Source organism: Streptomyces sp. NPDC033221 (assembly GCF_055577005.1).
This window is the reverse complement of the sequence record NZ_JBVIQN010000028.1, coordinates 1-114,565: the sequence shown is the minus strand read 5'-3', so window position 1 is coordinate 114,565 and position 114,565 is coordinate 1. Positions and strand designations below refer to the sequence as shown.

Annotated in this window: 96 protein-coding genes and 7 pseudogenes (1 of these 103 cut by a window edge); 40 read left to right on the top strand and 63 right to left on the bottom strand. The window is 71.9% G+C overall.

Going from position 1 to position 114,565, the window contains the following annotated elements; all coding sequences use genetic code 11:
- The 3 genes from mmsB to ACZ53K_RS30360 all read left to right on the top strand — a co-directional run.
- Positions 1-377: the 3' portion of a 3-hydroxyisobutyrate dehydrogenase gene (mmsB, locus tag ACZ53K_RS30370; protein ID WP_468842713.1), read on the top strand. It extends 787 nt beyond the left edge of the window; only the last 377 of its 1,164 coding nucleotides appear in the window; its start codon lies beyond the left edge, outside the window; its stop codon occupies positions 375-377.
- Positions 374-1,183, top strand: a complete 810-nt coding sequence (locus tag ACZ53K_RS30365) for an enoyl-CoA hydratase (RefSeq protein ID WP_468842710.1) — start codon at positions 374-376, stop codon at positions 1,181-1,183. The genes mmsB and ACZ53K_RS30365 overlap by 4 nt, the downstream gene beginning before the upstream one ends.
- 118 nt (positions 1,184-1,301) lie before the next feature.
- The gene (locus tag ACZ53K_RS30360) at positions 1,302-3,845 is read left to right on the top strand and encodes a GmrSD restriction endonuclease domain-containing protein (protein WP_468842708.1); all 2,544 of its coding nucleotides are present in this window, start codon (positions 1,302-1,304) and stop codon (positions 3,843-3,845) included.
- Positions 3,846-3,896: 51 nt separating this feature from the next.
- On the opposite strand, the gene ACZ53K_RS30355 is transcribed toward ACZ53K_RS30360, so the two are convergent.
- On the bottom strand, positions 3,897-5,342 hold the full coding sequence (locus tag ACZ53K_RS30355) for a short-chain fatty acyl-CoA regulator family protein (RefSeq protein WP_468842705.1): 1,446 nt from the start codon (positions 5,340-5,342) through the stop codon (positions 3,897-3,899).
- Between the two features lie 197 nt (positions 5,343-5,539).
- Between ACZ53K_RS30355 and ACZ53K_RS30350 the strand changes: the two genes are divergently transcribed.
- The 3 genes from ACZ53K_RS30350 to ACZ53K_RS30340 are packed head-to-tail and all read left to right on the top strand — an operon-like array spanning position 5,540 to position 9,113.
- Entirely contained in the window at positions 5,540-7,057 is a 1,518-nt protein-coding gene (locus ACZ53K_RS30350; protein ID WP_468842702.1) for an MmgE/PrpD family protein, read from the top strand.
- Positions 7,057-7,962, top strand: a complete 906-nt coding sequence (prpB, locus tag ACZ53K_RS30345; protein ID WP_468842700.1) for a methylisocitrate lyase — start codon at positions 7,057-7,059, stop codon at positions 7,960-7,962. Before ACZ53K_RS30350 ends, prpB begins: the two co-directional genes overlap by 1 nt.
- Before the next feature lie 14 nt (positions 7,963-7,976).
- Positions 7,977-9,113 carry a bifunctional 2-methylcitrate synthase/citrate synthase gene (locus ACZ53K_RS30340; RefSeq protein ID WP_468842697.1) on the top strand — a complete coding sequence of 379 codons (1,137 nt, stop codon included), beginning with the start codon at positions 7,977-7,979 and terminating at the stop codon, positions 9,111-9,113.
- 14 nt (positions 9,114-9,127) lie between these two features.
- Here the strand turns inward: ACZ53K_RS30340 and ACZ53K_RS30335 are convergent, their stop codons facing one another.
- Positions 9,128-10,267, bottom strand: coding sequence for an acyl-CoA dehydrogenase family protein (locus tag ACZ53K_RS30335; RefSeq protein WP_468842694.1), 1,140 nt, complete (start codon positions 10,265-10,267; stop codon positions 9,128-9,130).
- A gap of 263 nt (positions 10,268-10,530) precedes the next feature.
- Here ACZ53K_RS30335 and ACZ53K_RS30330 point away from each other — a divergent pair, with 263 nt between their 5' ends.
- Positions 10,531-12,195, top strand: a complete 1,665-nt coding sequence (locus tag ACZ53K_RS30330; protein WP_468842691.1) for an AMP-binding protein — start codon at positions 10,531-10,533, stop codon at positions 12,193-12,195.
- Positions 12,196-12,372: 177 nt separating this feature from the next.
- Positions 12,373-13,245: a PaaX family transcriptional regulator gene (locus tag ACZ53K_RS30325; RefSeq protein WP_468842689.1), complete on the top strand. Its 873-nt coding sequence runs from the start codon at positions 12,373-12,375 to the stop codon at positions 13,243-13,245.
- Between the two features lie 15 nt (positions 13,246-13,260).
- Here the strand turns inward: ACZ53K_RS30325 and ACZ53K_RS30320 are convergent, their stop codons facing one another.
- Complete coding sequence (locus tag ACZ53K_RS30320) at positions 13,261-14,025, bottom strand: HAD family hydrolase (RefSeq protein WP_468842686.1); 765 nt, start codon at positions 14,023-14,025, stop codon at positions 13,261-13,263.
- Between the two features lie 467 nt (positions 14,026-14,492).
- Here ACZ53K_RS30320 and ACZ53K_RS30315 point away from each other — a divergent pair, with 467 nt between their 5' ends.
- Positions 14,493-15,197 (top strand): TetR family transcriptional regulator, encoded by a 705-nt coding sequence (locus tag ACZ53K_RS30315; protein WP_468842684.1) that lies wholly within the window; start codon positions 14,493-14,495, stop codon positions 15,195-15,197.
- 122 nt (positions 15,198-15,319) lie between these two features.
- Here the strand turns inward: ACZ53K_RS30315 and ACZ53K_RS30310 are convergent, their stop codons facing one another.
- The gene (locus ACZ53K_RS30310) at positions 15,320-16,384 is read right to left on the bottom strand and encodes an MDR family NADP-dependent oxidoreductase (protein ID WP_468842681.1); all 1,065 of its coding nucleotides are present in this window, start codon (positions 16,382-16,384) and stop codon (positions 15,320-15,322) included.
- A 179-nt stretch (positions 16,385-16,563) separates the two neighbouring features.
- On the opposite strand from ACZ53K_RS30310, the gene ACZ53K_RS30305 reads away from it, so the two are divergent.
- Both ACZ53K_RS30305 and ACZ53K_RS30300 read left to right on the top strand, forming a co-directional pair.
- A complete protein-coding gene (locus ACZ53K_RS30305; RefSeq protein WP_468842680.1) occupies positions 16,564-17,181 on the top strand; it encodes a ScbR family autoregulator-binding transcription factor in 618 nt (205 codons plus the stop codon).
- 197 nt (positions 17,182-17,378) lie between these two features.
- A complete protein-coding gene (locus tag ACZ53K_RS30300; RefSeq protein ID WP_468842679.1) occupies positions 17,379-18,365 on the top strand; it encodes a ScbA/BarX family gamma-butyrolactone biosynthesis protein in 987 nt (328 codons plus the stop codon).
- A gap of 37 nt (positions 18,366-18,402) precedes the next feature.
- Here ACZ53K_RS30300 and ACZ53K_RS30295 read toward each other — a convergent pair whose 3' ends face one another.
- On the bottom strand, positions 18,403-20,709 hold the full coding sequence (locus ACZ53K_RS30295; protein WP_468842676.1) for a bifunctional salicylyl-CoA 5-hydroxylase/oxidoreductase: 2,307 nt from the start codon (positions 20,707-20,709) through the stop codon (positions 18,403-18,405).
- Positions 20,710-20,711: 2 nt separating this feature from the next.
- A complete protein-coding gene (locus tag ACZ53K_RS30290; protein WP_468842674.1) occupies positions 20,712-21,539 on the bottom strand; it encodes an enoyl-CoA hydratase family protein in 828 nt (275 codons plus the stop codon).
- Positions 21,540-21,928: 389 nt separating this feature from the next.
- Here ACZ53K_RS30290 and rox point away from each other — a divergent pair, with 389 nt between their 5' ends.
- Positions 21,929-23,356 (top strand): rifampin monooxygenase, encoded by a 1,428-nt coding sequence (rox, locus tag ACZ53K_RS30285; protein WP_468842751.1) that lies wholly within the window; start codon positions 21,929-21,931, stop codon positions 23,354-23,356.
- On the opposite strand, the gene ACZ53K_RS30280 is transcribed toward rox, so the two are convergent.
- From ACZ53K_RS30280 to ACZ53K_RS30205, 16 genes are all read right to left on the bottom strand, one after another.
- Entirely contained in the window at positions 23,349-24,824 is a 1,476-nt protein-coding gene (locus tag ACZ53K_RS30280; protein ID WP_468842671.1) for an amino acid permease, read from the bottom strand. The genes rox and ACZ53K_RS30280 overlap by 8 nt on opposite strands.
- 239 nt (positions 24,825-25,063) lie before the next feature.
- Complete coding sequence (gene argF, locus ACZ53K_RS30275; protein WP_468842669.1) at positions 25,064-26,065, bottom strand: ornithine carbamoyltransferase; 1,002 nt, start codon at positions 26,063-26,065, stop codon at positions 25,064-25,066.
- Between the two features lie 142 nt (positions 26,066-26,207).
- A complete protein-coding gene (locus ACZ53K_RS30270; protein WP_468842667.1) occupies positions 26,208-27,431 on the bottom strand; it encodes an arginine deiminase in 1,224 nt (407 codons plus the stop codon).
- Between the two features lie 99 nt (positions 27,432-27,530).
- On the bottom strand, positions 27,531-29,513 hold the full coding sequence (locus ACZ53K_RS30265; RefSeq protein WP_468842664.1) for a DUF2254 domain-containing protein: 1,983 nt from the start codon (positions 29,511-29,513) through the stop codon (positions 27,531-27,533).
- Complete coding sequence (locus tag ACZ53K_RS30260; protein ID WP_468842661.1) at positions 29,510-30,595, bottom strand: TRAFAC clade GTPase domain-containing protein; 1,086 nt, start codon at positions 30,593-30,595, stop codon at positions 29,510-29,512. The genes ACZ53K_RS30265 and ACZ53K_RS30260 overlap by 4 nt, the downstream gene beginning before the upstream one ends.
- Entirely contained in the window at positions 30,592-31,701 is a 1,110-nt protein-coding gene (locus ACZ53K_RS30255; protein WP_468842658.1) for a protein kinase family protein, read from the bottom strand. Before ACZ53K_RS30255 ends, ACZ53K_RS30260 begins: the two co-directional genes overlap by 4 nt.
- A 9-nt stretch (positions 31,702-31,710) precedes the next feature.
- A complete protein-coding gene (locus tag ACZ53K_RS30250; RefSeq protein WP_468842656.1) occupies positions 31,711-34,383 on the bottom strand; it encodes a hypothetical protein in 2,673 nt (890 codons plus the stop codon).
- Complete coding sequence (locus tag ACZ53K_RS30245; protein WP_468842653.1) at positions 34,380-37,802, bottom strand: tubulin-like doman-containing protein; 3,423 nt, start codon at positions 37,800-37,802, stop codon at positions 34,380-34,382. The genes ACZ53K_RS30250 and ACZ53K_RS30245 overlap by 4 nt, the downstream gene beginning before the upstream one ends.
- Positions 37,803-37,913: 111 nt before the next feature.
- Complete coding sequence (locus ACZ53K_RS30240) at positions 37,914-40,343, bottom strand: VWA domain-containing protein (RefSeq protein ID WP_468842651.1); 2,430 nt, start codon at positions 40,341-40,343, stop codon at positions 37,914-37,916.
- The gene (locus ACZ53K_RS30235) at positions 40,340-40,897 is read right to left on the bottom strand and encodes a Pycsar system effector family protein (protein ID WP_468842648.1); all 558 of its coding nucleotides are present in this window, start codon (positions 40,895-40,897) and stop codon (positions 40,340-40,342) included. Before ACZ53K_RS30235 ends, ACZ53K_RS30240 begins: the two co-directional genes overlap by 4 nt.
- Positions 40,897-42,411 carry a hypothetical protein gene (locus ACZ53K_RS30230; protein WP_468842646.1) on the bottom strand — a complete coding sequence of 505 codons (1,515 nt, stop codon included), beginning with the start codon at positions 42,409-42,411 and terminating at the stop codon, positions 40,897-40,899. The genes ACZ53K_RS30235 and ACZ53K_RS30230 overlap by 1 nt, the downstream gene beginning before the upstream one ends.
- On the bottom strand, positions 42,408-44,708 hold the full coding sequence (locus ACZ53K_RS30225) for a hypothetical protein (protein WP_468842644.1): 2,301 nt from the start codon (positions 44,706-44,708) through the stop codon (positions 42,408-42,410). The genes ACZ53K_RS30230 and ACZ53K_RS30225 overlap by 4 nt, the downstream gene beginning before the upstream one ends.
- Positions 44,705-45,667 (bottom strand): hypothetical protein, encoded by a 963-nt coding sequence (locus ACZ53K_RS30220; RefSeq protein ID WP_468842642.1) that lies wholly within the window; start codon positions 45,665-45,667, stop codon positions 44,705-44,707. The genes ACZ53K_RS30225 and ACZ53K_RS30220 overlap by 4 nt, the downstream gene beginning before the upstream one ends.
- A 66-nt stretch (positions 45,668-45,733) precedes the next feature.
- Complete coding sequence (locus tag ACZ53K_RS30215; protein ID WP_468842640.1) at positions 45,734-46,480, bottom strand: Crp/Fnr family transcriptional regulator; 747 nt, start codon at positions 46,478-46,480, stop codon at positions 45,734-45,736.
- 504 nt (positions 46,481-46,984) lie between these two features.
- Positions 46,985-49,582: a polynucleotide kinase-phosphatase gene (locus ACZ53K_RS30210; RefSeq protein WP_468842637.1), complete on the bottom strand. Its 2,598-nt coding sequence runs from the start codon at positions 49,580-49,582 to the stop codon at positions 46,985-46,987.
- Positions 49,579-51,126, bottom strand: coding sequence for a 3' terminal RNA ribose 2'-O-methyltransferase Hen1 (locus ACZ53K_RS30205; protein WP_468842634.1), 1,548 nt, complete (start codon positions 51,124-51,126; stop codon positions 49,579-49,581). Before ACZ53K_RS30205 ends, ACZ53K_RS30210 begins: the two co-directional genes overlap by 4 nt.
- Before the next feature lie 316 nt (positions 51,127-51,442).
- Between ACZ53K_RS30205 and ACZ53K_RS30200 the strand changes: the two genes are divergently transcribed.
- Positions 51,443-52,366: an LLM class F420-dependent oxidoreductase gene (locus tag ACZ53K_RS30200; protein ID WP_468842631.1), complete on the top strand. Its 924-nt coding sequence runs from the start codon at positions 51,443-51,445 to the stop codon at positions 52,364-52,366.
- 72 nt (positions 52,367-52,438) lie between these two features.
- Here ACZ53K_RS30200 and ACZ53K_RS30195 read toward each other — a convergent pair whose 3' ends face one another.
- Both ACZ53K_RS30195 and ACZ53K_RS30190 read right to left on the bottom strand, forming a co-directional pair.
- Entirely contained in the window at positions 52,439-53,680 is a 1,242-nt protein-coding gene (locus ACZ53K_RS30195) for a PP2C family protein-serine/threonine phosphatase (protein WP_468842628.1), read from the bottom strand.
- Positions 53,681-53,799: 119 nt separating this feature from the next.
- The gene (locus ACZ53K_RS30190) at positions 53,800-54,357 is read right to left on the bottom strand and encodes a quercetin 2,3-dioxygenase (RefSeq protein WP_468842625.1); all 558 of its coding nucleotides are present in this window, start codon (positions 54,355-54,357) and stop codon (positions 53,800-53,802) included.
- Positions 54,358-54,494: 137 nt separating this feature from the next.
- On the opposite strand from ACZ53K_RS30190, the gene ACZ53K_RS30185 reads away from it, so the two are divergent.
- Together ACZ53K_RS30185 and ACZ53K_RS30180 are read left to right on the top strand one after the other, a co-directional pair.
- Positions 54,495-54,944 carry a MarR family winged helix-turn-helix transcriptional regulator gene (locus ACZ53K_RS30185; protein ID WP_468842622.1) on the top strand — a complete coding sequence of 150 codons (450 nt, stop codon included), beginning with the start codon at positions 54,495-54,497 and terminating at the stop codon, positions 54,942-54,944.
- A gap of 544 nt (positions 54,945-55,488) precedes the next feature.
- Positions 55,489-55,929 carry an Ig-like domain-containing protein gene (locus ACZ53K_RS30180; protein WP_468842619.1) on the top strand — a complete coding sequence of 147 codons (441 nt, stop codon included), beginning with the start codon at positions 55,489-55,491 and terminating at the stop codon, positions 55,927-55,929.
- 203 nt (positions 55,930-56,132) lie between these two features.
- Here the strand turns inward: ACZ53K_RS30180 and ACZ53K_RS30175 are convergent, their stop codons facing one another.
- The 6 genes and pseudogenes from ACZ53K_RS30175 to ACZ53K_RS30150 all read right to left on the bottom strand — a co-directional run bounded on the left by ACZ53K_RS30175 (position 56,133) and on the right by ACZ53K_RS30150 (position 60,413).
- Positions 56,133-56,540 carry a DUF6193 family natural product biosynthesis protein gene (locus ACZ53K_RS30175; RefSeq protein ID WP_468842617.1) on the bottom strand — a complete coding sequence of 136 codons (408 nt, stop codon included), beginning with the start codon at positions 56,538-56,540 and terminating at the stop codon, positions 56,133-56,135.
- A gap of 775 nt (positions 56,541-57,315) precedes the next feature.
- The gene (locus ACZ53K_RS30170) at positions 57,316-57,771 is read right to left on the bottom strand and encodes a DUF6099 family protein (protein WP_468842614.1); all 456 of its coding nucleotides are present in this window, start codon (positions 57,769-57,771) and stop codon (positions 57,316-57,318) included.
- 132 nt (positions 57,772-57,903) lie between these two features.
- Entirely contained in the window at positions 57,904-58,257 is a 354-nt protein-coding gene (locus ACZ53K_RS30165) for a nucleotide pyrophosphohydrolase (protein WP_468842611.1), read from the bottom strand.
- Complete coding sequence (locus ACZ53K_RS30160; RefSeq protein ID WP_468842753.1) at positions 58,254-58,808, bottom strand: hypothetical protein; 555 nt, start codon at positions 58,806-58,808, stop codon at positions 58,254-58,256. Before ACZ53K_RS30160 ends, ACZ53K_RS30165 begins: the two co-directional genes overlap by 4 nt.
- 519 nt (positions 58,809-59,327) lie before the next feature.
- Positions 59,328-59,969: pseudogene (locus ACZ53K_RS30155) on the bottom strand (AAA family ATPase); the annotation flags it as partial.
- 54 nt (positions 59,970-60,023) lie between these two features.
- On the bottom strand, positions 60,024-60,413 hold the full coding sequence (locus tag ACZ53K_RS30150; RefSeq protein ID WP_468842608.1) for a cell division protein SepF: 390 nt from the start codon (positions 60,411-60,413) through the stop codon (positions 60,024-60,026).
- A gap of 220 nt (positions 60,414-60,633) precedes the next feature.
- Here ACZ53K_RS30150 and ACZ53K_RS30145 point away from each other — a divergent pair, with 220 nt between their 5' ends.
- From ACZ53K_RS30145 to ACZ53K_RS30125, 5 genes and pseudogenes are all read left to right on the top strand, one after another.
- Complete coding sequence (locus ACZ53K_RS30145; RefSeq protein WP_468842605.1) at positions 60,634-61,794, top strand: magnesium and cobalt transport protein CorA; 1,161 nt, start codon at positions 60,634-60,636, stop codon at positions 61,792-61,794.
- A 926-nt stretch (positions 61,795-62,720) separates the two neighbouring features.
- A complete protein-coding gene (locus ACZ53K_RS30140) occupies positions 62,721-63,035 on the top strand; it encodes a hypothetical protein (RefSeq protein WP_468842602.1) in 315 nt (104 codons plus the stop codon).
- On the top strand, positions 63,028-64,104 hold the full coding sequence (locus tag ACZ53K_RS30135) for a polyprenyl synthetase family protein (protein ID WP_468842600.1): 1,077 nt from the start codon (positions 63,028-63,030) through the stop codon (positions 64,102-64,104). Before ACZ53K_RS30140 ends, ACZ53K_RS30135 begins: the two co-directional genes overlap by 8 nt.
- Before the next feature lie 22 nt (positions 64,105-64,126).
- Positions 64,127-65,314: an oxygenase MpaB family protein gene (locus ACZ53K_RS30130; protein ID WP_468842597.1), complete on the top strand. Its 1,188-nt coding sequence runs from the start codon at positions 64,127-64,129 to the stop codon at positions 65,312-65,314.
- 31 nt (positions 65,315-65,345) lie between these two features.
- Positions 65,346-65,653, top strand: a pseudogene (locus ACZ53K_RS30125) (Tn3 family transposase); the annotation flags it as partial.
- 53 nt (positions 65,654-65,706) lie between these two features.
- On the opposite strand, the pseudogene ACZ53K_RS30120 reads toward ACZ53K_RS30125, so the two are convergent.
- Positions 65,707-66,614: pseudogene (locus ACZ53K_RS30120) on the bottom strand (helix-turn-helix transcriptional regulator).
- A gap of 189 nt (positions 66,615-66,803) precedes the next feature.
- Here ACZ53K_RS30120 and ACZ53K_RS30115 point away from each other — a divergent pair.
- Positions 66,804-67,211 (top strand): annotated as a pseudogene (locus ACZ53K_RS30115) (SDR family NAD(P)-dependent oxidoreductase); the annotation flags it as partial.
- Positions 67,212-67,721: 510 nt separating this feature from the next.
- Here ACZ53K_RS30115 and ACZ53K_RS30110 read toward each other — a convergent pair.
- From ACZ53K_RS30110 to ACZ53K_RS30100, 3 genes are all read right to left on the bottom strand, one after another.
- Positions 67,722-68,072: an antibiotic biosynthesis monooxygenase family protein gene (locus ACZ53K_RS30110; RefSeq protein ID WP_468842594.1), complete on the bottom strand. Its 351-nt coding sequence runs from the start codon at positions 68,070-68,072 to the stop codon at positions 67,722-67,724.
- A 62-nt stretch (positions 68,073-68,134) separates the two neighbouring features.
- Positions 68,135-68,557, bottom strand: a complete 423-nt coding sequence (locus ACZ53K_RS30105; RefSeq protein WP_468842592.1) for a hypothetical protein — start codon at positions 68,555-68,557, stop codon at positions 68,135-68,137.
- Between the two features lie 22 nt (positions 68,558-68,579).
- Positions 68,580-69,959, bottom strand: a complete 1,380-nt coding sequence (locus ACZ53K_RS30100) for an FAD-binding oxidoreductase (RefSeq protein ID WP_468842589.1) — start codon at positions 69,957-69,959, stop codon at positions 68,580-68,582.
- A gap of 77 nt (positions 69,960-70,036) precedes the next feature.
- On the opposite strand from ACZ53K_RS30100, the gene ACZ53K_RS30095 reads away from it, so the two are divergent.
- Positions 70,037-71,002, top strand: a complete 966-nt coding sequence (locus ACZ53K_RS30095) for a helix-turn-helix transcriptional regulator (protein ID WP_468842586.1) — start codon at positions 70,037-70,039, stop codon at positions 71,000-71,002.
- Between the two features lie 355 nt (positions 71,003-71,357).
- On the top strand, positions 71,358-71,555 hold the full coding sequence (locus ACZ53K_RS30090) for a hypothetical protein (protein WP_468842583.1): 198 nt from the start codon (positions 71,358-71,360) through the stop codon (positions 71,553-71,555).
- A 283-nt stretch (positions 71,556-71,838) separates the two neighbouring features.
- Here ACZ53K_RS30090 and ACZ53K_RS30085 read toward each other — a convergent pair whose 3' ends face one another.
- Positions 71,839-72,252: a DUF4345 domain-containing protein gene (locus ACZ53K_RS30085; protein ID WP_468842580.1), complete on the bottom strand. Its 414-nt coding sequence runs from the start codon at positions 72,250-72,252 to the stop codon at positions 71,839-71,841.
- 90 nt (positions 72,253-72,342) lie between these two features.
- On the opposite strand from ACZ53K_RS30085, the gene ACZ53K_RS30080 reads away from it, so the two are divergent.
- Positions 72,343-72,972, top strand: a complete 630-nt coding sequence (locus ACZ53K_RS30080; protein ID WP_468842578.1) for a TetR/AcrR family transcriptional regulator — start codon at positions 72,343-72,345, stop codon at positions 72,970-72,972.
- Positions 72,973-72,983: 11 nt separating this feature from the next.
- On the opposite strand, the gene ACZ53K_RS30075 is transcribed toward ACZ53K_RS30080, so the two are convergent.
- Entirely contained in the window at positions 72,984-73,469 is a 486-nt protein-coding gene (locus ACZ53K_RS30075) for a transposase (RefSeq protein WP_468842575.1), read from the bottom strand.
- A gap of 680 nt (positions 73,470-74,149) precedes the next feature.
- Here ACZ53K_RS30075 and ACZ53K_RS30070 point away from each other — a divergent pair.
- Positions 74,150-74,752 carry a transposase gene (locus ACZ53K_RS30070; protein WP_468842572.1) on the top strand — a complete coding sequence of 201 codons (603 nt, stop codon included), beginning with the start codon at positions 74,150-74,152 and terminating at the stop codon, positions 74,750-74,752.
- A gap of 11 nt (positions 74,753-74,763) precedes the next feature.
- A complete protein-coding gene (locus ACZ53K_RS30065; RefSeq protein ID WP_468842569.1) occupies positions 74,764-75,123 on the top strand; it encodes a hypothetical protein in 360 nt (119 codons plus the stop codon).
- 103 nt (positions 75,124-75,226) lie between these two features.
- On the opposite strand, the gene ACZ53K_RS30060 is transcribed toward ACZ53K_RS30065, so the two are convergent.
- The 6 genes and pseudogenes from ACZ53K_RS30060 to ACZ53K_RS30035 all read right to left on the bottom strand — a co-directional run.
- Positions 75,227-75,538, bottom strand: coding sequence for an SCO5918 family protein (locus ACZ53K_RS30060; RefSeq protein ID WP_468842567.1), 312 nt, complete (start codon positions 75,536-75,538; stop codon positions 75,227-75,229).
- A gap of 55 nt (positions 75,539-75,593) precedes the next feature.
- Positions 75,594-75,998 carry a CBS domain-containing protein gene (locus tag ACZ53K_RS30055; protein WP_468842564.1) on the bottom strand — a complete coding sequence of 135 codons (405 nt, stop codon included), beginning with the start codon at positions 75,996-75,998 and terminating at the stop codon, positions 75,594-75,596.
- Between the two features lie 46 nt (positions 75,999-76,044).
- Complete coding sequence (locus ACZ53K_RS30050; protein ID WP_468842562.1) at positions 76,045-77,556, bottom strand: DEAD/DEAH box helicase; 1,512 nt, start codon at positions 77,554-77,556, stop codon at positions 76,045-76,047.
- 322 nt (positions 77,557-77,878) lie between these two features.
- Positions 77,879-78,082, bottom strand: a complete 204-nt coding sequence (locus ACZ53K_RS30045; protein WP_468842559.1) for a cold-shock protein — start codon at positions 78,080-78,082, stop codon at positions 77,879-77,881.
- A gap of 456 nt (positions 78,083-78,538) precedes the next feature.
- Positions 78,539-78,715: pseudogene (locus ACZ53K_RS30040) on the bottom strand (hemolysin III family protein); the annotation flags it as partial.
- 92 nt (positions 78,716-78,807) lie between these two features.
- A pseudogene (locus ACZ53K_RS30035) lies at positions 78,808-79,120 on the bottom strand (MerR family transcriptional regulator); the annotation flags it as partial.
- 696 nt (positions 79,121-79,816) lie between these two features.
- On the opposite strand from ACZ53K_RS30035, the gene ACZ53K_RS30030 reads away from it, so the two are divergent.
- Both ACZ53K_RS30030 and ACZ53K_RS30025 read left to right on the top strand, forming a co-directional pair.
- Entirely contained in the window at positions 79,817-80,008 is a 192-nt protein-coding gene (locus tag ACZ53K_RS30030; RefSeq protein ID WP_468842556.1) for a hypothetical protein, read from the top strand.
- Positions 80,009-80,165: 157 nt separating this feature from the next.
- Positions 80,166-80,315, top strand: a complete 150-nt coding sequence (locus tag ACZ53K_RS30025; protein ID WP_468842554.1) for a hypothetical protein — start codon at positions 80,166-80,168, stop codon at positions 80,313-80,315.
- 47 nt (positions 80,316-80,362) lie between these two features.
- On the opposite strand, the gene ACZ53K_RS30020 is transcribed toward ACZ53K_RS30025, so the two are convergent.
- Complete coding sequence (locus ACZ53K_RS30020) at positions 80,363-81,742, bottom strand: FAD-dependent oxidoreductase (RefSeq protein WP_468842551.1); 1,380 nt, start codon at positions 81,740-81,742, stop codon at positions 80,363-80,365.
- A gap of 210 nt (positions 81,743-81,952) precedes the next feature.
- Between ACZ53K_RS30020 and ACZ53K_RS30015 the strand changes: the two genes are divergently transcribed.
- Complete coding sequence (locus tag ACZ53K_RS30015; protein WP_468842548.1) at positions 81,953-82,486, top strand: MarR family winged helix-turn-helix transcriptional regulator; 534 nt, start codon at positions 81,953-81,955, stop codon at positions 82,484-82,486.
- Between the two features lie 92 nt (positions 82,487-82,578).
- On the opposite strand, the gene ACZ53K_RS30010 is transcribed toward ACZ53K_RS30015, so the two are convergent.
- Positions 82,579-83,565 (bottom strand): LysR family transcriptional regulator, encoded by a 987-nt coding sequence (locus ACZ53K_RS30010; RefSeq protein WP_468842546.1) that lies wholly within the window; start codon positions 83,563-83,565, stop codon positions 82,579-82,581.
- A gap of 95 nt (positions 83,566-83,660) precedes the next feature.
- On the opposite strand from ACZ53K_RS30010, the gene ACZ53K_RS30005 reads away from it, so the two are divergent.
- The 3 genes from ACZ53K_RS30005 to ACZ53K_RS29995 all read left to right on the top strand — a co-directional run bounded on the left by ACZ53K_RS30005 (position 83,661) and on the right by ACZ53K_RS29995 (position 86,760).
- Positions 83,661-84,509 carry an alpha/beta fold hydrolase gene (locus ACZ53K_RS30005; protein ID WP_468842543.1) on the top strand — a complete coding sequence of 283 codons (849 nt, stop codon included), beginning with the start codon at positions 83,661-83,663 and terminating at the stop codon, positions 84,507-84,509.
- Between the two features lie 133 nt (positions 84,510-84,642).
- Positions 84,643-85,458 carry a DUF4253 domain-containing protein gene (locus ACZ53K_RS30000; protein WP_468842540.1) on the top strand — a complete coding sequence of 272 codons (816 nt, stop codon included), beginning with the start codon at positions 84,643-84,645 and terminating at the stop codon, positions 85,456-85,458.
- 153 nt (positions 85,459-85,611) lie between these two features.
- Positions 85,612-86,760 carry a winged helix DNA-binding domain-containing protein gene (locus ACZ53K_RS29995; RefSeq protein ID WP_468842537.1) on the top strand — a complete coding sequence of 383 codons (1,149 nt, stop codon included), beginning with the start codon at positions 85,612-85,614 and terminating at the stop codon, positions 86,758-86,760.
- 85 nt (positions 86,761-86,845) lie between these two features.
- Here the strand turns inward: ACZ53K_RS29995 and ACZ53K_RS29990 are convergent, their stop codons facing one another.
- Positions 86,846-87,256, bottom strand: coding sequence for a Crp/Fnr family transcriptional regulator (locus tag ACZ53K_RS29990; protein ID WP_468842534.1), 411 nt, complete (start codon positions 87,254-87,256; stop codon positions 86,846-86,848).
- A 357-nt stretch (positions 87,257-87,613) separates the two neighbouring features.
- Positions 87,614-88,219, bottom strand: a complete 606-nt coding sequence (locus tag ACZ53K_RS29985; protein WP_468842749.1) for a chemotaxis protein CheB — start codon at positions 88,217-88,219, stop codon at positions 87,614-87,616.
- A 169-nt stretch (positions 88,220-88,388) separates the two neighbouring features.
- Between ACZ53K_RS29985 and ACZ53K_RS29980 the strand changes: the two genes are divergently transcribed.
- Both ACZ53K_RS29980 and ACZ53K_RS29975 read left to right on the top strand, forming a co-directional pair.
- The gene (locus ACZ53K_RS29980; RefSeq protein ID WP_468842532.1) at positions 88,389-88,976 is read left to right on the top strand and encodes a hypothetical protein; all 588 of its coding nucleotides are present in this window, start codon (positions 88,389-88,391) and stop codon (positions 88,974-88,976) included.
- 99 nt (positions 88,977-89,075) lie between these two features.
- The gene (locus tag ACZ53K_RS29975) at positions 89,076-89,747 is read left to right on the top strand and encodes a class I SAM-dependent DNA methyltransferase (RefSeq protein WP_468842746.1); all 672 of its coding nucleotides are present in this window, start codon (positions 89,076-89,078) and stop codon (positions 89,745-89,747) included.
- A gap of 51 nt (positions 89,748-89,798) precedes the next feature.
- Here ACZ53K_RS29975 and ACZ53K_RS29970 read toward each other — a convergent pair whose 3' ends face one another.
- The 10 genes from ACZ53K_RS29970 to ACZ53K_RS29925 form a co-directional block, all read right to left on the bottom strand.
- A complete protein-coding gene (locus ACZ53K_RS29970) occupies positions 89,799-91,463 on the bottom strand; it encodes an ABC transporter ATP-binding protein (protein ID WP_468842529.1) in 1,665 nt (554 codons plus the stop codon).
- Positions 91,460-92,464, bottom strand: a complete 1,005-nt coding sequence (locus tag ACZ53K_RS29965; RefSeq protein WP_468842744.1) for an ABC transporter permease subunit — start codon at positions 92,462-92,464, stop codon at positions 91,460-91,462. The genes ACZ53K_RS29970 and ACZ53K_RS29965 overlap by 4 nt, the downstream gene beginning before the upstream one ends.
- 35 nt (positions 92,465-92,499) lie before the next feature.
- Positions 92,500-93,498, bottom strand: a complete 999-nt coding sequence (locus ACZ53K_RS29960) for an ABC transporter permease (protein ID WP_468842526.1) — start codon at positions 93,496-93,498, stop codon at positions 92,500-92,502.
- A complete protein-coding gene (locus ACZ53K_RS29955) occupies positions 93,495-95,093 on the bottom strand; it encodes an ABC transporter substrate-binding protein (protein ID WP_468842523.1) in 1,599 nt (532 codons plus the stop codon). Before ACZ53K_RS29955 ends, ACZ53K_RS29960 begins: the two co-directional genes overlap by 4 nt.
- 80 nt (positions 95,094-95,173) lie before the next feature.
- Positions 95,174-96,046 carry a class I SAM-dependent DNA methyltransferase gene (locus ACZ53K_RS29950; RefSeq protein WP_468842520.1) on the bottom strand — a complete coding sequence of 291 codons (873 nt, stop codon included), beginning with the start codon at positions 96,044-96,046 and terminating at the stop codon, positions 95,174-95,176.
- On the bottom strand, positions 96,043-97,296 hold the full coding sequence (locus tag ACZ53K_RS29945; RefSeq protein WP_468842517.1) for an MFS transporter: 1,254 nt from the start codon (positions 97,294-97,296) through the stop codon (positions 96,043-96,045). Before ACZ53K_RS29945 ends, ACZ53K_RS29950 begins: the two co-directional genes overlap by 4 nt.
- On the bottom strand, positions 97,280-98,464 hold the full coding sequence (locus tag ACZ53K_RS29940; protein ID WP_468842515.1) for a dipeptide epimerase: 1,185 nt from the start codon (positions 98,462-98,464) through the stop codon (positions 97,280-97,282). Before ACZ53K_RS29940 ends, ACZ53K_RS29945 begins: the two co-directional genes overlap by 17 nt.
- Positions 98,461-99,570: a PLP-dependent cysteine synthase family protein gene (locus ACZ53K_RS29935; protein WP_468842512.1), complete on the bottom strand. Its 1,110-nt coding sequence runs from the start codon at positions 99,568-99,570 to the stop codon at positions 98,461-98,463. Before ACZ53K_RS29935 ends, ACZ53K_RS29940 begins: the two co-directional genes overlap by 4 nt.
- The gene (locus ACZ53K_RS29930; RefSeq protein WP_468842510.1) at positions 99,567-100,454 is read right to left on the bottom strand and encodes a Rossmann-like domain-containing protein; all 888 of its coding nucleotides are present in this window, start codon (positions 100,452-100,454) and stop codon (positions 99,567-99,569) included. Before ACZ53K_RS29930 ends, ACZ53K_RS29935 begins: the two co-directional genes overlap by 4 nt.
- Positions 100,451-101,710: an ATP-grasp domain-containing protein gene (locus ACZ53K_RS29925; protein WP_468842507.1), complete on the bottom strand. Its 1,260-nt coding sequence runs from the start codon at positions 101,708-101,710 to the stop codon at positions 100,451-100,453. Before ACZ53K_RS29925 ends, ACZ53K_RS29930 begins: the two co-directional genes overlap by 4 nt.
- A gap of 187 nt (positions 101,711-101,897) precedes the next feature.
- Here ACZ53K_RS29925 and ACZ53K_RS29920 point away from each other — a divergent pair, with 187 nt between their 5' ends.
- On the top strand, positions 101,898-103,421 hold the full coding sequence (locus ACZ53K_RS29920) for an alpha/beta hydrolase (protein ID WP_468842504.1): 1,524 nt from the start codon (positions 101,898-101,900) through the stop codon (positions 103,419-103,421).
- Between the two features lie 324 nt (positions 103,422-103,745).
- Here the strand turns inward: ACZ53K_RS29920 and ACZ53K_RS29915 are convergent.
- Both ACZ53K_RS29915 and ACZ53K_RS29910 read right to left on the bottom strand, forming a co-directional pair.
- Positions 103,746-104,117 (bottom strand): annotated as a pseudogene (locus ACZ53K_RS29915) (amidohydrolase family protein); the annotation flags it as partial.
- A gap of 221 nt (positions 104,118-104,338) precedes the next feature.
- Entirely contained in the window at positions 104,339-105,055 is a 717-nt protein-coding gene (locus tag ACZ53K_RS29910) for an SDR family NAD(P)-dependent oxidoreductase (protein ID WP_468842501.1), read from the bottom strand.
- Positions 105,056-105,221: 166 nt separating this feature from the next.
- On the opposite strand from ACZ53K_RS29910, the gene ACZ53K_RS29905 reads away from it, so the two are divergent.
- Positions 105,222-106,262, top strand: coding sequence for an Lrp/AsnC family transcriptional regulator (locus tag ACZ53K_RS29905; RefSeq protein ID WP_468842498.1), 1,041 nt, complete (start codon positions 105,222-105,224; stop codon positions 106,260-106,262).
- 69 nt (positions 106,263-106,331) lie between these two features.
- Here ACZ53K_RS29905 and ACZ53K_RS29900 read toward each other — a convergent pair whose 3' ends face one another.
- Positions 106,332-107,477, bottom strand: coding sequence for an alpha/beta hydrolase family protein (locus ACZ53K_RS29900; RefSeq protein ID WP_468842496.1), 1,146 nt, complete (start codon positions 107,475-107,477; stop codon positions 106,332-106,334).
- Positions 107,478-107,737: 260 nt separating this feature from the next.
- On the opposite strand from ACZ53K_RS29900, the gene ACZ53K_RS29895 reads away from it, so the two are divergent.
- Complete coding sequence (locus ACZ53K_RS29895; RefSeq protein ID WP_468842493.1) at positions 107,738-108,067, top strand: putative quinol monooxygenase; 330 nt, start codon at positions 107,738-107,740, stop codon at positions 108,065-108,067.
- A 212-nt stretch (positions 108,068-108,279) separates the two neighbouring features.
- Here the strand turns inward: ACZ53K_RS29895 and cynS are convergent, their stop codons facing one another.
- Together cynS and ACZ53K_RS29885 are read right to left on the bottom strand one after the other, a co-directional pair.
- Positions 108,280-108,750: a cyanase gene (cynS, locus tag ACZ53K_RS29890; RefSeq protein ID WP_468842490.1), complete on the bottom strand. Its 471-nt coding sequence runs from the start codon at positions 108,748-108,750 to the stop codon at positions 108,280-108,282.
- 76 nt (positions 108,751-108,826) lie between these two features.
- On the bottom strand, positions 108,827-109,450 hold the full coding sequence (locus ACZ53K_RS29885) for a carbonic anhydrase (protein WP_468842488.1): 624 nt from the start codon (positions 109,448-109,450) through the stop codon (positions 108,827-108,829).
- A 165-nt stretch (positions 109,451-109,615) separates the two neighbouring features.
- Between ACZ53K_RS29885 and cynR the strand changes: the two genes are divergently transcribed.
- Positions 109,616-110,515, top strand: a complete 900-nt coding sequence (gene cynR, locus ACZ53K_RS29880; RefSeq protein WP_468842485.1) for a transcriptional regulator CynR — start codon at positions 109,616-109,618, stop codon at positions 110,513-110,515.
- 153 nt (positions 110,516-110,668) lie between these two features.
- On the opposite strand, the gene ACZ53K_RS29875 is transcribed toward cynR, so the two are convergent.
- Both ACZ53K_RS29875 and ACZ53K_RS29870 read right to left on the bottom strand, forming a co-directional pair.
- Entirely contained in the window at positions 110,669-111,733 is a 1,065-nt protein-coding gene (locus ACZ53K_RS29875) for a PhlD (protein WP_468842483.1), read from the bottom strand.
- 233 nt (positions 111,734-111,966) lie between these two features.
- Positions 111,967-112,830, bottom strand: a complete 864-nt coding sequence (locus tag ACZ53K_RS29870) for a helix-turn-helix domain-containing protein (RefSeq protein WP_468842480.1) — start codon at positions 112,828-112,830, stop codon at positions 111,967-111,969.
- Between the two features lie 467 nt (positions 112,831-113,297).
- Between ACZ53K_RS29870 and ACZ53K_RS29865 the strand changes: the two genes are divergently transcribed.
- On the top strand, positions 113,298-113,624 hold the full coding sequence (locus ACZ53K_RS29865; RefSeq protein ID WP_468842477.1) for a hypothetical protein: 327 nt from the start codon (positions 113,298-113,300) through the stop codon (positions 113,622-113,624).
- Between the two features lie 79 nt (positions 113,625-113,703).
- On the top strand, positions 113,704-114,360 hold the full coding sequence (locus ACZ53K_RS29860) for a TetR family transcriptional regulator (RefSeq protein WP_468842475.1): 657 nt from the start codon (positions 113,704-113,706) through the stop codon (positions 114,358-114,360).
- Positions 114,361-114,565: the final 205 nt, after the last annotated feature.

Here is a 114,565-nt window from a genome sequence, read left to right as displayed (position 1 = left end):
TCGTCCTCGGGGAGAGCCTGGGCCTGACCCACCAGGCCCTGTACGACGTGGCGTCCACCGCCAGCGGGCAGTGCTGGGCGCTGAGCGTGAACTGCCCGGTGCCCGGCCCGGTACCCGGCAGCCCGGCCAACCACGACTACCGGCCGGGTTTCGCGGCGCCGCTGATGGCCAAGGACCTGGGACTGGCCGCCAACGCGGTCCGCTCGGGCGGCGTACACGCCGAACTCGGCCTGCGAGCCGCCGAGTTGTACGCGGCGTTCGCCGAGGGCGACGGCGCCGCGGAGGACTTCTCCGGGATCGTACACACCATCCGGCAACGGTCCGGCGGCAGCGCGGACACACAGGAATCCGAGCAGAACGGAACGACGACCGCATGACCGACACCACCACGCCCGAGGACGGCCGTACCCACCCGTACGAAACCATCCTCGTCGACCGCACCGGCCGTACCGCCACCCTCACCCTCAATCGCCCCAAAGCACTCAACGCCCTCAATCTCCAGGTCATGACCGAGGTCGTGGCGGCGACCGAGGAGCTGGACCGCGACCCGGACATCGGCTGCATCGTCATCACCGGCTCGGCGAAGGCGTTCGCCGCCGGGGCCGACATCAAGGAGATGCGGCCGCGGTCGTACATGGACATGTACCTCAGCGACTGGTTCACCGCCTGGGACAAGCTGGGCGACCTGCGCACCCCCACCGTCGCGGCGGTGGCCGGACACGCGCTGGGCGGCGGCTGCGAACTGGCCATGCTCTGCGACATCCTGCTCGCCGCCGACACCGCCGTCTTCGGCCAGCCGGAGATCAAACTGGGCGTCATCCCCGGCATCGGCGGCTCCCAGCGGCTGACCCGCGCCGTCGGCAAGGCCAAGGCGATGGAACTGTGCCTGACCGGCCGCACCATGGACGCGGCGGAGGCCGAGCGGGCCGGACTGGTCTCCCGCGTGGTACCGGCGGCCGACCTGCTGACCGAGGCCGCTGCCGTGGCGGAGAAGGTAGCGGCCATGTCCGCGCCGGTCGCCATGATGGCCAAGGAGGCCGTCAACCGTGCCTTCGAAACCACCCTCGCCGAGGGCGTCCGCTTCGAACGCCGCCTGTTTCACGCGGTGTTCGCCACCGCCGACCAGAAGGAGGGCATGACGGCGTTCGTGGAGAAGCGGGCGGCGGAGTTCAGGCATCGCTGAAGCACGTCCGCAGTCGCGGCCCGGCTGAAAAGACCTCGCCCCAGGCGTTCCCTGGTTACGGTGATCCCCTTGAACGCGCAAGGGAATCGACGTAGTTGACGACTGGGGCGAGGGATCGATGGAAGCACGGGAAACGACGTTCGAGCGGCTGATCCAGGGGGACAACCAGTTCCAGATCCCGCTGTATCAGCGCACGTACAGCTGGGACGCCAAGGACCACCAGCGACTGTGGGACGACTTGTTACAGCAGGTCGTCGTGGGGAGCGCGGACGACGACGCGCCGACCGGGCACTTCCTCGGCTCGCTGGTGCTCGATCCCCGCGCTCCCCTGCCGGACACGGTCCAGCGCTGGGTCGTCATCGACGGCCAGCAGCGGCTGACGACGCTGATGCTGCTGGCCTGCGCAATCCGCGACCATGTGCGTACCTTCGACGCCGGCCGGGCCGAACTCGTCCACCGCCGGTACCTGGTCAACGAAGAGGACTACACCGGGCTCGACGCCTACAAGCTGCTGCCGACCCAGGCCGACCGGCCGTCGTACCTCGCCTGCGTGAACAGCGACCCCACCGCGGGCGGGGAGGACAGCATCGGAGCCGCCTACCGCTTCTTCCGGGCCGCGCTCACCGAGTACGACCCGGTGGGTGAGTGGGAGAGGGTGCGCCACATCGACCAGGCGCTGCGCCACCGGCTGACGTTGGTGACGATCACGGCCGGGCCGCAGGACAACGCCTTCCGGATCTTCGAATCGCTCAACAACACCGGCAAGTCGCTCAGCCAGGCCGACCTGTTGCGCAACTACGTGTTCATGCAGCTGCCGACCCTCGGCGAGCAGGTCTACGACCGCGTGTGGCTGCCTCTCCAGACCGAACTCGGACCCGAGCGGCTGACCACGCTCGCCTGGCTCGACCTGGTGCTGCAAGGCCAGCCCCGGCTGACCATCAGCGAGGTCTACGAAGGGCAGCGGCGCCGGATGGGCCGGATCGTCGCCGCGTCCGGCGAGGAAGGGCTGCGGGAGGACCTCACCCGGTTGCGCCGCCTCGGCCACCTCCTTCTGCGGGTCTTCGAACCCGACCGGGAGCCGTGCGCGGAGCTGCGGGCGGCGCTGGAGCGGCTGGCGCGGTGGGGCGGCGAGGCACACTATCCTCCCGCACTCCATGTGCTGGACCAGGTGGACCGGGGCGGGACGGAGACCGCCCAGGCCGTCGAAGCGCTGAGCTGTGTGGAGAGCTTCCTGGTCCGGCGCATGGTCTGCCGCGAGCCCTCGCACAGTGTCCGGCAGCTGCTGGCCGCCGTGCCGTCGGGCCTGGAGCGGGACCGGCCGCTGCACGAGGCGATGCGCCGGTATCTGTCCGGGCCGCGGCGGGGGTGGCCACGGGACGAGGACCTGGTCGAGGCGATCCGTACGCAGCCCTTCTACTGGCAGGGCAGCAGCCGCCACCGTGCGTATGTCCTGCGGCGGCTGGAGGAGGACTACGCGGCTCCGGAGCCGGTCGACTTCTCCCGTGCCTGGGCATCGGTCGAACACGTCCTGCCGCAGCGGCCGGGGCAGGAGTGGCTCGACATGCTGGCCGAGGACGCAGAAGAGGGAGAGCGTGCCGAGGAGCTGCACGAGGCGCTGGTGCACACCTTGGGCAACCTGACGCTCACCGGCGAGAACGGGCGGCTGTCCAACCACCCGTACGAGCGCAAGCAGCAGATCTTCGACCAGAGCGCGCTGCGCATGAACCGGGAGATCGCCACCGCCGACCGCTGGGGGCGGCCGGAGATCCTGGCCCGTGCCGACCGCCTCGCCGACCGGGCGGTGCGGGTCTGGCCGGGGCCGCTGCCCAGCGACGACGCGCGCGCCGACGAGCGGTCGGAGTGGCTGCGCCTGCGGAAGGTGCTGGCGGCCGTCCCGGCCGGGAAGTGGACGACGTACAAGGATCTCGGCACGGTCACCGGAGCGGGTTCCGCCCAGACCGTCGGGACCTACCTGGCCACGCGCGCGGATGTGCAGAACGCGCACCGCGTGCTGACGGCCGGCGGCACATCCTCCCCCGGGTTCGCCTGGTTCGACAGCCGTACGGAATCGCAGCAGGAGGTGCTGGAGCGGGAGGGTGTCCGGTTCCACGGCGCGGTGGCCGACGCCGAGCAGCGGCTGAGCACGGCCGAGCTGGCCGAACTTGCCGGGCTGGACGCCCCGGAGGAGCCCGCGGAGGACTCGGCGGCGCGACGCCCTGGCACCGCCGACCGGCCGGACAACTTTGCCGCGCTGCTGCGCGCACATCAGCCGGCCGTGGCCGAGGAGTTGCTGACTCTGCTGAGCAAGTGGGAAGCGGAAGGCGGCTGGCTCGGTTACGGAGCCGCCGCCGAGACCAGTTGTGCGCCCATGCTGCGGGAGGGGAGGGGGCCGCACGGCTGCCTCTGGCCGGTGAGCGTGTACCCGCGTACGGGGACCGTGGAAGTCGTCTTCGAGTACCTCGCCAAGCGGGAGCCCTTCACCCGGCTCGGCCTTCTGGCCGAACTGCGCGACCGGCTCCAGGCCATCCCCGGTGTGGTGCTGGACGTACCCGACGCGGAACTTCCCAGGCGACGGCCGAGTTTCCCGGTGGGGACGCTGTGCGGCGACGGGCTGGTCCGTTTCGCCGAGACGCTGGAATGGTTCCGGCAGCAGAGCCTGTGAACCCCGCCCGTCACCCCTGACCCGGCCACCACTCCGTCACCACTGGCCTGCTCACCTCCCGGCCCCCGGCTCCTGCCCGTCCACCACCGGATACGGCACATGCGTCCGCCGGTCCGGATCCACGGCGAGGCGGCCGCCCGCCGGGGGCCGGGCGCGCTGGGCGCAGTCGCGGCGTTCGCACAGGCGGCAGCCGAGGCCGATGGGAGTGGCGGCACGGGGGTCGTCCAGGGCGATGCCTGCCGCGTAGACGAGGCGGTGGGCGTGGCGGAGTTCGCAGCCGAGGGCCACGGCGAAGTCGGCGCTTGGGGCGTGGTGGCCGAAGCCGCCGCGGGTCACGGTGCGGGCGATCCAGAAGTGGCGCTTGCCGTCCGGCATCTCGGCGACCTGGGTGAGGACGCGGCCGGGCGCGGCGAATGCCTCGTACACCGTCCACAGGGGGCAGGTGCCGCCGAGGCGGGAGAAGTGGAAGTCGGTGGCGGACTGGCGTTTGGAGATGTTGCCGGCCCGGTCCACCCGGAGGAAGGCGAAGGGGACGCCGCGGCGGTCGGTGCGCTGCAGGGTGCTCAGGCGGTGGCAGACCGTTTCGAAGCCGACTCCGAAGCGGGCCTGGAGGAGTTCGATGTCGTAGTGCAGTTCCTCGGCGGCCGTGTGGAAGGTGGTGTACGGCATGAGGAGGGCGCCCGCGAAGTAATCGGCGAGGCCGATGCGGGTGAGGGCGGCGGATTCGGGTGAGGTGGGGCGTGCGCTCGCGGTGAGGGTGTCGAGGAGGGAGTGCTGCTCCAGCAGGGCAAGCTGGGTTGCCAGCTGGAAGGCGCGGCGGCCTTCGGTGAGCCAGGGGGAGAGGAAGAGCAGGCCCGCTTCGGGGTCGTAGCGGCGGACGTCGGGTGACCGGCCGGGGGCGGCCTGGACGACCCGTACGCCGTGCCGTTCGGCGAGACGGGCGGCGAGTGCGTCGGCGGCGCGGCCGGGGCGCAGGCCCAGTTCGGTGGCGGTGTGTTCGGCGGCGGAGTCCAGCGGGTCGACGTGGTTGTGGTGGGCATGGAAGAAGTCCCGTACCTCGTCGTGCGGTTCGGCGGGCGGCAGGACGGTGCTGTCGCCCGGTCCGGCGAGGGCGGCGGCCTGTTCGGTGGCGTAGCGGTAGCGGCGGTGCAGGGCGACCAGGGCGCGGGCCACCTCGGGGTGGTCGCGGGCGACCTCGGCGATCTCCTCGGCGGGCGGCGGGGTGCCGCAGGCCTCGTCGCCGAGGGCGGCGCGCAGGTCGGTGGTGAGGCGTTCCTCCTCGGCCTTGGAGAAGTACTCGGGGTCCACGCCCAGTACTTCGGCGATGCGCAGCAGGACGGGGGCGGTCAGCGGGCGCTGGCTCTGTTCGATCTGGTTCAGGTAGCTGGTGGAGATGCCCAGTTCGCGGGCGAGCTGCACCTGGTTGAGGCCGTGTTCGCGGCGGAGCCTGCGGAGTTTGGCGTGTGCGTAGATCTTGCGGACGGGCGGTCGTGGCATACCGCTGCCCCCTTCGTCGCGTGCGCCGTCGTTCCGCCGCCCCTTGCGAACGTAGCATCCGCAGGATTCGCAGCTTTCGCCGATCCGCAGCCCGGCACGGGAGGAAATCCGCACCGTGGAGCGGTCGCGGCCGGGCTCGTGGCGGGGCAGGCTCGGGAACGCAGGAGGTTGTACCCCGCAGCGTTCCGAGGAGTCCCGTGATCGACCATCAGGTACGTGTCCATCCGAGCGCCGACCGGCTGCCGCGCGAGGAACAGCTCGCCTGGAGGCTGGCGACCGTCGCCACCGGCACCCAGGACGCCCCGGACCTCGATCCGGACGCGGCGGCGATGGCGGCCGACCGGGTCGTCGACAACGCCGCGGTGGCCATGGCCTCGCTGCGCCGCCGCCCGGTGGCCGTGGCCCGCGCCCAGGCCAGGCCGCATCCGGGCGCGCCGGGTGCCGCGGTCTTCGGGGCGGGCGGTCTGCGGGTCTCGCCCGAGTGGGCGGCCTGGGCGAACGGCACCGCCGTACGGGAGCTGGACTTTCACGACACGTTCCTGGCCGCGGACTACGCGCACCCCGGCGACAGCGTCCCGCCGCTGCTGGCCGTCGCCCAGCACACCGGGCGGAGCGGCGCCGACCTGCTGCGCGGCATCATCGCCGCGTACGAGGTGCACGTCGCCCTGGTGCGGGGCATCTGCCTGCACCGGCACCGGGTCGACCATGTCGCCCATCTGAGCGCGGCGCAGGCGTGCGGCCTCGGGGCGCTGCTGCGGCTGCCGACGGAGGTGGTGTACCAGGCCGTGCAGCAGTCCGTGCACACGACGACCGCGACGCGGCAGTCGCGTAAGGGCGAGATCTCCAGCTGGAAGGCGTTCGCCCCGGCCTTCGCCGGGAAGGCCGCGATCGAGGCGGTGGACCGGGCGATGCGCGGCGAGGGTTCGCCGTCGCCCGTCTACGAGGGCGAGGACGGGTTCCTGGCGTGGATGCTGGACGGCCCGGAGGCCGCGTACACGGTCGGCCTGCCGGAGCCCGGTGAGGCACGGCGCGCGATTCTCGACACGTATACGAAGGAGCACTCCGCCGAGTACCAGGCGCAGGCCGTCATCGACCTGGCGCGGCGGCTGCGGGGGCGGACCGGGCCGCTGGAGAAGGTGCGCGGGATCGTGCTGCACACCAGTCACCACACGCATCAGGTGATCGGTTCGGGCTCCGGTGATCCACAGAAGTACGACCCGCGTGCCGGCCGCGAGACGCTGGACCACTCGGTGCCGTACATCTTCGCGGTGGCGCTGGAGGACGGCGGCTGGCACCACGAGCGCTCGTACGCGCCCGAGCGTGCGGCGCGGCCGGAGACGGTGGAGCTGTGGCGGAAGATCAGCACCGTCGAGGACCCGGAGTGGACACGGCGCTATCACGATCCGGACCCGGAGCGGCGCGCGTTCGGCGGCCGGGCCGTGGTGAAGCTGGCCGACGGCACGGTGATCGAGGACGAGCTGGCGGTGGCCGACGCGCACCCCGCCGGGGCGCGGCCCTTCGGGCGGGACGGTTACACGGCCAAGTTCCGCACCCTGGCCGAGGGCTTCGTGACGGGCGAGGCGCAGGATCGTTTCCTGGCAGCGGCACACGGGCTGCCCGCGCTGGACGGGCCCGGCCTGGACGGCCTCTTCCCCGCCGTCGACGCCGACGCCCTCGCCGCGTACGACGCCTCGCTCCCGAAGGGCCTGTTCTGATGCTGCACACCCGCACCACGGCGGCCCGGCGCCGCCGCGACCTGCGCGAGAAGCTCGCCTCCGGGCGGCTGCTGCGGATGCCGGGGGCGCTCAACCCGCTGTCCGCCAAGCTCATCGAGGAGACCGGCTTCGACGCGTGCTATCTGTCCGGCGCGGTCCTCGCCGCCGACTTGGGACTGCCCGACATCGGGCTGACCACGTCCACCGAACTGGCCTCCCGCGCGCAGCAGTACACACGGGTGACCGGCCTGCCCGTCCTGATCGACGCGGACACCGGCTTCGGCGAGCCGATGAACGCCGCGCGGACCGTCCAGCTGCTGGAGGACGCCGGCCTGTCCGGGCTGCACCTGGAGGACCAGGTCAACCCCAAGCGGTGCGGCCACCTGGACGGCAAGACGGTGGTGGAGCGCGAGGAGATGGTGCGCCGGGTGCGGGCCGCCGCCGACGCGCGCCGCGACCCGGACTTCCTGCTCATGGCGCGTACGGACGCGCGCGCCGTGGAGGGGCTGGACGCGGCGGTCGACCGGGCACGCGCGTACGTGGACGCCGGGGCCGACGCGATCTTCCCGGAAGCGCTGTGCGATGAGGCGGAGTTCGCCGCGTTCCGGGCAGCTGTGGACGTGCCCCTGCTGGCCAACATGACCGAGTTCGGCAAGAGCCCGCTGCTGAGCGCCGCCACCCTGGAACGGCTCGGCTACAACATCGCCCTGTACCCCGTCACCCTGCTGCGCCTGGCCATGGGCGCCGTCGAGGACGGCCTGCGCACCCTCGCCGCCGACGGCACCCAAGAGGCGCTGCTGCCGCGTATGCAGACCCGCTCCCGCCTGTACGAACTCCTCGGTTACGAGCAGTACGCGGCCTTCGACTCGGCCGTCCACGACTTCACGCTCCCGCCCGGCGACTGACCCCGGAGGCTCCCATGACCACCACCCCGCCGGAGATCCACCGCGGCCTGGCCGGTGTCGTCGTCGACACCACCGCCGTCTCCACGGTGATCCCCGAGACCAACTCCCTGACCTACCGGGGCTACCCGGTGCAGGAGCTGGCCGCCCGCCGCTCCTTCGAGGAGGTCGCGTACCTGCTCTGGTACGGCGACCTGCCCGACGCCATGGAACTGCGCGCGTTCCAGGCCCGCGAACGGGCCCTGCGGCCGCTGGACCGCACCACCGGCGACCTGCTCGCGCGGCTGCCGGAGAGCTGCCACCCGATGGACGTGCTGCGCACCGCCGTCAGCTTCTTCGGCGCCGAGGACCCGGCCGAGGACGACGGCAGCACGGCCGCCAACCGCGCGAAGTCCCTCGCGCTGCTGGCGAAGCTGCCGGTGGTGGTCGCCGCCGGCCACCGCAGGCGGCGCGGTCTCGCGCCGGTGCGCCCCGAGCCCGGGCTGGGCTTCGCGGAGAACTTCTTCCACATGTGCTTCGGGCGCGTCCCGGAGCCCGAGGTGGTCCGCTGTTTCGAGATTTCGCTGATCCTGTACGCGGAACACAGCTTCAACGCCTCGACGTTCACCGCGCGCGTCGTCACGTCCACCCTCTCCGACCTCTACAGCGCGGTGACCGCCGCCATCGGCGCGCTCAAGGGGCCGCTGCACGGCGGCGCCAACGAGGCGGTGATGCACATGCTGGCGGAGATCGGCGCCCCGGAGCGCGCCGACGCGTGGCTGGCGGCGGCCCTGGCGGAGCGACGCAAGATCATGGGTTTCGGGCACCGCGTCTACAAGCACGGCGACTCCCGTGTCCCGGTGATGCAGGAGGCCACCGACCGGCTCGTGGCCCTGAGCGATGCCCCCGAAGCGGGCCGGCTGGCCGCGCTGCACACGGCGCTGCGCGAAGCGGTGCTGCGCCGCAAGGGCATCCACCCGAACCTGGACTACCCGGCGGGCCTCGCCTACCACCTGATGGGCTTCGACGTCCCCGCCTTCACGCCGATCTTCGTCATGAGCCGCGTCACCGGCTGGACCGCCCACATCACCGAACAGCTCGCCCACAACGCGCTGATCCGGCCGCTGGGCGCGTACAACGGGCCGGGGCAGCGGGCGGTGCCCGAGCCCGCCTGACGGCCCTCTCACCCTCACCGCTCCCGGTACAGCTCCTTGGCGATGATCGACCGCTGGACCTCCGTCGCGCCCTCGTAGATACGCGGCGCGCGGACCTCGCGGTAGAGGTGTTCCAGGAGGTGGCCGCGGCGCAGGGCGCGGGCGCCGTGGAGCTGGACGGCCGTGTCCACGGCTTGCTGCGCGGTTTCGGTGGCCAGGAGTTTGGCCATGGCGGAGCGTTTGGCGATGTCGGGAGCGTCACTGTCGTAGGCGGCCGCGGCCGCGTAGACCAGGAGGCGGGCGGCCTCGATACGGGTGGCGGTCTCGGCGAGCTGGTGGGATACGGACTGGAGGTCCTTGAGCGGGCCGCCGAACGCGGTGCGGTTCGCGGTGTGGGTGAGGGCGGCGTCCAGCGCTGCCTGGGCCATGCCGACGGCGAAGGCGCCGACGCTGGGCCGGAAGAGGTTCAGGGTGCGCATCGCGACACCGAAGCCGCGGTCCACCTCGCCCACCACGTCGTCGCGGGTGACCGGAACGCCGTCGAAGGCCAGGGTGCCGATCGGGTGCGGGCTGAGCATGTCCAGCGGGGTGCCGGACAGTCCGGGGCGGTCGGCGGGGACGAGGAAGGCGGTGATGCCCCGGGCTCCGGCGCCGCCGCCGGTGCGGGCGAAGACGGTGGCGAAGTCGGCCTCGGGCGCGTTGGAGATCCAGCATTTCTCGCCGGTGAGCCGCCAGCGGCCGGAGTCCGGCGGGCCGTCCGGCTCGGCGGTGAGGGTGAGCGCGGCGGCGTCGGAGCCCGCGTCCGGCTCGCTCAGCGCGAAGGCCGCCACCGCGCGGCCCGCGACCACCTCGGGGAGCCAGCGCTCGCGCTGTGCGGCCGTGCCGGACTGGACGACCGGGTACGTGCCCAGACCTTGGAGCGCGAGCGCGGTCTCCGCCTCGGTCGATTCCTGGGCCAGTGATTCGCGCAGCAGGCACAGGTCGAGGGCGCGTACAGGGCCTTCAGCGGGGAACATCCGGCGCAGCAGGCCGAGTTCACCGAGCGCGGCCACGAGGGGCCGGTTCACCCGGCCGTCCTCCCCTTGTTCCGCCAGCGGGCGCAGCCGTTCGGCGGCCAGCGCGCGCAGTTCGGCACACCACTTCCGTTCCTCGGGTCCCAGCGCGAATGCGGTCACGGGGCGGCTCCCTCGTCTCGGGCCCGGGGCGGCCGGGCGGTTCGCTCGGGTCGGTGCGGTGCGGCGCCGCCGGCTTTCCCGGTACGGTCCGCGCCGCCGGACCGTATCGCGCTCTGTTGACTGCCGTCACCAACACGTTACGCTGACGACGGGTCGGCACGGCAGTACCCGGACGGTTTCCACGGCACTCCCCCACCGGGTTCCGCGCAGGTCCGAGCAGGTTCCGAGCGTCCCCGCCGTCGTCCGCAAGGGGGCAGACCGGCATGGCAGCACGGCCTTCGGCACACATCGACACCTTCGCCCGCGACCACCTACCGCCCGCCGCGCAGTGGCCGCGCCTCACCGACCTCGGCTACCCCGGCACCCTCAACTGCGGCGCCGAACTCCTCGACGCCACGATCGAGCGGCTGGGCGCCGGCCGCCCGGCGTTCCTGGACGCGTCCGGCGCGGTCTGGACGTACGGGGAGCTGCGCGAGCGCGTGGACCGCATCGCGCACGTCCTCACCAACGACCTCGGCGTGCTCCCCGGCAACCGCGTCCTGCTGCGCGGCCCCACCACACCGCTGCTGGCCGCCTGCTGGCTGGCGGTGATGAAGGCGGGCGCGGTGGCCGTGACCGTACTGGCCGCGCAGCGCCCGCACGAACTGGCCACCATCTGCGGTCTGGCCCGGGTGGAACACGCGCTGTGTGACGTGCGGGTGGTCGACGACCTCGCGGCGGCCGGTGTGCCGGGGCTGCGGATCACCCCGTACGGCGGGGACGGGCCGGAGGACCTGCTGCGGCTCGCCGGGCGGCGGACGGGCCCGTACGAGGCGGTGCCGACCGCGTCCGACGACGTCGCGCTGATCGCCTTCACCTCGGGCACCACCGGGCAGCCCAAGGGCTGTATGCACTTCCACCGCGATGTGCTGGCCATCGCCGACACCTTCTCCGCACAGGTGCTGCGGCCCACGCCGGACGACGTGTTCGCGGGGAGTCCGCCGCTCGGCTTCACCTTCGGGCTCGGCGGGCTGGTCATCTTCCCGCTGCGGGCCGGCGCCTCGGCGTACCTGGCCGACTGGGGCGGGCCCGGGCAACTGCTGCGGAATGTCGCGCGGCACCGCGTGTCCGTGCTGTTCACCGCGCCGACCGCCTACCGGGTGATGCTGCCGAAGCTGGACGGGTACGACGTCTCCTCGCTGCGCCGCTGCGTCTCGGCCGGCGAGAACCTGCCCGCCGCGACATGGCGGGCGTGGGAGAAGGCGACCGGGCTGCGCATCATCAACGGCATCGGCGCGACGGAGCTGCTGCACATCTTCATATCCGCCGCCGACGAGCAGGTCCGGCCGGGGACGACGGGGCTGCCGGTGCCGGGGTTCGAGGCGCGGGTGGTCGACGCGGCGGGCCGGCCGGTGCCGGACGGGACGCCGGGGCTGCTGGCGGTGCGCGGCCCGACGGGCTGCCGCTATCTGGCGGACGAGCGGCAGCGGGAGTACGTACGCGACGGCTGGAACGTCACCGGCGACACCTATGTGCGGGACGCGGAGGGCTACTTCAGCTATGTGGCACGCGCGGACGACATGATCATCTCGGCCGGGTACAACATCGCCGGACCCGAGGTCGAGGACGCGCTGCTGCGCCACCCCGACGTCGCCGAGGCGGCGGTCGTCGGGCGGGCCGACGCGGAGCGCGGCCAGGTCGTGGTGGCCCATCTCGTTCTGCGGTCGGGCGTGCCGCGCGGGGTGGAGACGGTGACGGCGCTGCGGGAGTTCACCAAGGCGGCCATCGCGCCGTACAAGTGCCCGCGCGAGATCGTCTTCCATGACGCGCTGCCCCGGACGCCGACGGGCAAGCTCCAGCGCTTCCGGCTGCGGGGCGGTGGCGGTACGGGCGGTGGCGGTACGGGGAGCGGCGGTACGGGGAGCGGCGGTATCGGTGACGCGGTGTGAGCGGTGGTGCGGTGTGAGCCGCGGTGTGCGCGACGCCGGACCGCCATGCCGCCGTACCGCCCTCCGATGGCTGCGGCTACGATCGCGCCCTGAGCGGGCACGGGCCGGCGGCCGCCCGCGCGCGCCCCTGCGTCCAGGGGCCGCGTACCGGAGCACGACAAGGCGGGAAACGACCACGTGAGCGACCAGTACGCGCATGGCACGCCGGGTTCCCTGATCGTCACCTTCTACGGTGCGTACGGGCGTGGCCCGCAGGGCGGCCCGGGCGGTACGCCGGGCCCGGTGCCGGTCGCCGCGCTGATCAGGCTGCTCGGGGTGGTCGGCGTCGACCCGCCGTCGGTGCGCTCGGCGGTCTCCCGCCTCAAGCGCCGCGGTCTGCTCGTCGCCGCCCGTACGGAGTCGGGGGCCGCCGCGTACGGGCTCTCGGACGCGGCGCACCAGCTGCTGGACGACGGTGACCGGCGGATCTACGGCCGGCCGGCCCCCCGCCCGTCGGACGGCTGGGTCCTGGCCGTCTTCTCGGTGCCCGAGCAGGAGCGCCACAAGCGGCACCTGCTGCGTTCCCGGCTGGCCCGCCTCGGTTTCGGCACGGCCGCGCCCGGGGTGTGGATCGCCCCCGCCCACCTGTACGACGAGACCCGCCACACCCTCGACCGGCTGCAACTCTCCTCGTACGTGGACCTGTTCAGGGGCGCGCACGCAGGTTTCGAGGCGACCGCCGCCGCGGTGGCGCGCTGGTGGGATCTGGAGACCCTCGCCGGCCGGCACCGCGCCTTCCTGAAAACCCATGAACCGGTCCTGCGCCAGTGGTCGAACCGCCGGCCCGTGCCCCCCGAGGCGGCGTACCGCGACTACCTTCTGGCTCTCGACGCCTGGCGCCGCCTCCCCTACGCGGATCCCGGTCTGCCCTCTCCCCTCCTGCCCGAGGACTGGCCGGGCGGCCACGCGGCGGACGTCTTCGGCCGGCTGCACGCCCGGCTGCGGGCGGCGGGCGCGCGGTTCGTGCGGGCCGCGGTCGACGGGGCGGGCCCGGCGGCGGCCACCGCCTGACACCGGCGCGCGCGGTCAGCGTCTCCTCGGGTGGGCCGCGGCGGCGGCCATCGGCCGCGGCCGGGCGGCGGCGATGGTGGAGACGACCTCCTTGAACGAACCGCACATACGGGTTCCGGCCACCGCCGCCAACTCGCCGAAGCTGCCCACGCCGTAGGTGACGGCGACCGGTTCCATGCGGGCCGTGACCGCCATCCGCATGTCGCCGACCGTGTCACCGACGTAGGCGCTCTCGGAGGGCGCCACCCCGAGGTCGGCGGCGGCCCGCAGCACCATCTCGGGGTGCGGCTTGCCGCGCCGGACCATGTCCTGGCTGATGACGGGTCCCAGCAGGTCGCGGATGCCCAGCACGTCGAGCAGGGCCTCGGCGCCGCGGGTGCCCTTGGAGGTCGCCACGGCCAGCTCGATGCCGTGGGCGCGCAGTGCGGACAGCCCGGCGGCCACACCGGGGAAGAGTAATCTCGGCCCCTCGCGCAGCACTTCGTACGCGAACAGTTCACGGTAGCGGCCGATGGCGGCCGCCACCGCGTCGTGGTCCTCCGGCATGCCGAGCAGCTTGCCGAAGGCCGGGCCGGGCGGCTTGCCGATCGCGGCGGCGGCCTGCCGGGGCGTGACCGAACGCCCCTGTTCGCAGGCGACCTTGACCAGCAGCCTGCTGATGGCCGGCAGGGTGTTGGCGAGGGTTCCGTCGAGATCGAAGACGGCGGCCCTGATGGTCTCGCCGGCCGCGGCCCGCGCGGCGCCCCCGGGACGTGGCACGGCTCCCGCTGAATCACGCATTGCTCGACACCTTCCGATTTCCTGTGGGCCTTGTGCTTCTGTGGATCCGGTCGCCGTCCTCACGGACGGCGCCGGACGCGGGAAGACGTGCCGGCGGTGTCCGGCCCGGAAGCGGCGGACACGCCGTGGCACACCGGTGTCCGAAAACGGCGTGCCGGCGCCGGAGCGGCGACTTCCGGGAGAGGTCCCTCCCCTGTCTCGCCTTCGCCAGATTTAAAAACCGTCTGCGCTGTTTGTCAATGCACCCTGCGGCGCTCCACCCGGCACGAGCCAACGGTCCATGTCGCCACGGGGAAACCGGAACTGAGGGGGCGTAAGACAAACAGCAAACACGTCCACCTCATACACACCACTAATTAACTTCAGTAACACCAGCCACTACACAGGTCAGTTTTCGAACCGCATGGTTGGTTTAGTATGTAGAATGCGCTGCGCTCACAGCCGGACTAGTGACAGGACGGACTACTGTGCCGACGCAGCATCGAGCGATACAAAGCCGCCAGGCTCTCCTCCGATCGGCCGCCGAGGCCTTCACCGAGAAGGGCGTGCCCGCGGCGGGCATGGTCGACATCAGCCGGCGCGCCCGACTGAGCAAGGGAGCCCTCTACTTCCACTTCACCTCCAAGGAAGACCTCACCTTCGCGGTACGGAACGAGGCCCTCGGCGCGCTGCGGACCCTGGAGGACGAGCTGATCCGGACGCCACAGCCGGCCCCCGCCGCCGTACGGGACTTCGCGGTCCGGCTGCTCGGCCGGGTGGACGCCGATGTCGTCGTACGGGCCGGACTGCAACTGCGCCCCGAAACCGCGCCGGGCATCGCCGAACCCGAACTGGAACAGCGCTGGTTCGCCCTCTTCCTGGAGAAGACCACGGCCGACCTGGCGGCCGGGACTCTGCCGCCCGGCGACGACCCCCGGCGCTCCGCCCGGCTGCTGACCGCGCTCGTCGTCGGCCTGCTGCACCTGGGCCAGGAGAACCGGACGTGGTGGGACGAGGACGTCGTCACGGATCTCTGGGCGCAGTTGCTGCCCGCCACGGCGGCCGACGGCGGGACCACCGGGCCGGACGGGACAGAGACGGCGGGCCGGGAGGAAGCGGCCGGCGCGCGGGAGGCCGTGACGGCGGCGGAGGAGATCGCGGCGGCCGGACCCGTACCGGAACCGGCCCACTGACCGGACCGCGGCCGGTGCGGAGCCGCGATGCCTACGCCGGGCCACCCCCCACGCGCGCCCCTCTCCCTGCTCGGCCCCTGCTCGGCCCGGCGGCCGCCCACCCGTTCAGGCCCGCCGCCCGCTCACACCTCGACCAGCACCGTCCCCGTATGACGCCCTCGCACCAGGTCGCACAGAGCGCGCGGCGCCTGGCCGAGGCCCTGGAGCCGACTGTGGGCGAAGACCAGCGACCCGTCCCGCAGGCCCCGCCCGAACTCCGCCGTCCACTCCTCGGCCAGATCACGGTGGTCGACCAGCGAGAAGCCTCGCATCGCGACTCTGCGCGTCACCAGGAGCATGGAGTCCAGCTCGACCGGCGCCGCCATGCCCGTGCCGCCGCCCAACTGCCCGGAGAGCGCGCCCACCAGCGCGAACCGGGCACCGGTACGGGCCACGGCCAGTGCCGCGCGCAGCTGCTCGCCGCCGACGAGGTCCAGCAGGACGTCGATACCGTCCGGCGCCGCACGGCGCAGCTGCTCCTCGACCGGGCCCGCCCCGCGAAGCACCACCTCGTCGTAACCGAGCGCCTCCCGCAGGTACGGGATCTTGTCCGCGGACCCGGTGCTGCCGATGACGCGGGCCGCGCCCAGCCGCTTGGCGAGCAGCCCCGCCACGCTGCCGACGCCGCCCGCCGCACCTGTCACGAACACGGTGTCACCCGGCCCGGCCTCCGCGACACGGGTCAGCGCTCCCCACGCGGTCGCCCCCTGCGACAGGTGCGCGGCGGGGTCGGGCAGTATCCCCGGCTCGACGCGCTGGGCCTGCGCTTCCTCCACTGCCGCGAACTCCCGCCAGCCGTACGGATGCAGTACCAGGTCCCCCGGCGCGAACACGTCACCGGACGCCTGCACGACCTCGCCGACGGCCATTCCCCACAGCGCCTCCCCCGGCACGAAGGACGGCATCGGGAGTTCGGCGTCGGTCATCATCGAGCACATCGCCGCCGTCACGGTCATGACGCGGTTGCGTACGAGCAGCCGTCCCGGCCCGGCGGCGGGTGCCGCCACCTCGGCGAGCGAGAAGTGTTCCGGTCCGAGGGGCCCGCGGAGGCGTTCGGCGAGGTGTACCTCCCGGTGGGTGGCGGGAATATCCGGCGTGGAGGACGCGGAAGGCGCGGACGATTCCGGCGCGGTGTGCGGCGCGGCCAAGACGAGGCTCCTTCGAGGTCGGTGAATTCGGGCAGGTCCGGGCGGAAGGCCGCCGTCCAACGCGGGTTTCAATACCGCATGGTTGGCTTTTTTCAGGTGCCGAAAATAGACTGACGGACCGGACTCACAGGGTTCTCCCCGGCCCGGCACCCCCCTTGAGAGCATACGGAGGACGATCGGTGGTCAAGCAGGAACGCGCGGTGCGCACTCGACGGGCCGTCCTCGAAGCAGCGGCCCAGGTCATCGGCACCCGCGGGTACGAAGCGGCCACGATGGCGGAGATCATCCAGCGGGCCGGCGTGACGAAGGGCGCCCTGTACTTCCACTTCGCCTCCAAGGACGCCCTCGCCCGCGCCGTCATCGCCGAACAGACCGAGCCCTTCGTTCCGCAGGTCACCGAATCCCGGCTGCAGGACGCCATCGACTTCACCCACCAGGTGGCGGTGGCGCTGCGGGACGACCCGCTGCTCCAGGCCGGCACCCGTATCGCCGTCGAGACCACGTTCACCGACGATCCGCTGGTTCCGTACCAGGCCTGGATCGACATCGTCACGACGATGTTCGCCGACGCCAAGGAGAACGGCGAACTGCTGGCGTCGATCGCGCCGGAGCGGGCGGCGGAGTTCTTCGTCTCCGCCTACATGGGGGTGCAGCTCTTCTCGCACGCCGCCTCCAACCGCCTCGACCTGCCCGAACGCGTCACGGCACTGTGGAAGCACATCCTCCCCGGCCTGGCCTCGCCGGGCGCGATGAGCCATCTCGACCCGCACGGCCGCTCGGTGCGGACCGCGGCCTGACCACACCGCCGCGCCCGCGGCGCGGCCGGCCCGCCGAACACCCCCTCCCGGCACACCGTTTCCGCCCGGCCCCCACAAGAAAGCCGGTGGAAGCACTAGAAAACAAACCATCCGGTTTGTATCTTGGCACGCGTCGGTCCGCCACCGAGGCTCACGTTGTCCGAGCGAAGTGAGCCGCCACATGGGAGGGAACCCGCATGGCCAGCGCCACGCTCACCGCGCCGTCCACCGCAGCAGACCGCCGTCCGCTCGCCGGGCGGGAGCACAGCAGCCTCTCGGACCTGCCGCCGCTGACGACGACCGTGCCCCGGCAGTACGTACACCGCACGGCCGTGGCCGAGGTGTTCCTGACCGACTGGCGGCGCGCGGGGACCGACTCCTGGGTGGTGAGCGCCCAGTGGCCGCGGGCGCACAGTTTCTACAGCCCCGTCGTCGGCCTGCACGACCCGATGCTCCTGGTGGAGACGATGCGGCAGGCCAGCATTCTGCTGAGCCACGTGGCACACGGCGTGCCCCTCGATCACCCGATCATCTGGCAGGACCTGCACTACTCCCTGGACCCCGAGGCGTTACGCGTCACCGGTTCGCCCGCCGAGATCACCCTGCACATCACCGACCACGACCTGCTGTACCGCGGCAGGCGGCTGGCCAGCGCGCGGCAGTCGTACCGCGTCCTGTGCGACGGCACCGAACTGGCCGCCGCCGAACTGCACTTCTCCTGCCACAGCCCCGCGGTCTACCGCCGGCTGCGCGGTGAATACAGCGATCTGCAACGGGCCAACGCCCGCAAGCTGGCCCTGGCGGAGCCGGTCGCCCCGCACCTGGTGGCGCGCGACCGCACCGGCGACGTGGTCCTCTCCCCCACCGGGCACGCCAACCGCTGGCAGCTACGGGTGAACACCGCGCACCCGGTGCTCTTCGACCACCCCGTGGACCACACCCCGGGCATGCTGATGGTGGAGGCCGCCCGGCAGGCCGCGCATGCCGCCGCGGGTCCCGGCTTCTCCCTGCCCGCCGACTTGGCGTGCTCCTTCCACCGCTACGGCGAACTGGACGCCCCGTGCTGGGTCGAGGCGACCCCGGCCGGACGCGACGGGCGCGACCGTCTTCTCCTCGACATCGACATCCGGCAGAACGGACAGTCCGTCTTCACCGCCCGGGCGGCGAGCCAGTCCATCCGCTGAACCGCCGCGCCGGCGCAGTGCTGTCACGGCCCGGCCGTCAGCCCAGCCTCAACCGTGGCTTGGGCGCGTCCGTCCGCCCGGTGGGCGGGGTGCGGCTGCCGGCGCGGTACGGCAGCGGCCACGGTGCGCCCGGGCCCGAGTAGCCCTGTTCGGCTGCCGCGTGCAGGGTCCAGTGCGGGTCGTACAGGTGCGGCCGGGCCAGCGCGCACAGGTCGGTACGGCCCGCGAGAATCAGGGAGTTGACGTCGTCCCAGGACGAGACGGCGCCCACCGCGATCACCGGGACGCCCAGGCGGTTGCGGATGCGGTCGGCGAACGGGGTCTGGTACGAGCGTCCGTAGTCGGGGCGTTCATCGGGCACGACCTGGCCGGTCGAGACGTCGATGGCGGCGGCGCCGTGCGCGGCGAAGGTGCGGGCGATCTCCACCGAGTCCTCGGCGGTGGTACCGCCCTCGGCCCAGTCGGTGGCGGAGATCCGTACCGTCATGGGCCGGTCGGCCGGCCAGACGGCGCGTACCGCGTCGAAGACCTCCAGCGGGAAGCGCAGCCGGGCGACGAGGTCGCCGCCGTACGCGTCGGTGCGCCGGTTGGTGAGCGGGGAGAGGAAGCCGGAGAGCAGGTAGCCGTGGGCGCAGTGCAGTTCGAGGAGGTCGAAACCGGCCCGGGCGGCCGAGCGGGCCGAGCGCACGAACTGCTCGCGGATTGCGGAGAGTTCGGGCTCGGTCAAGGCGTGCGGTATCTGGTTGACGCCGGGGCGGTACGGCAGCGCGGAGGGCGCCACGAGCGGCCAGTTGCCGTCGGGCAGCGGCTGGTCGATGCCGTCCCACATGAGGCGGGTGGAACCCTTGCGTCCGGAGTGGCCGAGTTGAACGCCGATGGCGGTACCGGGTGACTGCGCGTGCACGAAGTCGGTGACGCGGCGCCAGGCCGTCTCGTGCTCCGGTGCGTACAGGCCGGTGCAGCCGGGGGTGATGCGGCCCTCGGGGCTGACGCAGACCATTTCGGTCATCACCAGTCCGGCGCCGCCCAGCGCGCGGGCGCCGAGGTGGACAAGGTGGAAGTCGCCCGGCGTGCCGTCGCCGTCGGCGCTGTACATGTCCATCGGGGAGACCACGACGCGGTTGCGCAGGGTCAGGCCGCCCAGTCGGAAGGGGGTGAACATGGGCGGCGTGCCGTCCGGGACGCCGGCCTCCTCCTCGACCGCCGCGACGAAGCCGGGGTCGCGCAGCCGCAGGTTGTCGTGGGTGACGCGGCGGCTGCGGGTGAGCAGGTTGAAGGCGAACCGACGGGGCGGCTGGCCGACGTACTCCGCCAGTTCCTCGAACCAGGCGAGGCTGGCGCGGGCGGCCCGCTGGGTGGAGGCGACGACCGGCTGCCGTTCGGCTTCGTACGCGGCCAGCGCGTCGGGCAGCTCGGGGTGTTCCTCCAGGCAGGCGGCCAGCGCGAGGGCGTCCTCGACGGCCAGTTTGGTGCCGGAGCCGATGGAGAAGTGGGCGGTGTGCGCGGCGTCGCCGAGCAGGACCGTATTGCCGTGCGACCAGCGGTCGTTGACGACGGTGCGGAACGCGATCCAGGCGGAGTTGTTGGAGCGCAGCGGGCGGCCGCTCAGCGCGTCGGCGAAGACCTTGGCGCACCACTCGGCGGACTCCCGCTCGTCGCACCGGTCCAGACCGGCCCGGCGCCAGACCTCCTCGCGCATCTCGACGATGACCGTGCCGGCACCGTCCGGGTCCGCCGCGCCGGGCTCGGGGCGGGCGTACGGGTAGCCGTGCAGCTGGACGACGCCGTGCTCGGTCTCGGCGTTCTCGAAGCGGAACGCGTCGAAGGCGAAGTCGGCGGCGAGCCAGATGTAGCGGCAGCGGTGGGTGGTGACGCGCGGGCCGAAGGCCTCGGCGTGTGCGGCGCGGGTGAGGCTGTGCACGCCGTCCGCCGCGATCACCAGGTCGTGTGTGGCGGCGAGTTCGGCGGCGGGCGGGGCCGGGGTACGGAAGTTCAGCCGTACGCCGAGGGAGCGGCAGCGCTCGTGCAGGATGCGCAGCAGCGTACGGCGGCCGAGGGCGGCGAAGCCGTGCCCGCCGGAGGTCAGGGTGTGCCCGCGGTGCACGATGTCGATGTCGTCCCAGCGCACGAACTCGCGCTGGAGCGCGCGGTACACCTGCGGGTCGGCGTGCTCGATGCCGCCCAGGGTCTCGTCGGACAGCACGACGCCGAAGCCGAAGGTGTCGTCGGGGGCGTTGCGCTCCCAGACGGTGATGTCACGGTCCGGGTCCAGGCGCTTGAGGAGGGCAGCGGCGTACAGGCCGCCCGGGCCGCCCCCGATGACGGCCACCTTGCGGGCGCCCACCCTTATTTCCCCTGCCACTTCGGGGGCCGCTTCTCGGTGAAGGCGGCGTGGAACTCGGCGTAGTCGGCGCTGTTCATCAGCAGCGCCTGGGTGGCGGCGTCCATCTCGACGGCGGCGCCCAGCGGCATGTCCAGTTCGGCGGTGAGCAGTGCCTTGGTCTGGGCGTGGGCGAGTGCGGGCCCTTCGGCGAGCCGCCGGGCGAGGACCCGGGCCGCGGTGTCCGCACGGCCTTCCTCGGCCAGTTCGCTGAGCAGGCCGATGCGTTCGGCCTCGGTGGCGCGTACCGGTTCGCCGAGCATCAGCAGCCGGGTCGCGTGGCCGAGGCCGACCACGCGCGGCAGCAGGTAGGCGGCGCCCATGTCGCCGCCGGAGAGGCCGACCTTGGTGAAGAGGAAGGCGAAGCGGGCGGAGGGGTCGGCGACGCGGAAGTCGGCGGCCAGGGCGAGCACGGCGCCGGCGCCCGCGGCGACGCCGTGCACCGCGGCGATCACGGGGAACGGGCACTCCCGCACGGCCCGTACGACCTGGCCGGTCATCCGGTTGAAGTCCAGCAGTTGTGCGGTGTCCATGGCGAGCGTGGCGCCGATGATCTCCTCGACGTCGCCGCCGGAGCAGAATCCGCGGCCTTCGCCGCCGAGGACGAGGGCGCGTGCCGACCGCTCTCTGGACAGCTCGGCGAGCAGGTCCCGCAGATCGGCGTACGCCTCGAAGGTCAGCGCGTTGAGTCTGTCCGGGCGCGCGAGGGTGACGGTGACGATGCCGTCTTCCCTGGTCACGCGGATGTGCTGCCATGCGTCGGTGGTACGGGCGGAACCTGTGAACGGGCTCATCGGGCAACTGCCCCCTTCAGCCGGACGGCTGGTGCAGACACGCAATCGCGGTTCGAAGTTATCACCGTTGCGTGACTGTCGTCACGAGTGCGCGATATCCGGCCGGTGCTGGTCCAGAGGTTTCGACGGCCCGTCGACGGCACCGGACACGAGGGAGCGCGGGGACGGTGGCGGTGACCCGGCGGTACGGCGGCTTCGCGCGCGTACGCCGCTGCGCAAGGATGCGTGAGGAGATCGTCCGGCCACCGCGGACAAAAAGAAAAGGCAGGAGGACAACCCACTCCTTGCCACTACTAACATATAGCGCACCGGGGGCCTTGCCGCAAGGCCCCCATCGTGGCGCACAATCACCGGCCTAAGGCAGAAATTCTGCGGAAATGGTGGTTGTGTTGATCGACGTGATCGTTGCCGGTGGCGGGCCGACCGGGCTGATGCTCGCCTGCGAGCTGCGGCTGGCCGGGGTACGCGTGGTCGTTCTGGAGCGGGAACCGGAGCCCACCAAGGTCGTCCGCGCACTCGGCCTGCACGTACGCAGCCTTGAGGTGATGGCCCAGCGCGGCCTGCTGGACCGCTTCCTCACCCTCGGCACGCGGTACGAGGTCGGTGGTTTCTTCGCGGGCATCAGCAAGGCGTGGCCCGACCGGATGGACACCGCCCACGGGTACGTCCTCGGCATCCCGCAGACCGTCACCGAGCGCCTGCTGACCGACCGCGCCACCGAGCTGGGCGTCGAGATCCGGCGCGGCCGCGAACTGGCCGGGCTGAGCCAGGACGAGGACGGGGTGACCGTCGAGCTGGCGGACCGTACGCAGCTGCGCTCGCGCTACCTCGTCGGCTGCGACGGCGGCCGCAGCACGGTGCGCAAGCTGCTGGGCATCGGCTTCCCCGGCGAGCCCACCAGGGTGGAGACGCTGCTGGGCGAGATGCGGCTGACCGCGTCGCCGGAGACGCTGGGCGAGGTGATGGCCGAAGTCCGCAAGACCCAGCTCCGGTTCGGCGCCGGGCCCCTCGGTGACGGGTGGTACCGCGTCGTCGTACCCGCCGAAGGGGTGACCGAGGACCGCTCGGTGCCGCCGTCCTTCAAGGAGTTCAAGCGGCAGCTGCGGGCCGTCGCGGGCACCGACTTCGGCGTGCACGAGCCGCGCTGGCTGTCCCGGTTCGGCGACGCCACCCGGCAGGCCGAGCGCTACCGGGCCGGCCGGGTGCTGCTGGCCGGCGACGCGGCGCACATCCACCCGCCGACCGGCGGGCAGGGGCTCAACCTCGGCGTGCAGGACGCGTTCAACCTGGGCTGGAAGCTGGCCGCCGCGGTCAACGGCTGGGCGCCGGAGGGGCTGCTGGACAGCTACGAGGCCGAGCGGCATCCGGTGGCCACCGACGTGCTGGACAACACCCGCGCGCAGATGCTGCTGATGTCCACCGAGCCGGGTCCCCAGTCGGTGCGCCGGCTGGTGGCGGAGCTGATGGACTTCGAGGAGGTGAACCGGTACCTGATCGAGAAGATCACTGCGGTCGCGGTCCGGTACGACTTCGGCGCGGGCCACGCGCTGCTCGGCCGGCGGCTGCGGGACGTACAGCTGAAGCGGGGCCGCCTCTACGAGCTGATGCACGACGGCCGCGGGCTGCTGCTCGACCAGACCGGCCGGCTCTCGGTGCCGGGCTGGGAGGGCCGGGTCGACCACGTCGTCGACGTCAGCGAGGAGCTGGACGTACCCGCTGTGCTGCTGCGGCCGGACGGCCATGTCGCGTGGGCCGGTGAGGACCAGCAGGAGCTGCTGGCCCATCTGCCGCGGTGGTTCGGCGCCGCCGTCAGCTGAGCGTGCCGGGGCGGTTCGCGGCGGCCGGGTCCCGGCCGTCGCCCGCCGCTTCCGTACCGCTCCGGCCCAGCCGCGAGTTCCGCCGCCCGTACAGCGCGTAGACGAGCGCGCCGGCCGCCAGGAACGCGGCGAACTGCAGCCAGGTCGCCGGGCCGGTCCCGTAGATCAGGTAGCCGCAGAAGGCGATGCCGAGCAGCGGGCTGACCGGGAAGAGCGGCACCCGGAAGCGGCGCTGCAGGCCGGGGCGGGTGCGGCGGAGCACCATGACGCTGACGTTGACCACTGCCATCACGGCCAGCGTGCCGATGGTCGTGAGGTTCATGACGACGTCCAGCGGGACCACGGCGGCCGGGACGGCGAAGACCACGGCGACGATCCAGGTGCCCGCCACCGGGGTGGAGGTCTTCGGCGAGATCCGCTCGAAGACCCGGGGGACGAGCCCGTCGCGGGACATCGACATCAGGATGCGGGTCTGCCCGTACATGACGGCCAGGACGACGGAGGCGATGGCGACGACCGCGCCGAAGGCGATGACGCCGCCGCCGACGGCGGAGTGGGTGACCTGGTTGACGACGAGCGAGAGCGCGGCGGGCTTGTCGCCCACCTCGTCGGCGGAGAGCGCGCCGATGGCGGAGAGCGCGACCACGCAGTACAGGACGGTGACCAGGCCGATGCAGATCATGATCGCGGTGGGGATGTTCCGGCGCGGGTTCTTCACCTCTTCGCCCGCCGTGGTGATCGCGTCGAAGCCGATGTAGGAGAAGAAGGCGACCGATGCGCCGGAGGTGATGCCGGCGATGCCTTCCGGTGCGAACGGCGTGAGGTTGCCGTCCTGGAAGGCGGTGAAGGCGATGGCGCAGAACAGGACCAGGACCGCCAGCTTCAGCACGGCCATCGCGGCGGTCGCGCGGGCGCTCTCCCGGATGCCGCGCACCAGCAGCACCGCCGCCAGCAGCATCACCACGACGGCCGGGACGTTGACGATGCCGCCGTCGCCGGGCGGGCTGGACAGGGCGGCGGGCAGCTGCCACCCGACGAGGCTGTTGAGCAGCTCGTTCAGGTACTGCCCCCAGCCGACCGCGACCGCCGAGACCGAGACGCCGTACTCCAGCAGCAGGCACCAGCCGACGAGGAAGGCGGTGCGCTCGCCGAGCGTGGCGTACGCGTAGGAGTAGGAGCTGCCGGACACCGGGATCGCGCCGCCCAGCTCCGCGAAGGAGAAGGCGGTGAAGACGCAGGTGACGGCGGCGAGCACGAAGGAGACGAGGACGGCGGGGCCGGACTGCGCGACGGTGTCGGACAGGCCGACGAAGATGCCGGTGCCGACGATGGCGCCGATGCCGAAGCACACGAGCTGGAAGAGCCCCATGGTGCGCTTGAGGCCGTGGCCTTCGAGATCCGCGCCGGATTCGGCGACGAGGACGTCGGGGGACTTGATGCGCAGTCCGGACGGACCTGACGGAGGCATGGGGGTGGTTCTCATCTCTGGTGGTGCGTGGTGCGGCGCGCGGCGGGGTGGGCCGCGCGCGGAGCGGGGCCGAGGCCGGTGGGCCCGGACCCGTGCATCGGTTCGGTGTCGATGGTAGCCCTTACGCCTGCATGATCGCTCATGGGGTCGTATAGCCATGCAATCCGGGCGTACGGCACCGCGCGGCACCGGGCCGCGCGGGTACGGAGACGGAGACGGGTACGGGTGCGGGGACGACCTCAGGCCAGGGTGGCGACCAGCACCGCCTTGATGGTGTGCAACCGGTTCTCCGCCTCGTCGAAGACGACGGAGTGCGCGGACTCGAAGACCTCGTCGGTGACCTCCAGGGAGGTCAGACCGTGCCGCTCGAAGATGTCCTGCCCGACGGCGGTGCCCAGGTCGTGGAAGGCGGGCAGGCAGTGCAGGAACTTCACGTCCGGGTTGCCGGTGGCGCGCAGCACGTCCATCGTGACGGCGTAGCCGCCGAGCAGCGCGATCCGCTCGTCCCAGACCTCCTTGGGCTCCCCCATCGAGACCCATACGTCGGTCGCGACGAAGTCCGCGCCGCGCACCCCCTCGGCCACGTCGGCGGTGAGCGTGACGCGGGCGCCGCTGTGCGCGGCCAGTTCCTTGGCCCGGGTGACGACCTCCTCGTCCGGCCAGAGGCCCTGGGGCGCGACGATGCGTACGTCCATGCCGAGCAGCGCGCCGGTGATCAGGTAGGAGTTGCCCATGTTGTAGCGGGCGTCGCCGAGGTAGGCGAGGGTGATCCCCGTCAGCGGCCGGCCGGGCGCGTGCTCCTTGATCGTCAGCACGTCGGCGAGCATCTGGGTCGGGTGCCACTCGTCGGTCAGCCCGTTGAAGACCGGGACACCGGCGTACGCGGCCAGCTCCTCGACGATGGTCTGGGAGCTGCCCCGGTACTCGATGCCGTCGTACATCCGGCCGAGGACCCGGGCGGTGTCCTTCACCGACTCCTTGTGCCCGATCTGCGATCCGGCCGGGTCGAGGTAGGTGGTCGAGGCGCCCTGGTCCGCCGCGGCGACCTCGAAGGCGCAGCGGGTGCGGGTGGAGGTCTTCTCGAAGATCAGGGCGATGTTGCGGCCCCGCAGGCGCGCGACCTCCTGGCCGGCGCGCTTGGCGGCCTTCAGCTCGGCGGCCAGGTCGACGAGGTCGTGGAACTCCTCGGCGCCGAAGTCCAGCTCCTTGAGGAAGTGGCGGCCCTTGAGGTCGATCGCCATGGGTGGGCTCCTAGGTCGCGGCAGACGGAACGATTGGAAGTGTATACGAGAGTCCGTATCTCTATACGGGTAGGTCGCCAGCCACGGCCTCGCACGACGCCCGCCCCTTCCCCTACATTCCCCTGCCGCCGGGGCTCCTCCCCTACACCGGGTCGCGTTCGACCGGGCAGCTCATGCAGCGCGGGCCGCCCCGGCCGCGCCCCAGCTCGCTGCCCGGAATGGTAATGACCTCGACGCCGCGCTTGCGCAGGAAGGTGTTGGTGGTGACGTTGCGCTCGTACGCCACCACCACGCCCGGCTCGACGGCCAGCACGTTGCACCCGTCGTCCCACTGCTCGCGCTCGGCCGCGTGCACGTCCTGCGTCGCCGTCAGCACCCGGATGTCGTCCAGGCCCAGCGCCGCCGCCATGGCGCGGTGCATGTGCTCCGGCGGGTGGTCGGTGACCTTCAGCTCCTGGTCGCCGGCGCCCGGCTCGATCGTGTACGAGCGCAGCATGCCCAGCCCCGCGTACTGCGTGAACGTTCCGCCGTCCACCATCGTCATCACCGTGTCCAGGTGCATGAAGGCCCGCCGCTTGGGCATGTCCAGCGCCACGATGGTCCGCGCCGACCCGGCCGCGAACAGACCGCGCGCCAGCATCTCCACGGCCTGCGGCGTGGTCCGCTCGCTCATCCCGATCAGTACCGCGCCGTTGCCGAGCACCAGCACGTCGCCGCCCTCGATGGTCGAGGGGTAGGCCGCCTGCCCCTCCGACCAGACGTTGAAGCCGCCGCCCCGGAACAGCTTGTGGTGCCGGTAGATCGCCTCGTAGTGCACCGTCTCACGCTGCCGGGCCGGCCAGCGCATGGCGTTGATCGACACCCCGTCGTAGACCCACGCCGAGGTGTCGCGGGTGAACAGGTGGTTGGGCAGCGGGCGCAGCACGAAGTCGTCGAGGTCCATCACATGGAAGCGGACCGAGGTCGGCTCCGGGTGCGCCGCCAGGTACTCCCGCTTGGTCATCCCGCCGACCAGCGCCTCCACCAGCTCCGGGACGGCCATCGAGTCGAAGACGGCCCGCAGGTGGTCGGTGGCCAGCGGGCCGTACTCCTTCTCGTGGAAGACCCGATCCAGTACGAGCGTCCGGGCCTCGGGGACCTGGAGGGTCTCGGTCAGCAGGTCCCCGAACAGGTGCACCTCGACGCCCCGGTCCCGGAGGATGTCCGCGAAGGCGTCGTGCTCGGCGCGCGCCCGGCGCACCCACAGCACGTCGTCGAAGAGCAGGGCGTCCTTGTTGGTCGGGGTGAGTCGCTTCAGCTCCAGATCGGGGCGGTGCAGGATGACGCGGCGCAGCCGCCCGGCCTCGGAGTCGACATGGAATCCCATGCCCCCCATCTTCGCCGCTCGAAGCCCACGGCGGAGGACCACGGACCGGCCGCGACACGGCGTTTCCGCTTCCGCGCGGCGTCCGGGGGGCGGCCTTCGCTACGAGCCCGCCAGGGCGAGGACGGTAATCAGGATCACGGCGACGGCTATCACCACGATGAGCGCGCCGACCCAGACCCGGCCGGCCGGTTCCCCGCCGCGGTCCGGCCGGCTGTCCGGCGGGCGGCCGTCACGGGAGCGCCGGCCCCCGAGCCAGGACGTGCGTCCGCCTCCCCGGCCGGCGATCCGGTGTCCGCGCGGCTCCTCCGCCGCCGGCGGCCGGACCGCGGCGCCGAACAGCGCCTTCCACCCGGCGTCACCGAAGCCGGTGGGGCGGCCGTCCTCAAGCAGCTGCGACAGCACCGCGCGGCCCCGCCCGGCGTGCCCGCACCACAGGCCGGGCAGGGCCTGCCGCAACAGGCCGGGGACACTGCCCTGTTCGCAGTACGGGCGTACCAGGTCGTCGTACAGGCGCACGGCGGTCTTCACCCGCATCCGGCCGTCCGGCCCGGTGACCGGGTCCTCGCCGTGGTCCCGGCCGTCCAGACCGAGGAACAGATGGGCCATGAGGAGCCGTTCGCAGAGCGCCCGGGCTTCGGACAGAGGGCGGTCGGGGGCGCGGTGGACGAGGACGCGGGCCACCCGGTCGGCCTGGGCCGCGGGGAGGCCGTCTTCGAGCACTTCCAGGAGCACGGCGTCCGCGCTGTCGTGCAGGTAGTCATCGGCGGCGCCGTCGCTGCGGCGCAGCGCTTCGCCCAGTTGCCTGGCGTCCACACCACGGACGAAGCCGGTGCCGGCCCGGACGGCCTGCGAGGCGGGCGGCGCGGAGTCCCGGCCACGGCCGGCGGTGCCCGGCGAACTCCTGGCAGGCTGCTCCTGGTCCTGCCGCATGTTGTCGAACACGGGGTTGTCGTGCACCGGGCTGTCGTGCACCGCTACGCCGCGCGCCGGGTTGTCGTGCGCCTCACTGTCGTACACCGGACTGTCGTACCGCGCCTCCCGGGCCCGCTCGTACGACGGCTCACGCGGCGCTTCGCGGGGATCGGCCGCCCGGTCCGTACGGGTACGCCGATGTCCCCCGGCGTGGCTGAGCCACTTCAGTGCCTCGTGCACCAGGCGCACGCGCTCGTCGAGGCGTTCCTCCTCGAAGATGTGCCGCTCGGCCAGCGCGCGGCGCGTCTCCTGCAGCGCCTCGGGGTCGTGGCGGGTGTCCAGGTAGTGCTCGGCCAGCAGCGCGGCGGCCTCCCCGGCCTGGTCGTCGTGGTCCGGCACACCGTCGCCCCGGCCGTCACCACCGGGCGCGGCACGCCCCGGGCGGGCCGGGTCGAGGCGGGTCAGCTGCTGGTCCCGGGTGGCCGACTTGGGCCAGCTCGGGACGAAGACGTACCGGAACGGCCAGCCGTCCCGGGTGTCGTGGGTGGCGAAGGACCAGCCGGGCAGCGCCCGGCCGGCCAGGTTGCACAGCCCCCACAGGACGTGCACCGGCCCGTCACCACCCGTGTGGTCGAGGACCGAGAGCCGCTGCCGCGGTGCGCGCAGCCGCTCGGCGAGCACTGCGGCCAGCTCGCCGGCGAACCGCCCGGTCCGCTCGGTGAGCACCGGTGCCGCGCCGTCGGCGGCGTCCCGCAGCGTCTGGGCCGGTACGCAGTCCAGGGTCCGGCCCTCGGCCTCCCGCAGGTTGATGCCGCTGCCCTCCCAGCGCCAGGTGTGCAGGCCCAGGCACCGGGCGGGGGTCAGCACGGACGCGCTGCCCAGCAGGGCGTGCGAGCAGGTGCTGGGGCGGCCGCCGCGGTCCTGGTCGGGGATGCGGCGGATCAGCAGGACCGAGCTTCCGTGCCCGCGCTCGCCCCGCAGCTCCACCCGGACCAGGCTCTCGCGCGCCTCGCCGGGCACGCTCAGCAGCGAGGCGACCTTGCGGTAGATGGGCTCCAGCCCCTCCCGGTTGCCCGACCAGGCGACCGGGCCCACGCCCGCGCCGCCGACGGCGTGGTCCGCGTCCCAGCGGAAGACGATCTGGTGCACCGGCGCGTCGGTCCCGCTCACAGTCCCACCTCCTGGGGATCGGCTCCCGGCAGGAGCCCGCACATCGCGAAGACCGACAGCAGCGGGGAGAGCACCCGCCTCGGCCGTACGCCCTGGGGAAAGCCGCCCGCGTCCTCCTGGCCGCCGGTGGCCGACGCGAAGTGCAGGGTGCACCGCGCGCAGTCGCTGAACGGTTTGAGCCAGGCGGGCCCGCCGTGGTGCCGCAGGAAGGCGTACACGTCGCGGCTCTCCTCGCGCAGGGCCCGGGCCGTCGGCCGGGCGCTCTCGGGGGCGGTCAGCCAGCGCGCCACGGCCGGCTCGAACCGGATCAGGTCGCTCTTGCCGACGACGACCGCGGCGGCCGCGTCCACGTACGGCCCGTCGCGCGGCACCCGGTCCAGCACCGTGCCGAACGAGCGGTCGCCGAGGTCGTCGGTGCGCTGCTTGGTGCGTTCGCGTACGGCGTCCAGGTAGGGCAGCGGCAGCGCGCGCAGCGGGTCGACGACGAAGATGAACGCGCTGACGGCGGCGAGGAACCGGGTCACCCGGCCGGTGCGTTCCAGGTCCTCGCCCGACAGGTCGAAGAAGACCACCGGCCGGGTCGTGCCGCCCCGGCTGACGAGCAGACCGTCGGCGAACTCGGCGAACTCCGTCTGCTCGGTGTGCGCCAGCATCTCGCCGGCCCGCAGCTTCAGCACCCGGTCGTTGAGGTAGGAACGGTGCGAATCGGTGTGCAGCGGGGTGGCCTTGAGGCCGTGGACGTCCAGCGCCCCCCGCTCCACCTCGCCGATCATCGAGGCGAGCAGATGGGTCTTGCCGGCGCGGGAACTGCCGACCATCGCCACCGTCAGCGGTTCACCGTTGGTGAGGTAGGGCGCGGGCAGGTAGTGCTCGGGCATCCCCGCCGTGTTGCCGCACACCTGGAACGCCTCGCGCAGGGCGTCCTGGCGGCGCAGCGGATTGTGCTCGCCCGTGAGGTCGAGCCGGACGAAGGTGCTGGTCTCGTCGCGTACGTACAGCCGGTCCTCGTCGAAGGAGATCGGGTCGAGGCAGTACGGGCACACCACCGGCCGGGGGCCGGGCGGCATCGGGTACGTGCTCACCGGCGGCCTCCCGTGCCCGTGCGGCCGGCACTGAACAGGGAACGCAGCCCGCGGCCCGGCACCCGGCCGGACCCGGGGTCCGCCGCCGGGTCGCCGTCCAGCCCCAGCTCCGTTCTCTTGCGCGCCAGTTCCTCGTCGAAGGCGCGGCGCCCCGGCTCCAGGGGGTCGGCCGGAAGGGGGCGCCCTTGGAGCGGGTCCTGCCGGTTGAGCATCCGCAGCACCTCGACGGGGTGGCCGCGGTCCGCCGCCCTGGGGGCGTAGGCGGTGGACAGCACGCCGAGCGCGGGCAGCCGCGCCAGGTCGCGCGGCGGCCCGTCCGGCTCCCCTTCGCGGCCGGTGACCAGGTGGTACATCACCTGGGCCACGCTCCACAGGTCGTCGCGCGGGTCCGCGGTGCCGTGCCCGGCGCGCTGCTCCGGGGAGGCCCAGGGCGCCTCACCCAGCGCCTCGCGCGGGTGCCCCGTGCGGGTGGCCAGACAGGGCTCGGGCAGCCGCACGTGCCGGCCGTCCCACCGCACACTGTCCGGGGTCAGCCCGCGGTGCACCACGCCGACCGCCTCCAACAGCCGTACGGCCAGCACCAGTTCACTGCGGATACGCTCCTGTTCCTTGACCGTGGCCCGGCCCGCGAGCGCCGCCAGCGGGCGCCCGCGCGCGGGCTCGTAGAAGACGAACGGCTCCCGTACGTCCAGGTGGTAGCCGCCGAACCGGGCGAACAGCTGGTGGTACGGGGCGTCGCCGAACGCCCGGCGCACGGCGAGGCCGACGCCCACCTCCGCCTCCAGCCGGTCCCTGGCCCGGTGGTCGCCGCGCGCGGTGTGCGCGAGGCGGTACTGCATCACCCGCCAGTCCTCGCCCAGCGTCAGCGGCCTGGCGCGCAGCGCGTGCCGCTGCTGGCCCGGGGGCAGCTCGCCCCAGTACGCCGCCAGCAGCCGGGCCGGTGTGCCCTCGTCCGTGAAGAAGGCCAGCTCGGCACGGTCGCGCGCCGGGCGGCCCCCGTTGCGCGCGCCGGCGGCCCCGGGCGGCGCGTCCCCGGGCGCGGCACCGTCGTCCGGGGTGCGGTCAGGTGTCCGCAGCGTGTTCTGCCGGTCCGCCCACTCGTCCATGACGTCCCCTCATTCGTTCGCGTTCGCCGGCAGTTCCGGCCCGGTGGAGTCGCTGCCGCCGCGCAGCCGGACCGTGCGCACCGATCCCGTACGCAGCGGCAGCAGCCGGAAGACGCCCGCGTACCGGCCGGCCGGGGTCCACACCATGTCGTCGGCGCCCATGGGGTCGTCGCCGTGCCGTGCCACGTCGGGCGCGAAGCGCACCCCGCGGCCCGCGTGCCGGTCGCGGGAGAGCAGCCGGCGGTGTTCGGCCGCGCAGAGCGGCACCGTGCCGGTGCCGTCGCCGTGCTCCTGGAGGATCCGGGTGACCCGGTCGGGCGGCAGGCCGAGCAGGACGGCCGGGTCCGGCCGGGACGCGGGTTCCCGGGCGAACGCCGGGGCGGCGGCGACGCCGTCCCGGGCCAGCCGGGCGGTCTCATCGTCGATCAGTGCCCGCACCTCCCGGTCGAGGGGCAGGGCGGTGGCCGCGCCGGGGTCGCGCTCGATGGCTCCCCAGTACGGGTCGAGGAGTCCGGCGATGCCGTCGGCGAGGTCGCCGACGAGGGTGGCGACCAGTTCGGGCCCGCCGTCGCCCGCTTCGCGCTCCAGCCAGGGGACGGATACGTCGTCGGGCGGCGGCGCGGCCGGGGCGGGCCTGCCGGCGGGGGTGCCGCGCTCCGGCTGCCGGGGCGGCGGCACCGTGTCGGCCAGTGGGTCCCGCCAGGGAGTGGCGCGGTCGGTGGCCGGTCCGCCGCCGGGCTCCGGTTCCCCGTCCCAGTCGTCCCAGTCGTCCCAGCCCTGGGCCGAAGTGTCGTCGTACCGGGGGCCGTCGCTGTCGAAGGAGTCGTACGAGGCGCGTGCCGTGGGGCGCTGGTCGTACGACGGGCCGAACCAGTCGTCGTCCAGCAGGTCGCCCGCCGACCGGCCTCCGTCCCGCGCCCCGGCCGCCGTGCCGCCGTCGCGCGCCCCCGTCAGAGGCAAGGGATCGCGGCCCTCCGCCGCGGCTGCCGCGCGGCGGATCATCCCGGCGACCGCCCGCGCGCCGTCGGCGCAGTACAGACGGGCGTCCGCCAGCAGCCAGTCGTGGGTGACGGCGTCGGCCAGCAGCCCGTCGAGGGAGTGCAGCGCGTCCTGGCCCTCGGAGCCGCCGCCCGCCGCCCACCACTCGTCCAGGGCCTCGGTCCAGCGGCGCACGGCCAGCAGGGGCAGCACGATCAGCGCCGCCAGCAGGGCGCTCAGCCCGAGCCACCCGGGCGCCGTGAGCACCTGGCCCAGCGCGATGCCGGCGCCCGCGCCGAGCAGCCCGGCGCACAGCTGCGCCAGTGCGCCCGACTGCCCGCCGCCGTCGAGGTGTCCGTCCCCGGTGTGCCCGGGGCGGCGGGCCAGAGCGAGCATGGTCAGCCCGGCGGCGGCCAGCGCCGTCAGCGGCCCCAGCACCCAGCCGGGCCCCGGCCACAGGCCGGCCGCCGCGGCGACGGCGCAGCCGCCGGCCAGTTCCGCCGGGGCGGCGCCGCGCACCTCGAACGGCCGGGGCGACGCCATGTTCCGGGGCAGGTCGGGCGGGCACAGCTCGTCGAGGCGGCCGAGGCGGGCCGCGCTGCCGGTGGGTGTGGCCAGGTCGGCGACCGCGCTGAGCCGGGCCGCCGTCGAACGCAGCGGCAGCCGCTGCGTCAGCAGGTCCTGGGTGAAGCCGCGCAGGCCAGGGCCGATCCGTTCGCGGTCGGCCTCCGGCACGCGCGGCAGGTCGATGCCGCGCTCGTACAGGCGCCGGCGCTGTTCCGGGGGAAGGCCGACGCCGTCCCCGTCGCGGAGGGTCTCGGCGACGGTCTCGCGGTACGCGGCCAGTTCCGCCGCGGCCACGTCCAGGCTGTCGGCGAGGTCCGCGTCCCCGGCCGCGCCGCGCAGCAGGCCGCCCGCGCCGCGCTGCCGCCCGTACGCGTAATCGGCCTCCGCCAGGGCCGTCTCGCAGGCCCGGAAGCGCTCCTCGGCCTCGCCGCCCGCCCGCCGCCAGTCCCTGGTGTCCACGGGCTTGGGCATCCCGGCGCCGACCAGCGGCGCCAGTGCGGCGGGCACCCCGCCCGACTCCGGGTCGGCGACCGCGATCCGGCCGCCGGGGTCGTCCTGGCCGACGAGGGCGGCCAGCGCCTGCCGCCAGATCCGGTCACGGGCGGTGTGCGAGAGGTCGTGTTCCAGGACGCGCAGGGCGGGCACGGCCACCCCGTCGGGGATCTCCGACACCGCGTGCAGGACGGCGTCGAACACGGCGGGCGCGGCGAGCAGTTCGAGGAGCGGGCGCAGCGCGCCCTCGTCCTCGTCCGGCCCGGTACCGGGCGCCGTGCCGCAGTACGGGTCGAGGACCCACAGCACGCCGACGGCGGGCGGGCGCAGCGGCGAGGGCCGGTCCAGGGCCCAGGGTGTCGGCGCGGGCGGCACCGCGACGCCGTCGTCCGGTTCCGCGGGCGGGGCGCCGACCGCGACGCACAGCGCGTGGCCGGTGCCGTACGCGAGGACCTGTTCGTAGGTCCGCTGGTGGCGGGCGAGACCGGCGGCGGTGTCCACGAGCAGGAACCGCTCGGCCTCCTGGGCGGGGGCGTCGCCCAGCGCGGTGCGGACGGCGCGGTGCAGCCCGTCCGCGCCGTCCAGCCCGGCGTGGCCGCCCCGCAGGTCGAGCGTGACGACCGGTGCGGTGGTGCGGGCGCTCACAGCAGGTCCTCCTCCCTCGGCTCCTCGTCCCACGGGTCGGCCCACAGGTCGTGCCCGGCCGCGTCCTTCGGGCGGGCCGCGTCGTCGGGCTTGGCCTGCGGCTCGGGCGGGCCGTCCGCCTGGCGGGGCGGCGGCTCGTGCGGGTCCGGTCCGTGGTGCCGGTCCGGTGCGTGTCGGTCCGATGCGGGCCGGTCCGGTTCGTACGGCTGGGTGCGCCGGGTACGGGTTTCACCGGCCGGGCCGTGCCCGTTGGCCTTGTGCAGCCGTGCCGAGGAGGCGTCGCTCTCCCGCAGCTGTTCCTGCGCCTGGGCCAGGGCGCGCAGCGAGGGCCGGTTGGCCCGCAGGCTCCGGGGGAAGCGCAGGTCCAGTGCGCCGTCCAGGGTCGTGGTCCAGAAGTGGAGCAGCGGCTCGATCCAGTCCTGCTCGTCCTCGTTGAGGTCGTGGGCGCGCTGCCGCAGCCGTTTGCCCTCCGCCGGGGCCACCCGGCGCAGGAAGGTCCAGAACAGCGGGTCCGGTTCCCTCGGTGTGGTGCTGAGCCCGTCCGGCAGGGCCTCCATCAGCACCGAGCAGAAGTCCTTGACCGCCGAACCGGCGTCCAGCAGCGCCCAGCGCTCGTACGCCCGCAGCAGGTCGGACCAGCTGGAGACGTCCCGGTCGTACGGCTGCAGGGCGAGGGTCATGGTGGCCGAGTCGCCGCCGCGCAGCCGGAAGCAGACGCTCTCCGGGGAGAGCGGGTCGCCGGTGACCTCGACGCGCCCGTTCCACATGGCGCTCAGCATGCGCTGCAGCACCCGCTGCCGGTCGCTTTCCGTGCTGGCCAGCCAGGAGTCGCGGTAGCCGGTGCGCTGGCGCCACTGGAGGTGGTCCTCGCGTCCCTCACGGTCCCTGGCGCGGCCCCACAGGCGCAGCACCTGCCGTACCTCGGAGATGTCGGTCAGGCTCATCTCGCTGCGGAACAGCACGACGGTGATCGACTCGGTGACCACCGCGCGGAACTCCGGCGGCAGCCGGTTCTCGTCGCGCGGCAGCAGCAGCGACTGTTCCAGGAACCGGTCCACGCTGCCCTTGGCCTTGGTCAGCGGGCGGACGATGAGGGTCTTGAGCTTGCCGGTGCCGTCCGGGGTGAAGCCGGCCGGCAGCAGGCCCGCGAGCTGGGAGCAGAACTGCTCCAGCCACTTCTCGTCGACCGCGTCGGCGGCCTCCTCGTCCCCGGACGCCGCCGCGAGGAGGTCGCCGAGGGACGGCAGCAGCGGCCGCTCGTGGTGGACGCCGGCCTCCCCGAACAGCTTCTTGATCCGGCCCTCCAGGACCTGCTTGACCTCCTTGACGGCGGCGCGCGGCGAGCGCTGGACGGCTTCCAGGGCGTGTTCCCAGTGCCGCGGTTCGACGATGCGGACGAGCAGCGCCGCCTCGTCCTGGGTGTCCGGGATGCCCTCGCGCTGGAGGAGCCGGGTCAGTACGTCGTCGTAGAAGGCGTCGAGGGAGTTCTGCGGCGGGAGCAGGTAGGACACACCCGTACGGTCCTCGCGGTACAGCTCGCGGCGCCGCTCGCGGAACAGGCCGTTCTCGCCCTCCTCGTGGTCGCGGAACGCCCGTACCAGCGCGGAGAGTTCCTTCAGGGTCCGGTCGGCGAGCGGACGCCAGCGGGACTCCTGCGCCTTCCAGCGCTCGTGCCACGTCCGGTTGGTCGCCCAGCGGTACCAGGCGTTCTGTTCCTGGAGGGCGGCCTCCACCTCGGGGTCGCCCCAGCGCGCGGGCACCACACCGCCCATCCGGCGGCCGATGCGCGGCACCTGCGGCGGGCTGACGTCCACGCCCTCGGGGCGCCGCGGGCGGTTGCGCCGGTTGTCGAGCATCCCGGAGAAGCCCGCCTGGGCCACCTGGTCGCGGTCGCCCGGATTGCCGGTGAAGACCCGCTCCAGCCGGAACGGATCGTGCTCCTTGAGCAGGGTGAGCAGGCCCCGGCGCGGGTTGAAGTGCTCCGCGAGGTCCACCGCGCGGCGGGCGAGGTCCTTGTCGAGCGCGTCCAGTTCGTCCTGCATGGTGTCGCGCCGGTCGCTCAGCTCCTGACCAATGGCCCGGACGCCCTTGGGCACCGGGTTGGGCGCCTCCACCTCGCGCCCCTCCCGGATCCACACGTCCTCGACGTTGGACTCCTTGAACGCCTCGACGACGAGGGCGCGGTGATCCTCGCCGCCCTGCCGGGCCCGGTCCAGCAGACCGCGTACGGCGCAGGCCAGCATCCGGGCCGCGACGATCTCGGCGAGTTCGTCGACCGGTACGGTCATGGAGGCCGCGAGGCTGGTGGACATGCCCTGCAGGCCGATGCCGGTGGCGGCGGCCGCCGACCGGCTGGCGCCGCGGTTGACGAAGCTGGCGGCGAAGGACTGATAGGCGTCGTCGGCGCGCCCCCGGTTGTTCTCCTCGCCCAGGTCGGTGCCGATCAGCGAGGTCACCATGGCGGTGATGGAGCGGCGCAGGTCGTCGGGGCGCATTCCGGCCGTACGGCTGAAGAGGAACGCCGTCTGGACGGTGGAGGTGCGCAGCCTGACCGGCACCATGTCGGGGTACTTCACGCTCAGCGAGCCGCGTTGTTCCACGTCACCGAGGTCGGCGGTGGCGTCCGCCGCGTTCTGGTCGTCGACCAGGTGCGAGAGGTCCACCAGGGCGCGGGCGGCGTTCAGTTCGGCCTCCCGGCCGCCGCCGGACTCCGGCGGGAACGCCGACGGCATCACGACCAGCGGGTAGATCTTCGCGCCGCCCAGGTTCACCGAGTGGAAGGCGTGCCCGAGCAGGTGCAGGAAGTCGTAGAAGATGCCGGCGCCGGTGCCGCCCGCGACGGAGAACGCCACGAACACGTCGTAGCCGCGGATCTGGCCGCCGCCCAGCTCCTGGAGGTCGCCCGCCGACTTGCTGAGCGCGTCGATCGCCGCGCGCAGTGGGCCGAGCACCTGGTCGGGCCCGTTGCGCATGGTGGCGAACAGCGCGGCCCGGCCGACGGTGGGCAGCTGTCCGGCGCCGGTGTGCAGCGGGGAGACCCGGGGCTCGTCGACCCGCGGCGGCAGCCATCCCGCGGTCTCGTCGTGCTGGGCGATGCGCAGCATCCGGGTCATCTCGGGCGAGTTGTCGTAGGTGGGCAGCAGGTTGTGCACGGCCCGGGAGGTCCGGGCGAACGCCGCGGCCTCCGGGCCGCGGGTGCTCAGGTGCGGAAGCCGGTCCAGTTCGGCCTCGCTGAAGTCGGCGTACACGAACTGCAGGCAGTCCGGCAGCTGGAAGGGGACCCGTTGCTTGCCGCGGCCGACCAGGTCGGTACCGTCCGGGCCGCACAGTTCGCGGCGCAGGTTCCGCTCCAGTTCGGCGCCGATGCGGGCGCCGGTGCCGCCCAGCCCCACGAACAGCATGGGCTGGTAGATCTTCATGTCGTCGCTCCCCTCGTCCGCCCGTCGGGGGCGGCCTGTGCTACGCGATGTGGTGCTGCCGGTGGTCCGGGCGGCATGCCGCCCGGACCACGGCGCCGTGGTGCGGGCGCCTCAGAAAGCGGAGTCATAATCGGCCGATCCGCTCGACGCGCCGGTGCCGCTCGTACCGCCCGGCCGGCCGGTGCCGTTGGCCGGACTGCCGCGCCCGCCCCGCCCGTTCGCACTGCCGGGCGCGTTGGCGCCGCCCCGGCCGGCGCGTCCGCGGAGCCGGCCGGCCGCGTTGCGCGGCCCGGCCGGCGTGCCCGGCCGGCGCCCCTGGCCGGGGCGCTCCCGGCCCGGGCCGCTGCCGCCGCGTACGAACAGTTCCAGGTCGTTGTCCAGCCGCACGGGCGCGCCGTGCGGCACGGTCTGCTCCTTGCCCTGGGGGTCGCGCAGCCGCAGCCCGTCGCCCTTGCGCCGGAGCCGGTACGTCTGCCCCGAGCGCGGGTTGCGGCGTTGCAGGCCGGGGCGCTCCGAGGACGTGTCCACCGTGAAGAAGAACGTCTTCGTGCGGGCGCGCACCTCCAGCTTGCCCAGGTCCCGTCCGTCGCGGCGCAGTTCGAGGACGAGGCCCTGCAACGAGTTCCGCACCCCGCCGTACCAGACGCGGATGGCGATCACCGCGGCGACGGCGAGCAGCAGCCCGGCCCCCGAGATGACGGCCCACCACCACCTGTCCCACCAGGTGGGGGCGGGGGTGACGGTGACGGTCAGGAAGGCGGAGCCGACCTCGCGCCCGCCGTCGGTCCGGTCGGTGACGGTGATCCGGCCGCCGGCCTCGCCCGGCGGCGCGCCGGCGCCGAAGGACACGGTGAAGGGCACCGGTTCCTGAGCGCCGGGCGCGACGGTGACGGTGGCCGGGCTGATGCGCAGCGCCGCGTCCGTGGACTGGTCGGCCAGGCCGAGGCGCAGGGTGTGCGGGCGGCTGTCGTTGTTGCGGGCGACCAGCTTGCCGTCGACCGAACCGCCCGGGTGCACGCCGTGGCCCTCCAGCGTCACACCGGCCGTCACGGGCGCGGCGGCCATGGACACCCGGGTGTCGTAGGGCCGCCGGTCGCCGGCCACGCCGGGCGCCGCGAGCGCGCCGGTGAGCCGCAGGACGCCAGTGGCCGTCTTCGGCACCGTCACCGAGCCCCCGTACAGGACGTCGCCGGACCGGTCGTCGGGGCCCTCGCCGTCGTCGCGCAGCGGAACGTCCACCGGCTCGAAGCCGTCACCGGAGAGCTGGGCGGCGGCCCGTACCCCGGCGAGCTGTCCGGGGTCGGTGATCACCACACCGCGCCGGGTCTGCAGGCGCATCCGTACGACGACGTCCTCGCCGGGTTTCGGCGCGGCCGGTTCCAGGGTGATCGACGAGTGCAGCACGCCCTGCCAGATGGCCCGTACGGTCGCGGGCTGGTCCTGGTGCCCCTCGGGCGCGGACAGCTTGACCCGCCACTGCCCCGGCAGCGGGTCCTTGACCCGCAGCGCCTCGACCGGCCCGTCCTGGCCGCTGACCTCGAAGCTGGACCCGTCGAACGTCCCCTGGAGCGGCACCTTGCGGCCCTTGGGGTCGTAGTACGTGGCCGTCACCTTCGGGTCGCGCTTGGTGACGGTGATCGATCCGTCGGTCGCGATGGGCGGGATGCTCACCGTCAGTTCGCCGGGCGGTTTGCTGCTGGTGCCCTCTTCGACGCGGGCGCAGCGGGCGGCGGCGAACGCGTTCTGGAGCGCCTTGTCCACATCGGCGGCACCGTCGACGACCTGCGGCCGCGGGCGGGAGCCGGGCAGACCGGCGCAGCCGTTGCGGTAGCCGCCGTCGGCCATCTGCTGGAGGGCCTCCTTGTCGATGCCCTTGCCGAAGCCCAGCGGCCAGATCTGGACGTTCTCGCGGCGCGCCTGGTCCAGGACCTCGCGCAGCCGCTTCTCGCCCTCCCGCTGACGGGCGGCGGGGTCGGCTCCGTAGGCGGGACTGTCCTCGACGTTCAGCTTGCCGTCGGTGAGCAGGAAGACGACCTTGGGCGTGCCCTCCGTGCTCGTCTCCTTGAGCCGGGCCAGGGCCTGGGTGAGCGCGGCGGGAAAGTCCGTGCCGGGCCCGATGTTGCCGCCCGCGCGGTCGGTGAGGCGGCGGGCGCAGTCGCTGATGCGCTGCCGTCCGGCGGCGTCGACGACGGTGGGCGGGCACACTTCCCGTACGGGCTGCTGCCCTTCCTTCTCGGCGCTGCCGAAGCCGATGACGCTCGCCCGGGACCGGTCGGAGATCTCGCCCTGGCCGATCAGCGCGGCGGCTTCGGCCTCGCGGGCCAGCGCGTCCTTGCCGATGCTGGCCGAGGCGTCCACGACGACGGAGAAGTCGACGGGGGCGGGGCCGGCGGACGGCGCGGTGGGGGTGGGCGCGGCCCACGCGGGCGGCGGCCCGAGCGGTACGGTCGCGCAGAGCGCGGTGAGGGCCACGACGACGGTGCGGCGTGCCCCGCGCCGCGGTCGCGCGGCAGCCGGACGGGTGCTGTGTTCCGTGCTCACCACAGTCCTCCTGCCAGGACGCAGCAGCCGCCGGCCGCCAGGCAGCCGACACCCCAGCGCAGCCAGCGGTACTTGGCGCCGAGGATGCGGCCGAGCGCGCAGGCCTGTTCGACGGCCCACTGACTGGTGTCCCGGCCCGCGAGGGCGACCCGGGGCAGCAGGGCCTCGGCCGACGCCCCGCCGGTCAGCTGCGGGAAGAAGGTCAGCTGCCCGTCCGCCGAGGTACGGGTGCGGGGCAGCACCGCAGCCACGAACATGGCTATGCCCAGCGTCCACAGCGCGGCGCCGGCGAGCAGCAGGGCGGTGGGGGCTTCGGGCATCCCCGGGAGCTGTCCGTTGCGGCCGAAGAGCAGGACCAGCGCCGCGGTGGCGCCGGTCATCATGACGGACGCCTTGGTGTCGGCCCGGCTGATCTCTTCGCGTACGACCTTCAGCAGGCGCTCGGCCACGAAGTCGGCGCCGGTGCCGGGGGCCGGTCCGGCGCAGGGGCAGGCGCCGGTGCCGCGGGTGGGCGTCGGCGTGGGTACGGGTACGGGCAGGGCGCTGGCGGCCATCACTTCCCCCAATCCAGGCCACGGCCACGGCGCGGCGCGGGGCCGTCCAGGTCGTCGTCGCGTTCGGCGGCGGACTGGACGCGGTCGGGCTCGTAGACGCGGCCGCGGTCGTCCCTGTCGTACGGGTCGTCGTGACCGTCGCCGTATCCGCCGTATCCGCCGTCGCCTTCGGAACGGCCGCGCGCGGGCCTCGGCTCAGGGTCGCCGTACCGGTCGTCGCCGGACCGGTCATCGCCATACCGGTCGTCGCCGTACCGGTCGTCGTGCCCGTCGTCCTCGCCGTACCGGTCGCTGTTCCGCTCGCCGTACCGGTCACCCTGCCGGTCGTCACGACCGGCAGGGCCGGTGCCGGGCGCCGAATCCTGCTCGTCGTCGTACGCGGCCTCCCGGCCGGGGCCGCGCCCCCGTTCCTGCTCGGCGTCCGGATCCGGCTCGTGTGCCCAGTCCATCCGCTGCCGGCCGCGCCCCGGTCCGCGGTCGTCTTCGCGTGCGTCGCGGTGTCCGCCGCCCTCCAGCGCGTGCCGCTGCGGCCGCTCCAGGAAGGTGTCGGCGGCCCGGCCCACCACGCCGCTCGTCGTCGACCGCAGGAAGTCGATGGCGGCCAGGGTCTGGTCGTTGAGGTCGTGGCGCTCGATCAGGCCGCCGTCGACGAAGCGGAACACCGTCTCGATGGACAGGGCCCGCTCCTCCCGGCGCTCCCGGCGGAACGCCTGCTGGATCTCCCAGGCGTGTGCGGTGTCGCGCGCCATGAAGTACGCGAGCCGCTTGTCGTCGCCGCCACTGAGCATCTCCGTCAGCTCGGTGGCCTTCATCCGGGTCAATTCCTGTTCCCGCCGTTCCCTCTTCAGCTCTTCCGCGTGCTGCCGGCGCGCGAGGTCGCCCTCGTGGTCGATCTCGGTGCGCTGCCGCTCCGCGCTGATGCCGCGTTCGCTCAGGTCGATCCGTACGAACACCTCGGTCTCCAGGCCGAAGTCGTCCCCCAGGCGCAGATCCCGCAGTTCGTCCGCCACCGCCCGGTCCGCCCGGTCCGCCTCGCTGATGCGGTACCGCCGGGTCACCCCGCGCAGCGCCCGGAGCAGGACCGGTGAGAAGTGCTGGGCGAGGACCCAGACGTTGGCGCGGACCGCCGCGTACGCGTCCACGACGCGCCAGCGGACCTCCACCTCCGCGCGGAAGGACTCCGCGTCACCGGCCGCGGGCAGTTCGGTGCGGAACTCGGTCACATGCCAGCCGACCCGTACCTCCATCACCTTGAACGGCCCTCTGAAAAGCGGCTTGTTGACGTCCTCGCGGTGGTCCGGCCACACCACGCTGTGGCCGCCGTTCTCGTACATGAGCACCGCGGCCACCTGCACACTGGGCCGCCGGAACCGGCCGGACGACTCGTACTCCTGCACCAGCGGCCCCCGCACCGCCTCCACGGATCCGGGCCCCGGGCCGTATCCCCCTGGCGCGCCCGGTCCCGGGCCCTGCCCGTGGCCCTGCCGCGCACCGTTCCGGCCGTCTTGCGTCATCGTCGTCCCTCTCCTTCCAGCACCGCCCGCATCCGCGCGGCCGCCCGGGGGGCGAGCGGTTCGTCACTGTCCCGCTCCAGCCGGGCGACCAGCAGCAGCAACCGGTCCCGGTCCCGCCGCCCCTCCACCAGCCGCGGCAGGAACGCGCACAGCACGTCGAGCTGCCGCTCGTCCTTGGCGGCCCGCCGCATCCAGCGGCCCATCTCCTCCTGCGCCGCGGCGCCCGCCCGCGCCGTGTTCAGCGTGTTGTGCACCAGGTCCGCCAGCCACGGCGCCCGGTCGGGGTGGGCAGCGATCAGGGCCGCGGCCAGTGGCCAGGAGCCGTACGACTCCTGGACGCGGCTGTCCCCCTGGAGCCCCCACAGGTGCGAGGTGCGGGTGGACAGTGCGCGCAGCACCACCACCAGCGCGAGGTTCTGCCGGGCCTGCCGCCGGTCGCCGAGCCAGCGGGCCAGCCGCCTGAGCACCACATCGGGCTCGGGCCCCGCCAGCAGCCGCACCACGCTGTACGAGGCGGCGTCGGCCGGTTTGGCGTCGTCCTCCCGGCAGCCGATGCGCGCCAGTTCGTCCAGGGAGCCGGCGACCGAGCCCGCCACCAGGCCGTAGCCGTGGGCGAACGCCGCGGTCTCGCACGCGGAGGTGTCGTCGCCGCGCGCCCACTCGCGCAGCAGGCCGCGCACGGCGGGCCGCACCTGGAGGTCGCGGGACGCCTCGGCCAGCGCGGTGGCCGCGGCCATCTGCTGCACCGGGCTCTCGGCGCGGGCCAGCGGCAGCAGCAGTTCGGAGAAGCCGTACAGGTAGTCCCAGGCGCTCAGCATGCCCGCGACCATCGCGGCGCGCACCCACATCTGGGGGCGCTGGTCGTCGCACAGGGACCGCAGCCAGCGGGTCAGCGGACCGCGTACGTTGTGGTAACCGTCCCATGCCTCGCGCAGCACGGCGGTGGCCAGCCTGCGGCCCTGGAAGCGCGTCACCCGTACGGGGATGGCCGCGTCGCCCAGATCCTCCACGCCCCGGTCCGGCACGGCGCGGGCCGCGGCCAGCCGGGCCTGGGTCTGCGCGGTGAACAGCGGGCGGCCGGGCGCGTACTGGGGGTCGAGGGTGACCGCCAGCTCCCAGGCGAGCAGTTCGCCCGCCTCGGTCACCAGGCTCTCCGCCGAGCCGTTGAAGACCGCGAGCGACAGCCGCAGGGCCGCGGCGCGCAGGGCGGGCAGCGCCTCGGGGAGGGTGCCGGGCCGGTCGGCCCCGGCGAACCACTCCCGCGCCTGACGCGGCGCGAACTCGGCGCACTCATCGAGTAATTGGGCGTCGTCGGCCTCACCCTTGGCGTGCGCCGCGAGGTGGCCGGCGAGCCGTGCCGCCTCGCCGGGCCGCAGTTCGTCCAGGCCCAGCGCCTGTTTCACGTCGGGGCGCCCGGCGTTCTCCCGGGCCAGGCGGAGGAGCTGGGGAGGGGCGTCGGCGAGCAGGCCGGCCACGTGGCGTCCGAGGACGTCGTCGGCGGGCGGGGGCGTGCACGGCGCGCCGTAGCGCCCGCGCAGCAGCCGGTCGGCGAAGTCGCCGGCGCCCACGACCAGGACGCCGTAGGCGCCGCGTCCGGCGAGCAGCGCGCTCAGCCGGTCCAGATGCAGGTCGGAGGGCTGGGCCCCGGTGCCGTGCCCGTTGCCGCCGTCCTTGTCGGAGCCCGCGGACGCGGCCGGTACGGCACCGGCGTCCTCGGCGGGCAGTTCGAGCAGATAGCCGCGGCCGGCCTCGAACTTGTCCTTGTCGACGCTGCCGAGCGCGGTGGCCGGGTCCAGGCGGGACACCCCGGCGGCGACGTCCCGCAGGAGGGCGAGGCCGGTGGACGTACGGCCGGTGCCGTACTCGCCGCAGAGAGCCAGCAGGTGGGTGCGTTCCAGCCGGGTCCTCATGGCGGCGTAGCCGGGGGCCCGGCAGTAGACCCGGCCCAGCTGCTCCAGCTCCTCGTCCGGCACCGGCCCGTCGACGAAGATGTCGTCGGTGCCCATCCGGACGTGGGTCTGGTAGAAGGTGTTGCCGTCGTAGATCTGGTTGTCGCCCTCGATGTGCAGGTTGGTGCGGGCCTCGCGGGCGGTACGCGCGCCGCCCGCCTCGCCCGAGCCGCCCAGCGGGCTGCCCTTGGGGGCGTCCAGCCGTTGCTTCTCCTCGGACTGGCCGTCACCGTCGGCCTTGCCGTCCTTGGCCGTCTTCGCGTCGTCGTCCCGGCCGCCCTGCTTGCCGTCGGGCTGCGGCGGGGGCTGCTCGCCGGCCGGCGGTGCCCCCTCGTCCACGTCGGTCACCTGTCGCCGCCTTCCGGTCCCGGCCCGGTCCGAGGGGCGTCGTCCGTGGCTTCACGGGAGGCGGCGGGGGGCGGTTCCGGTGTGGTGTCCGCGTGGCGGATGCCGGTGAAGTCTCCGGTGAAGGTGTTGCCGTCGTAGATCTGGTTACCGCCGCCGATGTGGCCGAAGTGGTACTTGGAGGTGTACGCGGCGGGCGCCGGGTCCGTACCGGCCGCCGGTCCGGGGCCGGAAGCGGGCGGCGGGACCGTACCCCCAAGCCCCGCCCCGCCGCCCTGCTCCGGCGCCGGGCCCTGGGCCGCGCGCACCCCCGTCGCGCGCGGCCGGTCCGGCTCCGGCACCGCCGGTGACGGCGGTGCCTCGTGCGACGTCCGCGCCGGAAGGGGCGGGAAGGGCAGCCGGGGGACGTGGAACCACGCCTCCGTGTCCGTCTCCTTCTCCGACACCCGCGCCCTGCGGTAGTGCTCGGGCTCGATGCAGGTGCCGCCTTCCGCCACGACGTCGTGGTACAGCGAATCGGACACGACACACAACAGCGGCGCCCGGCCGGCCAGTTGGAGGACACCGCGGGCGGTGTCGCTGTCGCACAGCCGGCAGGTGAGGTCCACGGCGCGCCCGGCCAGCCCTCTGGCGTCCCTGGCGACCGGGCCCGCGTGCATGGCGACGCGCATCCGCAGCGGCTCCGAACGCCCCTCGTTGACCCGGCGCAGCTGCTGGTAGACGCCTTCGAGCCAGGGCCCCAGCATCTGGGCAGACGGTACGTCGGGGGCGAGCGCGAGCAGCACGCCGTCGCCGCGGTCCTCCATGTGGAAGTTCCGCTCGACGACCCCCGCCGCCGTGAATCCCGCCTCGAAGACGTCGTACATCGCCTCGCGCATCCGTAGCTTGGCACGCAGCCCCAGCCGTCCGGATCCGCAGACGTCTCCGTTGACGACGAGTCGGTGCAAGGCTTCCGTGCTCACTGGACCTCCTGGTTCGTGCCGACATCAAGCAGCATGGCCGGGGCGGGAACGCGGGGCTGTAGCCGTTTACACAGCCGGCGGGGATTCCTCGGGGCGTATGGGAGCGGGACCGGCGGGCGTACGGCCGGCGACCGTGCGCCCCTCGGCGAGCAGCCGCAGCAGCGCGAGATCGAGCACGGCCAGCCGCCGGGGTCCGGTCTGTACGACGCCCTGCTCGCGCAGCAGGCGCAGCGCCTTGGCCACCGCTTCGCGGGTGGAGCCGACGGCCGCCGCCAAGTCGTGCTGCGGCAGCGGCAGATCGACGTCCACACCTCCCGAGCCGGGGTGGCCGGTGCGTTCGGCCAGCTCCACCAGGCGGGCGGCGAGACGCTGCAGCACCTTCTCCGAGGCCAGGGACCGCCGTTCACCGTCCGAGCTGCGCAGCCGGGAGCTGAACTGCCGCATGATCAGTACGGTCGCCACGGGCCGGGCCGCCAGATAGCCGCGGAACCGGTCGCCGGGGACGACCACTCCGTCCACCGGGCCGAGCGCGGTGACCGTGGCGCTGCGCGGCCGGTGGTCGACGGCGGCCTGGTCGCCGACGACCTCGCCGCTGCCGCGCAGCGCGAGGATCAGCCGCACCCCGCGCTCCGTCTCCAGGGAGACACTGGCCCATCCGTTGACGATCGCCACGACGAAGGTGGTGGTGTCGTGCTCCCTGAGGACGACCTCGCCCGGCGCGTAACTGCGGCCCCGGCCGAGCGCGAGCAGCGCCCGCCGGTCCTGCGCCGGCAGCGCCCGTAAGAAGGGCCTGCCGTCCTCGAAGAGACTCATCGGTCTCCTCCCCCCGCTGGTTCGCTCACCCCGGCTCCGGACGCCCGTCGGCACGGCGGACGCTCCGCCCTTGTGCATGGGGTCGCCCTGGGGCCCCGGCCCGGTTCCTCAGCGTGGCGGAGAAATGGGCTCGTCTCTGATTTCTTCCGTTACAGGCGGGGTTCTCGCGCACATTGATCGAGCTGCGCTCGGTTGAGTTACAGAAGGTAAGGGTCGTGATCGGGCCCCGTCAACGCTTTCTCGGCACCCAACTGCCCTCGCGTATAACGCTTTTGACCTCCCCGAACACCTGTGCCTCACGGCCGCCTTGCCGGGACGCCCTCGGCACTCCCGAGCCGAGGGAGAGCCGGGGGGAGCGACTGCCGATGGCCATACCGGGGAGGACGCGCGAACGCGGTGGCCGGGGCTCGGCCCAGAACGGCCGGGCCCCGGACTCACGGACCACAGCCCCGGGCCCACGGGATACAGCCGCGGGTCCACGGACCACAGCCCCGGGCCTACGGACTACAAACGCGGGTCCACCGGCTCCGACTCCAGCGCGAGCACGGCGAAGACCGCCTCGTGCACCCGCCACAGGGGCTCGCCGTCGGCGAGGCGGTCCAGCGCCTCCAGGCCGAGGGCGTACTCGCGCAGCGCGAGGGAGCGCTTGTGGCCCAAGTGGCGCACGCGCAGCCGCTCCAGGTTCTCCGGGCGGGTGTACTCCGGACCGTAGATGATCCGCAGGTACTCCCGGCCGCGGCACTTCACACCCGGCTGCACCAGCCGTCCGTCCCCCTTGCGCACCAGCGCGCCCAGCGGCTTGACCACCATGCCCTCGCCACCGGCGGCGGTCAGGTCGAGCCACCACTGGATGCCCGCCGCGACCGACGCCGCGTCCTCCGTGTCGACGACCAGCCGGCCGGTACGACGCAACAGTCCCGTTCCGTCGTGCTCGACGAGCCGGTCCAGCCAGGCCAGCTGCTCGTCGTGCGGTACGGCGGCCAGGCTGCGGCCCGGCGCGGCCAGGATCTGGAACGGTGCCAGCCGTACGCCGTCCAGCCCGTCGACCGGCCAGCAGTAGCGCCGGTACGCCTCGGTGAACGCGGCCGCGTCCGCGGCCCGGTCACGCTGCCGGGCCAGCAGGTCCGGCACCTCCACGCCACGCGCCACGGCCGCCTCCAGCGCGCCCACCGCCCCGGGGAAAGCCGCTCTGGACGCCGCGCCGACCGCCGCGTACTGCCCGCGCAGAAGACCGGACGCCTTCAGCGACCACGGCAGCAGCTCGGCGTCCAGCAGCAGCCAGTGCCCGGAGCTGGCGGCTGCCTGATCGGCCGGTTCCTCCCAGAGTCCGGCGCTCTCCACGGCTTCCCGTACGGCCTTCAGCACCTGCTCGGTGACGGCCGGATCGCTGAAGAACGGCCGGCCGGTTCGCGTGTGGACCGCGCCGCTCACGCCCTCCGCCGCGCCGAACCGCTCCCGTGCCACCGCCTCGTCCCGGCACACCAGGACCACGGCCCGCGAGCCCATGTGCTTCTCCTCGCACACCACCTCCCGTACGCCGTCCGCCCGGTACGACGCGAACGCCTCGGCCGGGTGCTCCAGGTAACCGTCCTCCTTCGACGTGGCGCAGGGCGCCATCGTCGGCGGCAGGTACGGCAGCAGGCGCGGATCGGCCGCGAACCGGCTCATCACCTCCAGCGCCGCCGCCGCGTTCTCCTCCTTGACGGCGACCCGGCCCATGTGGCGGGTCTCCACGACCCGCCGCCCGGCGACGTCGCCGAGGTCCAGCGGACGCCCGTCGGCGCCGCCCGGCGCCTCGCTGGCCAGCGGCTTGGCCGGCTCATACCAGACCTGCTCGGCCGGTACGTCGACCAGTTCCCGCTCCGGCCAGCGCAGCGCCGTCATCCGGCCGCCGAAGACACAGCCGGTGTCCAGGCAGATGGTGTTGTTCAGCCAGCTCGCGCGCGGCGCCGGGGTGTGCCCGTAGACCACGGCGGCGCGGCCCCGGTAGTCCTCGGCCCACGGGTAGCGCACCGGCAGCCCGAACTCGTCCGTCTCGCCGGTCGTGTCGCCGTACAGCGCGAAGGACCGCACCCGGCCGGACGTCCGGCCGTGGTACTTCTCCGGCAGTCCGGCGTGGCAGACCACCAGCGCCCCGCCGTCGAGCACGTAGTGGCTGACCAGACCCTCGATGAACGCGGCGACCTCGCCGCGGAACGTCTCGTCCTCCCGCTCCAGCTGCGCGACGGTCTCGGCGAGCCCGTGGCTGTGCTGCACCTTGCGGCCCTTGAGGTAGCGGCCGAGCTTGTTCTCGTGGTTGCCCGGTACGCACAGGGCGTGCCCGGCGGCGACCATGCCCATCACCAGGCGCAGCACGCCCGGGCTGTCCGGGCCGCGGTCCACCAGGTCGCCGACGAAGACCGCGGTACGGCCCTGCGGGTGCCGGGCGTCCACGGCACGGCCGAGCGCGTCGTGCTCGACCTCGTACCCCAGCCGCCCGAGCAGCGTCTCCAGCTCGGAGCGGCAGCCGTGGATGTCGCCCACGATGTCGAACGGCCCGGTCAGGTGCCGCAGGTCGTTGAAGCGCCGCTCGGTGACGACCTCCGCCGCCTCGGCCTGCTCCACCCCCTTGAGCACGTGCACCTTGCGGAACCCCTCGCGCTCCAGGTGCCGCAGCGAGCGGCGGAGTTCGCGCTGGTGGCGCTGGATGACGCGGCGCGGCATCCCGGCGCGGTCGGCGCGCGCCGCGTTGCGCTCGGCGCACACCTCCTCGGGCAGGTCGAGGACGACGGCCACCGGCAGCACGTCGTGCTCCCGGGCCAGCTTCACCAGCTGGGCGCGCGCCTCCGGCTGCACGTTCGTGGCGTCCACGACGGTCCGCCGGCCGGCCGCGAGGCGCTTGGCCGCGATGTAGTGCAGGACGTCGAAGGCGTCGCCGCTCGCGCTCTGGTCGTTCTCGTCGTCGCTGACCAGCCCGCGGCAGAAGTCCGAGGAGAGCACCTCGGTGGGCTTGAAGTGCCGGGCCGCGAAGGTGGACTTGCCGGAGCCGGTGGCCCCGACGAGCACGACCAGGCACAGGTCGGGGACGCCCAGCGGGCGGTGGACGGGAGCGGATCCGGTCATGTCCGGGCCTCCTTCGCGGGGGTAGTGGTGGGACTGGTGGGGCTGGTGGGGTTCTTGGAGGTGGTTGGGATGGCGGGTGCGGGGGTGGCCGGGGTGGCCGCGGCGGGTTCCGCCAGGCGGAAGTGCGCGAGCTGGGTCGGCGGGCCGACCTCCGGGTCGTCCGGTCCCACGGGCCGGAACTCCACCTCGTACCCGTGCCGCCCCGCGACCTCCCCGGCCCAGGCCCGGAACTCCGCGCGCGTCCACTCGAAGCGGTGGTCGCCGTGCCGCACGTGCCCGGCGGGCAGCGACTCCCAGCGCACGTTGTACTCGACGTTCGGCGTGGTCACCACGACCGACCGCGGCCGGGCCGCGCCGAACACCGCGTACTCCAGCGCGGACAGCCGCGGCAGGTCGACATGCTCGACGACCTCGCTCAGCACGGCCGCGTCGTACCCCTTCAGCCGGGCGTCGGTGTACGCCAGCGAGCCCTGCAGCAGCCGCAGCCGCTCGGACTGCCGCTCGGGCATCCGGTCCAGCCGCAGCCTGCGCCGCGCCTCCTGGAGGGCGCGCATCGACACGTCCATGCCGACGATGTCGGTGAACTGCCCCTCCTTGAGCAACTCGCCCAGCAACTGGCCCTGCCCGCATCCGAGGTCCAGCACCCGCGCCGCCTTCACCTCCCGCAGCACACCGAGGATCGCGGCACGCCGCTGCACGGCGAGCGGCACCGGCCGTTCCTCGGTGTCGGCCGCCTCCTCCACCGCGTTGTCGATCTCCTCGACGGCGGTGTCGTCCGCCTCGGCGAGCCGGGCCAGCTCCAGCCGCTCCAGCGCGTCGCGCGTCAGCGACCAGCGGCGGGCGAGGTAGCGGCCCACGATCAGCTTCTGCTCGGGGTGCCCCTCCAGCCAGCCCTCACCGGTCCGCAGCAGCTTGTCGACCTCGTCGGGCGTGACCCAGTAGTGCTTGGCGTCGTCCAGCACCGGCAGCAGCACGTACAGATGCCGCAGCGCGTCGGCGACCGTACGCTCGCCCTCCAGGTCGAGGCGTACGTACCGCGAGTCGCCCCACTCCGGGAACGTCTCGTCCAGCGGCACCGGCTCCGCCCGCACCGTCCACCCCAGCGGCTCGAACAGCCGACGCACCAGGTCGGCACCGCCGCGCGCGGGCACGGCGGGCAGCGCCACATGCAGCGGCAGCGGCTGCCCGGGCAGCTCGGGGCGCGCCTTGCACTGCCCTTTCATCGCACTCGCGAAGACCGTGCTCAGCGCCACGGCCAGCAGCGAAGAGGCCGCGTACGGCCGGTCGTTGACATACTGCGCGAGCGCCGAGTCCGGGGCACCGCCCCGGCCCTTGCCACGGGCGCGCCGTACCAGCGCGACCGGGTCCACCTCCAGGAGCAGCGCGGCCGTGCACCGGCTGTCGTCCGCCTCGGGGTAGAACACATGGGCCGTGCCGTGCGCCGTCGAGAACGCCTGCGCCTTGCCGGGGTGCTTGTGCAGCACGAACCCGAGGTCGGTCGCGGGGCGCTCGGCGCTTCCGGTGGTGGTTATCGTCAGGAACACACGTCCGAGTATTGCCCGGTCGCGACCCGTTTGACGAACGGGTTTTGCGACTGGGAAGACGGGAGCTGAGCGTGGGGCCTGCGGGGATATCGCCGGCCGCTCCGGGTGGTACGGGTGCGGGTCCAGGTGCGGGATGTGGTTGCGGGTGCGGATGCGGACCCACCCGCCGGATCGCCGCCCCGCTCCGGGCGGTACGGGAACGGTCCCGCCTGCCGCATCGCCGCCCCCGGCCCCGCCCGTGCCCTGTACCCCCGTGCCCCCGTGCGCTGCCGTGCCTGTTCCCGGCTGCCGCCACCCGCAAGGCAAGATGGGCGGCATGGAACTCCGGATCTTCACCGAGCCCCAGCAGGGGGCCACCTACGACACCCTTCTCCGCGTCGCGCGGGCCGCCGAGGACTTGAACTACGGCGCTTTCTTCCGTTCCGACCATTACCTGCACATGGGCAGCACCGACGGGCTGCCCGGCCCGACGGACGCCTGGATCACCCTGGCCGGCCTGGCCCGGGAGACCACCAGCATCCGCCTCGGCACCCTGATGACCGCCGGCACCTTCCGCCTTCCCGGCGTGCTGGCCATCCAGGTCGCCCAGGTCGACCAGATGTCGGGCGGCCGGATCGACTTCGGCCTGGGCTCCGGCTGGTACGAGGACGAGCACAAGGCGTACGGCATCCCCTTCCCGAAGGAGAAGTTCGGCCGGCTGGAGGAACAGCTGGCGATCATCACCGGACTGTGGAAGACGCCCACCGGCGAACGCTTCGGCTTCGACGGGAAGTTCTACCAGCTGACGGACTCGCCCGCGCTGCCCAAGCCGGCCCAGTCGAAGGTACCGGTCCTCATCGGCGGGCACGGCGCCAAGCGCACCCCCGCGCTGGCCGCCGAGTACGCGGACGAATTCAACATCCCCTTCGCCTCGTTGGACGACACCGAGCAGCAGTTCAAACGGGTACGGGCGGCGGCCGAGCACCGCGGCCGCGACGCCGACGGCCTGGTGTACTCCAACGCCCTGGTCGCCTGCGTCGGCCGGAACGACGCGGAGGTCAAGCGCCGCGCGGACGCCATCGGCCGCCAGGTCGACGAGCTGAAGGCCAACGGCCTGGCCGGCTCCCCCGCCGAGGTCGCCGAGCGCCTGGGCCGCTTCGGGGCCGTCGGCTCCCAGCGCGTCTACCTCCAGATGCTCGACCTGACCGACCTCGACCAGCTGGAACTGATCGCGTCGGAGGTCATGCCCCAGGTGGCGTGAGACCGGACGCCCTTTCCCGGCCCTGACCACGGTTCGCGGCGGCCCTGACGCAGGGCCGCCCACCGCGGCCCCTCACACGGACAGCACCTCCCCGCCCGGCCCCCACGGCCCCGGGCACCACTCCACGAGCAGCAGGGTCGCATCGTCCCGCAGCTCGTTGCCCTGGTCGTCGACGATGAAGTGGATCAGGCGGCGCAAGGTCTCGAAGGCCAGCTCGCCACCCGCCGTGGCCCGGATGATCGTGTCCGTGAACCGGTCCAGCCCGAACAGCGCGCCGCTGGAGTCCCGCGCCTCTGTCACGCCGTCCGTGTAGAGCAGCACCCGGTCACCCGGCTCCAGATCCGCGACGTGGACGGTACGCGGTTCCGCGCTCAGCGCGGCGGGCAGACCCAGCGGCAGCTGGCCGGGCCGCTCCAGCGCCCGGTCGAGGACGGCGTGCCGGCGAATGAGCAGCGGCGGCGGGTGGCCGGCGTTGACCCAGCGCAGCCGGCCGTCGGCCAGGTCCAGCTGCAGGAAGACGCCGGTGGCGAACCGGTCGGGCAGCCACTGGCAGAGCGCCTGGTCGACGGTGTCCACCGTCTCCCGCAGGTCCGCGCCGGCCCGGCGCCCACTGCGGCAACCCGCCAGGGCCACGGAGGTGGCCAGGCCTGCGGCCAGATCGTGCCCCATCGAGTCGATGATGGCGGCGTGCAGCGTCTCCTGCGTCATCGAGTGGTCGAACGCGTCGCCCCCCAGCTCGTACGCGGGCTCCAGCACCGCCGTGGACACCGCCTGCTCGTTGCCGATCGTGCGCGGCGGCAGGAAGGCCCGCACCATTTCCGCGGGCAGCTGCATCGGCTGCGTACGCGCCTGGCGTACAAACGTGTCGCTGTAGGCCCGCTTCGAGGTGATGATGGGTGCCAGCAGTGCGGCCAGCGCACGGCAGCGGCGCATCCGCTCACCGTCCAGCAGATCGGTGCGCACCTCCAGTACGCCCAGCCGCTCCACCCCGTCGACCAGCGGCAGCCAGACCCGGATGCCGCCCTCCGGGTCCTCCACGTCCTCCACCCGCATGGCCAGGGTGCGGTAGGTCCACCCGGCGAGGGAGGAGTCCACGGAGAGCGAGCGCTGCCCCACACCCAGCGGGCACAGCTGCCGCTGCTGGATGTCCACGAGGTAGAGGCCGACGTGCCGCAGGCCGAGGGCGGCGGCGTGCCGGTTCACCAGGTCCGGCATGTCCGTGGGGGCCGCGCGCTGGACGTGCTCCAGCAGCGCTTCGAGCATCCCGTAGCCCTCGGCACCCGGATAGGCGTCCGCAAAGGCTTCGCCGGCCATCGCGATCACCTCCTACCGCAGTCTCGCACCGCGTCCGCACCCCCGCCGTGCGGGCGGCCCGCCATCGTTCCGTCATTCCCCCACTCGGGTCTCGGGCGCCTCCGACCACCTCCGACGCCTCACCGCGTACGCCACTCGTGCCCCGGCAGGAACCGCACGTCGTACCGCTCGGGAACCGTCTCGAACGTGCCGCCCTCCGGGACGACGGGCTCGCGCGGCAGACCGAGCTGCTCGGTGGGGACGCCGAGGTTCTCGAAGAACCGCTCGAACGTGCCGCCCGGCCCCGCGGCCACGCCGACGACCTGACTGTGGTGCCGCTCCATCCGATAGGCATGCGGACAGTTCATGGGCACGAAACCGAAGTCCCCGGGGGTCAGCAGCTTCTCCTGCTGCCGCCCCTCGGTGTCCTCGACGAACAGCCGGACGGCGCCCTGGGTGACGTAGAAGACCTCGTAGGTGTCGGTGTGCAGATGGGCCGGGATGAGGTCGCCCTTGGGCCCCTCGACGGTGAAGAAGTTGAACGCGTTGCCGGTCTGCTCGCCGTCGGCGTAGATGGTGACCAGGTCGCCGAACAGGTGGGCACGGTCCCCCTCGCCTTTCTCGATGAAGTACGGGCGGCCGGGTTCCGCGGGGATACGTGAGGTACGGCGGTAACGCGTGGCGAACTCGGCAGTCATGGAACCTACTGGGACGGACATGCGAAACGTCAGACTTCCTGACGTTTTCCATGTCAGGTACCCTGACACGCACCCACCCGAGACGCAAGCCGCCTCCACCCGGAAGCGCCCCCACCCCTCTCCCCCGCGAGGACCCCATGACCTCTGCCGCCCAGCCACCTCCCCACCGCAATCTCCCCCAACTGCTCGGCGACGCCCGGCGCTGGTTCGAGGAAGGCCTGCTGACCGCCATGAACGCGGCCGGCGGACCTCCGGTGACCTCGACCCAGGTCCAGCTGTTCGCGGTTTTGGACGCGGAAGGCACCACGGTCGCCACGCTGGCCCGGCGCATGGGCGTGACCCGGCAGACCGCACACCAGGCCGTACACGGCCTTGTGGCGGCCGGACTGCTGACACAGGCCCCCGACCCCGCCTCGGCCCGGCAGCGGCTGATCCGCCGCACCCCGGCAGGCGAACGCGCCCATCACCAGGCCGAACGCCTCCTGCAAGACCTGGAACGCCAACTCGCCGAACGCATCGGCCACCACACGGTCAACGCCCTCCGCACCGCCCTCGAAACCCCATGGGGCCCAACGCCAACCGTCTGAGCGGAGCGTTCACCGCACCCGGCCGCAGGACTGTTCCCGCCGATACCGATCGGCAGATGAGGCCGCCGAACGGACTTGGCAGCAGATTCCTCGTGGCGGAGTGCTCAGGATGGCGGAGTGCTCGGGGTGGGGAGTGCTCGGGCCAGAAACACCGACCCGAAGCCCCGCCCCTCAAGGGGCGACCCAGCACATCAGGCCGGGTGCCCTCGGCCCTCATCAACGAAGAATGCAGAAATTCTCAACTCCACACCCCACCACACCCCCGCTACCAACCCACAACTATTTCCCGGGCCCACCCCTCAGCCCCCTCAACTCAGCTCCAGCTCTCCCGCTCCCCAACTCCCGCACCAGTACGCTTTGCTGACCTTATTCTTTCCCACTAAACACACCCCATCCACGCCACTTGCACACCCACCCCCTTCCCCCACATCCACCCCACCCGCACTCACCCTTTCGGCTCAACAACTCCCGCCCCCGCACCCCTTGCCAGCCGCAGCACGTTGATCAGTAAGTCGGAGTTAGGACTTACTGAAAGAGGTATGACGTGCCCTATCCCACCACCCGTGGAGCCGCGATCTCCACGACGGTGCTGACGCTGGCCAGCGCCCTCACCGTCACCGCGGCATCCGCGCTCGACCACCGCGACGACACCCCAACCCCCAGGCGCCTCAACGCCACAGCCGCGTACGGCTCGTTCGACGTACTGACGCACCAGGCCACCGACCTGAAGGCGAAGATCACCGAAACCGACGGAACGCCGGTGCCGGGCCTGCCCGTCCAGTTCACCGTGTCCGGCGAAAAAGCCGTCTTCTGCGAGGCCATCACCGACACCAACGGCTACGCCGAGTGCAAAAACTCATCCCTCCCGCCATTCCCCGTATCCGCCGTCAAACTGCTCACCAGCGGCTACGAAGCCACCTTCGACGGCAACCCCCGGTACGCCCCCGTCTCCGCCCACAATTCCGTCGGCGTAGAGATGCGCTGAGCACCCCTCCCGCCCACAAACCCCACCCCACCCCACCCCGCCCCACCCCGCCCCGTCCCACTCCACCACCTCCACTCCGTCCCCTCGCCACCCCAGCTCAGCGGGCCGGCCCCGGACCCCACCCATCCCCACCCCGGCCGCCGGCCCCTGATCACTGCCCCAACACCCCACCCCCGCCCTCAACCACGAACTCCCCCAGGCAGCTACCCGCCGCCCCGCGCCTTTCCATAAGCGGCCAGCTCCTCTGCGCTGCCGATGAAAGCCGGCCCGCAGTACGGCGGCAGTCGATCGACAACCATCGCTACCGCGGCCTGCGCGCTGCCCGTCTCGGCGATCCGCGGACTGCTCCTACTCGGCCCTCCGGCGTAGTACCGGCCGCCTCCCAGCGTGCCTATGTAAGGGACGTCCCAGGTGTAGCGGATCTCCGTGCATCTGCTGAAGTGCAGCTCCCACATACCGGTCCAGGGATGGAGCTGACGAAGCAGCGGCTCGGCATGCGCCGCCCGCACCAACTCTGCAAACAGTTCCAGCAGCGGTGCCCCCTCCGCCCGGGAAGGTTCACCAGCAGTGGCCAAGATCTTGCGCCAGGCGTCCTCGACAGAGTCGGTCATACCGCGATGGTGCGTTCCTACGACGCCGTCACCAAAATCACCCGCTGCCCAAATCACGCCCAGCCACTCGCAACAGCCCCGCCCCCCCACGGGCCCAAACCCAACCCATTCCTCACCCCACACCCCCACACCCCCACACCCCCACACCCCCACACCCCCACACCCCCACACCCAAGCACCCGCACCCGCACCCGCACCCGCACCCGCACCCGCACCCGCACCCGCACCAAACGCTAGCCCGACCGCCCCGCACGGCCGCCCCGCACGGCCGCCACCGAACTTCAGCCTCGCCGAACCCGAGCGTCGCCAGTCTCAGGCGTCGCCTGACTCGCCTCCCGAGCCCCGGCATCACCAAACTCGGGCGCGTGGCCATACTCGCCCCCCGTACCCCGGCCTCAACAAACTCGGGCGCGTAGCCATACTCAACCACCCCGGAACTCGGCCATCACCAAACTCGGCCATCACCAAACTCGGGCGGCGCCGAACTCAGCCACCCCTGAACTCAGCCATCACCGAAGCCCGGCCGCCACCGAACTCGGGCACCCCCGAAGCCCGGCCGCCGCCACCACCCAGCTTCAACCGCCACCAGACCTCCGTCCCCCTCGAACCGTCCCCAGCGCCAGCACGATCACGTCCCAAGCGCCAGCCCGACCCCGTCCCGATCGCCTCGCCCTCCCTACTCCGCGCGCCTCGCCCGCCCCGCCCCGTGTCGACCGGCCGACGCGCGCGGGGCGCTCTGGCGGCCCTGGGGCGCTCGCGCCGGTGCGTGCGCCCGTCAGGCCGTGTCGCGGGTCCGCACCGCGAGGTACTTCAGTATTCCGGTGACCCGGTCGCGGGACTCATCGGCCACGTCCATCGCCTCCACACAGGTCCAGTACATCCCCTCCTCGTCCGCGGCGCAGACCACGCCCACCAGGGCCTCGCACACCTCCCCGAGCAGCCACGACAGCCCCCGTAGCGCCGCCAGGGTGTCCCGGACCTCGGACAGCTGGGCTGCGCGTGGCCCGCCGAGCCTCGGCGCCGGAATCACCAGTGCCGCGCTCGTCCTCCCTCCCGCATCGCCCAACCCCCGGGCCCGGGACCGCACTTCGTGCGGCCCGGATATCGCGAGGTGACTGCCCACCGCCTCGGCCAGCGCCTGCGCCTGCCACGCCTCGACGACGATCTCCTGGACCGTCTGCGCCTGCGCCAGACCGCGCCGACTGGCCGCGATGATGCGCACCGCGTCCATCCGCGCCCCCTCCCTCAGACCACGTCAGCTTCGCCGCATCTACCTGCCACTACCCAGCGTGAACTTGAAAGGCCCAAAAGGCCAGAGGAATTCGCAAATCTGTGGACAACCAAGACGATGTGGAAAGATCCTTCACTCCATAGAGTGACGATTGGCTCGTTCGGCCCCCTTCGCGGGAAATCGCGTCTCGTTGCGCTCGATCTTCGCGGCCAGTGCCTGCAGCACATCGATCCCCAGGGCCTCGCAGAACTGCAGCAGGTACGCCAGTACGTCGGCGACCTCGTCCTCGACCCGTCCCGCGGCCGTCGCGTCGCTCATGACCTTTGCCGACTCCTCCGGCGTCAGCCACTGGAAGATCTCGACCAGTTCGGAAGCTTCGACGCTGAGCGCCGCGGCCAGGTTCTTGGGGGTGTGGTACTGCTGCCAGTCGCGGGCGGCCGCGAACTCGGCGAGCCGCTTCTGCAATGCATGGAGGTCTTCACTCATACCCCTAGATGTAGCACCCGTACCTCCGGCATCCCCTCGACGGCCGTCGCGTCCCGTACCGTCCCGAGCAGCCGGATGTGTCCGCGCCCGACCATCCGCACGGCAAGCTCCAGCAGCGCCCGCGCCTGTCGGTCGTCGAGGCTTCGGTCCATCCCGTCCGCCATCAGCCCCAGCACCTGGCGTGCGGAGAGCACCTCGCCCGCCGGGTCCATCGCCAGCACCTCAGGGCCCGTCAGGAGCACCAGCGCGAGCGCGACGTAACGCAGCTCACCGTCCCCGAGCTGTTCCAGCGGTGTCGCCGGCAGCTCGCCGCGCTCGACCAGCGCCCGTATGCCGACCGTCCCTCCTCGCTCCACCGGTTCGGCCCGCAGCCCCGCGACCGGCCCGACGCAGCCCGCGCGCACCGCCTCGACCAGCACCGCGTGCCGCCGCGCACACTCCCGGCTGGTCCGTCCCAGTACGGCAGGGAGATTGTCACAGGCGGGACGCAGCCGCCCGTCCCCGGCCGACCACCCCCAGCTCCCCCCGAACGTGCCCCCGTCGTCCCCCATACCGTCGCCACCGGACGCCACCGGATACTCTCCCGAGGCATCAGCCTCGGCGCGCGCACCAGAACGAGAAGCACCACCAGCCCCGGTGACACCGCCAACGCCAGAGGTTCCAGGGGTTCTGGGGGGCGCGGGGGATGCGGGGGGTGTGGGGGTTCTGGCGACTCCAGAAGGCTTGGAGGGTCCAGAGGCTCCGGAAGGTCCAGGGCTTCCCGCGTCGTCTGAAGACCCAACAGTCCCAGTAGACCTAATGACCCCGCTGCCACCAGAGACCCCAGAACTATCGCCAGACACACCGAAGACACCGGATACACCGGATGCCCCGTGCCCACCAGAGGCGCCACCAACCCCCTCACGCCCGACACGGCCGCCACGGCCACCGCCCGTCCGACCACCGGAACCGGAACCGGAACCACCCCCGGCCCCACCCCCGGAACTGCACCTGGCTCCGCCCCTACCCCCCGCCGAACCGCCCGACTCCGTACTCGCCCCTGCTCCGCCTCCTGCCCCTGAGCCGCACCCGCCCCCAGGTCCCGCCCCGCGCATCACCTCCGGTCTCGGATCGCACGCGAACACCGACCGGAGGGCCACCACCACCTGCTCGGCCGCCGCGAGTACGAGCCGCTGCCCGGCCGTCTTGCCCGCGACGCGCAGCGGCAGCAGAGCCGTACCGAGTCGGTCGTCGGGCAGCGGCGCGCGCGTTACAGGTGTCGACCCGGCCGTGTACCAGGCCGCCTGGACCGCGCGCCGGGCCGGGTCCGTAAGGGCCGTCGACAGCAGGGTCTCGCCGCCGCCCGTCAACCGTTCGCCGACGATGCGCAACTCCGGCTCGGCCTGTACGGCGACATCGAGCCGGACCGGGCCGACCGGTCCATCGACCGTGCAGCCGATACGGAACCCCCGTCTCCCCTGGCCGTCGGGACGCGCCCAGGCCGGCACACAGCCGACCGCGCCTCCGGGCGCCGCCGCCACGGCCCGCGCGAGCCGGGCGCCGCTGCCGAGCCGCGCGAGGATCTCGTACGCCTGCAGCACGCTGGACTTCCCGCTGCCGCTCGCACCGGTCAGCAGCGTCAACGGGCCAAGCGGGAAGGTCGCGCCGCGGTGCGACTTGAAGGCGGACAGACGTAATTCGGTGACCGCCGGGCGCACACTTTCTGTGTCCATGGGAAGACGCTAGGCAACCGGCGAAAGCAAAACCGTTACGGCTGCAACGCCTTCCTACGATCGGGGTACGAGACCGGCCGGCGGCTCGGCAACCTCGGTGCCGACGGGCGTCAGCAGGAAGACGTTGGTGTCGACCCGGTGCATCCCGCTGGCGAGCCCGAAGACGACGCCGCTGGAGAAGTCCAGGATGCGCTTGGCCACGTCGGCGTCGGCGCTGCTGAGGTCGAGCAGGACCGGGATCTGCGCCATCAGGTACTCGGCGACCTCGCGCGCGTCGGCGAAGGTCTGGACCCGGATGACGACGAACCGCCGCATCTCCTCGCCCGGCTCCTCGTCGGGCAGGGCACGGTGGTCGGGCCACGAGGGCCATTCACTGCCGCTGCGAAGGGGAACGACCTCGGCGAGCCCTTCCCACTGTTCGTCGGTGGCGTCGGGCCTGTTCACCGAATCACCTCTCCCGGAGGGGCTGGACAACGTCGGTATCTGCATCGCGTAATTGTAGGGATAACCGCTTATACGTCTTCGGGTGCGACACACGGATGGCGTCATCTGGCTCCTCCATCCTGCACCATGGCCACTGACCGGCGCCGACCCCCAGGCATATATCCTGCGTCGAGATCCCGTGTTCCTGTTCACTCCCACTGCTACGTAGGTCGGTTCCTCCATGAGCGCTGATCCTCCCGGCCGCGGCCTGCGCGGCCTGCGCGGGCTCCGCAAACCGGCGAAGAAGCGGCCGGTGTCCGCGGCCCCGCCCGCCGGCCCCGCGGACGAGCCGCCCACGCCGGCTCCCGGCACCGCGTCCGTCGGCAGTGTCATCAATGCCACTCTTTACGGCGACGGACATCGCCTCAGTACCCACGAAACGCTCGCCGACACCTTCCGGCACCTGCGCACCACGGCCGGTTCCATGGCCTGGATCGGCCTGCACCGGCCGTCGTCCTCCGAATTGGTCACCCTCGCCTCGGAATTCGACCTTCACCCCCTGGCCGTGGAGGATGCGCTGGAGGCCCATCAACGGCCGAAGCTGGAGCGTTACGGCGAGACGCTCTTCGTCGTTCTGCGGGCCGCGCGCTACCTCGATGACCCCGAAGAGGTCGACTTCGGCGAGCTGCACGTCTTCGTCGGCCCCGATTTCGTCATCACCGTCCGGCACGGTGGCGCTCCCGACCTGCCCGCCGTGCGCCGGCGTATGGAAGCCACACCGGAACTCCTCAAGCGGGGACCCGAGGCGGTCCTCTACGCGATCCTCGACGCCGTCGTGGACGATTACGCTCCGGTGGTCGCGGGCGTCCAGAACGACATCGACGAGATCGAGACCGAGGTCTTCGGCGGCGATCCGCGCGTTTCCCGCCGTATCTACGAACTCTCCCGCGAGGTGGTGGAATTCCAGCGTGCGACCCGCCCCCTGAACGGCATGCTGGAAAGCCTGACCGCGGGCTTCGAGAAATACGGGATCGACGAGGAACTCCGCCGCTACCTCCGTGACGTCGCCGACCACGCCACCCACACCACCGAACGCGTCGACGGCTTCCGCCAGGCACTCCAGGACATCCTCACCGTCAACGCCACCCTGGTGAACCAGCAGCAGAACGCCGAGATGCGCGCCCTCACGGAAGCGGGCTTCGAGCAGAACGAGGAAATCAAAAAAATCTCCTCGTGGGCGGCCATTCTGTTCGCCCCGACCCTCGTCGGCACCATTTACGGCATGAACTTCGATCACATGCCGGAGTTGCACTGGGTGTTCGGTTACCCTTTCGCCGTCGCCCTGATGGCAGTCGTGTGTACCGGTTTGTACGTCATCTTCAAGCGGCGGGACTGGCTCTGAGCAACCGGCGTCAGCACAAGCGTGCTGCTGGCTGCAGGCTGCGAAATCGCGTGCAGCGCAGCTCCTCCAAGCCGCTGGGGAGAATCTGGGGCGAATGAACTCAACCGGTCTCTGGCCGAGATGGCCATGGACCGCCACTCGCCCCAGCGCATCCGGCTCGACGACGAGCGCCCTGCATTACTAAGAGTGATGACCAGGCCAGCCGGAAGGACAGCATGGACAAGGGTGGGTGCAGTGAATGCTGCACCCACCCTTGTCGGAGACCACCGAGGCAAAGCTGCCCAGTGCTGTGACCGCGTAGGTTCGCCGGGTTGGTGGTCACGGAGGTTGGATGTGCGGTGACGTCCGTCCCGACCGCTGGAGGCGCGGTGGCCGAACCTGTCCGTGTGCCCAGACTGACCGACCGAGGCCCTGGTGCCGGCGGTTCCGGGCCGCACGCAAGCCGCCCGCCCGAGGGGCGGGACGGCTGGTGATCCGCATCAGCGCTGCTGGTGCCAGCTGCTGGCTACGCCCCTGTGCGTCCCGCCATTCTTCGAGCAGGCTGCGGACCACAAGTTGCCTCTCAGCCGATCAGAGCCGGTAGGTGACGGGCGGACTTCGCCGATGACCCGCTGGAACCCCTGTGCCGAGCATCTCGTCGGACCGGCCCACGGTGCAGGCGGGGTGGGCACCGTCGTCGAGACGGTCGCAAGAAGCGTCAGAACAGCCTGGAGGCGCCTACCCCGAGATGCAGGCGTTGCGCCCGGCGCGCGACCGCCATAGATGATCCGACCAACGATGGCAGCGACGTTGGGCTGATCGTCACTCATTCGTAGGAAACGATGGCCACGCAAGGGGGACGGGGCGCCTGAAGACCGTGCCCGCCCGGCGCCGCCCGGTTCACTGAAAGCTCCCCGCAGGACTTCATCCGCACAGGAGCACCGGACATGTCTGAACAGGGACACAACAGCTACACCGCGCCCACCGGAACAACCGGACGGATCTCCGCGGCCGGACTCGGGCAAGCCTTCCTGCTCGCAGTCGGCGTCGCCGACCTCGTACTTGACCATGTGCGGCAGGCCGCCGACCGGGGCCAAGGGCTGCTGCACCGCTCCGACCTGCGGGAACTGCTCGCTGACGGAGTCGGTGAACTGCGCGCCCGCGGAGAGCTCGCCTCCCGGCGGGTGACCCCGGAGACCGGGAACTACCTGGAGCTGATGGCCGGCCGGGCAGCGAAGCGAAGCGGCTTGCCGCATGCATGACACCGGGGATCTGAAGCGGAGAATCGATACCTGCCTGCGTCGGCTGGTCGACGAGGAGGAAGCCGAACTGCTCCGCGTGTCGGGCGACCTGATGCCGTTGTGCCGGCAGTTGCGCGCGTCGCTGACCCGTGGGAAGCGGCTGCGTGCCGCGTTCCTGTACTGGGGCTGGCGAGCCGCCGACCAGCCGGACTGCGAGGGCGTGGTCAAGGCCGCGGCCGCGATGGAACTGGTGCACGCGGCCGCGTGCACCCACGACGACATCATCGACGACAGCCGCCTGCGGCACGGCGTCCCGACAGCCCATGTCGCCTTCGCCGAAAGCGGTTCCCGTTCCTGGGACGCCACAGCGGCCGGAGCATCCCACAGGTTGCGCCAGGACCGTTCCGCCGCGCTGGCCATGATGCTCGGTGACCTGCTGATGGGATACGCGGGGCAGGTCTTCGCCACCTGCGGCCTGCCCGGGGCGTACGTGGCGCGGACAGTACCCCTGTGGTCGTCGTTGCTGCGCGAGACCGTCGCGGGCGAATTCCTGGAGGTCCTGCGGACGGGCGGCGTCGTACCCAAGGTCGCCGAATCGCTGGAGGTGGCCCGGTACAAGACAGCCAAGTACACCGTGGAGCGACCCCTGCACATGGGCGCCACGCTCGGCGGCGCCTCCCCCCGGGTGCTCGACGCCTTCACCGGGTACGGGATGCCGCTGGGCGAGGCGTTCCAGCTGCGCGACGACCTGCTGGGCGTCTTCGGTGACCCCGCCGAGACGGGCAAGTCGAACCTCGACGACCTGCGGGACAAGAAGCCCACCGCGCTGCTCGCGGTGACCGTCTCACTGTTGTCCGCCAGCCAGGGACAGCAGTTCCAGGAGGTCCTGGGCAAACCCGCGCTGGACGAGGCTGATGCCGCGCACGTACGGCAGTTGATGGAACGCAGCGGGGCCCGGCAGCGCATCGAGGACATGATCCAGGAGCGGATCGCACAGGCCCGCGCGGCGCTGGAAGCCGTGGCGCTGCCGCCGGAGGCCCGCACGGCGCTCGGCACGCTGGCGAACTCGGCAACCGACCGGTCCCTGTGACAGCACGAGAAACGAGGAGCCCGTGACGACTGAGACCACCGCGCGGTACACCGACACGACGCTGGATGAGCTGCGCGCCCAAGGCGATCCGCTCGCCGACGCCACTGTCGCGGCCATGTTCGAACGCGGAGAGGTGCGGGACTTCAACACCCTCATGCGCTTCTTCAGCACCGCAGGCAACAAACTGCCGCCGGGGCTTCCGCCCTCGGCCGCCTCCTACCTGGAGGCGACCGGTATGCCGCCCACGTGGGTGGACTGGGACATCATGGAGCGCGCGCGGCTGTTCTTCATGGACAACGCCGCACACATCAACACGGGTCTGTCCTTCGCGGCCATGCCGGCCACCTACGCCGTGCCCCGCGTGGCCAAACTGCTCGCCTCGACGCACTCCATGGACTACCCCTCGCGCCGGATGGCGAACACCGGGCAGTTCGTCACCTACCTGATGCAGACCAACGCCTTCGAAGAGGGCAGCAAGTTCATCCCGGCCGCCCAGAAAGTCCGCCTGCTGCACGCCGCGGTACGCCGCCACCTGACCACGTCGGGCCGCTGGGATACGGAGCGTGACGGCACACCGCTGTGCCAGGAAGACATGATCGGCGGACAGATCTGCTTCTCGATCCTGGTATTGGACGCGATGCACCGCCTCGGCATTCACATGAGCGAGGAAGGCGCGGAGGCGTACTACTACGCCTGGCGCGTCGTCGGGTCCATGCTGGGCTGCGACATGGAGGCGGCCCCGCAGAACCTCACCGAGGCCCGCGCGTACGCCGACCTCTACCTCACCCGCAACCTGGGGCCGTCCGAGGACGGGGTACGTCTGAACAACCAGTTGATGCGGATGTACGAGGATGTCGTCCCCGGCACCATCTTCGACCCGATCGTTGCAGCGACGGTCCGGTTCCTGGTGGGCCCGACCATCGCCGACTGGCTGCAGGTCCCGCGCAGCCCCTGGGATACGGCAGCCAAGGCCGTACCCGTCGTCCTCGGCGCGCTGGAGGCCATCGAGGACAGCAGCCCGCTGGGGGAATGGGCACTGGACAAGGCAGGCGACCTGCTCACCGCCTTCGAACTCACCTCCCTCACCCGCGGCCGGGTCATGCAGTACGCCATTCCGGAAGAACTCAAGACCGACTACGGGGTGCGCTCGCAGCAACGCCGTAACCAGCGCTGGGTACCGCCCGCCCCGACGGCAGCGGGCACGGACTGACAACGCGTGCGCGGGGAGCGCGTTCCGTTGCCACGCGCTCGCCCGGAAGATCTGCCACGGCAAGGCGGGACAGCTCTGCCGGCGTTACCAGGACGGCATGGAGGACCAGATCGGCGCGCTGGGCTTGGTCCTGAATGCGCTCGTGCTGTTCAGCACGAGGTACATGGACGTCGCCGTCACGCAGCTGCGCGAGGACGGGGACGAGGTCCGCGACGAGGACGTGGCCCGCCTCTCCCCGTTCGTCCGCCATCACATCTGCTGGGCCGCTATTCCTTCCAGCTCCCCGACCTGCCCGGCGGCCTGCGGCCCCTGCGCGCCCCGGACGCCACCGACGGCTAATGACCGGGCGCCGAGGCGGCCCGCGAATGGCGGGCATCGTGGCACGGCCGTTCTTACTGCACTGCCGGGAGGCCGGTGTTCGTCAGGGTGTCTTCGAGTGCGGGGCGTCTGCTGGCCTGCTGTGTGCTGTGTGCTGTGTCGGTGGGTTCGGTCTGTGAGAGTGCGGCGAGAAGTTGCAGCTTCTCGTCGCTGTCGCTGTCCTTGTCGAGGTAGTAGACAACGAGGATGACGTCGTCGATGGGGAGTTTGTCGCGGTGGAGCCGCAGTTCACCGACGATGGGGGGGACTGTGGTGGTGCCTCCGTCGAGGTTGCGGATGTCGTGTCGGGCCCACAGGGTGCGGAACCGCTGACTGGACAGTGCGAGTTCTCCGACGAGTTCGACAAACCGGGGGTTGTCGGTGTCGTCCCCGGTGGTGGTGCGAAGAGTGGCGAGGAAGCTGGCGGCGGCTTTGGCCCAGTCCTGGTGAAAGGCTTGTTCCTCGGGATCGAGGAAGAGGGAACGAAGCCGGTTCTGGCCGGGCCGCAGGCGCGGGGAGAGCGCGACGGCCATGGGGTTGGAGGCCAGAACGTCGAACGCACGCCCTTCGACGAACGCGGGAATCTGAAGGTGGGCGAGGAGCTGGTGCACCCGTGCCGGTACGTGCTCGGGTCGCTTGCGGCGCGGAGCCCCGGGGCGCGCTGCCGTGAGGCCGAGCAGATACGTCCGCTCGACGTCGTCGAGGCGTAGGACATGCGCGAGTGATTCGAGGACCTGAGGTGAGGGGTTCTTGTCGCGGCCGCGTTCCAGCCTCAGGTAGTAGTCGGGGCTGATTCCGCCGAGCAGGGCGACTTCCTCTCACGGCGCAGGCCGGGCACGCGGCGGTTGCCGCCGGGCGGGATTCCTGCCTGCGCCGGGGAGATCAGCTCGCGCCGGGCGCGCAGGTAGCTGCCGAGCCGGTTACCGGATTCCTCATCCTTCATACCGACACCGTAATGCGGTGTGCGTGACTCAGAGGGGGCCCTGGTACGACCAGGGAAAACCAGGGCCCTGCCGCACTCAGCGGATTCCGTCAAGACTGCAATGGCAGTGTTCTGCGAGGGACACGGAACATCACTGAATGCGCCGCGGGCCTGAACGCCGTCGGTGTCCTGGACTGAAGGGAAGATCTCGTGGATCTCTCCAACCGCACCGTTCTCATCGTCGGCGGGACCTCGGGTATCGGGCGGGAGCTGGCCCGCCGGTTCGCCGCAGCGGGCAGCACCGTGGCCGTTGGCGGCCGCAGTCCGGAGGCGCTCTCGGAACTCGCCGGAGAAGGCTTCGGCACCGTGCGGATCGATGTCACCGACAGTGCCTCCGTCGCATCTGCCCGTGACGCGGTGCTCGCCCGGTACCCCGAGCTGGACACCGTGGTGACGATGCCTGGCGTCATGCTCCTGAAGGACCTGCGCGACCCCGCGCACTTCGAGGCGGCAGAGACGACGATCGACACCAACCTGGTGGGCACCATCCGGGTGATCGACGCCTTCACCCCGCACCTGGTCCAACTCGACCAGCGCCGCGCCCAAGGGAAGGTGCTGCTGGACGTCCGGTGAGGCAGCCCGGCCGGATCGCAGCCGAGTGCGGGTTAGAGAAGACGATCCTGTGGCTGTCGTCACCGAGCGCACCGCCCAGACCGTCGTGGCCGACCTGGAACAGGCCGGCTACCTGCGCCGCAGGCGCACCGGGCGGCGCAACCGGTACATCTGAACCTGAACGGCACCTACCGGCATCCGGCCGATCTGCCTGTCCTCGCCTTCCTGGTCTTCACGGGCCCGGGCCAGGCCGCTGCCGGGGCACCTGACCCTGCCTCCCCGCCGCCCGGTGAAGCCCGCGGCAGTCCCCTCATGCGTAGGCCCGCGTAGGTCAGGAAGGGACCCCGAAGCCACCACCGGGAGGTGACTGCTTGAGGCGGTTGGTGCATCACTCAACGGTGTAGCGCTGTTCGTAGGCGTCGCTGTCGAAGCCCGGAGGCTGGCCCCCGGCCGGCCTCGTCCGAGACGGTGGCCGACCCCGGCGGGGCGGTCAGCGTGACTGCCTGGGCTCTGCTGCTACGGCGGAGAATCGACGACGACGTCATACAGCCCCGGGCTAGCCGTGACCGGTGTCCGGGGGTCCTCCCGCGCGGCTCGCGTGCGCTGCTGGAACTCGGGATCGGCGCCAGCCGCCTGGTATGCGTCCAGGCTTTCCCAGTGGGACACGTTGACGAGCTGGAACCGGGCCTCCGACGAACGGGACCGGTGCAGCGTCGAGTCGAGAAAGCCGGACTTGGCGCTCATCAGCGCGGCGCGTTGCTCCCACTGTGCGACGAACGCATCGACATGCTCGGCGGCTATTTCGAAGATGTTGATGAACGTGACGGACGAACCGGGAGCGTTCGCCGGAGGGCTGTCTGTGGTCATAGGAACTCCTGAATGGATTGGTGCCACCCGGCCAGCTTTCGACGGGAGGGGTAGCGGGTGGGTCAGATCCTGTCGCGCAGGGCGGTGAGTTGCAGGATGGCGAACGCCGAGACGGGGACGGCCTGCAGGACCGTCCACACCGTGCCGACGGCGTTGGGGCCCCACCAGTCGAGGGCGAGGGAGGCGGCACTCGCCACCACCCACAGGGCCCCGACCGTGATGACGAGCCACACCGAAGGGGTGGGCGGATGAGCACGGCCGGCCAGTAGAGCAACGCCCCCTCCGATTGTCAGCATCAGGCCACCGGAGGTCAGCAGCAGCTTGTCGCCGACCCCCAGTAGCCGGGCGAGAGGACCGGAGGCGAAGAGGTAGAGCAGCCCGAACGCGATCATTCCGGCCGCGTCCAGGGCGAGGATGCGACGCAGCAGAGTATGCGTCGGCGGGTGGGCATCCGGCGGGGCGACGTCTGCGGATGGCGGTGTCATCGAGGACTCCGAGCAGTCGACGTCACGGGGTGGTGCGGGGCGGAATGTTGTAGTTGAGGCGGAAGGCATTCCCGGGGTCGTGGTCAGCCTTCAGTGAGGTCAGCCGCCTGTAATCGTCCGCGGTGTAGGCGGTGCGGGTGCGTTGATGACCGGCGGCGTCACCATGGCCCATGAAGTTGAGGAACCGGCCGGTGGTCCAGGGCTCCAGATCCTTGAACACGCGCCCCAGGAACGCGTGCGCATCCGCGGCGGAGTCTCCCGTCAGGGGGGTGATGACCGCCAGCATGAAGTGCGCGTCGCGATGGCCGACGGCGTTCGGGTGCGCGGGCCGGCGGGCCAGCGCACCGCCCAGGTGGCGCAGCTCCACGATGGCCGGCAGTGCCGCGCCGGGGCCGGTGTGCTTGAGGATCGTACGTATGGTGTCGCCGTCCAAGTCCGTCAGGAAGGCGTCGTCGGCGGCCCACGGCATCGGGACCGGGGGATCGTCGTGGATGTCGGCGCTCTGCTCGTAGGGCATGTCGCGCAGGCTCTCCAGCAGCCGGGGACCGGCCTGGCGGAGCGGTTCAACCATCCGCTCGCCGGCCTCGGGTGAACCGGTGAAGGCGATCCGCACGTGACAGACGTGGCGTCCGCGCATCGGCTCCGGCACCTGTGGGTCGTCCGGGAAGGGAATCAGCGCCGCCGATGAGTTCATCTCATCGGGCACCGTGGCGGTCCACTGCCGGTACGCCTCCAGGACCCCGGGGGCCTGCTCGATATCGAAGAAGAGCCCGCCGCCGTACAGCCGGGCCACCGGGACCAGGCCGAACTCCATCGCGGTGACGATCCCGAAATTGTCACGCCCGCCCAGCAGCGCCCAGTACAACTCCGGCTCGGAGTCCGGAGTGACGTGGCGCAACTGCCCGTCGGCGGCCACCACGTCCATGGCCGATACCCGGTCGGCCGCCCAGCCGTGGCTGCGCCCGAGCAGCGAGAGTCCTCCACCCAGGGTGTAGGCGACCACGCCCGCATGCGGGGCGGATCCGTTGAGCGGCGCCAGGCCGTGCCGCGCCGCCTCGGGGATGACCTGCTCGAAGCGAGCGCCGGCTGCGACGTAGGCGCTGCGGGTCTCCGGGGTGACGCGAACAGCGGTCATCCGACGGGTGGTGATCAGCAATCCGCCCTCGGCGGCCACCGAGAACCCGTGCCCGGTGTTCTGTACCCCAACCGGCAGGCCGTGTGCCGCGGCGAATGCGACGGCTGCCGTCACGTCCTCGGCCCGCGCGGCACCGACGATCACCTCCGGGCAGTGCCGCACGGCAAGGTTGAACCCCGTCCGATCCTCGTCGAAACCCTCCTCACCAGGCAACAGCACCGGTCCTTCGATGCGGGCGGCCAGGGAAGCGATGTCACTACGCTCCATCGTCCTGCTCCTTCGTCGGCGTCATTGGGAGCGATCTTGGTAGGCCTATATGACATCCGCCGTCATATTCTGCTCGGGTGAAATTCGACCGCCTGTTCTCGATCGTGTTGCTGCTCCAGCACCGTGGCCTGGTCCCGGCCAAGGAACTCGCCGAGCGTCTGGAGGTGTCGCAGCGCACCATCTACCGCGACGTCGAAGCGCTGTCGGCGGCCGGCGTCCCGGTGTACACCGAACGTGGCAAGGACGGCGGCATCGGCCTCCTGGACGGGTTCCGCACCGACGTCACGGGCCTGACCATCGACGAGGCGCGTGCGCTGTTCGTGCTGGCGTCGCAGAGCGCGCACTCGGCGCTCGGCCTCGACCAGGCCCTCGGCTCAGCGCTGCGCAAGGTGATGGCCGCGTTGCCCGCACCGCACCGCCCGGCGGCCGAGTTGACCAGCCGCCGCATCCTGGTCGAACCGGACCGCTGGCGTGCCGTACCCCGCCCCGAACATGACCTGGAGGCTCTGTACGCCGCGGTCCTCAGCGACCGTCGGCTGCGCGTTCGCTACCGCCACAGTGACCAGTCCGCGCAGCACACTTACACCGTCGATCCGTACGGGCTGGTGGCCAAGGCCGGCATCTGGTACCTGGTCGCCGACCGTAGCGGCAAGCCTCGGCTCTTCCGGACCGACCGGCTCTCGCACGTCCATGTCGTCGAGACCGCAACGCGCCGCCGGCCCGGCGTGGAGTTGACCCAGGTCTGGCACGGCCTGCGCCGCGAGGTGGAAGACCGCAGCGGCGGCCTGGGGATCGTCATCCGGCTGCGCCGTAAGCGGCTGGACATGGTGACCCGCATCGCTGGCGGCTACTTCACTGGGCCACCTGTCCCCGAGGCCGGCACCGACAAGTGGTTGCGGGTGGAAGTCGTCTACCCCGTCGTGGAGGCGGTCTGCCACCTGCTGCAGTTCGGCACCGACGTCCAGGTCGTCGGTCCCCCCGAGGCCCGGGCGGAGATGACCCGCGCCATCGCCGAGTTGGCGCAATCGTACGGCGCCAGTTGAACCACGGCTTCGGGGTGTGTGCCCTGCAAGCCGCCACGGCGAGCCCGGCTCTTCCGGCGCCCCGGTGACCACTAGGAGGCGGACGGCGTGCTGAGCCACATCTCAGCCCGACCTGAGCAGGCGGAGCCGGATCAGGCCCAGGACATCACCGGCAACTTTCCCTTGCTTGCCCCTCGGTGAGTCGAGTTCAAGCCGCCGGTGATTCGTCGCAGGGCGCGGTGGTCCCGCCCCTCCCGTCCCGGCATCCGGGCCTCCGACATCCGCACATCGGATACGCGCGCTGCTCGACGCCAGACCGAGAACTCCAGTCCCAGCTGGACGTCCTCGCCGAGCACGGCATCCCGCGCGACAAGGTGTGTCCGAGAAGACCGGCACTCGCGTGCGCGTCCGTCCGCAGTTCGAGGCCGCACTCGCGCCGACCCGCCAGACCGACACCCTCACTTCGCGCCGCCAGGCCATCTTCACCGTGTACGAGATGAAGCGACTCGGCCGCGACGCCACCGCGTTTACCGCGCTCACGGCCGCCTCACCACCCACGGAAGATGTCCGCTGACCCCTGCCCGGAATGTACGCTCCCACCGTGTCCGGCCGTCCCCTATTCGTGTTCTTCGCGGCGGTGGCGGAGACGAGCGGGCGAAAATCCGAGAGTCGCCCCTCAAAGGGCTCGACGCGGCCGGCCCGCAAGGGCAAGCACAGCGACCGGCCCCCGCCATCACCAAAGGCATGCTCCACACCGTGCTTCAGTGCCACGCGAACGGCGAGTCGGTGGTGGCCGATGTCAGCAAGCGGCCGGGACACTCGGGGCAATCGCTTCCACCTGGACGAGTTCGGCACGTTCACCGCCGGACAGATGCGGCCTCTACGCCGCCCCGCAGGGCTCGCTCCTCTGCGTCGGCCAACCAGAAGAAGGCCAGCGGCAGGCTGAGTTCGATCACCGCCAGCGCGATCTGGAACCACTGCGGCCAACCGTGCACGGCGAGCGAGAGCAGCCGGCCCACGCCGCCCAGCAGGAAAACGCTGGCCAGCCACCGCACCACCCGAGCCGGGATCGGACGCTGCCGTGCGGCCCAGAGCCAGGCCAGTCCGTAGCCGGCAAAGCTGGCCCCCATGAACCGGCCCCAGCTGTCGATCGTCGTGCCGGCGGAACCGGCCTCGGGAATCGCCGCGTTGCCGAGTGCCACGTGGAACAGGCCAATCGCCACGCAGGCCCAGCCCATGAGCTGTGTGAGTACGCGCAGAGCCCTGGCCATAACCCCTCCGAGCTGCTTGGCGAAGCCTAGTTGACATACGTCTACTACAATGTTGCGCACCAGTAGACACATGTCAACTAGACTTCACCCGTGCCTCCCCGCCAGCGACTCACCCCCGCCGACCGCCGCGCGCAGCTCCTCGCCGTCGGCGCACGGCTCTTCGGCGCCCACCCTTATGGCGACGTGCTGATGGAGAAAGTCGCCGAAGAGGCCGGTGTCTCCCGGGCCTTGCTCTACCGGCACTTCCCCAGCAAGCACGCCCTGTTCGCAGCCGTCTACCAGCAGGCGGCTGACCGACTGCTCGCACAGACGCGGCTCGACCCCGCCGACTCCCTGGTGGAACAGCTCATCCAGGGTATGGATGTCCATCTCGACTACTTCGTGGCGAACCGCAACGCCGTGCTCGCCGCGAACCGGGTCCTCGCGGGCGATCCAGCGATCCAGACGATCATGACGAACGAGCTGGACGCGCTTCGTGCGCGGCTGCTGGGTGTACTCCCACTCGCGGACGAGAGCGCCCGCGAGGCCGTGTCCGGCGTCCTGAAGAGCTGGCTGGTCTTCGTCCAGGTCCTCTGCGTCGACTGGCTCAATCACGAGATGTGCACCCGCACCCAGTTGCGCGACGTCTGCATCGGCGCAATTCTCGGCGCCCTCCGGCCGCTGCTCGCCGAGGACCCGGGCCCCGACTGTCGGCGACACGGGCCCGGCCCGGGCTCCTAGGGCTGGATTCCTCAAATAAAGCACACACATTGGCGGCGTAGGGCCCGTGCGTTGAGCTGGGCTGTTGCCAGGCGGGTGGCCTGGTCGATCTCGGGTGGTCCGGCGAAGGACTGGCCGGCAAGGGCAGCCTTACGGAAGATGCGCCACCATCCTTCCTGAAGGTTGAGCCAGCAGGCGCCGACGGGGATGAAGACGTGCCGGATTCGGGGGTGGTCCTCAAGCCAGGTGCGGGTGGACAGGCTGTTGTGTGAGGGCAGGTTGCCGGTGACGACGTAGCTGCCCCCGGCTGGATTGACTGACTCGGCCTTCTGAAGAAACTGCTGGTAGAAGGCGCTGTTGCGGGAGGAGGCGGTCATGGTGATCGCATGTTCGTCCCCGCCCCTCAGGGCGCCGTAGACCCAGGTCTTCTCCGGCCTGCGACCGTAGTCGACCTCGGATTTGATGCGGTGCCCGTCCGGCGACCAGCCCGGCGCCGACGGGAACGTGCGTGGGTTCACCGGTCCGGGCTCGTCGGCGTAGACGACCGTCGCGCCCTCGGGCGGGCAGGTGTAGAGCTCGACCTCGTCCTTTTCCCTCGAAGCCTGGGTCCTTCGAGCGGGTTCAGGACCGGGTGCGGCGCCAGCGCACCCCCTCGGCCAGCAGGCCGGCGGACCTGGCTGCGACTGATCTGAATGCCCAGCCGCATCACTCCAGCGGCCAGCGCGTCGAGGGTCCACTTCGGTGGTCCGACCTCGTCCGCGATGGCAGGCACTCGCTGTCCGGACCAGCTCAGCTCTACCATCCGTGCCCGTACCACCAGATCACGAGGCGCCTTGCGCGCTCGCGCCAGTCGATGCACGAACTGTTCCTCGTTCTCGCCACGGCTCGGCCGTGCCCGTAACACCACCGTCCAGCACCCCGCCCCCGAGCAGCCAATCCACCCCGCCACCAGGTCATATACCCGGTGAAAGAGGAATCCAGTATGAGTAGTCGCTGCGTGCTCCTCCCTCAGGGCGGGAACGACTTCAGCCGGGGAGAAACTGGGGAGAGCGGAGTCCCGGTGGGGAGAATGGGCTCGATCGGCCTCTGACCGAGATGGCCATGGACCGCCACTCGCTTCAGCGCCTCCGGTCCGGCGACGAGCGCCCTGCGTCACCAACTGATCGTTTCAGAACGAGTCGGGCTGCGGGTCTTGTGCGTGACGACCCCGATCAGCAGGGTGTCCGAAGTGCGTGCGGACCTTGTTCCTGGCGACCTGTGGGAGCGGGTGGATCCGTTACTGCCGCCTTCTCCCCCACGGCGCCGCCGCTGTCCTGGGCGGCTGGGTGTTCCAGACCGAACGGGATTCGCCGACGTTCTGTTTGTGTTGCGGACCGGTGTCGCCTGGCGAGACGTCCCGTCCGGGCCCTCAAAGGCGGGATCCATCGGTCCCTCGCCCGTCGACCGCGCCGCTCCGGCGCCAAGCACGCCTGATCGCCGACCGCCGCGGCCCCCGCTCGCCGTCACGCTCCATGTGCGCCTCGACGGGATTCCGCACGTCTGCCTCGCCCCCAGAAGGCGCGGCACGACCTCGGTCATGCCGCTTCTCGTCGTGTGGAACACGCTTCAGGCCCGACACCCCCACTTCGGTTCGGATATCACCGACGCCGAGAAGGCGTCTCTTCTTCCCCAAGGCCGCGTGTGTGCGGAGGCCGGCCGGGCGAAGAAGGAACGCAGGGGACCGCGGCGTCGTCTGCGCAGCTTGAGCTTGCATTTCTCCAGTGGAGTCACTGCTGAAGCCGACCGGACGGCCGGTGATTAGAATCAGCTCTCATGTCGAAACCTGACGAACTGCTTATTGAGGTTGCCACCCTGGTGGAGTCTGGGCACAGCAATCAGATGTCTCTGACCGTGATCGCCGGTGGCGCTGTCATCACGGGCCGACTGGCTCCCGAAGCCGTCTGGAGGCAGCGGGTGTCGGAGGTTCTGGCGGGCTCGGCCCGTCTGAGCGACTTCTCCGCCGTGTTCACCGCTGAGCCGCGCAAGGAGGGGCCGCCCACGCATCTGCATTTCCATGTGGCGCGGATTCTTCAGGGCACGGTGGGGATCCCGGAGACGGGCGGGATGTACCGCGTGGCGATCGAGGACGTCAACGCCTGGAGCATGGGCGACTTCAGCTACTCCGACCACTGACCCACTGTCGAGCAGGATTGCCGGCACGCGGTGAGGGGCCGGCCGGCGCATTCCGGCCGACTCCTCACCGCTGCTGTGCCGGCGGCTCGTGCCTGCCCGTCGCTCAGGCGGCCGCGGGGGTGCCGAGCAGCGCGGAAGCCCGCTGCAACGGGGGGAGATCGCGCGCGGGTGCGGCGGTCGGGGGAAGGCTGCGGCAAGTGAAGCCGAGCTGGGCCATGGCCCGGACGACCTCGCTTGCGCTGAAATCGCGGCGGTCCTGGCGGGTGACGACCTGGCCGACCTGCTTGACGGGGTAGGTGCGGCGGCCGATGATCACGCATTCACCGGAAGCCTGCTCCGGCTGGATGCCCTTCATCGACTCCAGGACGCCGATCTTGGTGAGGTCGAACGGGAAGCGGGCGATGACACAGCGCATGATGCCTCACAGGGAGAAGAACGACGGAGGACGGTGCTGCCGCGGTTGAGGCGGTTCAGCGGGCAAGGGCCAGGACACCCAGGGCGCTGCCGTGTTCGTCGACCACAGCCAGGGCATCGAGCCTGCCGTGGCGCATCGCATGCTCGGCTTCGGCCACGGTGGTCACAGGAGAGGTGAACGGGCCGCAGCGGCCGAGGACGTCGCGCACCTGGACTCGATCCGTGTACGCGGAGCTGTCGCGGACCGCGGTGAGCTCGGCCCGGGTGAGTAGTCCGGTGCACCGGCCATCGTTGTCGCAGACGACGAGATGCCCGGTGCGGGCGCTTGCCATGACGGACAGGGCGACCTCGATGGTCATGTCGTCGCAGACCTGCGGTCCGCCGGCGTCCATGGCGTCGGCCGCCGTCCTGTGCGTGTGCGTGGCCTTCGCCGGGCGGGGCGGCATCTGGATCAGCGTCAAAAGGTGTCTCCTGCAGTGGTGGGTCAGTTTCCTGATCACGGAGGTGTCAGGCCGCCGCGTCGACGGAGGTCTGCCGCGCGGTCGCCCGCCGGGCAGCCGAAGCAGGGCTGCGTCGGCCGCGTGAAGACGCGCTGCGCTTACGCCGCTCGGCCACGGGCGCGGTGATCGTCTCGGGGATGCCGGAGGGGGTCTGGGCGCCGGTGATCCGGCTGAGGGCCTCTTCGCCGGAGCGGACCTGGGTGGTCTGGGGCATGATGCCGGCAGCCGTCATGAGACGGGTCATGTCACGGCGCTGGTTGGGGGTGACCAGGGTGACGACGCTTCCGGACTCCCCGGCCCGCGCGGTACGGCCGCCACGGTGCAGGTAGTCCTTGTGGTCGGTCGGCGGGTCGACGTTGACGACGAGGTCGAGGTCGTCGACGTGGATGCCGCGGGCTGCGACGTTCGTCGCCACGAGCACGGTGACGTGTCCGGTCTTGAACTGGGTCAGCGTGCGGGTGCGCTGCGGCTGCGACTTCCCGCCGTGCAGGGCGGCGGCCCGCACCCCGCTGTTCAGCAGGTCTTGTGTCAGCCGGTCGACGGCGTGCTTGGTGTCCAGGAACATGATCACCCTGCCCTCGCGCGCCGCGATCTCGGTGGTCGTCCGGTGCTTGTCGGCGCCGTGGACGTACAGCACGTGATGTTCCATCGTGGTGACCGCGCCTGCCGACGGGTCGACGGAGTGGACGACCGGGTCGGTGAGATAGCGGCGCACCAGGCGGTCGACGTTGCGGTCGAGGGTGGCGGAGAACAGCATCCGCTGGCCCTCGGGGCGGACCTGGTCCAGGAGCGCGGTGACCTGGGGCATGAAGCCCATGTCGGCCATCTGGTCGGCCTCGTCCAGGACGGTGATCGCGACCTGGTTCAGCCGGCAGTCACCGCGGTCGATGAGGTCCTTGAGCCGGCCCGGCGTCGCGACGACGACCTCCGCGCCACCGCGCAGCGCACTGGCCTGCCTGCCGATCGACATCCCGCCGACGACGGTGGCCAGGCGCAGCTTCACCGAGCGCGCGTAGGGGGTGAGCGCGTCGGTCACCTGCTGGGCCAGCTCACGCGTCGGCACGAGGATCAGGGCCAGCGGCTGGCGCGGCTCGGCACGCTGCCCGGCGGTGCGGGCCAGCAGGGCCAGGCCGAAGGCGAGGGTTTTGCCGGAGCCGGTGCGCCCGCGTCCCAGGACGTCGCGGCCCGCGAGGGTGTTGGGCAGGGTCGCGCCCTGGATCGGGAACGGGACGCTCAGGCCTTGCGCGGTCAGCGCGGCCAGCAGTTGGGCGGGCATGTCGAGATCGGCGAACGCCTCGACCGCGGGCAGGGCGGGAGTGATCGTCCGCGGCAGGGCGAACTCGCCTTGGACCGCCCCGGGCCGCCGGCCCTGGCCGCCCGAGCGGCGCGGCCCCCCTGAACGGCTCGATGCGGATGCGGCGAATCCGCCGCCCCGCCTCGCACCGGTGCCGGAGCCCATAGCGGGGCCGTCGGTACGGCGGGGACGGGAGGCGCGGCCATTCGTACGTGCGGGGTTCATGGAGAACCTTTCTTGATACGGCACGTACCAAGAAATTCCCGCAACGGAAAGGCAGCGCAGGGAATCACGAGAACGGGCCGAAAGGAATAAGGAAAAGAAATACGGATCCCAGTGGATCCGGCGCGGAACGCAGGCCACGAACTGGGCGACGTCACGCGAAGGCAAAATTCCGGACGTCGCCGGTGCAACCCGGGCAAGGCGCGCCCCCCTGGGAAAGAGTGCAGGGATGGGGGCCCCACAGGTGACACCACTGTGGGAAATGCCCGCAGCCGGGACCCGTACCCCGAGGATGCGGGCCCCAGCTGGAAACTACGCGTCAGCGTCAGGCGAGAACGATGTTTTCAGCCGTCGGGCCCTTCTGGCCCTGCGCGAGGTCGAAGGTGACCTCCTGACCTTCGAGCAGCTCACGGAAGCCCTGGGCGGCGATGTTCGAGAAGTGGGCGAACACGTCGGCGCCGCCACCGTCCTGCTCGATGAAGCCGAAGCCCTTGGCTGCGTTGAACCACTTCACGGTGCCTGATGCCATGTCATATCTCCTTAGGGGCGGTACGGCCGGGACCCGCAATGCGCAGGTACCGGGTCGCCGCGATGATGCCCTCCGGAAACTGACCGGCAAATACAAAAGCTTCCGATGACCAGGAAACCCTGGCGAAGGAGCTTGAAATTTAGGGAACCACAACTGCAACTAGGGACGACGGTAGCATGAGGTGGCGGCCCACGCACGGTAAATAACCCCACTCTGTTGGTTGCCGTAAATACACTCCCCGCGCGGCGGCTTGAACTCTCATCTCGCGGTCACAGATATTGCCCCACCTGGAGCGTGGCGCTGCAGGGAAAATGGACGCTGTTCACGGCTCGGGGGGACACGGTTATTCCGGTGGCCCCGCCCCGCCCGACGCCGGCCCCATCGGCCCGTAGCCGGTCGCGGCACAGGTCAGAGTCTCGGCGGGGAGCAGGAGAAGCACGGCCAGGTGCTGCAGGTGCTGCAGGTGCCCGCGATGATCAGGAAGATGTCGGCGTGATCCAGACGTCGCAGAAGAGCCTCGCCGAGCGGCCCCCGGTACCGCGGTGGTACATGGCGTTTGTCGCGAACAGCAGCCAGGCGGCTGAGCGAGTACGCGGCGCAGGCCGAGGTCGCCTGCGGGACTTTCTCACCCAGGGAGTCCTCCGCCCCCTCACCACAGGCAACGGTCCACGCGTCAGGCCGACAGAAATATGCGGGTACCTGCCGGCACCCGGCGGGCGCCTGACTCAGGCCACGGGCGGACCGGACAATGCGGCGTTGAGGCGCTGGGCTTCTTCGAGCTGGTCTTCAAGAATGACGATGCGGCAGGCGGACTCGATGAGGGTGCCCTGGTCGACGAGTTCCCGGGCGCGGGTGGCGATGCGCCGCTGGTGGTGGGAGGTAACGCCGGTGTCCGCCCTGTGAACGCAGGGGGGTGATGAGGCGGGCTTCGCCGATGGACCGGAGGAATCCCACGGAGGTGTTGAGAACTCAGCGGCCCGGCCCATGGGTGTAGGCGGGATGATCGTCGTCATCGAGACGCTCGAACGAGCCGTCTGCTCTCGTTGCGCCTCTCTGAGGAACGCGTGGAGGGGCCCTGGCGCCGTACCGGCACCAGGGCCCCGAAGGAACTACTACACCATCGACCGACCCTCAATACCGCGTCGGCCTTCTGTTTCCGCAGGCCCGGCCTGAGCGCTGCCGGGGTGCGGGGATCGCGGATGCGTGACCGGAGACCACCTCACTATCGATGTCCTGCGGTACCCGGACTCACGTTCTTTTGTCCGGGCGATCCTGATGGCGCCGCTCCTCCGTTCTTTCCCTCTGAACTGAACTGCTTACCAAGCGGGTACCGCCTACTGCCGGTACTGCGAACTGCACTTGCGTCACTGCTCACGGCGGCCCCTGATCACTGCGGGCCACCCGGTCCGGTCGCCAGTCCCGTCGCCGTCATGCAATCGCCCTGGCTTCAAAACTCCGCCACCGTACCGTCCTGCGCGAACTGCCTGTACTGCGGTACTGCTGCCCGGCAGTTCATCTCTGCCGGGCCCTGCTCGATCTCGCCTACGAGAGAAACCATAGCCACACCAGCACCCAATGTCTACTCTGGCCGACACAGATTTTTGCCTACGAGGAAGAGAGATGGTTGACCTCGGCTGCAGAAGGTGCACGCGGCGGCCCCCACTCCGACCGGAAGGCAGCCGCTCCGACAGGACCCGGCAGTGACGGCCCAGAGACCAGGGTGACCCGACAGACATGACGAGCGCCAACGTCCCCCTCGTCCGATCCGCGGCATCCATCGCCGACACACGCGAGAGCGCCCGGGACTTCCCCGCAGGTCTCGCGCAGCCGGCGATCGCAGCCGAGGCCGCCGAGACCGTGGCCCTGATCGTCTCCGAACCGGTCACCAACACCCTGCGCCACGGCAGCGGCACGGCAAACCCGTAAGCGCCCTTCCAGCCGGTAGAGCCGCGGCACCTGCGCCGCCCGGTGCGACGGGCGTTGCCCCCTGCCCGTACGGGCAGGGGCGTCATGCGAATCGTTGGACGGTGGCTTCTTCTGGTGCTGGGACGGTCTCACCGTCCGCGGTGCCGGAATAACGTCGATGACGCGGGTCATCGACGGGCTCGTCGAAAGCGGCGAATTCAGGACCGGCCTGCGTCATGTGGAGTCGGCCGAGGACGGCGGGGAAGACCAGCAAGACGAGAGAGGCGAGGAAGACCGGCACAGCAAGAAAGGCGGAACGAGCGGCTGACGTTGCTGTCGCGGAGTCGGTGGGCGGATCGAGGGTCCTGCCGGGGGTCAGGTCCTGTTCGGCGGTACGAGTCGGCCGTAATCCTCGCGGTCGCCGCCGCGGTCCAGGTAGAGGTCCTCCGCCATTTTCTCCCGTACGGCAGGGACGTGCCGGGCGACCCAGAAGTAACCCCGCATGAACGCCAGGACGGCCCGGCCGAGGACCGGCTTGTGGACGGGCTGGTCTCCGCCGGTCTGCTTCAGTGACTCCTTGACCGCTTCGAAGCCGTAGCGGACCATCTTGGCCTCGTACGTGTCGATGGCCTTCAAGAGCGTGGTATCACCGCGGACGTATTCGACCAGACCACTGCACAACCGGGCCGCATCGCGCAAAGAGGTGTTGGCACCGACGCCCTGACCGGGTGTCATGGTGTGGATGGCGTCGCCGATGAGGGTGACGTTACTGGCGTTCCATCGCGGGATCGGTACCGACGTCCGGATGTTGATGGGGAAGGCGGTCTGCCGGTCGCCCATGCTGAAGAGTTCGCGGAGGTTCGGGCTCCAGTCGGGCGTCATGCCGAGGACGAGTTCGATGAGTTCGTCCGGCGTCTTCTTCAGGACGTCCGCCGGGAATTTGTCGGTGGAGGCCCAGAAACCCCAGTTGATGTAGTCGCGAGTGTTGTCGAAGAGCAGCCCGGGCCACTGCTTGATGAGTTCGGCGTCGTTGCCGCCGATGCCGCTTTTGATCCGGCCCTCCCGGTCCCAGCCGAACTCCATGGTGTGCAGGATGCAGCTGTATCCCCTGGGTGCGACGACCAGACCGATGCCCTGGAAGACCTTGGACGGGATCAGCGCTTTGGTCTCCGGGGTGATCGGGACCTTGGCGGTGACGGAGATGATGCCGGCGTCCTTGACCCGTGAGTGCGGCAGGTACTGCCGGCGCACACGGGAGTTGGAGCCGTCGGCGGCGACGAGCAGGTCACCTGTGGCGTGGGTGCCGTCCTCGAAGTACGCGGTGACCCGGCCGTCGTCCTCCTTTTCGTAGTGCGTGAAGGCCTTGCCGAAGTGGACCTCGCCCTCGATGCCGGTCAGCAGCACCTGCCGGAGGGTCATCCGGCTCACGGACTTCTCGTTGTTGACGGGGTCGTCGCTCGCGACGATGTCCAGGGTGAGGCTGGGCTCCAGATCCTCCTTGAGGAAGCTGAAGTACTTCGGCGCCCGGGCACAGGTGGCGAGAAAGGTGTCGAACAGCTCGGGTGGCAGCAGGTACTTCAGCGCCCGGCTGCCGTCGGGGTTGATGCCCACGCGGTATCCGTGCAGGCCGGTGCTGCGGGTCTGCTCGCGCTCGTAGACCGCGAAGCTGATTCCGGCGCGCTTGAGGCCGTGCGCCAGGGCCATGCCGCCGGTGCCACCGCCGATGATGATGACGTGGAACGGTAAGTCGGTCATGTCGGTTTGCTTCCTTGTGGTTTGGAATCTCTTACGGGCCGAGGCGGGCCGAGGCGTTGTGCGGCGCACCTGACGGCATAGCGCGGGCGGGCGCATCCGCGCCTCGCGAGAGTCTGAACTTCTAGTCACTAGATTTTCTAGCGACCAGCTGAACCGACTGTACGGAGCAGGTAGCTAGAATTTCAAGTGAAACCGGGGAGAGGATCGGACGTGACAGCGAAACGAGCGCCGGAGCAGACACCGGAACACCAGCCTGGACAGGCACCTGAGAACGGACACCCGGCCGCGGAGCGGGAGCGGCTCATCGAGGAATTCGGCCTGGTCATGCAGGAGTTCCAGCGCTCGGCCGACACCCTCGACCAGCGGGTCGCGGACCGGCTCGGGCTCAACCGCACCGACCTGCGCTGCCTCGACCTGCTCTTCGGCCCCTCCCCCATGAGCCCCAGCGACCTCGCCACCGCCGCCGGCCTGACCACCGGCGGTGTCACCACCGCCATCGACCGGCTCGAACGTTCCGGTTACGCGACCCGCGCCCGCGACACGGCCGACCGGCGCCGGGTCATCGTGGAGCCGACCGAGAAGGGCTGGGCGATGGTCACCGAGATCTTCGCGCCCATCGCGAGCGAGGGGGCGGAGTATCTGCGCGGCCTCGACGCGGGAACCTTGGGAGAGATGGTCGCCTTCCTCCGCTTCGCCACGCGTCAGCAACGGGACCACGCGGCACGCCTGGCCAACGGGGACTGAGCCCCCGCACCCCACAGAGCTCTCGACTCGCCCGTACCTGCCACAGCACGGCATCGGCGGCAACTCCCCGGCGGCCCCCAGGAGGAGGCGGATCACCGCCCCGGGTGCGCCCCCTCACACGGCATCGCGGACCCGCGCCCCTGCGGCTGCCGGTGCGGGCCGAGCCGGTGGTCGAGTGCGGCACCGACGTCGGGACAGTTCTGGCGGATGGTGTCGAGGAAGGCGCTCAGCACCGGGGACCGGTCCCGGGCGGTGAAGGACAGGACGAGAGAAGGCAGGGGCGTACGCGGCGTCACCTCGCACAGCCACGTCCCCGGACGCGGGGCCGCCGCCATACGGGACGGCCCCAGACCGACGCCCACACCGGAGGCGGCGAGGCCGATGATCGTGTGAATGTCCCGTGCGACGGTCGCGCCGCACAGCGCCCTGGAATCCTCACCCAGCAGCGCACGCAGCCCGGCGGAGATGGTGGGCTCGTCCTCTCCGGGCGCCACGATCAGCGGCTGCTGCCGTAGCTGGTCCACGCTCACCGCCGGACGCCCCGCATAGGGGTGAGCGGTACTCACGACGGCGACCAAGTGGTCATGTCCGATCGGTACGGACACGAAATGCTCAGCCCCTGCTCCCCGTGGAGAGCCGAGGGTGATCGCCACATCCAGTTCCCCGGAGGTGAGGGCGGCGGTGCTGCGGCTGGTCGCCATCTCGTGCAGTTCCAGCCGTACGTCGGGCCGCTCGCGACCGAACCGTCCCAGGACGGCCGGCAGGGGTTCGAGGAGCGCCGAGGCGATGAAGCCCAGGCGCAGTCGGCCCGTCTCGCCACGCGCGGCCCGGCCCGCGTCCGCCGCGGCCGCCGTCATCTCGTCGAGCGCCCGGCGTGCCCGCGCGAGAAACGCCTCGCCGGCGGCGGTCGGGAACACGCCCCGGCGCGTGCGGTCGAACAACCGGGCCTGGACGTCCCGCTCAAGGTCGGCGATCTGCTTGGACAGCGGCGGCTGCGCGATCCCCAGGGCGGCGGCGGCCCGGCCGAAGTGCGCGTGCTCGGCGAGAGCCAGCGCGTACCGCAGATGCCGCGCTTCCATGACGTACAGCCTCCGGCGATATCTCAGAAGTATCGGCACTCAGCTTCTCAGATCTTCCGCTGGATGACGCCGTGGCTGCCATCTGGGATGGAGACATGACCAACCACTCCCTGACCGGCACCGTCTTCGTCTTCGTGCACGGCGCCTGGCACAGCTCCGCACACTGGGCCCCGACTCAGCGCGCCCTCGCCGGACTCGGCGCGGCGAGCGTGGCCGTCGACCTGCCCGGGCACGGTCCCGACGCGCCGCTGCCCACCGGCTACCTGCTGCCCGGCCAGCCCGGTCTCCTGACGGAGACGTCCAGGCTCGCCACCGTGACGATGGACGCCTGCGCCGAAGCCGTGCTGGTCACACTGCGGCAGGTCCGCCGCCACTACCGGGACGTCGTGCTCGTCGCCCACAGCGCGGGCGGCGGCCCCGCGTCGCTGGCCGCCGAGCGGGCGCCCGAACTCGTCGACAGGATCGTCTATCTGACCGCCTTCGTACCCGGTGGGCGGCCGCGGTTCTCCGACTACATCGGCTCACCCGAGAACGCCACCGCGCTGGGGCAGAATCTCCCACTGGGCGACCCGGATGCTTTGGGCGCGGTACGGATCAACCCGCTCTCACCCGATCCTGCCTACGTCGAGGCCCTGCGGCAGACCCACTACCAGGACACGCCCCGGGACCGCTTCGACCGCTGGCGCTCCCTGCTGACCACCGACCTGCCGCTGGCCGTCGTCGGCTCCCCGGTCGTCGTCACCGCGACGCGATGGGGGCGGATCCCGCGGACGTTCCTGCGCTGCGCGGACGACCGGGCGCTGACTCCGGCCGTGCAGGACCTCATGATCGCGGAGGCCGACCGGGCCGCGCCCGCCGACCCGTTCACCGTACGCACGCTTCCGGGCAGCCACAGCCCGTTCGCCGCACGGCCACGGGAGCTGGCCGCGGCTCTTGTTCCGTGAGGCCGTACCGGCGCGGGTGCGCCCCTGCTCCCTGCCACCTCACCTCCCCCCAGCCCCCGCCCCGGCCTTACCCCGCAAGGATTTCGGGGCTCACGCCCAGGGTGTTGTCATACCTCGGCCGTAGCATTCAAGTGTGAACATCGAACTGCTTCGGCTGCCCGCCGACATCACCCTCCCGCCCGGCCGGGTGATCGTCTCCGACGAGGGTGCCGGTGACGCGGAAGCCTTGTGGCTGAGCGATGACGCCGTCTCCGGCGACCTGTGGGCGCAGCTGCGGACCGCGCACACCACGTCCGGTTTGTGGCCCCTGCTGCTCGACTCCCTCGACTCGGGTGGCAGCGACGAGTTCCGGCCCTGGTCCTCGGGCGAGCTGTATCCCAAAGCCATGTCTTCACCGCAGGCTCACTCCCCCGCTGATCTCCTCGCCGCATGGTGGGGGAAGCACGCCCATGAGGACGATGGCGAGGGCCCGCTGTCGGAGGGCGGCGCCCCGGCCGCCAACGCCCCCTTCGGGCAGGCGTGGCCGGGGATCGCGCCCGGTCGGGAGCCGTCGGTGGACCCGGACAAGGTGGCCGCCGGCTTCGCCCAGCTCTTCGCCGTGCGCAGGCCGCACGTACGCCTTGGGCTCGTCGCCGCGGACAGCGGAGCCGACGCCCTGACGGCCGTCGGCTGGAGCGGTCCCGCGAACTACGAGAACGACACCGCCAAGTACTCAGCAGTGCTCCGAGACTGGGAACGGCGCTTCGGCGCCCGCGTGGTGGCGGCCGGTTTCGCCACCCTGCACCTCAGCATCGCCGCACCACCGACGACCAAGGAGGACGCCCTGCTCGTCGCCGCGGAACACTTCGCCTTCTGCCCGGACACCATCTGGCAGGGAGCCCACTCCTCCCTCGCCTCGTACGCCGAACGTCTCATAGGCGTCGGCAACTGGGAGTTCTGGTGGGACTGACCGGCTGACCGTCCAGCCGCCCGGCCCGGCCGCGATCTCTGATGTACGGAGCCGATGTCCCGGCCTCTGACGTCGGCTCCTCGTTCTCCTCGAACCCAGAACAGTGCAGCGGACGGCTTTCTCCACGGCTCGGCAAGGCGGCAGAATCCCCGCATGGTGATCACTGCGCGTTCCCTCAACCGCTCCACGCTGGCCAGGCAGTTGCTGCTCGGTCGCGAGCCGGCCGGCGTCACCGACGCGTTGCGGCAAGTGGTCGCCCTGCAAGCACAGCAGCCTGCCTCGCCGTACATCGCACTCTGGAACCGGATCGCCGGCTTCACCCCGGCCGACCTCGACGCTGCCGTGGCCGGCTTGCAGGCGGTCAAGGCCACACTCATGCGCATCACGTTGCACATGGTGCACGCCGCGGACTATCAGCCGTTCCGCGAGGCCATGGAGCCGACGCTGCGCGCGTCGAGACTCGGCGACACCCGTTTCAGGGCGTCCGGGCTGACGGCGGCCGACATCGACGCACTCGTCCCGGAACTGCTCAAGTACGCCGATCAGCCGCGCACCACCGCCGATCTGCAGGGCCGCCTCGAAGAGCGGCTCGGCGCGCCGCTGGAGCAGTCCGCCTGGCGCATGCTGCGTCAGTACGTGCCCATGTGGCACGCGCCCGCGGACGTACCGTGGTCGTTCGGCACCCGGCAGGCATATATCGCGGCAAGCACACGGCCGGCGCTGGCGGATCCCGGCGCTGCCACGGCAGGTTTGCAGTCCCTGGTGCGCCGCTACCTGGCGGGATTCGGGCCGGCATCGGTGGCGGACATGGCCCAGTTCTCGCTGGTACCGCGGGCCCGGGCCAAAGCGGCGTTGCAGGCGCTCGCCGACGATCTCGTACAACTGGAAGGCCTCGAAGGCACGGTGCTGTACGACCTCCCCGGCGCGCCCCGGCCCGCCGAGGACACCCCGGCTCCGCCCAGGCTGATGGCGATGTGGGACAGCACCCTGCTCGCCTACGCCGACCGCAGCCGCGTCATTCCCCCCGCGTACCGCAAGCTCGTGATCCGTATGAACGGTGACGTGCTGCCCACCTTGCTGGTCGACGGCTACGTCGCGGGGGTTTGGCGCCCCGCCGACGGAGGCATTGAGGCCACCGCGTTCCATCCCCTGCCGAGCGAGGTCTGGGAAGGGCTGGCCGCAGAGGCCAGGTCGCTCGTGGCCTTCCTGGCCGATCACGCCCCCACCGTTTACCGCCGCTACGACCATTGGTGGGCCAAGGGCCTCCCGGCCGCCGAAACACGGCTGCTGCCCGGCGCCTGAGCAGCAGAGCGACCGGCTGGTGTTGTCGTCGCGGAAGCTGAGGACGAACACCGCGCCGCGGCCCGGCGCAGACGTTCACGCCGTGTCACGCCTCTCTCGCGGCCTGCGGGAATGTGGCGTCGATGGCCTCACGGATGACGCGGTAGCAGCCACAGGCGTTCTCTTCGAGGCGGTCGCGGTCCAGGATGGTGATGGTGCCGCGGCTGTAGGTGATGCAACCGTCCTCGGCCAGGGCGCCCGCGACTTCGCTGACCGAGGACCTGCGGACCGTGAGCATCTGGGCGAGAAATTTCTGCGTCAGGGAGAACTGGTTGCTGTGCATTCGGTCGGCGGTCATGAGCAACCAGCGGGCGCACCGCTGCCGAGTGCGGTGGCTGCAGTTGCAACCTGCGTTGCGTGCCAGCTGGGTGAACATGGACTGGGTGAACCGTTGCAACGTCTGTTGCAATTGCCCGTCCAATACGGCGATCTCGTGACGGAACTGGTCGGCGTCCATCCGTAGCCCGAACCCGGCGACCTGGCACACGGCCCGCTCCGTCGGGCTGCCGGCCCCCAGGAACACCGGGAGACCGACCATGCCCTCGTCGCCGACGGTGGCGACCTCGATGGCCGGCCCGTCCAGCTCGGCGAGGATCGAGCAGACGCCCAGGAGGGGGAACCAGACGGCTTCGATCCGCTCCCCCGGCCGGTACAGCAGGTCTCCGGTGCTCAGCTCAACCGGCTCCAGGTTGGCCTGTAGTCGCCGTTGCGCCGTTGCTCGGCCTCCGGCAGTGCGGCAAGGATGCGATTGCCTTTGATGTCGTACGAACCGCTTGCGCCGCTTGCCATGGTATGCCCGCCTTTCAACCCGTGGTCAAGTGGCGACCGCCGGTGGTAGCACTGCCGCCCAGGGCGGCAGTGCTACCCGCATCAGGCCCGCGGCACCCGGCACCATCACCAGGCTGACCAGCGCGTGAGCCAGCACCGGCAGGGGCAGCACGAAGTCTATGCAGCCGGTGGCCATCGCGGCGCTCGGCATACCGAAGGCTCCCGCCGTGGTGATGTCCTGGGCGAGCACCCGGCCCCCCGCGCCACGGACGTGGCGCACCCCCAGAGCCCCGTCTTCCAGGCGTCCGGTCAGTACCGCCGCCAGCAGCCGGGGGCCGAATGCGGCCGCGGCGGAAGCGAACATCGGATCCGCCGAACGGTGGCCGTCCGCGGCGTGCAGCGACACCTTGCCCTCGGACGTGAAGGCGGCCCACTGCCCCGCCGGCATGACGTGGGCGATGCCCGCGGCCAGCTGGTCGCCGTCCTCCAGCAGCCGCACCGGTAGCGTCGAACGGTATCGGAGCACCCCCACCAGCCCGTCCTGCTCCCGCACCGGCCGGTGCTGCACCAGCACCACCGCGGCAGGGAAGGTCTCGGGCAGCGCCGCGAGGATCTCGCGGTATGCACTCACACCGCCGAGCGACGCGGTCATACAGACCACGTCGAAGGCAGCGGAAGTTTTCTGAACGGTACCGAACACCGCACCAGCGCAATGCCCGGCACCGCACACAGAGTCGGGTGCGGTCGAGGATGTCGCGAATTACTGCGGCGGCGGTTGGCGGCCACGGAGCAGCTCCGGCGGCTCGGTAGGGTGGCGTCGCGTGGGTGACAGCACTGTGTGGACTCTGGCCATTGCGGCGGTGACGGGCGGTACCGCCGTACTCGCGAGCTGGGTGGCCGACCGGGGCAGTACGCGGGCCGCGCGGATTCAGGCGGAGATCGCCGCCCGTGCGCAGCGTACCGAGCGGCTGCGGGAGAGCCGGCGGACCGCGTACCTCGATCTGATCGAGCAGACGCACCGTCTCGGCGAGCTCTACTGGGAGATCCTGGCCGTCCTGCGCAACGGTGCGGGTGGCAGTAGCACCGGGAACGGGAACGGGAGCAACGGTAGTGGCGGTGGTGCCGCCGGTGGTGCGGTGGATGTGCTCAAGGAATTGCACGACCGGGAGATCGCCGAGTACGCGAAGATCCGCCGCTGCGCCCGGGTCGTCGAGCTGGAGGGCCCGCCCGAGGCGGCGGCCGCCGCGCTGGCGCTCCAGCGGACGACGCGCACGTTCTACCGGTGCGTCAAGGCCGCCATGGAGGGCGACACCGATGCCCAGGAGGAGTTCGGCACCGCCTTCTCCCCCTTTTGGCAGGCGCTGGAGGATTTCATCGACGCCGCCCGGGCCGCCCATCAGGACGGCTGAGGGAGTAGGTGGGGGGGGCGGGAGCCAGACCGGAGTTGAGGGTCAGGCCGTAGCGTGGGGGCTGTGGTGTTCGCAGTAGGGTCCTGCCTCATGACTGACATGACCGAACCGGACTTTTTGCAGGACACCCGGGCGTCCTATGACGCCATGGCCGACGATTACGTCGCGTTTGCGCACGGCGAACTGGACGCGAAGCCGCTGGAGCGGGCGATGCTCGCCGGATTCGCCGACATGGTGCGGGCTGCCGGTGACGGGCCTGTGGCCGACGTGGGGTGCGGCACCGGCCGGGTGACCGCGCATCTGGCCGGCTTGGGTCTGTCCGTCTCCGGTATCGACCTGTCGCCGGGGATGCTCGCGGTGGCCCGCCGCCAGCATCCGGAGCTGCGCTTCGATGAAGGTTCCATGTTGGCCCTCGACCTGCCTGACAACAGTCTCGGCGGCATCGTGGCCTGGTACTCGACCATTCACGTGCCTCTGGAGCTGCTGCCGAAAGCGTTCGACGAGTTCCACCGGGTGCTCGCGCCCGGCGGCCATTTGCTGACCGCCTTCCAGGTGGGCGACGAGCCGCTGCGCCTGGAGGAGGCCTTCGGCCGGCGTATCTCGCTCGACTTCCACCGGCGGCAGCCGGACCGGATGGCCGCCCTGCTGGACCAGGCGGGCCTGCCCGTACGTGCCCGCCTGGTGCGCGAGCCCGACGAGGGCAAGTTCGCCGAACGGACGGCGCAGGCATGCCTCATGGCCCGCAAGCCGGTCGCGGACAGCGCCGCGTAGCACGGGTCCCGGCCGACCTCCACCCACACCCCGTTGGCCCTACGTCCCGGCCTATGTCCGGGAGGCCGCCCGCGCTCCCCGGTCGGCCCGGCGCCGAATCCCCGACGCTTCGACGAGAGACGCCGTGAAGGGATGGCTGGGCGCGGTGAGGACGCGGGTGGCGGGGCCCTGTTCGACGACATCGCCCGCGTCCAGCACCAAGATCTGGTCGGCCCGGGCCGCCGTGTTCAGGTCGTGGGTGATCCACACCAGTGCCAGATCCGGCTGTTCACGAAGCAGCCGGTCCAGAACGGCGAGGATGCCTCGTCGGGTGACCGTGTCCAGGCCCGACGTGATCTCGTCGCAGACCAGGACGCGGGGGCGAGCGAGCAGGGCGCGGGCGAGTGCCGCGCGCTGGAGTTCGCCGCCGGAGAGCCGCCCGGGGCGACTGTGGATGTGCTGCTCGCCGAGCCCGACCTCGGCGAGCAGCGCCTCCGCCTCCCGCGCGGCGTCCGCTGGTTCGGCTCCGCGCAGGCGGACCGCCGTGCGGGCGACCTGGGCCAGCAGCGTGCGGTGTTCGTCGAAGGACGCCTGCGCGTCCTGGAACACGTACTGCACTGCTGCCAGTTGCGCGGGGCTTCGGTCACGCAGGCTGCGTGGCAGCGGCACGCCGTCGAGGTGGACCTCGCCCTCGTACGTACGGTGCAGCCCGGCCAGACACCGGCCGAGCGTGGTCTTGCCACTGCCGGAGCGGCCGACGACAGCAATGCGTTGACCAGGCCGTACGGGGAGGGAGACGTCGCGCAGGACGTCCACACCGCCGGAGGAACGGGAATCGAATCGGGAACCGAAACGGGAGCGGGTGCGGGAGCGGGCGCCGAGGTGGCGGGCCGTCAGGCCCCGGACCTCCAGAACGGGGGCGGGAACAGGGGCGGGGATGGAGCCCGGAGAGACAGCGGCGGGATGGGGTTCCTCCTCCTGCTCCTGCGCCGTACCCTCCTCCCCCTCCCCGAACAGCTCCCGCGTCCACGCCTGCTGCGCCCCCGTGACCATCTGCTCCACGGGCCCCGCTTCGACCACCCGGCCCTCCCGCAGCACGACGACTTCGTCGGCCAGTTCGCGCACCACGTCCAGGTCGTGGCTCAGCAGCAGGACGCCGATGCCCTGCCGCACGACGGACGTCAGTTCCGCAACGATACGGCGCTTGGTGAGGGCGTCCTGGCCGGTGGTCGGTTCGTCGGCGACGACGATGCGGGCACCCAGCAGCAGGGCCTGGGCGAGTACGACGCGCTGCTGCTGGCCGCCGGACAGCTGGTGCGGGTAGCGGCGCAGCATCTCTGCCGGGTCGGCGAGTTGGGCCTGGGTCAGCGCTTCGGTGATACGCGATTCGGCGGCCCGGGCGCGTTCGCGGCGCGGCAGGTGGCGTACTTGCGTGCGGGCGATGTCGGCCAGCAGGGCACCGGCCCGGCGTGCGGGGTTGAGGACCGCCGCCGGGTGCTGTGGCACGTGACCGACCAGGCCGTCCGTGACGGTGACCGTGCCGGAGACGCGGGCGCCCGCCGGGTAGGCGCCGAGCAGGGCGAGGCCGGTCGTGGTCTTGCCGCTGCCGGAGGCGCCGACCAGTGCGGTGACCGTGCCCGCGCGGACCCGCAGGCTCACTCCGTCGACGACGGCCCGGCCGCCGACCTCCACGCGTAGGTCCTCGACCTCGGCTACGACGTTCGCTGCCGTGTTCACCGGCGGCCCTCCTCGGTGTCATGGGGGTGGTGTCCGGGCGCTGCCGCTCGGGCGGCCGGTGGTGCGGTCGCGGGCGTCGGAGACGCGCGGTGCCCCCGTACCGCCCACCGCCTCCCTCGCCTCCACCATCGCTTCACCTTTCGCTTCTCCCCCTGCTCCCCCTTTGCTCCCTCCAGTACCGAGTCGACCACCAGGTTCCCGCCCATCGACAGCGCCACGATCAGCAGCGCCGGTACCACCACAGCCCACGGCTGTACGAACAGGCCGGTTCGGTTGCGGTCGACCATGACCGCCCAGTCCGCCGCGTCCGGTTCGACGCCCACGCCCAGGAACGCGGCGGTGGCGACGAGGTAGAGCACGCCGGTCAGCCGGACACCCGCGTCGGCGGCGAAGGTGCGCAGCGCCGACCTGCCGACGTAGCCGATCGCCGTACGCCACCAGGTCTCGCCCTGCATACGCAGCGCCTCGACGGCGGGTCGGGCGGCCGCCTCCGACGCGGCGGCGCGTACGATCCGGGCCGCGTCCGGAATGTTGACGAGCGCCACCAGCAGCGCGAGCCCGGCGGCGTCCGGTGAGAAGACCGCGGCGACCAGCAGGATCAGCAGCAGTGACGGCACCGCGAGCAGCACGTCCAGCGGGCGCATCAGCAGTTCTTCGAGCCAGGTGCGGTGGGTGAGGGCGGCGGCGAGACCCAGCGGGACGGCGATCGCGTAGGCGAGGGCGGTGGCGGCCAGGGCGACGAGCACGACCGACTGTCCGCCGAGCAGGATCTGCCGCCAGACGTCGCGGCCGACGAAGTCGGTGCCGAGCCAGTGGCCGCCTCCGAGGGTGAAGGACGCGGCGCGTGGTCCGGGTTCTCCCGCGAGCAGCGGCCCGAGGAGCGCGAGGAGGAGGGGAACGCCGGCGATCAGGAGCCCGGCCGGTCCGGGCCACCGCACCACCCTGCCGCGAGCCCCAGGAGGCCCAGAAGGCCCAGAAGACATGGGAGTCCCGCTAGCCATCGCGCCCCGCACCGTCTTCCCGTGAAGCTTCGTCATCAGGCCGCCACCCCCGCCCGTGGCGCGAGCCGGCGGGCGACCAGGTCCGCGCCGAGGTTGAGGAGTACGGCGATGACGCCGAAGACCACGGCCAGGCCCTGGACCACGGGGACGTCGCGTTCGGCGACCGCGTTCAGCAGGACGGTGCCCAGGCCGGGGATGACGAACAGCGCCTCGACGACGATCACTCCGCACAGCAGCCAGTCGACGGTACGGGCGAGCTGCTGGGCGGCGGGCGCGAGGGCGTTCGGCAGGGCGTGCGCGTACCGGACGCGCGCGGGCGACAGTCCGTAGCGGGCCGCCTGCCGGGCGTACGGGGAGCGCAGCGCATCGATCATTCCGGCCCGTACCAGGCGGCTGATCGAGCACACCGGGCGGGAGAGCAGCACGAGGACGGGCAGGACGAGGACGGCCGGCTGGGCGAGCAGGTCGCCGCCGGAGCCGACGGCGGTCGGCGGCAGCCAGCCCAGCCGGAGCGCGAAGAGGGTGACCAGCAGCACGCCGAGGGCGAACTCCGGTACGGCGTACACCGCGAGGGTCGTGGAGCTGACCAGCCGGTCCGCCAGGGAGCCTTCGCGGCGCGCGGCCAGGACGCCGAGCCCGACCCCGGCCGGCACCAGCAGCACCACGGTGATGGCGGCGAGCAGCAGGGTGGGCCCGAAGCCGTCGGCGAGGTAGGTCGCGACGGGGCGGCCGGAGGTCAGCGAAGTGCCGAGGTCGCCGTGCAGCAGCCCGAGTACCCAGTCGGCGAGCCGTTCGGCGGCCGGCCGGTCCAGGCCCAGCTCTGTACGGATGGCCGCGATGCGGGCCGGGTCGGGCTGGTCGCCCGCCAGGGCGACGGCGGCGTCCCCGGGCAGTGCCTCGGTGAGCGCGAAAACCAGCAGTACAACGGCGGCGGACTGGGCGACACCGAGCAGCAGCCGGCGTGCGAGCCAGGAGCGGAGCGCCGCCGGCACGGCGCCCGCCCGCGCCCGGGACGGCACGAGAACCGCCGTCACGCCAGCCACACCTTGTCGAAGCGGGCCCAGTCGAGGGTGTTGGCGGGCGCGTCGTGCGCCACACCGTGCACCCGGCGCGACGTGCCGACGATCCAGTCCGCGAAGCCCCACACCAGGAAGCCGCCCTCGGTGTACAGACGGCGCTGCATCCGCCCGTACACCGCCGCCCGCTCCTTCTTGTCCTTGGTGGACTGGGCCTGCTGGTACAGGGCGTCGAAGTCCTTGTGGTGCCACTTGGTGGCGTTGGTCGTCGAGCCGGTCAGCAGCCGCTGCGAGAAGTGCGACTCGATGGGCATGGCGCCGGAGCGGTAGCAGCACAGGGTTCCGGAGTCGAGGATGTCGCTCCAGTAGCTGTCCTTGCTGCCGGACTTCACCTGAACGGTCACGCCCGCCTTGGCGGCCTGGTCGCGGAAGATGCCGGCCGCCTCGGTGAATCCGGCGGCGACGGGCGAGGTGTCGAGGGTGACGCGCAGGTCGTCGGCGCCGGCCTGCTTGAGGAGGTGGCGGGCCCGGTCGAGGTCCTGGTGGCGCTGCGGCAGGTCGGCGGCGTAGTACTCGTACCCCTTCCCGAACAGGTCGTTGCCGATCTCGCCGGCGCCGGAGAGCGCGCCGTCGAGGAGTTCCTTGCGGTCGGCGATGAGGAAGAACGCCTCGCGGACCCGCTTGTCGTCGAAGGGGGCGCGGTCGGTCTTCATCGCAAAGGACTGCATGGCGCTGTTGCGCAGCCGTACGATCTCGATCTGGCCCTTGCCCTCGTGGGCGCGCGCGGTGGTGGGGTTGAGTTCGTGGGCGTACTCGACCTGGCCGCCGAGCAGCGCGTTGATGCGCGCGGACTCCTCGTTGGCGACGACGAACTCCAGCTCGTCCAGGTGCGGGGCGCCGTCCCAGTAGGCGTCGTTGCGCTTGACGACGCAGGAGCGGCCCGGCGCGAAGGAGACGAAGCGGAACGGGCCGGAGCCGACGGGCTTGGCGAAGTCCGCGGTGGTCGTGCCGTTGGGGATGATGTACGCGCCGAACGCGGCCAGTGCGTTGGGGAATTCGGCGGTCGGACGCTTGAGCCGGAACTCGACCGTGTCCGGGGACACCGCCCGGCTGGCGGCCAGGTCGATGGGTTCCAGGGACGCCTTGGCGCGGTAGGCCTTCTTGGGGTCGGCTATGCGGCGGAAGCTGTAGAGGACGTCTTCGGCGGTGACCGGCTTGCCGTTGTGGAAGGACGCCTTGCGCAGGGTGATCCGCCAGCGGTCGAGGGTGTCGTTGGGCTCCCACTTGGCGGCCAGGCGCGGGCGGGCGGCCATGTCGGTACCGCAGTCGGCCAGCTTGTCGTAGAGGGCCTTGGCGCGGGCGGCGTCGGCGAAGAGGTTGCCCAGGTGCGGGTCGAGGGTCTCGGAAGCGCCGCCACCGGCGAAGGCGGCGCGCAGCCGTCCGCCGCGCCGGGGCGTGCCGCCGCCGGTGCCCGACGGGCCGGTCCCGGTGCCGCAGCCGGCCAGGACCAGGCCCGCGGCGGCCGTGACGCCCGCGGTCGCCGCCAGGAAGGCGCGCCGGCGCGGTCCGGGGAACCCGTCGTCGGCCGGTTCGGGGGAAGGGAAGTCGGTCATGGTGGGTCTCGCCTCGTGTGAGTGGGTGAGGGTGAGCGAAGAGCGGGGACGGGACGCAGGAGAACGGAAGTCGAAGCCGTTCAGGTGTCGCCCAGCCGGGCCACGACGTGCAGCCGGTCCCCGTCGGCGGATTCACCGGAACACGGCCCAGACGGTCCGGACGCCCCAGATACCCCGGCCGTCCCAGACGCACCAGAAGCCCCCATCGCCCCCGCCCCCCAGGCCGGTTCCGTCCGCGGCCCCGGCCCGTCGTGCATTTCCAGCACCGTGAAGCCGTGCGCGGCGAGCACGTACCGCAGTTCCTGGGGGAACAGCAGTCGCCAGGCGGAGTGCTGTTCGACCGGTGGTGTGCCGTCTTCGGTACTCCACACCCGTCGTCGGCGCAGCAGCTGGGCCGGCCGGTCCACGGTGAGCGTGGTGACGGACCGGTAGACGGTGCCTTGCCACGCGAAACCGCGGATGGCCGGTGCGTCCAGCAGTTCGGTACGGCCGAGGAAGAACGCGCCGTTGCGCATCTCGGCGACCAGCAGTCCGCCGGGCGTCAGGACGCGGCGGCAGGAGCCCAGGAAGCCGTCGAGTTCGTCGTTGGTGTGGCAGTACAGCAGCGCGCTGTCCAGGCAGACGACGGCGTCGAACGGCTGCTGTCCGAGGTCCGTGAGGTGGAAGCGGCGCAGGTCGGCGCATTCGTAGCGGGGTCCGGGGTGGTGGGTGCGGGCATACGCCAGCATCGTGTCCGACAGGTCGGCGCCGACGACCCTGCGGCCCGCGGCGTGCAGGTGGGCGGCGTCCCGGCCGGTGCCGCAGCCGATGTCCAGGACGCGCGGCCCGGCGCCGTGCGCGCGCAGTACGTCCTCGGTCCAGCGGGCGGCGAGCCGCTCGGGGTCGGGGAACCGCGCTTCGTACAGCGCGGGGTTGTCGGTCAGCAGGTTGCGCGCTATGCCGTTCTCGCTCACGCCGCCACCGCCACGGCCTGTACGGGCAGGGCCCGCAGCCGGTGCAGCCAGCCGACGCCGGCTGCCGACAGGAGGCCGAAGGCGAGGCAGCATGCCCAGGGCAGCCATGCGGCGCCGCCGTGCCCGCCGGCGTCCATGGCCCAGCCGACGACGGTGTTGCCGACGGCGGCGGCGATGCCGGAGACGACGTAGAAGATCCCGAAGTAGGTGCCGGTCAGTTCGGCGCGGCCGAATTCCGGTATCAGCTCCATGACGAACGGCTGGGCGATCATGACGCCGACGTACAGGAGCAGCGCCCCGGCGAGCACGGGTACGAGCGCGAGCGCCGCGCCGCCCGCACCGCCGCCCGCACCGGACATCCCGGCGACGGCCATCGGCGGGGCGAACGCCACGCCCATCAGCGCCAGCCCGATGGCGACCCAACGCGCCCGGGTACCGCGTTCCTTGAGGGAGCGGGTGATGCGCATCTGGAGGGTGAGGTTGGCCAGCGTACCGACGAGGAAGACGATGCCCGCGGCGCCGTCCCAGCCGGTGGCCCTGCGGGCGCCGTCCGGGAGCAGCAGGTAGAGCTGGTTCTCCATGGTGAACATGCCGACCATGGCGAGGGAGAAGGCCAGGAAGGCCCGGTTGGCGAGGACCTCGCGCCAGTCGCCGAGCACGCTGCCCTTGGCGGCGGGCACCTCGCGGGCGGGCAGTACCGCGGCCTGGGCGACGGTGAGCAGGGCGAAGATCGCGGCGGCGGTGAGGGCGGAGGCCCGGAAGTCGACGAGCAGCAGGGCGCTGCCGATCAGCGGCCCGACCAGGGCGCCGGTCATCGCGAAGATGTTGAACAGGGCGAACGCCTCGGCCTTGCGGTCGCCGGCCTCCGCCGCCAGGTAGGCGCGCACGGCCGGGTTGAACAGGGCCCCGGCGAGCCCGCTCAGTATGGAGGCGGCGAGCAGCACGGGCAGTCCGTCGCCCAGCGCGAACAGCGCGAAGCCGACGGTACGCAGCGCGCAGCCCGCGATGATCACTCCGCGTGCCCCGAGCCGGTCGGCGGCCGAGCCGCCGAGGATGAACAGGCCCTGCTGGCTGAGGTTGCGTACGCCCAGCACGATGCCGACGACGGCGGCCGACATCCCCAGGTCCTCGCCGAGGTGGGTGGCGAGGTACGGGATGAGCAGGTAAAAGCCGATGTTCACGCCGAGCTGGTTGACCAGCAGGAGCCGGATGGCGAGCGGGAAGGCCCGCATCTCACTCCACGTCTTCACGGTGGTGCCTTTCCTTCTGAGCTGCGAGCTGTACTGCGGGCTGTGCGGTCGGGGATGCGGTGGCCGCGGTCCGGCCGGTGCGCGGCGCAGGGGCGGAGTTCTGCCCGGGCGCGGCCGGTTCCGCGCGCGGCTGCACCGGCCGTACGCCCAGCCCGGCGCCCGTTCCGGCCCGTACGGTCCCGTCGGTGCCGCCGATGCCGGTCCACGGGTCGTGTGCGAGGAGCAGGTGCCCGTCGAGGTCGGTCCAGCGGGCGCGGTCGGCGAGGTGGACGGCGGGGGCGATGCCGAGGGTGCCGGCGGTGAGGCAGCCGAGCATCAGCCGGGTGCCGCTGCCCGCGAGCAGTTCCTCAATGCGCAGCGCCGCGTACACACCGCCGCATTTGGCGAGCTTGACGTTGATGCCCTGCACCCGTCCGGCCAGCCGTTCGGCGTCGGCGAGATCGACGGCGTCCTCGTCGGCGATGACCGGCAGCGGGGAGCGTTCGGCGAGCCGGGCGAGCGCTTCGGGGTCGCCCGGGACGGTGGGCTGTTCGACGGCCTCGACGCCGAGTGCGGCGAAACGCGGCAGCAGTTGTGCGGCGAGCTCCGGTGTCCAGGCGCCGTTGGGGTCGAGCAGCAGTGACGCCGAGGGGGCGGCGTCCCGTACGGCCCGTACGCGGGCGAGGTCGTCCGCGGGGTCCGCCGTACCGGCCTTGATCTTGATGACGCTGAAGCCGCTCTCGGCCAGGCAGCGGGCCTGTGTCCGGGCCCGCTCGGCGGAGACGATGCCGATGGTGCGGGCGGTGGCGGCGACCGGCCGTTCCGTGGTGCCGAGCAGGTGGTGGACCGGCTGTCCGGCCCGCTTGCCCACCAGGTCGAGCAGTGCCGATTCGACGGCGGCGGTGACGGCGGGCGGGGTGCCGGGTGTGGGCAGCTCGCCGTCCCGCAGGGCGGCGAGGGCGCTCTCCGGGGCGGCGAAGCGGCCGAGTTCCGCTCCGGCACCGGCCAGCAGCCGGCGCAGGGTGTCGGTGTCGAGGCCGTAATACACGCTGGTGACGGCCTCGCCGTGGCCGCGCAGCCCGCGGTGTTCCACGGTGATCCAGACGGCGTTCCGCTCGGTCATCACCGACCGGGAGATCCGCAGCGGCTCGGCGAGCCGGAGGCGTACGACGCGCAGAGTGACGTTCATGCAGCACCCTCCCGGTCGGCCGGTGCCATCGGCACGGCGGCCGCGGCCTTCGGGTCCACGACGGTGGTGCAGCGTGCCCAGCCGGTGGCTTCGGCGGCCGTGGGGTGCGGGATCTCCACCGGGCGGGTGGCTACGGGCTGCCCGGCCAGGCCGTGGGCGGCGGCGAAGTCCTCGTCGTAGACGGTGCCGAGGTAGCGGTGCAAGCCGTCGGGGAAGACGGTGGCGACGACGGCGCCGGGGTGCACCCGGGCCGCCCAGGCGGAGACCAGGGCGACGGCGCCGGTGCTCCAGCCGCCGCTGACGAAGCTGCCCCGGGCCAGCCGCCGGCAGGCGTCGGCGGCTTCGGCGGGCCCCACCCAGTGCACCTCGTCGAAGGCCCCGTAGGCGACGTTGCGCGGGTGGATGCTGCTGCCGAGGCCGCGCATCAGGCGGGGCCGGGCGGGCTGTCCGAAGATGGTGGAGCCGGTGGCGTCCACGCCGATCAGGCGCAGCGCGGGCCAGTGGCGGCGCAGCGGTCCGATGATCCCGGCGCTGTGGCCGCCGGTGCCGACGCTGCACACCAGGACGTCGAGGTGGTCCAGGTCGGCGGCGATTTCGGCGGCGAGGGAGGCGTAACCAGCCGCGTTGTCGGGGTTGTTGTACTGGTCGGGCCAGTACGCGTGCGGGAGCAGGGCGCGCAGTTCGCGCAGCCGGGCGAGCCGGGCGGCCTGCCAGCCGCCTTCCGGCGCGGGCCGGTCGACGATCTCCAGCCGGGCGCCGTACGCCCGCAGCAGCTGCCGCATGGACGGTTCCAGTTCGCTGTCGCAGACCAGGATCACGTCGTGGCCGAGCGCCTGCCCGGCGAAGGCCAGGCCGACGCCGAGGGTGCCGGAGGTGGACTCCACGACCGGCGCGCCGGGCCGCAGTTCGCCCCGTTCGCGGGCGCCGAGCAGCATGGAGACGGCGGCGCGCGCCTTCATGCCGCCCGCGCCGAGCCCTTCCAGTTTGGCCCAGAAGCCGGGGTGCGGGCAGGGCAGGTCGCCGGTGATCCGGGCCAGCGGCGTACGGCCCACGAGGGCGAGGAGTTCCCGGTTGGCGGCGGGCGCGCCCAGGACGGCGGCGGTCATCGGGCGCCTCCTTGTTCCAGCAGCGCGTAATCGTCGTCGCCGGTGTAGCGGTGGACGACGCCGCGCCCGCCGTCGAGCCAGAAGAACGGATACGGTTCGGCGCACACGGCGCTCACTCCGGCGCCCAGCAGACGGGGCAGCACGGCGCTGCCGGTCTGGGCGAACATCACCAGCGGCTTGCCGTGCTGCTCGCAGTGGGCGCGCAGCGGCTCGAAGGTCCCGTTGCCCAGCGTCATGCCGGATGCCAGCACCGCGTCGCAGCCGTCCAGTTCGGCGAGCGCGTCGGTACGGATCTCCTCGTCCCACTCGGTCCGGCCGCCCTTGAGGTCGCACGGTACGCAGACCAGGCCGCGGGCGCGCAGCGCCTCCAGCAGCGAGTTGACGACGCCGACGACCAGGACGGTACGGCCGGGCGCGACGGCGAGCAGCCCGGCGACGCCCCGGGCGCGGGCCCGGGACTTGGCGAGCGAGTCACCGGCGGGCAGCTCCCACGGCTGCGCGCCGTTCGCGGGCGTGTGCGGGAGGGCGTGCATCAGGTACGCGTCCAGGGCGGCGATCCGTACCGGCGCCAGCGGGTGGCCGAGCAGCGTCGCGACGTCGGCGCCCACGCACTCGTCGATCGCGGCGGCGGGCAGTGCGCCGGGTTCGACGGCGCAGGAGCCCACCGCACTGCCCAGGCGCAGGCTGAGCACTTCGTTGCGGTAGCCGCCGCTGCGCCCTTCGTGGCGCACGGCCTGGCTGGTGGTGAAGGCCACCGCGATCTTCTGCGTACGGGGGTCGGGCCCCAGCTCACCTGCGCGTACGCGGCGTACGAGGTCGGGGAGTCCGGCCGCCGCGGGCCGCACGGCGCGACTGGCCACGGTCCCCTGTCCCAGCGGGCTCATCGCTCGTCCACCACCCGCGGACACAGTCCGGCCAGCAGTTCCTCGACGCGCGCCCGCGCGCCCGGCCCTTCGCCGTCACCGGCCATGACATGCCCCAGATACCCGTTGTTGCTGCCCGTCTCCCTGACGGCCTTGCCGGGCGCGGCGAGCTGCACCTCCAGCACACCGGGCCGCGCGTCGAGCCCGTCGGTGCCGGAAATCTCCTCCAGCACGCCGGTGCGCTCGGGTACGAGGAAGCCGATGGCGGCGCTGCGCAGCCCGGTCTCGTGCGGCGCGAGGTCCGGTTCGCGGCCGAGCGCCACCTCGACGAAGGCGGCGGCCAGGTCGATGCCGGCGACGTGCCGGACCAGTTCGGTGATGCGGTTGCCCGCCGGACGCGGGTTGACCTCGACGACGCGCGGCCCGTCCGCGGTGAGCTTGATCTCGGTGTGCGCGACGACCTGGTCCAGGCCGAGCGCCTTGAGCGCGGCGCGCGCGGTGTCCACCGCCGCTCCGGCGTCGGCGGCGGACAGCGCGGCGGGGAACATGTGCCCCGTCTCGACGAACGCCGGGGCGCCGCCCACGCTCTTGTCGGTCACCCCGACCACGTGCACCGTCCCGCCGTACGACACGGTCTCGACGCTGACCTCGGGCCCGTCCAGCAACTCTTCGAGCAGGACCACCGGGGCCCGCAGCTGCCCGCGCGCGTTGACCGGGAATCCGGCGAGCGCGCGGTGCGCACGGGCCAGCTCCGCCTCGTCGTCGACGCGCTGCACATACATCCCGGCGCACAGGTCCACCGGCTTGAGGACGAGCGGGAAGCCGATCTCGCGCGCCGCCTCGGCGGTCCGCGCCCAGTCGGCGCAGACGGCGAACCGGGGGCCCGGCACCCCGGCCGCCTCCAGGTCGCGCCGGGTGGCGTCCTTGCGGCAGGCGGCTTCCACGGCCTCCGGCGCGGGACCCGGCAGGCCGAGGTGCGCGGCGATGCGTGCCACGGCGGGCAGGTAGTAGTCGCACGAGCTGAGGACGCCGTCGAAGCCGGTCGCCGCGTGCAGGCGTTCGACGTACGGCAGCAGGGCGTCGGTGTCGTTGGTGTCGGCGGTGATCACGTTGCGGGCCGCCAGCAGCGGGTGGGCGGTGCCCTCGGGGGCGGCCCGCAGGTAGTGGTGCAGGTCGCGGGTGAGGAAGGTGAAGTCGTGTCCGGCCTCGCGGAGGGCCCGGGGCAGCAGTCTGCCCATCGACCCGACCCAGCTCTCGACCATCAGCAGATGCGCCACAACTCTCCTTCTGCGCAGGCGGTTTCGCTTCCGGGCACGCCGCGGGGAGGCCCCCGGGTGTCGCGGTGCGGTGTTGACCGAACGCGATGCTAACCGTAATGATTTTCATTGTCACCTCGTGGGCCGGTCTTTTCGCCGCCCGCGACGCCCGCCCGCGCCCGCCGCCCACCCCTGAATCGAGCCCCCCATGCCTCCCGCCCTACGGCGCACCGCCCTGCTCTGCGCGCTCCTGACCAGCGCCGTACCGCTCGCCACCGCCACGGCCGCCGAACCTCGCGCCGGCACCTCCACCCCGCCCCTGAGCTTCGGCGCCTGCCCGGCCTCGGTCCCCGCGCCGCCCGCACCGGACCGCGTCGAGTGCGGCACGGTGAGCGTGCCGCTCGACCACACCCGCCCGGACGGCGAGCACCTTCGGATAGCCGTCTCTCGCGTCCGCGCTTCGGGACCCCCCGCGGAACGGCGCGGCGTCCTGCTGGTCAACCCCGGCGGCCCGGGCGGCTCCGGCCTCCCGTACGCCGTCACCAAGCGCGCCAAACTCCCGGAAGCCGTACGCCGTGCCTACGACGTCATCGGCTTCGACCCGCGCGGAACCGCCCACAGCGCGCCCGCCGACTGCGGCCGGATGGGCGGACTCTTCGACAGCCCGGGGACGGGCTCCGCGGCACTCGACCCCGTACCGCACGACCGCCCCGGCGAGCGCGCCTACCTCGACTCCCAGCGACGGCTCGCCGCCGACTGCGCAGCGGGGACGGGCGCCGCCCTCCCCCACCTGTCCACCGGCGAGACCGCCCGCGACATGGACGCCGTACGCGTCGCGCTCGGCGAGCGGCGCATCAGCTACCTCGGCGTCTCGTACGGCACCTGCCTAGGCGCCGCGTACGCCGCGCAATTCCCGCACCGGGTCGACAAGTTGGTGCTGGACAGCGTGGTCGGACCGGAGGACTGGCACACCTTCGACGTACGGCAGGCCCGCGCCCTGCTGCGCCAGCGGGACGTGCTCTTCGGCTGGCTGGCGCGGCACGACTCCCGTTTCCGGCTCGGCGCCACCGCGCGCGAGGTCCGCGCCGCCTACCAGCGCATACGTGACGGTCTGGCGGCGCACCCGGTCGCCGGTTTCGGCGCGGCCGCCTTCGACCGCGCCGTCTACCGCGCCCTCGGCCGCACCGAACGCTGGACCGCCCTGGGCGACGGGCTCCGCGCCTACCTGGACAAGGGCACGGTCGACCGGCTCCACCCCGCCGAGCCCTTCGACGGCCCCGCCTCCCGCACCTACGAGGCCGCCAACCGCGTCGTGAAGTGCGCCGACGGCCCGGGGCCCACGCCGGGCCGGGTCCTCGCCGACATCCGGGGGCTGCGGCGCCAGGACCCACAGCCCGTCCTGACCGGACTGGAGGCGGCGGGCTGCGCGTACTGGCACACCCGTCCCACCGAACGCACCCGCCTCGGCAGTCCCGTGGCACCCCCGGCGCTGCTGGTGGCCTCCGAGCACGACCCCGTGACGCCGATCGCCGGGGCGCGGGCCCTCGGCCGTACGCTCCCCGGCTCCCGGCTGGTCACCCTGCACCACGATTACTCACACGGCGTCTTCGCCAGCCGCGGCAACCACTGTGTGGACTCCGCGGTGTCCGCGTACCTCGTCGGCGGCACCGTCCCGGCCGGGAACGTGCACTGCGACGGCCCGGGCCTGCCCGAGCCGTCGCCGCGACCGTGAGCCCCCGGCCGAAGGGCACAGATCAAGTCCGAAAGACCACAGGTCAAGTCCGAAAAGCCAAGAATCAAGCGCGAACAGCGAGGCCGCATTGGCCCATGCGTACCGTTCACGTTCCGCGTCCGCGGAGAAGTGGTCCAGGAAGGAGTCGATCTCCTCCTTCACCGGCCGCTGGAAGGGGTGATCGGTCGAGAAGATCAGCCGGTCGGCGGAGGTGACGGACCGGGCATGCCGCAGAAGGACCGGGTTGAACATCCCGGATGCGGTGATGTGGACATTCGACCGGACGTAGTCCGCGTCCGACGGCAGCCGGGGGTGGATGAACACCGGCTGGCCGAGTTCCGACGCGGCCGAGAAGAAGTCGTCGTAGACGAGATCGTCCAGGAACAGGTCTCCCGCCCGGCCATGGACCATGGCGCCCACATGCCCCAGGCCCGCGGCCCGTTCGAGCTCGCCCGCGACGTCCTTCGGCGAAGACATGGGCAGGGTGGAAAACGACCGCAAGCGGGCCGGATTGCGGGAGACGGCCGCGGCGGCCGCGTCGTTCGCGGCGCGGCTCAGCCCCAGGGCCTTCTCGGGCGACAGCGGCTGGGTTCCCGGCGGGGTGAGGGCGAGGACGGACAGGTCGATGCCTTGCGCGTCCATGGCCGCGATCCGGCCGGCCGCCAGGTCTTCCAAACGCTGCCGGTTGTCGCCCATCGCGTGGAAGGCGAGGCCTTCGTCGCTGTGCGGCACAGCGCGCAGCGCGGATGTCACCTCCGGCATGCTCCAGTGTTCTTCGATCGCGATGAGCGGCATGGTCGCCTTCCTTGTCGGTGGCGTGCGTGGGCGGCCATCGCACGTGACATCCGGTGACGCGTGGCCGGGCCCGGCCGGGGCGATTCCGTCAGTCGGACCGCCTCGCGTGGCGATCGGCCGGTTCACCAGGGCACGGTCTGACCCGTACGGTCCAGATACGCCAGACCGGGTGTGCCCAGTCGGGACAGCAGGACGTCCACCAGCAGCGGGACGCTTCCCTCGACGGTGAACGGGGCGTCCGGCCCGCCCAGGGCGGTGCGGATCCAGCCCGGGGCCAGGAGGACGAAGGCGCGCCGCGTTCCGGCCTGCCGGGCCGCGTAGCTGCGCATGAACATGTTCAGGGCCGCTTTGCTTCCGCGGTAGACCTCGCGGCCGGCGGTCGTGTTGTTCGTGATGCTGCCTTGCCCGGACGACATCGCGCCGATCAGTCCGGTGGGGGAAACGAGGTCTTCGAGCGCTTCGATGACGCGCAGGGGACCGAGGGCATTGGTGATCATCACCTGGACGAAGTCCGGCTCCGGTACCGCGCCGATCGGGGTCTGCTCGTTGTTGGTGGTGCCGGCGTTGACGAAGAGCAGGTCGAGCCGGCGGTGCGCGAGGCGTTCGTGCAGGGGCGGCAGGTGGCCCGGCTCGTTGATGTCGAGGGGTTCGACGCCCACGCGCCCGCCGGAACGGTCCGCGAGATCGTGCAGGGGCGTTCGGGAAGCGGTGTCGCGGACCGTACCGATGACGTTCCACCCCCGGTCGAAGAGTTCGGTCGCCATCGCGTGGCCGAGGCCCCGCGAGGCCCCGATGACGAGTGCGGTCGGTGTGTGCTGGTCTGTGCCGGTCGACGGCATACGGCGTCCTCTCCGTTCTTTCGCGGCGCGCTTCGTGCACCGCGAGGACGTGCACCGCGAGACCGCGGTCAGCGTGCTGCCGTGGCTCTTCAGCGGTGCTTTGCGAGTCTGTTCGCCGCGCTGTTTCCGGAGCGAATCGAAGCGGCCGTTCTGTAGGATTGCCCTCATGGAGGGAGTGCCCGTGCGCGAATCCGGCGTCTTGCCGCCCGATGATGTGCGGATCATTCGCGCACTGCAGATCGCTCCGCGAGCGTCGTTCGCCTCGATGGCTGCCGCGCTCGGCCTCACCGAAGGCGCCGTCAACCGCCGCTACCGACGCCTGCGCGCCGACGGCGTCGTCCGCGTCGCGGGCATGGTGAATCCCGGCGCGCTGGGCCAGAGCAGGTGGCTGGTACGGCTGCGCTGCCGCCCTGGCAGCGTCTCGGCGATCGCCGACGCGCTCGCCAAACGCGACGATGTCAACTGGGTCGCCGTGAGCGCGGCCGGCTGCGAAATCACCTGCGCGACCCAGTCACGCACGCGTGAGCAGCGCGAAGACCTGCTCGGACAACGGCTTCCGCGCACCGCGGCCGTGCTCGACATCAACGCCTTCGCCATGCTCCGGCAGTTCATGGGAGGCCGCGGCCACTACTGGGCCGCCCTGCAAGGCGTCCTGTCCGCGGAGCAGGAAGCCATGCTGGGCAGCGCGGGTTCGCCTTTCACCGAAACCCCGGTCGTCGCCCGGGAGCCGGTGCTCCTCACTGCGGAGGACGAGAAGATCCTGGGCTCTCTCGCCGCGGACGGTCGCGCCAGCCTCGTCGACCTCGCCGCAGCGGCGGACTCCACCCCAGGACGGGTGTCCCGCCGCCTGCACGCCCTGCTCGACCGGCGCGTCGTCCACATCGACGTCGAGATCGCGGCAGCCGCGCTGGGCTATCACGCTCGCGCGAACCTCTGGCTGCGCGTGCATCCGTCAGCAGTGAAGAGCGCCGGACGCACACTCGCACAGGAACCCGAGATCGCCTTCGCCGCGGCCGTGTCCGGGCCCTACAACCTCCACGCCGTCGCGCACTGCCGCGACTTCGACGAACTGTTCCAGTTCACGACGGACCGCATCGGGTCCCTGGACGGCCTGCAGAGCATGGAGGTCTCACCTGTGCTGCAGCACGTCAAGCAGGCCGGCACACTGCTGTCCGGCGATCGTCTCGTCGAGACACGGCGTACGTGAGCGTGCCGCACGGCAGGCCCCCTGCATGTCCGTACCGGGCAGCCGACCCGATCGGCGCTGCCACTCCCCTCACCCCACCACCGTGACCTCGGGCGGCAGCGCCTCCATGAAGCCCTGAGCGCCCAGCAGTTGCTCCTCGAAGAAGCCGCCCACACACATCCGGGTGATCTCGGTCCCCCGGCCGCCGGGCAGGGTGCCGAGCGCGAAGGCGTAGTCCTCCGCGTCGGTGAACTCCCGGTAGCCGAGCGGACCGGCCAGCGCGTCCAGGTCGGTGGCCGACCCGTGCCCGCCGCCGTCGACCAGCAGATGATGCCGCGGCCCGCGCAGCACGTTCCACAGGCGGCCGAGCGCCTGTGTCTCCTCCCGGAACTCCGGGTCGTCCGGGGTGAACTGGCACAGCAGGAACGGTCGCTCCAGGCCGGTGCGGAGGACATCGCCGTACGGGATGCCGTCGAGATTCACCCCGGCCGTGAACCCGGGGTCGAGCCGCATGGCCTCGGCCGCCGCCGCGCCGCCCAGCGAGTGGCCCGCGACACCGGTCCGCGACGGGTCGAGCAGGGCGTGCCACCAGAATCCGGGGGCCGTCAGCCGGGCGCGGGCGAAGCTCAGATCGGATGCCCGTACGTTCAGATAGCGGCCGGAGAGATCGCCGGTGTCGCCGTCCGCGAGGCCGTCCGGTTCCCGGTACGGCACGATCCGGCCGTCCGGGAACTCCACGCCCAGTGCGTCCGCGGGGTGATCCAGAGCGGCCACCAGGAATCCGCGGCTCGCCAGATCCTCCCCGAGTGCGGTCAGGTCCGCGCGGTGCCGGGTGTGGCCGGGCGAGAGCAGGACCAGCGGGCAGCCGCGCGCGTCCGGAGCGGGCGGCGCGTCCGCCGTGCCGTGTACGAGGATTCCGGCCGCCGTGTCGGGCGGCAGTCCGGAGCAGCCGGGCTCCTCCTCCCACGCGTCGACCACCAGGGGCGACATCGCGTCGGAGACGTACCGCCCCGGTGCCCGACCGGCCTCTACACGAGCCGGGTACCACAGCTGCGCCATCAGCTCGCGGGCCCGGCCGGGCCGGAACGGGTCCGCGCGTCCGTCATCGACGAGGTGGGCGGTGCGCACGCCCACCGCGTGACGGCCGGTGGGCGGGGGCAGCTCCAGAGGAGGTACGGTGCGCCGTGCCGACGCCGTACCGTCGGCTTCCCGGGCGATGTCACTGAGCCGCGCCATACCTCTGCCGCCTCCCCGTCGATTCCGCAGGCGGACCATCCCAGCACGCCCGTCCGCCGGAACGCACCGCGTTTTCCACCGCACCGGCCGCTCCCCGTCGCCGCTCCCGCCCCCTGGGCAGCGGATTTTCCGGGAGGGCCGGAATGCGCGGCGATCCTTCTTCGGCGGGCGGCCGGGGACGCCCACCATGGGGGACGACACGGGCGGCAGCCCGCCCGGCCGCGCAGCCGCAGCCGGTCCGTACCAGCGCAGGAGCCAGCATGATCTTCATCGTCGTCAAGTTCACCGTCCGGCCCGAGTACCAGGACTCGTGGCTGTCGCTGGTGGACGACTTCACGCAGGCCACCCGGCAGGAGCCCGGCAACCTGTTCTTCGAGTGGTCGGTCAGCGTCGACGACCCGCGCCAGTTCGTACTGGTCGAGGGCTTCGCCGACCGGGAGGCGGGCGACAAGCACGTGAACTCCGCGCACTTCAAGGCGGGCCTGGAGTCGATGGCCGGCGCCATCGCCACCACCCCGCAGATCATCAGCAGCGAGATCGACGCCGACGGCTGGGGCCCCATGGGCGAGCTGACGCCGCGCGAGGCCTGATCCTCCGGGGCACAGCACGCCGGCGCCCGGCGCCCTACCCCGCCCGTCGGCCGCGCGATCTTCCCGGGTCGCGCGGCCGACGGGCGGGGTTCTGCGGGTTCCGGCACACCATGCCGACCAACTGGGTGCTCGCGGGGCAGTACGAAGGTTTACCCGTACTGTTACCCGTCCCGCGCGCTGAGCCGAGCCTGCCGGGAGACCGGCGAGTGGGATCAGAACGGTGTCGCCGGAAGGTACTTGCCGTCCAGGGTGATCACCGCCCGGGAACCGCCCTCGGGGTCGTCGACCTTCTGTATGTCCAGGCGGAAGTTGACGGCGCTGATGATGCCGTCGCCGAACTTCTCGTGGATCAGGGCCTTGAGGGTCGTGCCGTAGACCTGGAGCATCTCGTGGAAGCGGTAGAGGGTCGGGTCGGTGGGGATGCCGTCCGGGATGCTGCCGCGCAGCGGGATCGTCTGCAGCAGCCGTTCCGCCGCCTCGTCGAGGTCCAGGCGTTCGGCCACGGCCCGGGCGGCGTCGGCGGGCAGGGCGTGCTGGCCGAGGAGGGCGGCGGTCACGAAGGCGACGGACAGGCCGGTGGCGTCGGCCAGTTCCTGCCAGGTGAGATCCTTGCGGATCGTGGCCTCGACGATGGCGAGGGCCAGATCCCGGCGGGCCTGCGGGTCGAGCTGGGCGTGGGGCATCCAAGGGTCCTTTCGGTGGCGGGGCGGCGGGCTGCGCCCGAGGGGCTCTCATGGGCGGCGTCCGGGAGGACGGGACTCAGGAGAGCGGGGTGAACGTTCCGCTGCGCGGGTCGAGGACGTCGACGGCTCCGGTGCGGATGTCATGGGTCCAGCCGTGCAGCGTCACCGTGTCCTGCGCGAGGGCGCGGGCCACGGACGGGTGGGTGGCGAGATGGACGAGCTGAACGGCGACGTTGTCGTGGACGAGTGCCGTGACGGCGGCCTCGGTCCCGCCACCGCCCGCCGGAACCGGGTCCGGAGCGCGGGGGCCGGCGGGCCCGGCCGTGTGCAGCCAGCCGTCGAGGGCCGGCAGCTCGGTCAGGTCCTCACCGGTGGCCAGCGCCGTCATCGCGCCACATCCGGAGTGGCCGCACACGATCACGTCGCCGACGCCGAGCACGGCGAGCGCGTACTCGATGCTGGACGACACCGCGTCGGGCTCCGGCCCGTACACCGGGACGAGGTTCCCGGCCGTACGGATGACGAACAGTTCGCCGGGCTCGGACTGGGTGAGCAGTTCCGGTACGACCCTGGCGTCGGAGCAGCCGATGAACAGCGCGCCCGGCCGGTGGGTGGTGGCGAGCCGCTCGAAGAGAGCCGCCCTGGCGGGGTGGACGTCGTGCCGGAAGCGCCGGACGCCGTCGGTGAGGTGGGGGTGCACAGCCACTCCTTGCTGAGGGACACCGGCCTTGCTGGGAACACCGGCCTTGCTGGGGTCAGCCGTGAGGCCGATGACTCCACCATGCGTGACCTGCCGCTATAGCGTCCAAGACGTACAACTCATGGCAGCTATCGATGGCACCTATAACCGCTTACAGTGGCCGGTATGGCCCTGGAACTGCGCCACCTCCGCTATCTGCTCGCGGTGGCCGAGCACGCCAATTTCACCCGAGCGGCCGAGGCCCTGCACGTCTCCCAGCCCACCCTCTCCCAGCAGGTCAGACAGCTGGAGCGGACGCTGAAGGTGCAGCTGCTGGACCGTACGGGCCGGACCGTGCGGCTGACCGACGCCGGCGCGGCATACGCCCACTACGCCCGCAGTGCGCTACGGGACCTGGAGGCGGCCGAGCGCGCCGTACTGGACGTACGGGACCTGTCGCGCGGAACGCTGCGCCTGGCCACGACGCCGACCTTCACCGCATACCTCGTCGGCCCGCTGGCCGGGGAGTTCCACTCCCGGCACCCCGGCATCTCACTGACCCTGCGCGAGATGCCGCAGGAGCTGATGGAGTCGGCGCTGCTGGCCGACGAGCTGGACCTCGGCATCGCGTTCAGCGGTCCGCACCTGCCGGGCATCACCGGCACCGCGCTGTTCACCGAAACCCTCAGCCTGGTCGTCGGCCCCACCCACCCGTACGCCGGACGGACCGCGGCGCTGCCGATCCGCTCCCTGCGCGACCACCAACTGGCGCTGCTCAGCGCAGACTTCGCCACCCGCCTGCACATCGACACGCACTTCGGCGCGCACGGCGTGCGGCCGCACATCGCGGTGGAGGCCAACTCCATCACCACCATCACCGAACTGATCCGGCGCACTCCGCTGGCCACCGTCCTGCCCGACGCCATCACCCGCGAGCAGCCCGACCTCCACCCCATCGCCCTCTCCCCCGCGCTCCCCGCCCGCACGGTGACCCTCCTGCACCGCGAAACGGCCTACCGCAGCGCTGCGTCCGCCGCCTTCGCGGGGCTGGCACGGGAGTGGGGGCGAGGGGAGGGGCGGGGCTGACTCCGCCGGCGACGGACAGCCGTTCGGCGACGGGGTCGGCCTCGCATCAGGGCTCACGGCGACCGCAGCCCCCGCGGCCGCCTGCGGGTGCCGCGCGACGTCCGAGGGGCCCGGAGTCCGGGCCCTCGGACGCGTTCACGCCGTAACGGGATGTCAGCCGGCCCAGCGGAGCCGGGAGGCGGCGGCGCAGAAGCCGGGGCCGAAGCCGAGCATCATGCCGCGGGCGCCGGGGGCGGGCGGGTCGTCGTGGAGGCGGTCCAGGATGCGCAGGACGGTCGGGCCGCCGGTATTACCGCCGTTGGCCAGGGCTTCGTGCGAGTGGCGGGCCGCCTCGGGTGAGACGCCGCCTTCCTCCTCGACGAGTTCGAGGATCCTCCGGGAGCCGGGATGCACCACGGCGAACTCGGCTTCCTCGCCGGGCCACGGCAGGTGCGGCAGGACGGCCGCGACCGCGTCGAGGGCTTCCTTGGTGCTGTCGAAGTGCAGGCCGTCGGGTTCGTGCCGGGTGGCATAGGCGGTGAGTGAGCCGGGCTCCAGGTGCTGCCAGGTCTCCTCGATGACCATGCCGGGGTCGGCCAGCTTCTCGTCGCTCACGACGGCGGCGGCCCCGGCGTCGCCGAAGAGCAGCTTGTAGGCCGTGTGCTCGATGTTGGTGTTGTCGCTGCGCTGGTACGAGGTGCTGAGTTTCTCCGCGCCGACGACGAGGAACCTGTCGCCCGGCCGGAGGAAGTGCGCGGCGAGGCCGAGGGCGTGGGCGCCGCCGGCACAGGCGAGCTGTGTCATCGGGATGCGGACGATGTTCGGGTCGAGTCCCAGGGCGGAGATGACCGCGGCGTCCGGGCCGGGGGTACGGTCCCCGGTGGCGTTGAACGAGATGATGCCCGTGACGTCGGCGGGCGTGATCCCCGCGGTCCCGAGTGCCCGGTCCGCGGCGGTGACGGCGAGGTCCCTGACGGCGGCCACGGCGATGTCGTTGCGTTCACGCATCGAGACCGTACGGGCCACGTCGGCCAGGGGCTCCGTGAAACGCCGGTAGGTGACGCCGGTCCTTCCGGCGATGCGGGCGGCGACCGCCTTCGCCGCCTTGTACTTCTTCTCCCGGACCTGCGGGCCGTCGGCTTCGTCCCACTTGGCCCAGGTGGCGATGTCCTCCACGATCGGTTCGTTGCGAATGACGTGGGGGGCCTCGGCTATGCCCGGTCGGTTGACGTACGCCACTGGGTGTCTCCTGGAAACGCGCGTAGGGGGTGGCACCGGTCCGCGCATGACCACGGACCGGGCCCATGATCATCAGATGACAGCGGCACCGTGCCGGGCCCGCGGCGTATAAGTCGCTCAGCATGGTGTCGCCCACCTGGGAACGCCCTTGCCATCGGGTGGGTATGCCGGCACGTCGTGCCGTTCCGCGACGCCGGCTGCGGCACTCGGCTCGAAGGAGGCGTTGCGGACGGTCATGCGCCCATTCTCGTCGGATTTCCCGCGCCTTGCGCCGTGTGTATCGCCACAGTCGGGTCCGGATGAAAAATGATCGTCATTTCCCGGAAGAGCGGGGAGCCTTCGGGGCGGGCGGACAGCATCACGGCCCAGCCCAGGCCGCGCGTCCCGTGATTCATCGGCCGCCGGTCACCGTCCGGATGAATGTAGGCGTTGTCGCCCTGGTTGTAGATGGCGGACAGCCGCTCGTCGCGCAGCAGACGGTCGCGCAGCCGCAGCAGATGTCGGTCCTGGGGCGAGGCCGATACGGACGCCCGGAACTGCGGTACCAGTTTGGGGGCCCAGAATTCGAAGTAGCCGACCAGGACTTCGCGGGCCTCCGCACTGAAAAGGAACCATTCGGCCATGTTCGCCGGAACCTCACCTGACGGGAGCATCTTCCGGAAGGCCTCGTTGTAGTACCGCAGATTCCACCGGTGGTCGTTCAGGTAGGAGATGGCGTTCTGCCCCTCGACCTTTATCCTGTAGTCCGCCGGTACGTCGAGTCCGGCCTCGGGGTCCAGCGGCGCGGGTGTCGTTCCGTACAGGTCCATGTGTGCCTGGCGGTATTCGCTCTCCTTGAACCGCAGCGCCACGGCCAGTTCGAGAAGGTACGCCGGAGAAGGAATCCGCCGGCCCTGCTCATATCGGGCGTACGTGTTGAAGCCGCGGTTCATCAGGGTGTCCACCTCCGGCTGGGTCAGACCGGGTACGGTGGGGCCGCGTTGGGCGGCACGCTTCGGCAGGCCGACGTCCTCGGGCTTCAGCACACTCCTTTTGGCGCGGCAGAGCAGCCTGAACGCCTCCAGTTGCGCTTGGGTCGGCCGGTAGGTGGGAAGCATGTGCGTTCAAGTCTTCCTGTGGAGCGGCACGCGACCGGACGGAAACTCCCAGCCAGACGTGGCCCTTGATTACTCAACGACCTGATCTCAGGATGAGAGATGGGCAGGAAACAGGCCGTCCGGTCTGTGTGCGGAAGGAGGGCCTCGTGAAGTCGGCACACCACGACGCCGGGAACGCGCGGGGTCCGTCTGCCATTGCTCTCCCCTCCTCGGGACGGCTCGCGGCAGGTGATCCCGCCCGGGACGGTGCCCGCCGCGGCCGATCAGCGTACTGGCCCGCACCGGTGCCGTCGCGGGCCCGCGGACATGTCCGGTGGGCGCCGGCTCTTCGGTAACCGGGCCCGCCCGGAAGGAAGTACGGCGGAACTGCCCGCGGCGACGGCTTTGCGAGAGCCAGGTGTTCAGGGGGATCGCATGGAGAATTCACCAACAAAACACGGCAAAATCGCCTGCCCCCAGGGATCGTCATGACTGCCGTACCACCGAACGCCATCAAGATCGTTTATGGCTGCGGCGCGCATCCCGCGGCGCGGCCGGCCCCGTCCAAGTCGCCCCGACTCGGCCAAGTTCCCGGCCGCCGCAACGCACCTTTCAGCGCGCGGTTCCAGGCGCCCGTCGAGCGCCCCACGGGCCATTCCCGTCGTGTACCGAAATCTCTCAGGACCGCCGGGCACCCCTACTTTTTCGTCTCCGGCAAACACGGCAATGCGCCGCTCACCGCCCCCGGCGACGACGGCAGCCACACCCTGCCGTCCACACACCGGATGCGGGCCGCCGTGCGCCTCATTCGCTGAAGTACACCGGCAGAACACCGGCTCGGCCAAGAACCACAGGCTGCTCCTTCACCAGGGGCCTGAGAAGCAGAAGGCACAGATGCAGGAACGCGCACTGAAAACGCGAGCACGGTTGTTGGCGACCGCCAGCGAGGTTTTCAACGAACGGGGATACAACCGGGCTTCCATCACCGAGATCGCGGCACGCGCGCATTCGACACCCGGCGCGTTGTACCACCACTTCTCCTCCAAAGCGGGGCTGGCCGAGGGCATCCTCGCAGTCGACCTGACCGAGGGCGTCGAGCACGACCCCGGTGCGCCGGCCCTGCAGGAATGGATCGACCTGGGCCTGCTGCTCACCCACCGCGTGCAAGCGGACCCGCAGGTGAAGGCGGCGCTCCAGCTGGCCGCCCTGGACCGGCCCACGCGGACCTGGGCGTCGCCCTGGGACTCCTGGAAGGCCGTGGTCTCCTGTCCGCTCATGCGGGCCGAGCAGGGCGGCGAGTTGCTGCCCCGGGTGGAGCTGGCGGCGGTCGTCTCGCTGTTCATGACGAACTGGGTCGGTGGCGAGAGCCTCACGTCGGCCGACGACCGTGCCGTGAAGACGCAGATGAACAACTTCTTCACCTACACCCTGCCCGGTGTGGCGACACCCGCCGTCCTGGCGCGGCTGGACTACTCCCCCGAGCGCGGCCTGCTTCTCCGCGAACGTATTTCCCTCGGCACTGCATCGGACCGGGTTCTCGTCCCGGCCTGAAGACGCGAAAAGGCCCTGCCGGCGTGCGCCCGGCAGGGCCTTTGTCGTGTACATCTGCCGTGTACGGCGCGGGATGTCCTGCCGTCCGGACGCAACGCAAAAAAGCTCCAGTCCCTGAACCAGAGGTTCAGGGACCGGAGCGGAAAAATTGTTCGGCGGCGTCCTACTCTCCCACAGGGTCCCCCCTGCAGTACCATCGGCGCTG

Bases quoted from the DNA above. Each gene is read 5' to 3' on its own strand.
- ACZ53K_RS30365 (WP_468842710.1), top strand. From the start codon at position 374: ATGACCGACACCACCACGCCCGAGGACGGCCGTACCCACCCGTACGAA.
- ACZ53K_RS30360 (WP_468842708.1), top strand. From the start codon at position 1,302: ATGGAAGCACGGGAAACGACGTTCGAGCGGCTGATCCAGGGGGACAAC.
- ACZ53K_RS30355 (WP_468842705.1), bottom strand. From the start codon at position 5,342: ATGCCACGACCGCCCGTCCGCAAGATCTACGCACACGCCAAACTCCGC.
- prpB (WP_468842700.1), top strand. From the start codon at position 7,057: ATGCTGCACACCCGCACCACGGCGGCCCGGCGCCGCCGCGACCTGCGC.
- ACZ53K_RS30340 (WP_468842697.1), top strand. From the start codon at position 7,977: ATGACCACCACCCCGCCGGAGATCCACCGCGGCCTGGCCGGTGTCGTC.
- ACZ53K_RS30330 (WP_468842691.1), top strand. From the start codon at position 10,531: ATGGCAGCACGGCCTTCGGCACACATCGACACCTTCGCCCGCGACCAC.
- ACZ53K_RS30320 (WP_468842686.1), bottom strand. From the start codon at position 14,025: ATGCGTGATTCAGCGGGAGCCGTGCCACGTCCCGGGGGCGCCGCGCGG.
- ACZ53K_RS30300 (WP_468842679.1), top strand. From the start codon at position 17,379: ATGGCCAGCGCCACGCTCACCGCGCCGTCCACCGCAGCAGACCGCCGT.
- ACZ53K_RS30290 (WP_468842674.1), bottom strand. From the start codon at position 21,539: ATGAGCCCGTTCACAGGTTCCGCCCGTACCACCGACGCATGGCAGCAC.
- ACZ53K_RS30280 (WP_468842671.1), bottom strand. From the start codon at position 24,824: ATGCCTCCGTCAGGTCCGTCCGGACTGCGCATCAAGTCCCCCGACGTC.
- argF (WP_468842669.1), bottom strand. From the start codon at position 26,065: ATGGCGATCGACCTCAAGGGCCGCCACTTCCTCAAGGAGCTGGACTTC.
- ACZ53K_RS30270 (WP_468842667.1), bottom strand. From the start codon at position 27,431: ATGGGATTCCATGTCGACTCCGAGGCCGGGCGGCTGCGCCGCGTCATC.
- ACZ53K_RS30255 (WP_468842658.1), bottom strand. From the start codon at position 31,701: ATGGACGAGTGGGCGGACCGGCAGAACACGCTGCGGACACCTGACCGC.
- ACZ53K_RS30245 (WP_468842653.1), bottom strand. From the start codon at position 37,802: ATGAAGATCTACCAGCCCATGCTGTTCGTGGGGCTGGGCGGCACCGGC.
- ACZ53K_RS30235 (WP_468842648.1), bottom strand. From the start codon at position 40,897: ATGGCCGCCAGCGCCCTGCCCGTACCCGTACCCACGCCGACGCCCACC.
- ACZ53K_RS30230 (WP_468842646.1), bottom strand. From the start codon at position 42,411: ATGACGCAAGACGGCCGGAACGGTGCGCGGCAGGGCCACGGGCAGGGC.
- ACZ53K_RS30215 (WP_468842640.1), bottom strand. From the start codon at position 46,480: ATGAGTCTCTTCGAGGACGGCAGGCCCTTCTTACGGGCGCTGCCGGCG.
- ACZ53K_RS30210 (WP_468842637.1), bottom strand. From the start codon at position 49,582: ATGACCGGATCCGCTCCCGTCCACCGCCCGCTGGGCGTCCCCGACCTG.
- ACZ53K_RS30200 (WP_468842631.1), top strand. From the start codon at position 51,443: ATGGAACTCCGGATCTTCACCGAGCCCCAGCAGGGGGCCACCTACGAC.
- ACZ53K_RS30195 (WP_468842628.1), bottom strand. From the start codon at position 53,680: ATGGCCGGCGAAGCCTTTGCGGACGCCTATCCGGGTGCCGAGGGCTAC.
- ACZ53K_RS30190 (WP_468842625.1), bottom strand. From the start codon at position 54,357: ATGACTGCCGAGTTCGCCACGCGTTACCGCCGTACCTCACGTATCCCC.
- ACZ53K_RS30185 (WP_468842622.1), top strand. From the start codon at position 54,495: ATGACCTCTGCCGCCCAGCCACCTCCCCACCGCAATCTCCCCCAACTG.
- ACZ53K_RS30175 (WP_468842617.1), bottom strand. From the start codon at position 56,540: ATGACCGACTCTGTCGAGGACGCCTGGCGCAAGATCTTGGCCACTGCT.
- ACZ53K_RS30170 (WP_468842614.1), bottom strand. From the start codon at position 57,771: ATGGACGCGGTGCGCATCATCGCGGCCAGTCGGCGCGGTCTGGCGCAG.
- ACZ53K_RS30165 (WP_468842611.1), bottom strand. From the start codon at position 58,257: ATGAGTGAAGACCTCCATGCATTGCAGAAGCGGCTCGCCGAGTTCGCG.
- ACZ53K_RS30160 (WP_468842753.1), bottom strand. From the start codon at position 58,808: ATGGGGGACGACGGGGGCACGTTCGGGGGGAGCTGGGGGTGGTCGGCC.
- ACZ53K_RS30145 (WP_468842605.1), top strand. From the start codon at position 60,634: ATGAGCGCTGATCCTCCCGGCCGCGGCCTGCGCGGCCTGCGCGGGCTC.
- ACZ53K_RS30140 (WP_468842602.1), top strand. From the start codon at position 62,721: ATGTCTGAACAGGGACACAACAGCTACACCGCGCCCACCGGAACAACC.
- ACZ53K_RS30135 (WP_468842600.1), top strand. From the start codon at position 63,028: ATGCATGACACCGGGGATCTGAAGCGGAGAATCGATACCTGCCTGCGT.
- ACZ53K_RS30110 (WP_468842594.1), bottom strand. From the start codon at position 68,072: ATGACCACAGACAGCCCTCCGGCGAACGCTCCCGGTTCGTCCGTCACG.
- ACZ53K_RS30105 (WP_468842592.1), bottom strand. From the start codon at position 68,557: ATGACACCGCCATCCGCAGACGTCGCCCCGCCGGATGCCCACCCGCCG.
- ACZ53K_RS30100 (WP_468842589.1), bottom strand. From the start codon at position 69,959: ATGGAGCGTAGTGACATCGCTTCCCTGGCCGCCCGCATCGAAGGACCG.
- ACZ53K_RS30085 (WP_468842580.1), bottom strand. From the start codon at position 72,252: ATGGCCAGGGCTCTGCGCGTACTCACACAGCTCATGGGCTGGGCCTGC.
- ACZ53K_RS30065 (WP_468842569.1), top strand. From the start codon at position 74,764: ATGTCGAAACCTGACGAACTGCTTATTGAGGTTGCCACCCTGGTGGAG.
- ACZ53K_RS30060 (WP_468842567.1), bottom strand. From the start codon at position 75,538: ATGCGCTGTGTCATCGCCCGCTTCCCGTTCGACCTCACCAAGATCGGC.
- ACZ53K_RS30050 (WP_468842562.1), bottom strand. From the start codon at position 77,556: ATGAACCCCGCACGTACGAATGGCCGCGCCTCCCGTCCCCGCCGTACC.
- ACZ53K_RS30045 (WP_468842559.1), bottom strand. From the start codon at position 78,082: ATGGCATCAGGCACCGTGAAGTGGTTCAACGCAGCCAAGGGCTTCGGC.
- ACZ53K_RS30030 (WP_468842556.1), top strand. From the start codon at position 79,817: ATGACGAGCGCCAACGTCCCCCTCGTCCGATCCGCGGCATCCATCGCC.
- ACZ53K_RS30025 (WP_468842554.1), top strand. From the start codon at position 80,166: ATGACGCGGGTCATCGACGGGCTCGTCGAAAGCGGCGAATTCAGGACC.
- ACZ53K_RS30020 (WP_468842551.1), bottom strand. From the start codon at position 81,742: ATGACCGACTTACCGTTCCACGTCATCATCATCGGCGGTGGCACCGGC.
- ACZ53K_RS30010 (WP_468842546.1), bottom strand. From the start codon at position 83,565: ATGGAAGCGCGGCATCTGCGGTACGCGCTGGCTCTCGCCGAGCACGCG.
- ACZ53K_RS30005 (WP_468842543.1), top strand. From the start codon at position 83,661: ATGACCAACCACTCCCTGACCGGCACCGTCTTCGTCTTCGTGCACGGC.
- ACZ53K_RS29995 (WP_468842537.1), top strand. From the start codon at position 85,612: ATGGTGATCACTGCGCGTTCCCTCAACCGCTCCACGCTGGCCAGGCAG.
- ACZ53K_RS29990 (WP_468842534.1), bottom strand. From the start codon at position 87,256: ATGGACGCCGACCAGTTCCGTCACGAGATCGCCGTATTGGACGGGCAA.
- ACZ53K_RS29985 (WP_468842749.1), bottom strand. From the start codon at position 88,219: ATGACCGCGTCGCTCGGCGGTGTGAGTGCATACCGCGAGATCCTCGCG.
- ACZ53K_RS29975 (WP_468842746.1), top strand. From the start codon at position 89,076: ATGACCGAACCGGACTTTTTGCAGGACACCCGGGCGTCCTATGACGCC.
- ACZ53K_RS29965 (WP_468842744.1), bottom strand. From the start codon at position 92,464: ATGGCTAGCGGGACTCCCATGTCTTCTGGGCCTTCTGGGCCTCCTGGG.
- ACZ53K_RS29955 (WP_468842523.1), bottom strand. From the start codon at position 95,093: ATGACCGACTTCCCTTCCCCCGAACCGGCCGACGACGGGTTCCCCGGA.
- ACZ53K_RS29940 (WP_468842515.1), bottom strand. From the start codon at position 98,464: ATGAACGTCACTCTGCGCGTCGTACGCCTCCGGCTCGCCGAGCCGCTG.
- ACZ53K_RS29935 (WP_468842512.1), bottom strand. From the start codon at position 99,570: ATGACCGCCGCCGTCCTGGGCGCGCCCGCCGCCAACCGGGAACTCCTC.
- ACZ53K_RS29930 (WP_468842510.1), bottom strand. From the start codon at position 100,454: ATGAGCCCGCTGGGACAGGGGACCGTGGCCAGTCGCGCCGTGCGGCCC.
- ACZ53K_RS29920 (WP_468842504.1), top strand. From the start codon at position 101,898: ATGCCTCCCGCCCTACGGCGCACCGCCCTGCTCTGCGCGCTCCTGACC.
- ACZ53K_RS29910 (WP_468842501.1), bottom strand. From the start codon at position 105,055: ATGCCGTCGACCGGCACAGACCAGCACACACCGACCGCACTCGTCATC.
- ACZ53K_RS29905 (WP_468842498.1), top strand. From the start codon at position 105,222: ATGGAGGGAGTGCCCGTGCGCGAATCCGGCGTCTTGCCGCCCGATGAT.
- ACZ53K_RS29900 (WP_468842496.1), bottom strand. From the start codon at position 107,477: ATGGCGCGGCTCAGTGACATCGCCCGGGAAGCCGACGGTACGGCGTCG.
- ACZ53K_RS29895 (WP_468842493.1), top strand. From the start codon at position 107,738: ATGATCTTCATCGTCGTCAAGTTCACCGTCCGGCCCGAGTACCAGGAC.
- cynS (WP_468842490.1), bottom strand. From the start codon at position 108,750: ATGCCCCACGCCCAGCTCGACCCGCAGGCCCGCCGGGATCTGGCCCTC.
- cynR (WP_468842485.1), top strand. From the start codon at position 109,616: ATGGCCCTGGAACTGCGCCACCTCCGCTATCTGCTCGCGGTGGCCGAG.
- ACZ53K_RS29870 (WP_468842480.1), bottom strand. From the start codon at position 112,830: ATGCTTCCCACCTACCGGCCGACCCAAGCGCAACTGGAGGCGTTCAGG.
- ACZ53K_RS29865 (WP_468842477.1), top strand. From the start codon at position 113,298: ATGACTGCCGTACCACCGAACGCCATCAAGATCGTTTATGGCTGCGGC.
- ACZ53K_RS29860 (WP_468842475.1), top strand. From the start codon at position 113,704: ATGCAGGAACGCGCACTGAAAACGCGAGCACGGTTGTTGGCGACCGCC.